General features: G+C 37.9%; 108 protein-coding genes, 1 tRNA gene and 1 riboswitch (1 of these 110 running past the window's edge). Of the genes, 55 read left to right on the top strand and 54 right to left on the bottom strand.

The window, feature by feature from the left end; all coding sequences use genetic code 11:
* The first annotated feature begins 266 nt into the window (after positions 1-266).
* The gene (locus tag DSM03_RS00005; protein WP_128762985.1) at positions 267-812 is read left to right on the top strand and encodes a DUF4377 domain-containing protein; all 546 of its coding nucleotides are present in this window, start codon (positions 267-269) and stop codon (positions 810-812) included.
* A 331-nt stretch (positions 813-1143) separates the two neighbouring features.
* Here the strand turns inward: DSM03_RS00005 and DSM03_RS00010 are convergent, their stop codons facing one another.
* Positions 1144-1608, bottom strand: coding sequence for a transposase (locus DSM03_RS00010; RefSeq protein WP_128762986.1), 465 nt, complete (start codon positions 1606-1608; stop codon positions 1144-1146).
* A gap of 90 nt (positions 1609-1698) precedes the next feature.
* Entirely contained in the window at positions 1699-2199 is a 501-nt protein-coding gene (locus tag DSM03_RS00015) for an IS110 family transposase (protein WP_128762987.1), read from the bottom strand.
* 948 nt (positions 2200-3147) lie between these two features.
* Between DSM03_RS00015 and DSM03_RS00020 the strand changes: the two genes are divergently transcribed.
* The 7 genes from DSM03_RS00020 to DSM03_RS00055 all read left to right on the top strand — a co-directional run bounded on the left by DSM03_RS00020 (position 3148) and on the right by DSM03_RS00055 (position 10636).
* Positions 3148-3522, top strand: coding sequence for a hypothetical protein (locus DSM03_RS00020; RefSeq protein ID WP_128762988.1), 375 nt, complete (start codon positions 3148-3150; stop codon positions 3520-3522).
* Between the two features lie 157 nt (positions 3523-3679).
* A complete protein-coding gene (locus DSM03_RS00025) occupies positions 3680-4342 on the top strand; it encodes a hypothetical protein (RefSeq protein ID WP_128762989.1) in 663 nt (220 codons plus the stop codon).
* A 153-nt stretch (positions 4343-4495) separates the two neighbouring features.
* Positions 4496-5101: a hypothetical protein gene (locus DSM03_RS00030; protein ID WP_128762990.1), complete on the top strand. Its 606-nt coding sequence runs from the start codon at positions 4496-4498 to the stop codon at positions 5099-5101.
* 217 nt (positions 5102-5318) lie between these two features.
* Complete coding sequence (locus DSM03_RS00035; RefSeq protein ID WP_128761337.1) at positions 5319-5807, top strand: phosphoribosylaminoimidazolesuccinocarboxamide synthase; 489 nt, start codon at positions 5319-5321, stop codon at positions 5805-5807.
* Positions 5808-6598: 791 nt separating this feature from the next.
* Complete coding sequence (locus tag DSM03_RS00040; RefSeq protein ID WP_161567076.1) at positions 6599-7699, top strand: toxin-antitoxin system YwqK family antitoxin; 1101 nt, start codon at positions 6599-6601, stop codon at positions 7697-7699.
* An 898-nt stretch (positions 7700-8597) separates the two neighbouring features.
* Complete coding sequence (locus tag DSM03_RS00050) at positions 8598-9815, top strand: GAF domain-containing sensor histidine kinase (RefSeq protein WP_128762991.1); 1218 nt, start codon at positions 8598-8600, stop codon at positions 9813-9815.
* 74 nt (positions 9816-9889) lie between these two features.
* On the top strand, positions 9890-10636 hold the full coding sequence (locus tag DSM03_RS00055; protein ID WP_128761340.1) for an NYN domain-containing protein: 747 nt from the start codon (positions 9890-9892) through the stop codon (positions 10634-10636).
* A gap of 848 nt (positions 10637-11484) precedes the next feature.
* On the opposite strand, the gene DSM03_RS00060 is transcribed toward DSM03_RS00055, so the two are convergent.
* Positions 11485-12189: a TapB family protein gene (locus tag DSM03_RS00060; RefSeq protein ID WP_128762992.1), complete on the bottom strand. Its 705-nt coding sequence runs from the start codon at positions 12187-12189 to the stop codon at positions 11485-11487.
* 196 nt (positions 12190-12385) lie between these two features.
* Between DSM03_RS00060 and DSM03_RS00065 the strand changes: the two genes are divergently transcribed.
* From DSM03_RS00065 to DSM03_RS00100, 8 genes are all read left to right on the top strand, one after another.
* The gene (locus tag DSM03_RS00065; RefSeq protein WP_128762993.1) at positions 12386-13249 is read left to right on the top strand and encodes an RluA family pseudouridine synthase; all 864 of its coding nucleotides are present in this window, start codon (positions 12386-12388) and stop codon (positions 13247-13249) included.
* A gap of 76 nt (positions 13250-13325) precedes the next feature.
* Entirely contained in the window at positions 13326-13814 is a 489-nt protein-coding gene (locus DSM03_RS00070; RefSeq protein WP_128761343.1) for a P-loop nucleotide/nucleoside kinase family protein, read from the top strand.
* Positions 13815-14035: 221 nt separating this feature from the next.
* Positions 14036-14383 carry an LbetaH domain-containing protein gene (locus DSM03_RS00075; protein WP_201740387.1) on the top strand — a complete coding sequence of 116 codons (348 nt, stop codon included), beginning with the start codon at positions 14036-14038 and terminating at the stop codon, positions 14381-14383.
* Between the two features lie 367 nt (positions 14384-14750).
* Positions 14751-16046, top strand: coding sequence for a hypothetical protein (locus tag DSM03_RS00080; RefSeq protein WP_128762994.1), 1296 nt, complete (start codon positions 14751-14753; stop codon positions 16044-16046).
* Positions 16047-16321: 275 nt separating this feature from the next.
* Positions 16322-16891, top strand: coding sequence for a PAS domain-containing protein (locus DSM03_RS00085; protein WP_128761345.1), 570 nt, complete (start codon positions 16322-16324; stop codon positions 16889-16891).
* Positions 16888-17271, top strand: a complete 384-nt coding sequence (locus DSM03_RS00090; RefSeq protein WP_128761346.1) for an acyl-CoA thioesterase — start codon at positions 16888-16890, stop codon at positions 17269-17271. The genes DSM03_RS00085 and DSM03_RS00090 overlap by 4 nt, the downstream gene beginning before the upstream one ends.
* Before the next feature lie 316 nt (positions 17272-17587).
* Positions 17588-20119 (top strand): excinuclease ABC subunit UvrA, encoded by a 2532-nt coding sequence (gene uvrA, locus DSM03_RS00095; RefSeq protein WP_128762995.1) that lies wholly within the window; start codon positions 17588-17590, stop codon positions 20117-20119.
* Between the two features lie 86 nt (positions 20120-20205).
* The gene (locus DSM03_RS00100) at positions 20206-21024 is read left to right on the top strand and encodes an alpha/beta hydrolase (protein ID WP_128762996.1); all 819 of its coding nucleotides are present in this window, start codon (positions 20206-20208) and stop codon (positions 21022-21024) included.
* 38 nt (positions 21025-21062) lie between these two features.
* Here the strand turns inward: DSM03_RS00100 and DSM03_RS00105 are convergent, their stop codons facing one another.
* Positions 21063-21800: a DUF5995 family protein gene (locus tag DSM03_RS00105; RefSeq protein ID WP_128762997.1), complete on the bottom strand. Its 738-nt coding sequence runs from the start codon at positions 21798-21800 to the stop codon at positions 21063-21065.
* A 150-nt stretch (positions 21801-21950) separates the two neighbouring features.
* Between DSM03_RS00105 and DSM03_RS00110 the strand changes: the two genes are divergently transcribed.
* The 3 genes from DSM03_RS00110 to metE all read left to right on the top strand — a co-directional run bounded on the left by DSM03_RS00110 (position 21951) and on the right by metE (position 26737).
* Positions 21951-22943, top strand: a complete 993-nt coding sequence (locus DSM03_RS00110) for a 2-hydroxyacid dehydrogenase (RefSeq protein WP_128761350.1) — start codon at positions 21951-21953, stop codon at positions 22941-22943.
* Positions 22944-22988: 45 nt separating this feature from the next.
* A complete protein-coding gene (gene rlmF / locus DSM03_RS00115) occupies positions 22989-23915 on the top strand; it encodes a 23S rRNA (adenine(1618)-N(6))-methyltransferase RlmF (RefSeq protein ID WP_128762998.1) in 927 nt (308 codons plus the stop codon).
* A gap of 119 nt (positions 23916-24034) precedes the next feature.
* A riboswitch (cobalamin riboswitch) is annotated at positions 24035-24227 on the top strand.
* Positions 24228-24400: 173 nt separating this feature from the next.
* Positions 24401-26737 (top strand): 5-methyltetrahydropteroyltriglutamate--homocysteine S-methyltransferase, encoded by a 2337-nt coding sequence (gene metE / locus DSM03_RS00120; protein ID WP_128762999.1) that lies wholly within the window; start codon positions 24401-24403, stop codon positions 26735-26737.
* A gap of 164 nt (positions 26738-26901) precedes the next feature.
* Here the strand turns inward: metE and katG are convergent, their stop codons facing one another.
* Complete coding sequence (katG, locus tag DSM03_RS00125) at positions 26902-29151, bottom strand: catalase/peroxidase HPI (RefSeq protein ID WP_128763000.1); 2250 nt, start codon at positions 29149-29151, stop codon at positions 26902-26904.
* Between the two features lie 244 nt (positions 29152-29395).
* Between katG and DSM03_RS00130 the strand changes: the two genes are divergently transcribed.
* Both DSM03_RS00130 and DSM03_RS00135 read left to right on the top strand, forming a co-directional pair.
* On the top strand, positions 29396-29776 hold the full coding sequence (locus tag DSM03_RS00130) for a MauE/DoxX family redox-associated membrane protein (RefSeq protein WP_128761353.1): 381 nt from the start codon (positions 29396-29398) through the stop codon (positions 29774-29776).
* Between the two features lie 45 nt (positions 29777-29821).
* Positions 29822-30313: a nuclear transport factor 2 family protein gene (locus DSM03_RS00135; RefSeq protein ID WP_128761354.1), complete on the top strand. Its 492-nt coding sequence runs from the start codon at positions 29822-29824 to the stop codon at positions 30311-30313.
* Here the strand turns inward: DSM03_RS00135 and DSM03_RS00140 are convergent.
* Entirely contained in the window at positions 30310-31218 is a 909-nt protein-coding gene (locus tag DSM03_RS00140) for an AraC family transcriptional regulator (protein WP_128761355.1), read from the bottom strand. The two genes, DSM03_RS00135 and DSM03_RS00140, sit on opposite strands and share 4 nt — an antisense overlap.
* A 233-nt stretch (positions 31219-31451) precedes the next feature.
* Here DSM03_RS00140 and DSM03_RS00145 point away from each other — a divergent pair, with 233 nt between their 5' ends.
* A complete protein-coding gene (locus DSM03_RS00145) occupies positions 31452-32975 on the top strand; it encodes an aldehyde dehydrogenase family protein (protein ID WP_128763001.1) in 1524 nt (507 codons plus the stop codon).
* 13 nt (positions 32976-32988) lie between these two features.
* Complete coding sequence (locus tag DSM03_RS00150; protein ID WP_128761357.1) at positions 32989-33363, top strand: DUF779 domain-containing protein; 375 nt, start codon at positions 32989-32991, stop codon at positions 33361-33363.
* 62 nt (positions 33364-33425) lie between these two features.
* On the opposite strand, the gene DSM03_RS00155 is transcribed toward DSM03_RS00150, so the two are convergent.
* Positions 33426-33764: a tRNA-binding protein gene (locus DSM03_RS00155; RefSeq protein ID WP_128761358.1), complete on the bottom strand. Its 339-nt coding sequence runs from the start codon at positions 33762-33764 to the stop codon at positions 33426-33428.
* On the bottom strand, positions 33764-34069 hold the full coding sequence (locus DSM03_RS00160; RefSeq protein ID WP_128761359.1) for a phosphoribosylpyrophosphate synthetase: 306 nt from the start codon (positions 34067-34069) through the stop codon (positions 33764-33766). The genes DSM03_RS00155 and DSM03_RS00160 overlap by 1 nt, the downstream gene beginning before the upstream one ends.
* Positions 34070-34200: 131 nt before the next feature.
* Between DSM03_RS00160 and DSM03_RS00165 the strand changes: the two genes are divergently transcribed.
* The 3 genes from DSM03_RS00165 (at position 34201) to DSM03_RS00175 (ending at position 37254) form a co-directional block, all read left to right on the top strand.
* On the top strand, positions 34201-34764 hold the full coding sequence (locus DSM03_RS00165; protein ID WP_128763002.1) for a thioredoxin family protein: 564 nt from the start codon (positions 34201-34203) through the stop codon (positions 34762-34764).
* A gap of 7 nt (positions 34765-34771) precedes the next feature.
* Positions 34772-35434, top strand: a complete 663-nt coding sequence (locus DSM03_RS00170) for a uracil-DNA glycosylase family protein (RefSeq protein WP_128763003.1) — start codon at positions 34772-34774, stop codon at positions 35432-35434.
* Between the two features lie 62 nt (positions 35435-35496).
* Positions 35497-37254 carry a M14 family metallopeptidase gene (locus tag DSM03_RS00175; RefSeq protein WP_128763004.1) on the top strand — a complete coding sequence of 586 codons (1758 nt, stop codon included), beginning with the start codon at positions 35497-35499 and terminating at the stop codon, positions 37252-37254.
* Here DSM03_RS00175 and DSM03_RS00180 read toward each other — a convergent pair.
* Positions 37222-37845 carry an NUDIX hydrolase gene (locus DSM03_RS00180; RefSeq protein ID WP_201740388.1) on the bottom strand — a complete coding sequence of 208 codons (624 nt, stop codon included), beginning with the start codon at positions 37843-37845 and terminating at the stop codon, positions 37222-37224. The two genes, DSM03_RS00175 and DSM03_RS00180, sit on opposite strands and share 33 nt — an antisense overlap.
* A 7-nt stretch (positions 37846-37852) precedes the next feature.
* Here DSM03_RS00180 and pyrE point away from each other — a divergent pair, with 7 nt between their 5' ends.
* Positions 37853-38506: an orotate phosphoribosyltransferase gene (gene pyrE, locus DSM03_RS00185; protein WP_128761364.1), complete on the top strand. Its 654-nt coding sequence runs from the start codon at positions 37853-37855 to the stop codon at positions 38504-38506.
* A 43-nt stretch (positions 38507-38549) separates the two neighbouring features.
* Positions 38550-38942: an SRPBCC family protein gene (locus tag DSM03_RS00190; protein ID WP_128761365.1), complete on the top strand. Its 393-nt coding sequence runs from the start codon at positions 38550-38552 to the stop codon at positions 38940-38942.
* Here DSM03_RS00190 and DSM03_RS00195 read toward each other — a convergent pair.
* The gene (locus DSM03_RS00195; RefSeq protein WP_128761366.1) at positions 38939-39667 is read right to left on the bottom strand and encodes a biotin--[acetyl-CoA-carboxylase] ligase; all 729 of its coding nucleotides are present in this window, start codon (positions 39665-39667) and stop codon (positions 38939-38941) included. The genes DSM03_RS00190 and DSM03_RS00195 overlap by 4 nt on opposite strands.
* Positions 39668-39752: 85 nt before the next feature.
* On the opposite strand from DSM03_RS00195, the gene rsfS reads away from it, so the two are divergent.
* From rsfS to DSM03_RS00225, 6 genes are all read left to right on the top strand, one after another.
* Positions 39753-40124: a ribosome silencing factor gene (gene rsfS, locus DSM03_RS00200; protein WP_073100547.1), complete on the top strand. Its 372-nt coding sequence runs from the start codon at positions 39753-39755 to the stop codon at positions 40122-40124.
* Positions 40125-40133: 9 nt separating this feature from the next.
* The gene (ftsH, locus tag DSM03_RS00205; RefSeq protein WP_128761367.1) at positions 40134-42107 is read left to right on the top strand and encodes an ATP-dependent zinc metalloprotease FtsH; all 1974 of its coding nucleotides are present in this window, start codon (positions 40134-40136) and stop codon (positions 42105-42107) included.
* Positions 42108-42213: 106 nt separating this feature from the next.
* Positions 42214-42828, top strand: coding sequence for an LUD domain-containing protein (locus tag DSM03_RS00210; RefSeq protein ID WP_128761368.1), 615 nt, complete (start codon positions 42214-42216; stop codon positions 42826-42828).
* A 1-nt stretch (position 42829) separates the two neighbouring features.
* Entirely contained in the window at positions 42830-43633 is an 804-nt protein-coding gene (locus tag DSM03_RS00215; RefSeq protein WP_128761369.1) for a phosphatidate cytidylyltransferase, read from the top strand.
* A complete protein-coding gene (locus DSM03_RS00220; RefSeq protein ID WP_128761370.1) occupies positions 43623-44276 on the top strand; it encodes a phosphatidylserine decarboxylase family protein in 654 nt (217 codons plus the stop codon). The genes DSM03_RS00215 and DSM03_RS00220 overlap by 11 nt, the downstream gene beginning before the upstream one ends.
* A gap of 9 nt (positions 44277-44285) precedes the next feature.
* The gene (locus DSM03_RS00225) at positions 44286-44558 is read left to right on the top strand and encodes an acyl-CoA-binding protein (RefSeq protein ID WP_128761371.1); all 273 of its coding nucleotides are present in this window, start codon (positions 44286-44288) and stop codon (positions 44556-44558) included.
* Between the two features lie 64 nt (positions 44559-44622).
* On the opposite strand, the gene DSM03_RS00230 is transcribed toward DSM03_RS00225, so the two are convergent.
* Positions 44623-47256, bottom strand: coding sequence for a valine--tRNA ligase (locus DSM03_RS00230; protein WP_128761372.1), 2634 nt, complete (start codon positions 47254-47256; stop codon positions 44623-44625).
* A gap of 197 nt (positions 47257-47453) precedes the next feature.
* On the opposite strand from DSM03_RS00230, the gene DSM03_RS00235 reads away from it, so the two are divergent.
* A complete protein-coding gene (locus DSM03_RS00235; RefSeq protein ID WP_128761373.1) occupies positions 47454-47840 on the top strand; it encodes a DUF1573 domain-containing protein in 387 nt (128 codons plus the stop codon).
* Positions 47841-47930: 90 nt separating this feature from the next.
* On the opposite strand, the gene DSM03_RS00240 is transcribed toward DSM03_RS00235, so the two are convergent.
* Entirely contained in the window at positions 47931-49289 is a 1359-nt protein-coding gene (locus DSM03_RS00240; RefSeq protein ID WP_128761374.1) for an aspartyl protease family protein, read from the bottom strand.
* A 114-nt stretch (positions 49290-49403) separates the two neighbouring features.
* Here DSM03_RS00240 and DSM03_RS00245 point away from each other — a divergent pair, with 114 nt between their 5' ends.
* Both DSM03_RS00245 and murB read left to right on the top strand, forming a co-directional pair.
* Positions 49404-50594: a pyridoxal phosphate-dependent aminotransferase gene (locus DSM03_RS00245; RefSeq protein ID WP_128761375.1), complete on the top strand. Its 1191-nt coding sequence runs from the start codon at positions 49404-49406 to the stop codon at positions 50592-50594.
* Complete coding sequence (gene murB, locus DSM03_RS00250) at positions 50594-51622, top strand: UDP-N-acetylmuramate dehydrogenase (RefSeq protein ID WP_128761376.1); 1029 nt, start codon at positions 50594-50596, stop codon at positions 51620-51622. The genes DSM03_RS00245 and murB overlap by 1 nt, the downstream gene beginning before the upstream one ends.
* A gap of 171 nt (positions 51623-51793) precedes the next feature.
* Here murB and DSM03_RS00255 read toward each other — a convergent pair whose 3' ends face one another.
* The gene (locus tag DSM03_RS00255; protein WP_128761377.1) at positions 51794-52432 is read right to left on the bottom strand and encodes a fasciclin domain-containing protein; all 639 of its coding nucleotides are present in this window, start codon (positions 52430-52432) and stop codon (positions 51794-51796) included.
* Positions 52433-52606: 174 nt separating this feature from the next.
* On the opposite strand from DSM03_RS00255, the gene DSM03_RS00260 reads away from it, so the two are divergent.
* The 4 genes from DSM03_RS00260 to DSM03_RS00275 all read left to right on the top strand — a co-directional run bounded on the left by DSM03_RS00260 (position 52607) and on the right by DSM03_RS00275 (position 55713).
* Entirely contained in the window at positions 52607-52810 is a 204-nt protein-coding gene (locus tag DSM03_RS00260; RefSeq protein ID WP_073100535.1) for a membrane or secreted protein, read from the top strand.
* Between the two features lie 113 nt (positions 52811-52923).
* A complete protein-coding gene (locus tag DSM03_RS00265) occupies positions 52924-53925 on the top strand; it encodes a glycosyltransferase (protein WP_236638836.1) in 1002 nt (333 codons plus the stop codon).
* The gene (locus DSM03_RS00270; RefSeq protein WP_128761378.1) at positions 53916-54473 is read left to right on the top strand and encodes an RNA polymerase sigma factor; all 558 of its coding nucleotides are present in this window, start codon (positions 53916-53918) and stop codon (positions 54471-54473) included. The genes DSM03_RS00265 and DSM03_RS00270 overlap by 10 nt, the downstream gene beginning before the upstream one ends.
* Before the next feature lie 25 nt (positions 54474-54498).
* Positions 54499-55713 carry an NRAMP family divalent metal transporter gene (locus DSM03_RS00275; protein WP_128761379.1) on the top strand — a complete coding sequence of 405 codons (1215 nt, stop codon included), beginning with the start codon at positions 54499-54501 and terminating at the stop codon, positions 55711-55713.
* A 1-nt stretch (position 55714) separates the two neighbouring features.
* Here DSM03_RS00275 and DSM03_RS00280 read toward each other — a convergent pair whose 3' ends face one another.
* Positions 55715-56173: an Lrp/AsnC family transcriptional regulator gene (locus DSM03_RS00280; protein WP_128761380.1), complete on the bottom strand. Its 459-nt coding sequence runs from the start codon at positions 56171-56173 to the stop codon at positions 55715-55717.
* Positions 56174-56287: 114 nt separating this feature from the next.
* Here DSM03_RS00280 and DSM03_RS00285 point away from each other — a divergent pair, with 114 nt between their 5' ends.
* On the top strand, positions 56288-56671 hold the full coding sequence (locus DSM03_RS00285; RefSeq protein WP_128761381.1) for a hypothetical protein: 384 nt from the start codon (positions 56288-56290) through the stop codon (positions 56669-56671).
* Positions 56672-56760: 89 nt separating this feature from the next.
* Positions 56761-57288: a hypothetical protein gene (locus DSM03_RS00290; protein ID WP_128761382.1), complete on the top strand. Its 528-nt coding sequence runs from the start codon at positions 56761-56763 to the stop codon at positions 57286-57288.
* Positions 57289-57372: 84 nt separating this feature from the next.
* Here the strand turns inward: DSM03_RS00290 and DSM03_RS00295 are convergent, their stop codons facing one another.
* Positions 57373-60786 carry a methylmalonyl-CoA mutase family protein gene (locus DSM03_RS00295; protein WP_128761383.1) on the bottom strand — a complete coding sequence of 1138 codons (3414 nt, stop codon included), beginning with the start codon at positions 60784-60786 and terminating at the stop codon, positions 57373-57375.
* Between the two features lie 164 nt (positions 60787-60950).
* On the opposite strand from DSM03_RS00295, the gene purU reads away from it, so the two are divergent.
* The 3 genes from purU to DSM03_RS00310 all read left to right on the top strand — a co-directional run bounded on the left by purU (position 60951) and on the right by DSM03_RS00310 (position 63570).
* Positions 60951-61805: a formyltetrahydrofolate deformylase gene (gene purU, locus DSM03_RS00300; RefSeq protein WP_128761384.1), complete on the top strand. Its 855-nt coding sequence runs from the start codon at positions 60951-60953 to the stop codon at positions 61803-61805.
* Positions 61806-61881: 76 nt separating this feature from the next.
* Positions 61882-62583 (top strand): DUF4197 domain-containing protein, encoded by a 702-nt coding sequence (locus DSM03_RS00305; RefSeq protein WP_128761385.1) that lies wholly within the window; start codon positions 61882-61884, stop codon positions 62581-62583.
* 9 nt (positions 62584-62592) lie between these two features.
* A complete protein-coding gene (locus DSM03_RS00310; protein WP_128761386.1) occupies positions 62593-63570 on the top strand; it encodes a carbohydrate kinase family protein in 978 nt (325 codons plus the stop codon).
* Here the strand turns inward: DSM03_RS00310 and DSM03_RS00315 are convergent.
* The 5 genes from DSM03_RS00315 to DSM03_RS00335 all read right to left on the bottom strand — a co-directional run bounded on the left by DSM03_RS00315 (position 63567) and on the right by DSM03_RS00335 (position 67984).
* Positions 63567-64346: an ABC transporter substrate-binding protein gene (locus DSM03_RS00315; protein WP_128761387.1), complete on the bottom strand. Its 780-nt coding sequence runs from the start codon at positions 64344-64346 to the stop codon at positions 63567-63569. The two genes, DSM03_RS00310 and DSM03_RS00315, sit on opposite strands and share 4 nt — an antisense overlap.
* Before the next feature lie 17 nt (positions 64347-64363).
* Positions 64364-65185, bottom strand: coding sequence for an orotidine-5'-phosphate decarboxylase (pyrF, locus tag DSM03_RS00320; protein ID WP_128761388.1), 822 nt, complete (start codon positions 65183-65185; stop codon positions 64364-64366).
* 22 nt (positions 65186-65207) lie between these two features.
* Complete coding sequence (prfA, locus tag DSM03_RS00325; protein ID WP_128761389.1) at positions 65208-66284, bottom strand: peptide chain release factor 1; 1077 nt, start codon at positions 66282-66284, stop codon at positions 65208-65210.
* A gap of 120 nt (positions 66285-66404) precedes the next feature.
* Positions 66405-67118: a hypothetical protein gene (locus tag DSM03_RS00330; RefSeq protein WP_128761390.1), complete on the bottom strand. Its 714-nt coding sequence runs from the start codon at positions 67116-67118 to the stop codon at positions 66405-66407.
* Positions 67119-67252: 134 nt separating this feature from the next.
* The gene (locus DSM03_RS00335; RefSeq protein WP_128761391.1) at positions 67253-67984 is read right to left on the bottom strand and encodes a hypothetical protein; all 732 of its coding nucleotides are present in this window, start codon (positions 67982-67984) and stop codon (positions 67253-67255) included.
* 1006 nt (positions 67985-68990) lie between these two features.
* Between DSM03_RS00335 and DSM03_RS00340 the strand changes: the two genes are divergently transcribed.
* Complete coding sequence (locus DSM03_RS00340; RefSeq protein ID WP_128761392.1) at positions 68991-70676, top strand: hypothetical protein; 1686 nt, start codon at positions 68991-68993, stop codon at positions 70674-70676.
* 92 nt (positions 70677-70768) lie between these two features.
* Positions 70769-73405, top strand: a complete 2637-nt coding sequence (locus DSM03_RS00345) for an alpha-L-rhamnosidase (protein WP_476703239.1) — start codon at positions 70769-70771, stop codon at positions 73403-73405.
* A gap of 666 nt (positions 73406-74071) precedes the next feature.
* On the opposite strand, the gene DSM03_RS00350 is transcribed toward DSM03_RS00345, so the two are convergent.
* A complete protein-coding gene (locus DSM03_RS00350; RefSeq protein ID WP_128761394.1) occupies positions 74072-75361 on the bottom strand; it encodes a PepSY-associated TM helix domain-containing protein in 1290 nt (429 codons plus the stop codon).
* 3 nt (positions 75362-75364) lie between these two features.
* Entirely contained in the window at positions 75365-77794 is a 2430-nt protein-coding gene (locus tag DSM03_RS00355; RefSeq protein WP_128761395.1) for a TonB-dependent receptor, read from the bottom strand.
* Between the two features lie 459 nt (positions 77795-78253).
* Between DSM03_RS00355 and DSM03_RS00360 the strand changes: the two genes are divergently transcribed.
* The 4 genes from DSM03_RS00360 (at position 78254) to DSM03_RS00375 (ending at position 81363) form a co-directional block, all read left to right on the top strand.
* A complete protein-coding gene (locus DSM03_RS00360) occupies positions 78254-79525 on the top strand; it encodes a site-specific integrase (protein ID WP_128763005.1) in 1272 nt (423 codons plus the stop codon).
* A gap of 63 nt (positions 79526-79588) precedes the next feature.
* The gene (locus DSM03_RS00365; RefSeq protein ID WP_128763006.1) at positions 79589-80146 is read left to right on the top strand and encodes a hypothetical protein; all 558 of its coding nucleotides are present in this window, start codon (positions 79589-79591) and stop codon (positions 80144-80146) included.
* 202 nt (positions 80147-80348) lie between these two features.
* The gene (locus DSM03_RS00370) at positions 80349-80639 is read left to right on the top strand and encodes a hypothetical protein (protein ID WP_128763007.1); all 291 of its coding nucleotides are present in this window, start codon (positions 80349-80351) and stop codon (positions 80637-80639) included.
* A complete protein-coding gene (locus DSM03_RS00375) occupies positions 80629-81363 on the top strand; it encodes a hypothetical protein (RefSeq protein WP_128763008.1) in 735 nt (244 codons plus the stop codon). The genes DSM03_RS00370 and DSM03_RS00375 overlap by 11 nt, the downstream gene beginning before the upstream one ends.
* A gap of 272 nt (positions 81364-81635) precedes the next feature.
* Here the strand turns inward: DSM03_RS00375 and DSM03_RS00380 are convergent, their stop codons facing one another.
* From DSM03_RS00380 to DSM03_RS00445, 17 genes are all read right to left on the bottom strand, one after another.
* The gene (locus DSM03_RS00380; protein WP_128763009.1) at positions 81636-84053 is read right to left on the bottom strand and encodes a phage tail protein; all 2418 of its coding nucleotides are present in this window, start codon (positions 84051-84053) and stop codon (positions 81636-81638) included.
* 3 nt (positions 84054-84056) lie between these two features.
* Entirely contained in the window at positions 84057-87737 is a 3681-nt protein-coding gene (locus DSM03_RS00385) for a phage tail tape measure protein (RefSeq protein WP_128763010.1), read from the bottom strand.
* 9 nt (positions 87738-87746) lie between these two features.
* Entirely contained in the window at positions 87747-87992 is a 246-nt protein-coding gene (locus DSM03_RS00390; RefSeq protein ID WP_128763011.1) for a hypothetical protein, read from the bottom strand.
* Positions 87993-87997: 5 nt separating this feature from the next.
* Complete coding sequence (locus DSM03_RS18920) at positions 87998-88159, bottom strand: hypothetical protein (RefSeq protein ID WP_161568046.1); 162 nt, start codon at positions 88157-88159, stop codon at positions 87998-88000.
* An 18-nt stretch (positions 88160-88177) separates the two neighbouring features.
* Complete coding sequence (locus DSM03_RS18925; protein WP_161568047.1) at positions 88178-88351, bottom strand: hypothetical protein; 174 nt, start codon at positions 88349-88351, stop codon at positions 88178-88180.
* Positions 88352-88366: 15 nt separating this feature from the next.
* Entirely contained in the window at positions 88367-88516 is a 150-nt protein-coding gene (locus DSM03_RS18930) for a hypothetical protein (protein WP_161568048.1), read from the bottom strand.
* Between the two features lie 201 nt (positions 88517-88717).
* Positions 88718-90022, bottom strand: coding sequence for a terminase large subunit domain-containing protein (locus DSM03_RS00395; protein ID WP_128763012.1), 1305 nt, complete (start codon positions 90020-90022; stop codon positions 88718-88720).
* Entirely contained in the window at positions 90022-90513 is a 492-nt protein-coding gene (locus DSM03_RS00400) for a terminase small subunit (RefSeq protein ID WP_128763013.1), read from the bottom strand. Before DSM03_RS00400 ends, DSM03_RS00395 begins: the two co-directional genes overlap by 1 nt.
* A gap of 3 nt (positions 90514-90516) precedes the next feature.
* Positions 90517-91536: a hypothetical protein gene (locus tag DSM03_RS00405; RefSeq protein WP_128763014.1), complete on the bottom strand. Its 1020-nt coding sequence runs from the start codon at positions 91534-91536 to the stop codon at positions 90517-90519.
* On the bottom strand, positions 91529-92872 hold the full coding sequence (locus DSM03_RS00410; protein WP_128763015.1) for a phage portal protein: 1344 nt from the start codon (positions 92870-92872) through the stop codon (positions 91529-91531). The genes DSM03_RS00405 and DSM03_RS00410 overlap by 8 nt, the downstream gene beginning before the upstream one ends.
* Before the next feature lie 6 nt (positions 92873-92878).
* A complete protein-coding gene (locus tag DSM03_RS00415) occupies positions 92879-93619 on the bottom strand; it encodes a hypothetical protein (protein WP_128761404.1) in 741 nt (246 codons plus the stop codon).
* A 37-nt stretch (positions 93620-93656) separates the two neighbouring features.
* A complete protein-coding gene (locus tag DSM03_RS00420; RefSeq protein ID WP_128761405.1) occupies positions 93657-94475 on the bottom strand; it encodes a hypothetical protein in 819 nt (272 codons plus the stop codon).
* The gene (locus DSM03_RS00425; protein WP_128761406.1) at positions 94405-95247 is read right to left on the bottom strand and encodes a hypothetical protein; all 843 of its coding nucleotides are present in this window, start codon (positions 95245-95247) and stop codon (positions 94405-94407) included. Before DSM03_RS00425 ends, DSM03_RS00420 begins: the two co-directional genes overlap by 71 nt.
* Positions 95248-95252: 5 nt before the next feature.
* Positions 95253-95696, bottom strand: a complete 444-nt coding sequence (locus DSM03_RS00430; protein WP_128763016.1) for a virulence RhuM family protein — start codon at positions 95694-95696, stop codon at positions 95253-95255.
* 3 nt (positions 95697-95699) lie between these two features.
* Complete coding sequence (locus tag DSM03_RS00435) at positions 95700-95978, bottom strand: helix-turn-helix domain-containing protein (protein WP_128761408.1); 279 nt, start codon at positions 95976-95978, stop codon at positions 95700-95702.
* A gap of 106 nt (positions 95979-96084) precedes the next feature.
* Complete coding sequence (locus tag DSM03_RS00440) at positions 96085-96870, bottom strand: hypothetical protein (protein WP_128763017.1); 786 nt, start codon at positions 96868-96870, stop codon at positions 96085-96087.
* A 10-nt stretch (positions 96871-96880) separates the two neighbouring features.
* Positions 96881-97189, bottom strand: a complete 309-nt coding sequence (locus DSM03_RS00445) for a helix-turn-helix transcriptional regulator (protein WP_236638838.1) — start codon at positions 97187-97189, stop codon at positions 96881-96883.
* Positions 97190-97313: 124 nt separating this feature from the next.
* Here DSM03_RS00445 and DSM03_RS00450 point away from each other — a divergent pair, with 124 nt between their 5' ends.
* Together DSM03_RS00450 and DSM03_RS00455 are read left to right on the top strand one after the other, a co-directional pair.
* A complete protein-coding gene (locus DSM03_RS00450; RefSeq protein ID WP_128761410.1) occupies positions 97314-97994 on the top strand; it encodes a hypothetical protein in 681 nt (226 codons plus the stop codon).
* Positions 97995-98198: 204 nt separating this feature from the next.
* Complete coding sequence (locus DSM03_RS00455) at positions 98199-98387, top strand: hypothetical protein (protein ID WP_128761411.1); 189 nt, start codon at positions 98199-98201, stop codon at positions 98385-98387.
* Positions 98388-98472: 85 nt separating this feature from the next.
* Here DSM03_RS00455 and DSM03_RS00460 read toward each other — a convergent pair.
* The 15 genes from DSM03_RS00460 to DSM03_RS00530 form a co-directional block, all read right to left on the bottom strand.
* Positions 98473-98546: transfer RNA gene (locus tag DSM03_RS00460), tRNA-Arg, on the bottom strand.
* Between the two features lie 48 nt (positions 98547-98594).
* Positions 98595-99044 carry a GatB/YqeY domain-containing protein gene (locus tag DSM03_RS00465; protein WP_128761412.1) on the bottom strand — a complete coding sequence of 150 codons (450 nt, stop codon included), beginning with the start codon at positions 99042-99044 and terminating at the stop codon, positions 98595-98597.
* 169 nt (positions 99045-99213) lie between these two features.
* The gene (gene ftsZ / locus DSM03_RS00470) at positions 99214-101283 is read right to left on the bottom strand and encodes a cell division protein FtsZ (RefSeq protein ID WP_128761413.1); all 2070 of its coding nucleotides are present in this window, start codon (positions 101281-101283) and stop codon (positions 99214-99216) included.
* A 95-nt stretch (positions 101284-101378) separates the two neighbouring features.
* Positions 101379-102719, bottom strand: coding sequence for a cell division protein FtsA (gene ftsA / locus DSM03_RS00475; RefSeq protein WP_128761414.1), 1341 nt, complete (start codon positions 102717-102719; stop codon positions 101379-101381).
* 3 nt (positions 102720-102722) lie between these two features.
* The gene (locus tag DSM03_RS00480; RefSeq protein ID WP_128761415.1) at positions 102723-103439 is read right to left on the bottom strand and encodes a cell division protein FtsQ/DivIB; all 717 of its coding nucleotides are present in this window, start codon (positions 103437-103439) and stop codon (positions 102723-102725) included.
* On the bottom strand, positions 103436-104785 hold the full coding sequence (gene murC, locus DSM03_RS00485; protein ID WP_128761416.1) for a UDP-N-acetylmuramate--L-alanine ligase: 1350 nt from the start codon (positions 104783-104785) through the stop codon (positions 103436-103438). Before murC ends, DSM03_RS00480 begins: the two co-directional genes overlap by 4 nt.
* A 4-nt stretch (positions 104786-104789) precedes the next feature.
* Positions 104790-105881 (bottom strand): undecaprenyldiphospho-muramoylpentapeptide beta-N-acetylglucosaminyltransferase, encoded by a 1092-nt coding sequence (gene murG / locus DSM03_RS00490; RefSeq protein WP_128761417.1) that lies wholly within the window; start codon positions 105879-105881, stop codon positions 104790-104792.
* 20 nt (positions 105882-105901) lie between these two features.
* Positions 105902-107104 carry an FtsW/RodA/SpoVE family cell cycle protein gene (locus DSM03_RS00495; RefSeq protein ID WP_128761418.1) on the bottom strand — a complete coding sequence of 401 codons (1203 nt, stop codon included), beginning with the start codon at positions 107102-107104 and terminating at the stop codon, positions 105902-105904.
* Between the two features lie 11 nt (positions 107105-107115).
* Positions 107116-108450, bottom strand: a complete 1335-nt coding sequence (murD, locus tag DSM03_RS00500) for a UDP-N-acetylmuramoyl-L-alanine--D-glutamate ligase (RefSeq protein ID WP_128761419.1) — start codon at positions 108448-108450, stop codon at positions 107116-107118.
* Positions 108451-109683 (bottom strand): phospho-N-acetylmuramoyl-pentapeptide-transferase, encoded by a 1233-nt coding sequence (mraY, locus tag DSM03_RS00505; protein ID WP_128761420.1) that lies wholly within the window; start codon positions 109681-109683, stop codon positions 108451-108453. It lies immediately after the preceding gene.
* 33 nt (positions 109684-109716) lie between these two features.
* Positions 109717-111180 (bottom strand): UDP-N-acetylmuramoyl-L-alanyl-D-glutamate--2,6-diaminopimelate ligase, encoded by a 1464-nt coding sequence (locus tag DSM03_RS00510; protein WP_128761421.1) that lies wholly within the window; start codon positions 111178-111180, stop codon positions 109717-109719.
* The gene (locus tag DSM03_RS00515; RefSeq protein WP_128761422.1) at positions 111177-113168 is read right to left on the bottom strand and encodes a penicillin-binding protein; all 1992 of its coding nucleotides are present in this window, start codon (positions 113166-113168) and stop codon (positions 111177-111179) included. The genes DSM03_RS00510 and DSM03_RS00515 overlap by 4 nt, the downstream gene beginning before the upstream one ends.
* 7 nt (positions 113169-113175) lie before the next feature.
* Positions 113176-113493 carry an FtsL-like putative cell division protein gene (locus DSM03_RS00520; protein ID WP_128761423.1) on the bottom strand — a complete coding sequence of 106 codons (318 nt, stop codon included), beginning with the start codon at positions 113491-113493 and terminating at the stop codon, positions 113176-113178.
* Between the two features lie 6 nt (positions 113494-113499).
* Complete coding sequence (gene rsmH / locus DSM03_RS00525; protein ID WP_128761424.1) at positions 113500-114396, bottom strand: 16S rRNA (cytosine(1402)-N(4))-methyltransferase RsmH; 897 nt, start codon at positions 114394-114396, stop codon at positions 113500-113502.
* Positions 114383-114856 carry a division/cell wall cluster transcriptional repressor MraZ gene (locus tag DSM03_RS00530; protein WP_128761425.1) on the bottom strand — a complete coding sequence of 158 codons (474 nt, stop codon included), beginning with the start codon at positions 114854-114856 and terminating at the stop codon, positions 114383-114385. The genes rsmH and DSM03_RS00530 overlap by 14 nt, the downstream gene beginning before the upstream one ends.
* Before the next feature lie 256 nt (positions 114857-115112).
* Here DSM03_RS00530 and DSM03_RS00535 point away from each other — a divergent pair, with 256 nt between their 5' ends.
* Positions 115113-115343: the start of an alpha/beta fold hydrolase gene (locus DSM03_RS00535; RefSeq protein ID WP_128761426.1), read on the top strand. The gene runs 534 nt beyond the window's last position; only the first 231 of its 765 coding nucleotides appear in the window; it begins with the start codon at positions 115113-115115; its stop codon lies off the right edge, out of view.

Consider the following 115343-nt stretch of genomic DNA (forward strand, 5'->3'; position numbering starts at 1 on the left):
CCCATAAGGGACTTGCACCCTCTAGATTAATATTTTACCTTTCGGTAAAACAAAAGATGCCCATACTGGGCACACACACCGTATAAAATTAATGGCTAGTGCAAGCCTACTTACGAAAATCCTCGTGGATTTTCTATTCAGTCTGTAATTGCTAAATTAGTTGCTTAAACCACGCAACTAATCTTATACAAACACGTTGGCAAAAATTAGAACGCAACCTTTTTAATACTTTGCATCTTCTTATTAAGAAACAAAATGAAATACCAATGAAAAAACAAATTTTAATTTTAATTATTCTTGGAACATTATTCTCTTGTTCTAATAATGATGATGACAATTTACCTCAAACTATTGAAATGAGAATCAACCATTTTCAGAATACTGGAATTGCTGTAGGTCCAGTGTTGACTTTACTCGTTCAAGAAGGAGATGAAATTGGAACTGATAATTGGACGAAATTCTACTCGAATATTGAAGGATTTAATTACAAACCTGGAACTATCTACAATTTATCTGTAAAGACAGAACCAATAAGTAACCCACCGGCGGACGGAAGTTCAATAAAATATTCTCTTTTAGAAATAGAATCAACTCAAGAAGTTGATAATGAAACTCTTTTTGACATAGATTTAAAAATAAACGGAGAAAATTTTATAACTACAGACAATGGTTTAGAGTTACTTAATCAAATAGGCATTGACTGTAACAATCTTTGTAACGAATTAGAAACATTGTTACAGAATCAAGATGTTGTAGTGGGAACTTTTAAAAGAAATTCTAATAGTGAAATTCAATTAATAGAACTTGAATAAAAACTGTTGCCAATGACGTATCCTATGAAAAGCCCTAGTCCAGTTCTTTAAAGTTACTATTTGATTTTTAATTATCTCATAATGTGGTTTTTGGGGTGTTGAATCGTTGATAATTCCGATAGGATTATCAATCATTCAATACCTATATAACTTGCTCAGCATCCTATATGTGGTCCATACTTCAGAGCGGCCACCAGCATCTGTATGATTGTAAGCTATAATAAGTTTGGTCACTTGCTAACCGATGTGATTCCCGCAAATACGGGATCACTTACATTGTTTTGTGATCCAAACTTTGCCACTTCTTTAATTGAGCTTAGTTATGGGTTTATTATTCTACAACCCCTATTTCGTAGGGAACCCCTGTTTTTATTACCGCTAAGGTGCGGCTTAACAATTTACGCGCTACCTTAACGATTACAGATTTTACGTTCTTGCCCTGATGTTTGCGATAATAGGCTTGCATCACCGGGTCTGTACGTATAGCCTGCCAGAAAGCTTCTATAAAGTAACTACGTATCAATCGGTGGGCTCGCATACTCACTCCGGTATGTCTTATAGTATCACCGCTTTGGTAAATACCGGCAGCTAAACCTACATAACCAGCCAAGTGCTTGATGCTGCTAAAACGACGCAGATTCCCAAGCTCACTAAGTATACCACTGGCCACAATGGGACCTATTCCCGGGATACTGCGTAACAACATATAGTCCTGCTTAAAATGAGTTTTGGTATGTCGCCTAAGTAATGTAGATACATCCCGAAACTCCTGATCTATAAACCGAAAACTACGCAAACGGCTACGCAAGACTTCTGTACCGGTATCATACTCAAATTTCAGATCATCTAACCAGTGCCTGAAGTTATGGCTCCAGTGATCGTTGTCCTACTCCGGCGGTATTTCTATGCCATAATACAACAACTGCATTTTGATATAGCTTTTGATCTGACGCAGATCCTTGACCAGATCATTGCGACGGCGAAACAGGCTACGTAATTGCTCCCGGCATTTATCGGGTACACAAATACTTGCTAACCTGCCGTCCTTGAGTTCGCGGGCGATCAACTGCGCATCAATACGGTCAGTCTTTGTAAAACGTTCTTTACCCTTTCTAAAAATATCTGCTGGATTCACTACCAGGGAACTCCAACCATAACTCTCAAAGCACCGGTGCGCGTAGTAGCCGCAACATCCAGCTTCATATGCAGTGGTTACCTGATAATCTCCATAATGCTTGGTGACATACGCTTTTAAGGCGTCAGGACGAGGTAGCATACTAAAGGTCTTACCGGATGAAAGATCGGTTGCACAATGTATTTTCCAACTACGCTTGTGGATATCAATGCCAATGAATAACTTAGGTGTTGCAGTTTGTTGAGTTTCCATATCTTATGATTTTTGTGAATCTTAAAGATACTTGACAAGCTGCTTTTACATAGATGCTAAAAAATCATGGCTACCCTTCGGGACAGCAACACTTTTTAGCCGAACCGTTACCACACATTTGAAAAAAACAATCGTCATAGCATTAATAACCATTTTGATTTTAATATTCATAGTATTATCAATGGGTGGTGGACACGGATTTGTCTGGCCAGCCAAAATTGTTTATCCATATTCGATGATAATAAGTGTGCTTAATAAGCAAATCGGAATTTTGGCAATTACTATCGCTATTTTTCAAGTTCCCATTTACGGAATTTTAATGACTAAAAAACCGAAATGGACAATCATAATATTCGGTATACATATCGTTTCGGCAATTATCTGTCTGAGTTTACCAACCGAAACTTTTAGCGGATGAATTTGAACGAATTTTTAAAAGTAAAAACAAATTATCTCGGAATTGGAATTAGGACAGTTCTGTTTTTTGGAATTCTGTTACTTCTGATTTTTATTGAGATAATTGCTTTCTTTTTGATTTACGGCTCTGGAGCAACTTCAAGCAGAATTGCGGAATTATGGTACGTTGATTTAATTTTAAACTATCTTCCCATTCTTTTGGTAGGTGGATTTTTAGTTTTTAAAATAATTACAAAATATAAAAAACGGGAATTCGTAAAATTCAAAACGAATTTGATTACACTTTTGCTTTTGGTATTACTCTTCTTGTTTAGAAATCAGCTCGAGAATCTGATTTTATAAAATAGAAATAAAAACGTGTGGTAACACCGTGTATAGCTCATTGCGGCTGAATTCCTAATCGGAATTCATTGCAATCTGCTATCTTTCGGCTACAGCGGAAAGAATCCTGCGGATTTTTCCGCAACGAAATCATAGCCAAACCCGTTGCAATTAATTAAAAAACGTTGAAATCAATTGAAAATTAGTATTTTGAACTACATAGTTTGCGGAATACTAACTCTGACCTTAGCCAGTTGCGGAAATAAAACGCAATCGGATTTTGTTTACTCAAAAGCGGACAAAAAAGTAGAAATGGTTTTAGAAAACAATGCGGAATATTTAGTTGTGGGAAAACCGACCAAAGCAAATTTTGTAACTGAAAATATAGACAACCAAAAGTTTCTGATATTCGGCCCTGGAATTATGGTAAATCAAGCCGAAAAAGATGGTTTCCGATTTACAATTACGCCGATTGAAAACACTCTTGTTGACGGAAAATTAAAAATCCAAGTAACTGAAAATGTAGAAAACGGAGAGAATTTTACTACTACTTTTTTAGTACCAGTAAAAACAAAAAAAGAATAAAAAAACTAATAGCAACTCCGTGTAAAAATAATTGCTTGGTTCTCGCCTATTCGGAAAATCCTGCGGATTTTCCTCTGGTTCGTTCCATTTTAGTAAGTTAGTTGCTTGCACACGCAACTATCCTTACACAAACACGTTGTGCGCAAGCCAAAAAAATATGAGTAAAAAACTGATTTTCAGAATATTTTTATTGTTTTCTCTTATTTTGATTGGGTATTTAATCTTTCCAGATTCGGATATACCAGAACCAACTAAGGATTGGGGTAATTCATTCATTGAATCAACAATAAATCCAGAGGAAACGGACCAAATTTTTAAAACATTAATTGAATATAAATCAATAGCTCCAGACAGCGTTATCAACTCGCAATTATTACCATTTTTGATAAAAGACAAAGAATTTACAGAAGATGGGATTTCCGTCCCCTCACCACCACCTTCATTAAATGGAACTTATATAAATGAAGAATCCCTCGTTTCTTTTTTAAATTCAGATCAGTTCATAAGAAAACCAGGATTTGAAAACAACAAATTCTTTTCAAAAGAAAAGGATCTAAAATATTTAAAAAAACAAATTGAAAAATCGAAAAAACTGGTAAAGCAAACGAATTTAAATAGTTTTTACCCTGCTTATAAATCTGACAGAAATGAAAAAGATAGTTATCATTTTTACACACCTCTTTTTAATAGTGACAGTACAGAGGTTTATATCCAAGTGGATTTCTATGAAGGAGTTTATGGTGACGGAACTGGTTACTTACTTCTAAAAGAGAACGGCGCGTGGAAAGTTGTAGCATCAACTGGAATTTGGATAACTTAACAATAAAATAATGGAAAGCGCATAACAATATATAAAAACAACGCTTCAACCTCTCTTAAATTTAAAGTCAGCTTTTGCTAGTTTAGTGACTTGTCCTGCGGACAATCAAACTCGGCCGCTCGCACAGTTTTATACGAACCGTTGTAAAACATTTTGAAAAAAATCATCGTCATATTTTTATTAAGTAGTCTGCTAATGAATTGCGGACAAAATAATGGCGAAAAAAAACAAATTACGATTGAAAAACCAATTCAACATTTTTTAAGTTTTAGCTTAGTTGATAATAGTTTTGTAGAATACAATATTGATACCCTTGCTAATTTTAATGAGTTTCTAAAAATAATGGATGAAACGGATTGCACAAAAGAGTATGCTCTATTTAATTTAGAAACGGATGAAAAAATTTATAAAATACAACCCTTACAATTTTGCGAAAGTATATTTGATTTTAAGTTAAGAGAGATAATCTATATCAATACGGATAGCATAACCGTAAACTACGAAATAAAATATCCGATTGATAGCTTGAAAATAGTTCTTAAAAATCATCTCATTAATCCAAATAATGATAGAAATTATTCTCTATCTAATGAAAAAAAACTGATAAGTATAAATGTTGACAGCTCAAAAAATATTGCAGAAACAAAAGACTTATTACTAAAGATAATAAAAGATATAAACGAATTAAAGGCAAAGAAATATGTCAATTTTTTGTTTGAGAAAAGAGGGATATTTCCTAAACCAATTATCGTGAAATAAAAACGTTTTACAACAGCGTATATAGCTTATAGCTAATAAGTTGCTTAATCGAAGTTAAGGCATATTTGCAAGGTCGCCAAATTTTTTAATTTGGCTTATTGAGAAAAAAGATAATAAGAAAATTAAAAAAATCGGCTCGTGCTTAACCAAAAAATCATTGCTAATTTGCACGCTACTTGCCATATACAAACACGTTGGCATTCATTGAAAAAACGAAATGGAATCAGAAAATACATTTAAGACAAAAACGGGATTTTGCCATATCCTTCCTGACAAAATTGTCTTGACAAGAGACGGGGTAGTTGGAAATATGGCTAAAGTAACTGTTGGAAAAAACATTGCAAGAATCCTTCTAATCTACGGAGCAATAACAGTTGGACTGTTCTATTTTGCTTATGAGGCATATAAAAATGGACAGACCTTACAGCCAATTTTATTTGGACTAATCGGACTATATCTGATTTACGGAATTGTAAGTAGTCTTGATAATTCAGCGACACCAACTATCGACCGAAATAAAATAAAAGATGTAAAACTGAAAAAAGCTGTTAAAGGACTGACTCGTTCGAGATTTGAAGTGCTGTTCGAAGATGAGAACGGAAAAATCAAAAAACGACTGATTATGCTTCCAGGCTCATTGACTGACGGACAGAATGAAACAGAAAAGGCTGTTGAGATAATGAGAGAAGAACAACTATTGAAATAAAAAAACAACGAAATGCCAATCGAGTAGGCGGCCGTGAGCGGTAAGCCCACGGTGCAACTCTCACACCATCGTACGTACGGGTCTCGTCCCGTACAGTTGTCGGGACGGCGGTTCGTAATCCATCACTCCAAGGCTCTTTAAACCCTTGGAACTATCCTCTAGTTTAAGCATAGGCTATGAATCATCATTCCTATGCGTATTTTAAAGAGAATTACGTTCAGTCCTTCCCTAATTGTGAGACCTATGCAGTTTTGCTGCAACTCGTTTCCTTTAGGTACTAGGACCGCTGCTGACTTCTCCTATACCAACCCGTGATATTGGAGACCTCCCCAGGTAAGAACATCTTCTTTCCCCCGATCCCTGCCGTATCTACATAAATGCACTTTGGGTATTCTTTGGGCTTTACAATGATGTGGTTGCTTACCCGTACATAAATGCCTCTGTATACGATTCCTGTTTAGCCTGTCCTGAGCAGCGTCGAAGGGTCAGTACCGGGTTTTGTAGTCCCGCTTTACTCATTCTTTTCTATTTGGATTTTATGGTATTCGTGAATGCTTTGCATTTCTTCAGATGTGACCTCACGATCACCACCCTTGCGGCTTACTAGTGGTTCAAAGAGCCTGTCCTGAGCCTAGTCGAAGGATTACCCCTGCCCATAAGGGACTTGCACCCTCTAGATTAATTAACTACATTTCTGTAGTTAAAAGATGCCCATACTGGGCACACACAAAACCTAAACTGCATTAAAACGCAGTTTAGCCAAACCGTTGGCACCAATGCAAAAACGAACTATGAAATTAAAACTAATATTCGTCTTTTTTATACTATTTTCAGCTAAAACCTTTGCCTGTTCCTGTGCAATTAAGCCTTACTTTAAAACAAAAGAAGATTTAGACGAATATAGCTTTATCGCACACATAAAAGTTAATGGAATAAAAAAGGCTGAAAACATTGAAACGGACTCGTATGTTCACCTAATGAATTTCGAAATATTAGAATTATATAAAGGAGAGCAAATAAATAACATTATTGTATCTGGCTCTCATCCATTACTTGAAGGTTGGACATCTTGTGATTTAGGAGAAAGAGTAAATGATGAATGGATAATTTTCGGGTATTACAATGAGCATTTAAAGAAGTTAACAACTGGGTATTGCACTCGTTCAAAAAGGATAAAAGTATTTAACGGATTTGAGGATATTAAATATCCCAACCAGTTGACTTTAAAGAAAAAACTACAACAACTATTTGAAATAGAAAAAAATGAACCGAAATATGACGGAAAGAGAATAGAGTATTACCAAAATGGAAATAAGCAATTGGAAGAAAATTATGAAAATGGGATTTTAAACGGTCCAAGAATGTTGTGGTATCCTAATGAAACTCTCCAAAGCACACAAAATTATAATAATGGAAAGAAAAATGGAGTTTTTAAATGGTTTTCAACTAAAGGAAATTTAACTAAAACTGAAAAATTTAAGAATGACATTCCAATTGATACAACAACGATTTGGAGAGAAATAGATACATCATATTTACATTTAAAAATTTACTCGGATTTAAACGACGTTGATTTAAAACAGTCTAAAAATATTTTATCTAAAAGGAAAATTTGGATAGAAAGAATATTTAACAGAAAAGGGCAAATACTTTCAAATATTGTTTACAGACAAAATGGAGAAAAAGAAAATGAGACAATTTATTATCCTGAACAAGACAGAGAGATAGTTAGATATTTTCATAAAAACGGCACATTAAGTTCAGAAATGTTTAGAGAGAAGGGTATTGAAACTGGAATCTACAAAGAATGGGATGAAAATGGTGTCTTAATTAAAACTTGGGAATTTGATGAAAAGGGTAAAACCAAAGAAGAAACTGTAAAAAAATATTAAAAGTACTGGTGCCAACATCGGTTCATCACAAATTACGAGTATTGTGGAGAAAGTGTAATTTTAGAAACCAGGAAAGAAAATGGTTTAGCCGACAAGTCCGCGTCCCTACTCCCGCAAATTTCTGTAGACAAGACAGTTGCAGCTATTTTTAAAATGACTCTAAACGAATTAAAAACAAATATAAAGTGGTGGGAATCCAAAAGGTGGATATATAATGTTCTAGTCGGACTATCTGGTATATTGACCATATTTAATGTTGTAGCGGAAAGCCCCTATAACTGGACATTTGACGACACCATTGGCGTTATCATTTGGGGAATTGGAGCTAATATTTTTATTCTTTGGGAACCTTAGTTGAACTGTTTGATTGGTACTATTTGAAAAACAGACTTGGAATAAAAAGATTTAGATTATTCTTTTTTATTTCGGGCATATTTTTGAGCTGTCTCTATACTTTTTGGTGTGTTATGGCATATTTTTTATGGTCAGTATGGTAATCAAACGAGATACAAAACCCGCAACCATTCCACAAACCTCTAATTCTTAAAAAATATCACTGATTCAAACCTACCGAAGCCTCGGGATTATTCCAGCCTTTATTTTTTATGTAACTTTGTGTCTTGAGAGTCTGAAAAGATACTAGAAGGCAATACGAAAAACTGCTATCCCTATTATAGAAGCCTGAGTCTGTAAACCAAAAACGGCCTTACGTATTTCCAAAAAAGGAAAAACCCTCTTTACTTTCAACCTGTAACACGCTTTTAAAATAATCTGACAATACGAGTTCGCGCGGTTCGCGATCTGGAGCAAATTCCCTGATGCTTTAAAAAAAGTTTTAGGACTCCGGATCTTTCATACCCGCAAGGCATACGTATTAGAAAAGACCGAGTAACCGCCTATGCCTACCGTATTACCACAATCCCTTCAGAAAGATATTCACACCATCACGCAGATTAGCGCCGTGCCGTCTATCTTAAATATCATTTGCCAGACCACCGGAATGCGTTTTGCCGCAGTCGCTCGCGTTACCGATGAGCGGTGGATTACCTGCATGTCTAAAGACGAAATTGAATTCGGGCTTCAAACCGGCGATGATTTGGTCCTCGAAACCACCATTTGCAACGAAATCAGGCAACATGCGCTTCCCGTTATTATTGAAGAGGTAACTAAAAATGCGACATTTTGTGAACATCCTACCCCGGCTCAATACGGCTTTCAGAGTTATATTTCCTTTCCCATCTTTCGGAAAAACGGCGAATTCTTTGGTACCCTTTGCGCCATAGACCCCAAACCCGCCAAACTGGATACTAAAGAGGTACGCGATTTATTTGAACTCTACACCCAGCTGATTTCTTTTCATATTGATGCCCTTGAAGAGTTAAACCAGTCCAATCAAAATCTGCAAAAAGAGAGAACGATTGGTGAGTTACGCGAAACCTTTATCGCTGTTTTGGGCCACGATTTAAGAAATCCTGTTGGTACCACCCGTATGTGTGCAGACATCCTGCTCAAAATGGATCTTCCTGAACTTGCCAACCGCCAGGCCAGTACTATAAAAGCAACGTCCTACCGTATGCAGGGACTTATTGACAACCTGCTTGATTTTGCCAAAGGGCATCTGGGTGACGGCATCAGGCTCGAACTTTCAAACAATAAGCAGGCGCTCAAAAAATTGATCCTGCAGGTTTGTAAAGAAATTGCAACTGTAGAACAGGAGCACGAGATCACGACCCAAATTCAGTTAAAAGAAGAGTTTGAATGCGACATCAACCGGGTGGGTCAGCTACTGTCTAACCTGTTAAGCAATGCCGTCAAACACGGCGACCCAAACAAACCCATACGCATGGCTGCCCTTGCAGAAGACGGTTGGTTTACCTTAACGGTTTCGAACTTTGGCCCTCAAATTCCGCCTGCTAAAAAAGCAGAGTTGTTTAAACCCTTTTTTACGACCAATGCCACCAACAACAAGTCGGGATTAGGCCTGGGACTCTACATCTGCTCTGAAATCGCCAGGGCCCATAACGGAACCATGCAAGTTGAATCAACAACGGAACAGACCAAGTTTACATTCAGTATGCCCATCAAAGCGCAGAAAAAAAATCAGCCAGCAGACTAATTAGATTTTAAATTCCGGAAAGATTACCCGTATCTTTAATCGGAATACCTGTACCCACCAAAACCAGAATCGGTATGAAAGATGATAAACTCGCGGTCTTAATAGACGCAGATAATGTGCCTTATGCTAACATCAGGGAGATGCTGGTTGAGATTGCCAAATACGGCAACCCCACGATCAAACGAATTTATGCCGATTGGACCAAACCCAGCCTTTCGGGTTGGAAGAACGTCTTGCTTGAAAACGCCATCACGCCTATACAACAATACAGTTACACGCAGGGAAAAAACTCAAGCGACAGCGCCCTGATCATCGATGCGATGGATCTGCTGTATGCCAAAAAAGTAAGCGGCTTTTGCATCGTGTCCAGTGACAGCGACTTTACCAGGCTGGCCACACGCCTGCGGGAAGCCGGTATGTTTGTGATGGGTTTTGGTGAAAAGAAAACCCCTAAGCCCTTTATTACTGCCTGTGATAAGTTTATTTATATTGAAATTTTAAAAAAGCAAGCCCCCGCTCCTCAAAGCAGCAGTACCAAAAGCAAGCAAAAAACCAAAGCAGAGAGTTCAAGCGTCAATAAAATTGATAAAGAACTCACCACCCTGATACGGGAAAGCATCGATGAGATTTCAGATGAAAACGGCTGGGCATTTCTGGGTACTTTGGGCAGCTACATCATCAAGAAAAAAACAGACTTCGACCCCCGAAATTATGGGTTCCCCAAACTCTTTCCGTTGATTAAACACCTCAACACCTTTGAGATTTCCGAAAAAGAAACCGGGGATAACAACATCAGGCATATTTATGTCAAGAATAAGTAAGCGCTAACGCACCAAATCAACGTAGCAGATTCACGAGTTCCAAAATCCAATAAACCATTAGAACTAAAGCATAAAACACCTTGGTCAAGACCCTAATAGTTCTCAATTTGGTGAGTTTAATAAAAATCGGGGATCTTTCCAAAATGCTGCATTCAATTGCAGGCCATTGCATACAATTGCACGGTTTAGCACGGTTTCGCATACGCTCGCATAGTTGAAGGCAAATAACAGCCACTTTGTTCGGGCTTTGTTCGAGGATGCTTCGGGAATCGTTCGGAAAAACATAGGTTTTCCCGAACAAAACCCGAACAATACTGCTACCTAATAGCTCTACTACCGAATTTAAAAGATTAAAACTCGATTGAAAACGGCTCTGTTTTTGGGTCAAAACCGGGGCTCAGGCAAGGCAACTCCCAGGCATCCCCTGGGCAAAGCCTAGGATACAGTATGAAGAGTGTATGAAAACAGCTTTTGAAAAGCATAAAATTCACATTTCCTTAACATTTCTCAGGCTTTTATAAAGTAGCTGAAACTTTACAAAACAGACAGCCCCTATAGGCAGTTTAAACCAACAGCTAAGAGGATGATTCCATAATTTAAGATTCCTAAGCCATACGCTCAGGCCCAGACCATTTAGCCTGAACAGGCTTAAAAAAACACCTATGAAAATCAAGCAGAAGCACACAGCTTTTAAGGGAAATTTTAAAGGGGTATGATGCAGGTTAGTTTTAAGATGTTACAAGGCAAGCCTTTTAAACAAGCTTATGCCGACTAGGCACGAGCCGGACAAACAAAAATTTAAAGCGACAGTTTATTAGAAACTGTCGCTTTTTTTAATGATCCTTGCCTTAATTACTAAACGCCGTAAGCATTTGGTACTCGTCTAGTTTTCCCGAAGATTTATAATCTTCCTGTTTTACCATCCCTACGCCTTCTGCGATCCATATTTTGGTAGTGGTGTTTTTAGCAAAAAGCATCTTAGTATCCACATTTTGAGTGATCACCAAACACTCAAACGTACCTGCAGGGGTGGTTACCGATTCCCGGCCGATCACTTTGCGATCTGTAGTATAAATATGGAAATTCATGTTTATAGCCCCGCTTTTTACTGCGATATCCGTTTTAATATCCGGCAGCCCCTGCCCTACTTCTAAATTGTTGGGCAGTTCAAAATCGGTTCCTGTGATTGCTACAGAAGCGTCTTTACCGTCTAACTGTTCCTGCATGGTTTCTTGAAGCATCTCATTAAGATCCATTGTGATCTTTCCTCCGCTACACAAAATATGAAAATTAGCATCTACAGTGGTTTTGTCTTTTTTAAGATTGGTAACCGTCGTATGCACCGTGGCTTTCAAAGGTATCCCGTCAGTCACCGCTACAATTTCATTCTTGGTAAGCGTTAAGGCATTGTCTTTTTTATCATAAGTAGTGACCTCATAGCGCACCCCTTTGTTTATAGGGTAATAGCTGCTGCAGCTTTCCTGTGCCATCCCTGTTGCGGTAACAAGAAGCACGAAGAGCAACGTAAGTTGTTTAAATAGTCTTGTTTTCATAATCTAGCGTTTGATTCTATACATTTAACGTTCAATGTATTAAAAGTAAATGCATTCTTCTTAAAACTAAAATTTGATATCAAAAAAAGTATACGTCTCAAAGGATTCTTAGAACTCCTACACCCGTGCGTTATTATTGGGTATTTTTGTTGGTGCCCTAGCACAGGTACTTGATTCATCTAAAACAGAAGCCCAGGTGTTTACAATTGAAACGCATACCGCCCTTCCGCAAGAAAACCCCATACGCCTGCAAGAATACGGCGTGGGTATTTTTAAGAGCTTAGCGACCAAGTCGGCTTTAAAAAAAGTACTCAAAAAAAAGCAAATTACCGTTGATGGATCTTTAGCCTCCACAGCAACCTGGATAACAGGCGGAGAACGTATCGTTTTAACACGTCCTGAGGCTGAGACTCAACAAAAGAAACTCGTATTTCCAGTACAGGTTTTATACGAAGATGACTATTTAGCGGTGATTCACAAGCCTGCCGGGATTTTAGTAAGCGGTAATCGTTTTAAAACCATCGCCAACGCCTTACTACAAAATTTAGAATACAGTCCGTTGAAAGATAAATGTAAACCCCAGCCGGTGCACCGCCTGGATTTTGCAACTACAGGCGCACTACTCGTGGGAAAAACCCGAAGCAGCATCCGGTTACTCAACAAACGCTTTGAAAATAAAGAGGTGACCAAAACTTATTATGCCGTAACTATAGGCAACATGCCTGCAAACGGAGCAATTAACCAACCCATAGATGACAAACCGGCAACATCGCTATTTCAGGTTTGTGATACCGTCGCATCGCCACGTTTTGACCAACTCAATCTTGTGGAATTAAAACCCCTAACCGGACGCAGGCACCAACTGCGCAAACATCTTTCAGGTATGGGCAACCCCATATTAGGCGATCGGGATTACACGTCTGAAGCCTTGTTATTAAAAGGAAAAGGCATGTACCTGCACGCGTATTCGCTCAAATTTCAGCATCCGTTTACAAATCAGGATCTGCTTATAACAGATGAATTACCAGAAGGGTTTACAAAGTTGTTTAAGGACCACTAACCGCTATTTTAAATTTAGAAGCTTGTCCCATAAACTTTCTTCGTAAATTTCAGAAAAACAATCTTATTCAAGTCGCATGATGCATCTCATTGTAGGCAATACCGGTTCCGGGAAAACCACTTATGCAAACCAGCTTAAAAGCAATACCAACGGCATTCTTTTTTCTATAGATACGTGGAACAACACGCTTTTTATTCCCGATAAAAAGCCCAAACACAGCCTACACTGGTTTCTGGAACGTATTGAACGATCGGAAACTTTAATACTTGATCTTATACACCAGCTGGAGCAGGCCCATGTGGATAGTATTCTTGATCTGGGTTTTTCAAAAATTGCACACCGCCAGAAATTCAGGGATTTTGCTCAAAAAAACCAGTACAAGTATTCTATGCATTTTTTAGACGTCCCAAAAGCTATTCGTTACAAAAGGGTGATGCAACGCAATACCGAGCAGGGCGCTACCTTTGAATTTAAGGTGAGTGAAACAGATTTTGATTTTATGGAGAGCTGGTTTGAAAGACCCACGCAAGGCGAACTCGAGAATACGCGGATTATCACGAATTAGAAGTGGATTAAAATCTGGAGCCTGTAACCCCATATTCCGGATATCCATTTATTTCCCAATTGCGGCAAGAGCTTTCTTTTCCTTTACTATTCAAAAGTATATTCTCAGTATGTACTAAGCTAAAATCCAAGCTTTGTTCTACTTAATTTACAATGTAGTTAGCATCGTAGCATAATGCGGATTTAGCTATTGCAAACGCTTGTTTTAGAGAGGGAGTATTCTTGGATAAATCTGTAAATATTGGACCAAGTTCTGAGGTTAAAAGCAGCATAATTTGTGCGAAAACAGCAATTACACATTTAAACTATATCGGGAATAGTACTAATAGTACTATTGGACAAAAAGTTAATTTCAAAGGAGGTTCAATAGCAGCAAACCATTACAATGAAAGAGCGGACAAAAGGATTTTAGTAAAATGCAAAAATACTGTAATCGACACCGGAGTCGAAAAATTCGGAGCGTTGGTCGGAGACAATTCGAGAATAGGTGCGAATGCAGTTTTGTCCCTAGGAACAATTTTTGAAAAAAAGTCGATTGTGAAAAGATTAGAATTAATTGAGCAACTATAACGGAAAAAAAACGGGCTTAAAACAATACTAATCGTTGCACACCCTCATAACTTTTAAAAAAAGGCATTCGTTTAAACCGTTCCGAAATCTATCGGGATGAGCGGCTTTTTAGTTTTATACCGGTGATAGAGGCTGGACGTAAGATGCTTGATTGAGCTAGCTGTTGTTCTATGAACGTTTTTAGCTCAAAATACAAACGCAGTATTTCATTTCCGCTGCAGCATCCATTCTTCTAAAAAATTTAAAAACCTAAAGTGCAGATTATAAGACGTTCAGTCTAACCGACTCTTTTGATCTTACATTAGGTCCAAATAGTGGCACGGTTTTTTCAAAAGCTTTTCAAATCAAAAAACGAAAAATCTACTCTATGTTAAATACACTACGCCTAAGTTTCCTGCTATTTACTCTTACTTTCCTCTTAGCCTCTTGTGAGCGCGACGATGAGATGCTTCAGCAACCTGATTTCACTATAAAGCCTTCCCTCAATTTTAAAATTGAAAGCACCTACGACAACGGCTGGATCAAAAGTGCCCAGTATCAAAACATAGACGGCTCACCCACAGAAGTATTTGAATATTATGAAAATGGCTTTATTAAATCGGCTCAGGTCTATGCGAGTTATCCGCAGCAGCATCTTTATATGGAGGTAAGTCGAAGCGAAGACAACCTGCCTTTGGAGTCAACATACTACCGCCCGGATGGTTCTGTATGGTTTACTACAGCATATGAAGCTGGGTTGCTCAGGCAAAAAACGGTGGTTGATACCTCTGGTACCACGGTATACGCGTATCAAAATGGCGAATTAGTAAGTACCACCTTCACTAACGCAGCTACAAACAGCATCAGTACCACGACCTACGATCGCGCGACTGACACGAGACATTTTACTGTGGTAGCAGGTGAAACAACATTGTTTGATCAAGAATATCCATACCACGAGACAATGGGTGCCGGTATAGACACCCAAACACAAGCACCATTAGGCAACCCTTTTGGCGCTGTTGAATCGTTTTACCTCCCTTTGTACCAAAGCTTTTCGAAAAGCCTTTCTTGGCAGCACGATGCAGATCCTATAAGTATGATGTTACCCTACCGCTTATTTGATACGTTTTATAATCCGGGCAACTACTTTGCTACACAATTTACCGTTGCTACCGACTTGTATCAGGCGGTTATTGAACAGTACCCTGTTACCGAAAATGGCGTCATGATGGCTGGCGGTAAATATGAAGCAGGTATCGATAGGTTAGAAAATTCGTTTGCTATACGAGATTCTCTTTCTAAAGTTCGCCAAGCTGACCCTGAGCGTTATAAACAAAAATATGGAGACGCATATCTTCATAAAGTTGGCTACGGAAAATACTTTTTCATCATAGGTGCCGTACGCAACCTACCCACCGATGAAAACACACAACAGATGATAAAAGAGGCTGCCCGTAAAAAAATCAACAGCTTAACTCAGGAGGGTGTTGAGCTCACTTCGGAAGAGCAAAAACTGCTTGCAAAAGTATGGTTTGAATTAAAGTTTTTCTCTACGCTAAAAGCGCATACCCATGGCATTGTGATCAACAGCTTACAAGACTATGAGCACGCGCTGCAAGAAATTAATGAAGCTGATGATGCCGTAATTCAGTTGCAATACAAAAGTGTAGACAACCTTTAAGCTCTATTAGGATCTGATGTAAAAGCCTCCAAAACGGTCAACCTATTTTAAAATTATTCAGGAGTTACTTCTCTCAGCCTCATAATCCCGATAGCGGAGAGTTAAGCTTTCAAAAAAAACAGGTGCTACCCTGCTTTGCCGTTTGCCTTTCAAATACCGGCCTTAAGGACTTTCTAACGGGGCGATAGTATTTAGGCATTCTTAGTCAGAAAGCTTAACTTTCAACCCTAAGTATGGCATAGTGCTTAAACACAACATCCCCAGAATAAAAGTCTATGAAAAACAACCTCACCGATATGATGGGTTTAGATCTCTATCTCTCCCAGCTAACCGATAAAAAGTATCAAAAAACAAAAGCTGCTCTCAAAAGTGCCAGCACTACAGCTATGCCCTTACTCAGTTGGGATATGTGTATGCAAGGACGCAGTAAGCAGCTAGAAGCAGCTCGCAGGCGTATGGAGCGGGATTATATGTTTAAACAGGCGAAAAAATTCAAGTGGAGAAATGACATCAAACAGGTGTTTTCTGAAACCGCTTACGAAGCTTTAATTCTTACGGATGCAAAACAACATATCCTTTGGGTAAATGATGGCTTTACAACAATGACCGGCTATTCAAAAGAATTTGCACTCCATAAAAAACCTGCCTTTTTACAGGGCAAACTCACAACTGCCGATAGTAAAGAGAATATCCGTCAAAAACTAAAACTCCAGCAGCCTTTTCAAGAAGTCATCATCAATCATAAAAAAGACGGCGAACCTTATACGTGTGAAGTTAAGATCATTCCCTTATACGCTGAAAAAACCACACACTTTATTGCTTTTGAAAGACAAGTCAGCTCATGAATTTAGAACAGAAAATCGCAAAATCGCGTACTACCATTTTTAAAGCGGTGTTTCCAAACACCACCAATCATTACGACACGCTCTTTGGAGGTACCGCAATGCAACTGATGGATGAAACCGCTTTTATTACAGCCACTCGTTTCAGCCGGCAACAAATGGTAACGGTAAGCAGTGATAAAATAGATTTTAAAAAACCCATTCCTGCAGGTACAATTGTTGAACTGATAGGCTGTGTCACCCACGTGGGAAATACCAGTTTAAAAGTTGGTGTAGACATCTTTGTTGAAGAAATGTATACGGAGTCTCGAGAAAAAGCAGTCTCTGGTGAGTTCACCTTTGTAGCAGTTGACGAGAATAAAAAAGCCGTAAAAATTCTGTAAATCCTATCTGGAACCTAACCTCAAGTTATTCCAGCACGGGGTCGACTTTGAGGTCTATAGCAATTTGAGCAGAGGATAAGATATTATAAACGGACAAGCGCTATCTAAAAGGGGATCCGGTCCTTATCAATATGAGATTTCAGAGCTCAACATTGCTCTAAATTGGATGCTGTCAAGCAATTCTAATTTCAATACTCCTTATTTCGAGATCATTCAAGACAAGCTCAAAAACCGGGAAGATCAGAACACTTCATCAACTGCTAATATTTACCAAATGCTACAGGCTGCCTAATAGGTTCTTTTTATCTTGGGCGCCATGCAAAAAGAGAATAAACAAAATACATCAGCACAGGGCTATGTAAGCGTAAAAGGTGCCCGTCAGAATAACCTGAAAAATGTTTCTGTAGAAATTCCCCGTAATACACTCGTGGTGTTTACAGGGATCTCAGGTTCGGGAAAATCCTCACTGGCTTTTGGTACCTTATATGCCGAAGCTCAACGCCGCTATCTGGAATCGGTTTCTCCCTATGCCCGGCGTCTTTTTAATCAGATGCCTATTCCAGAAGTTGATGAGATCATAGGCCTTCCGCCCGCAGTGGCCTTACAGCAACAACGCAGTTCGGGTTCTACGCGTTCAACAGTAGGATCGGTAACTACGTTATCCAATTTGTTGCGTATGCTCTACTCCAGAGCGGGGGATTATCCTGCAGGTCAGCCCCTACTCTATGCCGATTCGTTTTCAACCAACACACCAGAAGGGGCTTGCCCCGAGTGTCATGGATTGGGAAAAATATATACCGTAACCGAAAAAAGCCTTGTTCCAGACGATACCTTAACCATTCGAGAACGCGCAATAGCCGCCTGGCCCAAAGCCTGGCAAGGGAAAAACCTGAGAGATATTCTGGTTACACTGGGTTATGACGTAGATATTCCTTGGAAAGAGCTTCCACAAGAACAACGCGACTGGATACTTTTTACTGAAGAAACGCCCACCGTTCCGGTCTATCGCGACCGCAGTCCGCAAGAAGTTCAGGAAGCCCTAAAACGCAACGAGCAACCCAGTTATAAAGGTACGTATACGAGTGCTAAAAATTACATTTTGCATACGTATGCAAATTCGCCAAGCGCATCGATGAAAAAGCGCGTTGCTCCATATATGATAGGCACTACCTGCCCTACCTGTAACGGCAAACGCTTGCGACCAGAATCTCTTTCGGTGACCTTCGCCGGTTATGATATTGCTGATATTTCAAGCATTCCGCTTCAAAGATTACACGCAATTTTTAGTCCTTATAACGATGGCTCAGCTCCTGAGTTAAAAAAACTAAAGGCTACCAATCAAGAAAAAGCAATCGTCACACAACGCATTGCCGAAGATTTTGTGGGTCGTATAGACGTACTATTAGATTTAGGTCTTGGTTATTTATCATTAGAACGAAGTACACCTACCCTATCACCGGGTGAACATCAACGTTTACGGCTCGCTACGCAAGTGCGTAGTAATTTGTTTGGAGTGGTTTATGTGTTAGACGAACCTTCAGCGGGTTTGCACCCGGCAGATACAGAGGCATTACTCAGAACTTTAGCGATGTTGAAATCTGGAGGAAATTCCATTTTCGTAGTAGAACACGAGCTAGAAGTCATTCGTCAGGCCGATTGGCTGGTTGATGTAGGTCCCGATGCCGGAGCTGGCGGTGGTACGGTTTTATACAGTGGTCCACCGGAAGGTTTAAAAGACTGTATCGCGTCAAAAACGAGAACGCATCTGTTTAATGAGCTTCCGCATCAACAATCAAAACGACGTGAGGCTAAAGAATGGCTGACCCTTTCAGGCATTACCAGAAACAACCTCAACAAACTTGAAGTTTCATTTCCGTTAGGTGTGTTAACCAGTGTTACCGGCATTTCAGGTTCCGGTAAGAGTAGTCTGGTCAGTCAGGCTTTGGTTGACTTGATGAAAGAACATCTGGGCAACGCTACTGCTGAAGAAGAAACCGAAGATCTGCTACAAGAAGAAGTAAAAACTTTAGGTGGTCATATTTCTGCTGGAGCAGAACATTTAAAACGTATGGTTGTAGTAAATCAAAAACCCATAGGTAGAACGCCACGATCCAATCTGGCTACCTACACCGGTTTATTTGATACCGTAAGAAAGTTATTTGCTTCCACAGAATTAGCAAAATCCCGGAAATATAAAGCCGGTAGATTTTCATTTAACGTAGGCAAAGGACGCTGCCCCAATTGTGAAGGAGAAGGTGCCGTGATGGTAGAGCTTCTTTTTCTCCCCAGCGTTTATGCTCCTTGCCCCGTTTGTAACGGTACACGATATAATGATCAAACGTTAGAGATCACCTATAACGATAAAAATATTGCACAGGTCCTTGATATGACGGTATCACAGGCTACTTCTTTTTTTGAAGAAGATCCCAGCGTAAGCAAACCGCTTAGGTTGTTAAAAGATGTTGGATTGGGTTACTTACGTCTGGGACAACCCGCCACCGAACTTTCGGGAGGAGAAGCGCAACGCATAAAACTCGCTAAAGAATTACAACGTGGAAACAGGGGTAAGACAGTGTATATTCTAGACGAACCCACAACAGGTTTACATCCTACCGATGTAGAAAAACTACAAACACAACTGAATAACCTGGTGGAAACTGGTAATACAGTTATTGTTGTTGAGCACGATATGCAGGTAATTGCGGCCAGCGACTGGGTTATAGATATAGGGCCGGGAGCCGGTGCTGAAGGCGGTAACATTGTAAGTGCAGGAACACCTGAAACTGTCGCAGCAAATAAGCAAAGTAAAACAGCTCCCTACTTAAAAAGAAGTTTAGCGGGAAAATAATCTAAAAATAAAAACATCAAAAAGCAGCTGGATTCCACTTAAAAAAAGAATCTTGTTGAGTACATTTATAAACTAATGCTCTTGTTATGCGCCATGTAACGTTCTTATTGGTTTCGTTTTTTATTTTGACCGGATGCGGAACTAGAAATGTTTTCAATGATCCTATCCCAGATCATAAAACCATTAAGCTAGACTCTAAGTATGTAAACGAAACACGCGTGATCAATATCTGGACGCCTTCAAAATACACTGAAGATGGTACTAAATTCCCTGTTTTATATATGCCAGACGGGGGTATAGATGAAGATTTTCCGCATATCGCAAATACACTAGCAAAGCTTATAAAAGAAAATAAGATTGAGCCCATCATACTCGTAGGAATCAAAAATACGCTGCGCGGAAGGGATCTAACCGGTGCCTCAACAGTAAAAGAACACGAAGAATATGAAATCCCAATGGATGATGGGGCCAAAAACTTTAGAGCTTTTATTACCGAAGAGTTGATTCCTGAGATTGATGCAACCTACAGAACCACCTCAAAAAAGGGAATACTTGGAGAGTCACTGGCTGGGCTTTTTGTGATGGAAACCTTTTTTCTCAAACCAGAAACCTTTGACTTTTATATTGCGATAGATCCTTCTCTGTGGTGGAATGATAATGCGTTAGTTAATAATGCAGAAAGGTATTTCAAAACATTACCCAAACGAGAAACCAGACTTTGGTTCGCCGGCTCTGACGCTGTAGATATTTATGAATTTACAGAAGATCTTGAGGAAAAGCTTAAAACTATTCAACCTCCTAATTTATTGTGGAAGTACAGTCCGGAGCCTGCTGAGCACCACAACACCATTTTTAGAGCCGTTAAAGAAAAAGCCCTGATCTGGAGTTTAAGTGAGAGAGAATAATTCCATTTTGATTTTAAATCAGGAGTTTTTGATGGCTCCTACTGTTCTAATGTTTCAGCAACCAGCCGAACATTCTTGACCTCAAAAAAGCGCACCACTTTAGCTACAACCTGAAGCATCTTGCTTTTAGGATTCATGATCTTTTCGGCTAAAGTCGCTATAACTTTATCCCGGTCTTGGACCACATCATCTTTTTGAACAGCTGCTGCATATTCATTGGCAAACAACCATGCGCCGTCTCGGGCTAAATTTATGCTAAAAGAGACCAGTTTATCTTCTTTGCCTTTCCCAATCAGTTCGAGTAATTTAAATAACGGTGACACTTTTCCCATTGCCGCTTTTACATCGGCGACCATCGAAGCCAGCACCTCATTTATTGTATTAAAATCTTGCTCAAAATCAGCTAAAGCATCATCCCCTGTGGTTTGTGCCGCGGCAATACCTAGATCTAGATTGATATGGGCATTTATTCCCAGCAAAAGATGTTGCATAATTAAAGCTTCAGAGATTTTAAAAGCATTTGACCAACTTTGAGTGGGCTGTTTTCCCGCCTTATACTGATGATAAGCTTCGATATACCTATTGGCAAATAGGACGTCAAGCTTTTCCATACGAGGATTATCATCAAATTCGTTGGCTTCTATTCCTACTTTAATACGTCTAGTAACTTTGTTGTACAAAACAGGAAAGAAAACCATACTACTGTTGTTCTGTTTTTCTACCGCTATAATTGCATCAAGGGCTGCGATTACTTCATCAATAGTTGTTGCTGCCATAAGTTGATTTAAAATTTAAGGCTTTTTTGTGTTTTTAAAGACGAAACACCAAACACAAAAAACTGATTTTCAAATATTTAAAAATACCCTTATTTACAATCTTTACTAAGAAATAAATGAAATAACTTAGAGCTACCAAATGCTCCACTTATGAAAGTTGCCTTTTTCAGCACAAAAAAATACGATAAAGACTTTTTTGAACAAACTAACGAAAAGTTTGATCACGAACTTACCTTTTTTGAAACTGCGCTCAATGCACATACTGCATCATTAGCACAAGGTTATGAAGCGGTTTGCGTCTTTGTAAACGACGACCTCAACAAAAAAACGCTTGAGAAACTTGCTGGTTACGGCATTAAACTCATCGCTTTACGTTGTGCGGGTTTTAATAATGTAGATCTGGAAGCAGCAGCTGAAAATGATATTACCAGTGTTCGTGTTCCCGCCTATTCACCACAAGCGGTAGCAGAACATGCAGTAGCGCTGATTTTAACGTTAAACCGAAAAACGCACAAAGCCTACAACAGAGTACGTGAGAATAATTTTTCATTAGATAAGCTTACCGGTTTTAATCTCTATGGAAAGACAGTTGGTGTTATCGGAACGGGCATTATCGGTATTTGCTTTGCTAAAATTATGCTGGGCTTTGGTTGTAAAGTCCTTGCTTTTGACATCAAACCTTCTGACGAACTGAAAGATCTTGGTGTGAAGTATGTAGCAATTGATGAGCTTTTAAAAGAAGCCGATATTATTTCGTTGCATTGTCCGCTGAATGAACAAACGCATCATCTTATGGATGCTGATGCGTTTAATAAAATGAAAGATGGCGCGATGCTTATCAATACGGGACGTGGCGCTTTGATAGACACAACCGCAGTGGTTGAAGCCCTTAAAAAAGAAAAACTGGGCTATCTGGGTATTGATGTGTATGAGCAGGAATCAGGATTATTTTTTAATGATCGTTCTGAAACAATAAATAAAGATGATGACTTTTTAAGGCTTATGTCTTTTCCGAATGTACTCATCACAGGACATCAGGGTTTTTTCACCAGAGAAGCTCTAGAGCAAATTGCACAGGTAACACTGCAAAACCTTAGTGATTTTGAGAACGGAAATGAATTAGAAAATGAGGTTCCCGCATAGGTTTCCTATCTTGCTGTTTAAAATATCTTCATTAATTTGCTTGACATGCCCGTTTCTAATAAAACTCCATTAAAGTCAAAACTACATGTGCGCAATCGCAACCGCGAGCCCTATGATCTGGAAGCTTTATTAAAGGTAAAACCAAAATTAAAAGCTCATATAAAGGAGAACAAATACGGTACGACTTCGGTAGATTTTGCGAATCCTGAAGCGGTAAAATTGCTCAATCAGGCGTTGGTTGATTGTTACTACGGAATTTCAAAATGGGAATTTCCAGACGCTAATTTATGTCCGCCTATTCCCGGACGGGCAGATTATTTGCACTATATCGCTGATTTATTAGGTAAAAACACAAACGGAAAGATTCCGCAGGGAAAAGAAGTTAGGGGCCTGGATATTGGTACCGGAGCCAGTTTGATTTATCCCATTCTGGGCGTTGTAGAATACGACTGGGATTTTGTGGCGAGTGATATTGACCAGATATCTTTAGCATCTGCAGCAAAAATTATAACAGCAAATGAAGCTCTTCAGCATAAAATTGAATTGCGTCTACAAAAAGAAACTGGCTCTATTTTTAAAGGCATCATTCAGCCAGAAGACAACCTAGATTTCACCATGTGTAACCCGCCTTTTCACGCCTCGCGAGATGCTGCAATAAAAGGTACACGTAGAAAAGTAAAAAACCTATCGGGTACTGCTTCTAGCACACCAAACTTAAACTTTGGAGGTATAGGTAACGAACTCATCACTGCCGGCGGAGAGCCTAAATTCATCAAAACGATGATTAGGGAAAGTACCGCATTTGCGAACAACTGCCTCTGGTTTACCACGCTCGTTTCTAAACAAGAAAACCTAAAAGATATTTATAAACATCTCAAAAGAGCGTCAGCAAAACACGTAAAAACGATACCTATGGGAACCGGCAACAAAGTAAGCCGTATTGTGGCTTGGTCATTTCAGAGCAACGGGTAGTCCTTTAAAAACCGTTCTTTTTATAACAAATTCATTAGATCTGTATGAAATACCATACTTCAACTGTTTTTAAAAATGTAAACCGTAATTTCACCTCCTCAAAAGTTCTTTACTTTATTTTTTCATCTAACGGAATAGGTTACACATAACGTGCATTAATAGGGAATCTGGTGCAAATCCAGAGCTGTCGCGCAACTGTAAGTAACATACACAAAGCTTTACCCGTAGTAATCCACTGTCTTTATAATCTGGATGGGAAGGATGGTAAACGCTGTTATAAGTCAGGAGACCTGCCTGTTCCGCTAGGGCTTTGCTTTCGCGATCTGAAGCTTGTAGTCTGGTTTGATGCTCCTTTTTTATAGGATAGGTATATCCTGTCCTAAAATTACTGCATCAAAACGCCCTTTCTTCTTCTCATCTTTTAGCAAAGCCGAAATACGGCAACGAACTTTTAAATCAAATTTTTTAATTTAAAAGTTATTCAAATGCAAACGCACATTCTGGGCTATCCGCGAATTGGTAGTCAACGTGAGCTCAAAAAAGCCTGTGAGCAGTATTGGTCAGGCAAGATCAATCTTGATGATTTACATCAAGTGGGGGCAGCGATTAGACAAAGTAACTGGAAGCTTCAACAGGAAGCCGGCATCGATTTGATCCCGTCTAACGATTTTTCGTTTTACGATCAGGTATTGGATATGTCGCTTACCTTCAACGCAATTCCAGACCGGTATCAAGAGCTGATTTCTAAAAAAGAAATCGCAAAACAAGAGCTATACTTTGCGATGGCCCGTGGTTATCAGCAAGACGACCTTGACATCACCGCAATGGAAATGACCAAATGGTTTGATACCAATTACCATTACATCGTTCCTGAATTCAAAAAAGATCAGGAGTTCAAACTCTTTTCAAATAAAGCTTTAGATGAGTTTTTAGAAGCTAAAAAAGCTGGGATTCTAACAAAACCTGTTCTGCTTGGACCTATCACCTATTTAGTGCTGGGTAAAGAAAAAGAAGCTGGTTTCAACCGTTTAGATCTTATTGATAAGTTATTGCCCGTGTATATTGAGGTTCTTAAAAAGCTTCAGGATGCCGGTGCAGTTTGGGTACAATTAGATGAACCCTTTCTCGCTCTTGACTTAACTGCTAAAGAAAAAGAAGTCTACAAGAAGGTATATAACGAACTTAAAAAGCAATTGCCAGAGTTGAAAATTCTTCTGGCTACGTATTTTGAGGGATTGAAAGAAAATCTTGATCTCGCTGTTTCCCTTCCCGTTTGTGCATTGCATATTGACTTGGTTCGCGCACCTCAACAATTACAAGAAGTATTAGATAAAACTCCAAATGATTTAACCCTCTCTTTAGGTATTATTGATGGCAGAAACATCTGGAAAAACGATTATCAAGATTCGGTAGCTTTTATACGGAAAGCGCTTAAAAGCAAAACTTCTAATCGAATTATGATTGCTCCAAGTTGCTCCCTGTTACATGTGCCTTGTGATCTCGATCTAGAAACCAATGAAACCGTTTTAACTCCTGAAATTAAAAACTGGTTGGCTTTTGCAAAACAAAAGCTTGAAGAACTAGCGACCCTTAAAGCTATTAGTGAGGAAGATGATGTCAACGCCGTTGCTACTATGGAAAAGCTTCACGTAAATCTTGACGCCTTAAAAAGCAAAAAAGAATCGCAACGCATTCATAAGCCTGAAGTCAAGCAACGTACTGCACGCATAACAAAAAAAGACGCTCAGCGGAACAAGGATTTTTCAGAGCGAAAATCAATACAGCATAAAGCACTTAAACTGCCGCTATTCCCTACTACAACAATAGGTTCTTTTCCGCAGACTAAAGAAGTTAGAAGCTGGCGTGCTCAATTTAAAAAAGGAACTGTAAATGCTCTAGAGTATGAAAATCTACTTTTAGAAGAAACCGAGCAATGCATACGATGGCAAGAAGAAATTGATCTGGATGTTCTGGTTCACGGGGAATTTGAACGCAATGATATGGTAGAGTATTTTGGCGAACAACTCAATGGCTTTGTATTTACAAAAATGGGTTGGGTACAGAGCTATGGAAGCCGTTGCGTTAAACCTCCTATTATTTATGGAGATATAGATCGTCCCGAAGCGATGACCGTAAAATGGAGTTCCTACGCCCAAGGTCTAACTTCAAAAATTGTAAAAGGGATGCTGACCGGACCGGTTACTATTTTACAATGGAGTTTTGTACGCAATGATCAGCCTCGTTCTGAAACCTGTAACCAGATTGCATTAGCGATTAGAGATGAAGTCCTTGATCTTGAAAAGGCGGGGATCAGAATTATACAAATTGATGAACCAGCGATTCGCGAAGGACTACCCCTTAGAAAAACAGAATGGCAGGCCTATTTAAAATGGGCAGTAAATGCATTTTGTATTTCGGCTGCCGGTGTAAGCGACCAGACACAGATACACACGCATATGTGCTATTCTGAGTTTAATGACATCATTGAGCATATTGCAGCAATGGATGCTGATGTGATCACGATTGAATGTTCACGCTCTCAAATGGAATTGTTAGATGCTTTTGCAAAATTTGAGTATCCTAATGAGATAGGCCCTGGTGTGTATGACATTCACGCACCCCGTGTTCCATCGGTAAAAGAGATGGTTGCCTTGATGGAAAAAGCAAAACTGGTAATTCCGGAAAAACAGTTGTGGGTAAACCCTGATTGTGGTTTAAAAACCCGCCATTGGGAAGAAACACGTAAAGCTTTAGAGGCAATGGTAGAAGCTGCTAAAACGCTACGCGTAGCATCAGAAAAAGAACGTTTAGTGACTCTTTAAACATAACTGTTTAAGCACACTACCTCGAAGGCAATCCCAGGAGGCATTTGTTAGAAACAAATTTTCAGTTTCGTGGCAATCCTCTGAGGTTTTAAACCCTTTGGTGATGCCAATAAAAAAAGGCGACCTCATAAGGTCGCCTTTTCTACTATAAATAACTTGAATTACGCTTTTAGATCAAAACGGTCTAAGTTCATCACTTTAGTCCAGCTCTTCACAAAGTGCTTTACAAAACGCTCACCAGAATCCTCTAATGCATACGATTCTGCTAAAGCTCTCAATTCTGAATTGGAACCAAAGATTAGATCAACACGGGTACCGGTCCATTTTTTCTCACCGGTATTGCGGTCACTACCTTCAAACAGGTTATCATCTTCTGAAATTGATTTCCAGGTTGTGTTCATATCTAAAAGATTCACAAAGAAATCATTAGTCAATGTTTCTGGCTTATCCGTAAATACACCGTTGTGAGATTTATCAAAATTAGTATTCAATACACGCAGACCACCTACAAGCACAGTCATTTCTGGAGGAGTAAGCGTCAACAGCTGAGCACGATCTATTAAGAATTCTTCAGCTTTAATACTGAAAACATCTTTTAGGTAATTTCTAAAACCATCAGCAACCGGTTCTAAGGCATCAAATGCAGAAGCATCTGTTTGCTCCTCAAGGGCATCTGTGCGACCAGGAGTGAACGGCACTTCGATATTATGGCCTGCATTTTGAGCTGCTTTCTCTACAGCTGCGCTACCTGCCAGTACAATAAGATCTGCAATTGATACTTTCTTATTTCCGCCTTGCGAATCATTGAAAGACTTCTGAATCCCTTCTAAGGTTTTCAATACTGCGTCTAATTGCTCCGGATTATTTACATCCCAAGTTCTTTGTGGTGCAAAACGTACACGCGCTCCGTTTGCTCCTCCTCGTTTATCAGAACCTCTAAAAGTAGAAGCTGAAGCCCAAGCCACAGAAACCAATTCTGATATTGAATGACCTGCGTTAAGAATTGTATTTTTTAATTGTGCAATATCTACTTCTGAAACCAATTCATAAGCTACCGCTGGAATAGGATCTTGCCAGATTAAATCTTCCTGAGGAACTTCAGGTCCTAAATAACACGCTTTAGGTCCCATATCACGATGTGTCAATTTAAACCAGGCACGAGAATAAGCATCTGCAAATTCTTCCGGGTTTTCCATAAAATGTCTTGATATCTTCTCGTAAGCAGGATCAAAACGTAAAGACAAATCTGTGGTCAACATAAAAGGTGCGTGCTTCACTTCAGGTCTGTGCGCATCTGGTACAGTACCCGCACCTGCATCACCTTTAGGTTTCCATTGGTGAGCACCCGCCGGACTTTTAGTTAATTCCCACTCGTAACCGAATAAGTTTTCAAAATATTTATTGCTCCATTGTGTTGGAGTATCTGTCCACGCTCCTTCTAATCCACTGGTGATGGTATCTGCTCCTTTACCAGAGCCAAAGTTATTTTTCCATCCCATTCCCATAGCTTCAATACCGGCTGCTGCAGGTTCTGCTTCTACATACTCTTCAGGATCTGCCGCACCGTGGGTTTTACCAAAGGTATGCCCCCCTGCAATCAAAGCTACAGTCTCATAATCGTTCATCGCCATACGCCCAAAAGTCTCACGGATAAAATGCGCTGATTCAACAGGGTCTGGATTTGCATTATGACCTTCAGGATTCACATAGATCAATCCCATATGCGCAGCGCCTAAAGCTTTTTCTAATTCACCACCTTCATAACGTTCTTTATTGCCTAACCATTCGGTTTCTGCTCCCCAATAAACTTCTTCTGGTTCCCATACATCTTTACGACCTCCGGCAAAACCATACATCTTAAGCCCCATAGATTCATGGGCACAGTTACCGGCTAGAACCAGTAAATCTGCCCAAGAAAGTTGGTTACCATATTTCTTTTTAATTGGCCATAATAATAGCCTTGCTTTATCTAGATTGGCGTTATCTGGCCAGCTATTAAGCGGAGCGAAACGTTGTTGACCACTACAAGCACCACCTCTACCGTCGTGTATACGATAAGTACCGGCTGCGTGCCACGCCATACGGATAAAGAAAGGCCCGTAATGCCCGTAATCTGCAGGCCACCAGTCCTGACTGTTAGTCATCACATCATACAAATCTTGTTTTACAGCAGCAAGATCTAATGATTTAAATGCTTCAGCATAGTCAAAATCTTCATCCATAGGATCTACTAAAGATGAGTTTTGCTTAAGTATATTTAAGTTCAACTGGTTTGGCCACCAATCTCTATTTGTAGTTCCCTGACCCGTAATATGGTTCATTTCCCCATTAAGAAAAGGACATTTTGCTGATTCATTTACGTCCCAAACTTTTCCGTCTGTTCCGTGATCTTTGCTATTTTGATTTTCCATAAATATGTGTTTATTAGATGTAAATTCTGAAGTAAAGAAATACAATATTAAAAACAAGATTTAATAGTTTTGATTTATAGTTTTTATAAATCAATAAACTTTACTTATTTAAAACGATTGAATTCTTTAATTTTCCCTCAATTTACTGAATTCCAAGGAAATTTTGTGAAGACTTAAATTCAAATTATTGTTATGATTAAGTTTAGAATTTCAGTAAATTTTATGCTCCTAAAAATCTTTTATTATGAAAAACAAGATTTTGCTTATCATAAGTATGCTCTTCGGATTGATGTTTATTAATAGCGGATTGAATAAATTTTTCAACTATATGCCTATGCCAGAAGACATGAGTCCAGAAATGCTAGAAATTTTCAATGCATTTACAACCATTGCCTGGCTTATGCCACTTATTGCAGTTGTAGAGGTTTTAGGCGGAATACTGGTTATGTTTAAACAAACCCGTGCTTTAGGGGCTGTTATGCTCTTCCCTATTTTAATAGGTATACTATTAATTCATATTTTAAATGAACCCAGCGGCTTAGTGATCGCTTTACTATTTTTTGGGATAGACATCTGGTTTCTTTTTGAAAGTAGAGATAAACTAAAGCCTTTATTCAATAAATAGTTTTTTGTGATGTGCTAACTTGCTGCTTATTCAACTGCTTTGTCTATGCATCCTAATGAGGAAATTCTAGAGACTTTTTATAGTTCTTTTAAAAATCACGATCCGCAAGCAATGACTGCTTGCTATTCTAAAAACATCATTTTTGAAGATCCTGTTTTTGGTAGCATTCGCGGTGAACGGGCCATAGCAATGTGGTTTATGCTCAACGAGCGTGGTGGTGATGGTCTTAAAATTGAATACAGCGAGATACAAGCCAACGATTATAACGGGAGTGCAAAGTGGACGGCTACTTATTTATATGGACCGCAAAAAAGAAGAGTAGTTAATCACGTTGTGGGAACCTTCAGTTTTCAAAATGGAAAGATCGTACAACACACAGATCACTTTGACCTTTATCAATGGAGCAGACAAGCTTTAGGGTTTAAAGGCTTACTTCTAGGCTGGACGAAGTTCATGAAATTGAAAATTCAGCAACAAACCAGTAAAGCGCTTTCTAATTATTTGCATAAAATGAAATCCTTTCAGGAAGAAGCTTAGGTCAGTCCTGCCTTTGCTTGAAAAGCACCAGGAGAAAGTTTATTCATTCGTTTAAAGACTCTATTAAAATAGGATCTACTTTCAAAACCGCATTCTAAATAAACATTTTTTATTTTACGCTTTGGATCTTGTAATAAGCTCACCGCAAGTTTAATTCGCTCGGTATTGATAAAATCTACAGGAGATATCCCTAATTCATTTTTAAAGACTCTGTAAAAATTAGACTCACTCATACAGGCTTTTTTACTTAAAAAAGCTACAGAAAGAGATTCGTTTAAATGCGCTCTGATGTATTGAATTATAAAAGCCAGTCTATTATCACTACTCAATTTAAGAGCTTTGTCGGTGTAAATTTTTCGGTTATTAGTTTGTAAAATACGCACAATCAACTCCTGAAGCATATTGTCTACAAAAAAATCTTTAGAAGGGTGGTTTTCTGTAAAAAGATACAGCAAACGCTGTAATATTTGAAAAATCCCAGCATCATTGGTAAAATGAAAATTGTAATCCATCAAGCTCCATTCTCTACCTTCATCTTTACTCATATTCTCATTCATCAAGGTCAATACATTCTTGATTTTTTCTTCTGCAATAGCCATTGCTAAACATCTGGTAGGATTGCGCTCTTGAGCATCCGGGAAATCTATACACATCAATTCATCTGCAGGAAGTATCAATGATTCACCCGGTAAAAAATCGAAGCTATTATGATCCCGCAGGTGCATGATTTTTTTACCATGAAGCATGCTCGCCAAAACCGGTTTATCAAATTGAAGCAACACCCGCTCCGCTTGCTGATGTGTCTCAAATACATGCATCGCTGCATTATTTAAGGTATATGAAGTCTGATTTTCTACCAGATTTTCAAGTTTTCGGTTTTTATAAAAAGATTCGGGCAATTGCATGATCAAATTGTACTATTCTTAAACGAGACTCCTTTCTGTATTAAATATACAATTTATCAAACCTAAAATTAACAAATTATCAAATTTTGAGAGAATTGTACACTTTTTTGATAGAATAGGTCAACCTATCAGATAATGAGTTACTTAACTTTAAATCACTTTAAAATGCACCCTGCATTTTTCTATATAAAAACCTCAACAATTCAACGTATAATTTCTTAAAAACAAATCTTATGAGTGATGTAAAAACTGCTTCCGCAAACGTTATAGAGAAGCCAAAATTTAAAGATCAATATGAAAATTTTATAGGTGGAAAATGGACTTCCCCTATAAAAGGACAGTATTTTGAAAATGTGTCTCCTGTGGACGGAGCCAACTTTACTAAGATTCCTCGTTCAACAGCCGAAGATATTGAGAAAGCAATAGACGCTGCTTGGGCTGCCGCCCCGGAATGGAACAACTCAGCAGCAGCGTACCGCAGTAATTTATTATTAAAGATTGCTGATGTGATGGAACAAAATCTAGAAGCGCTTGCACGCGCTGAAACCTGGGATAACGGTAAGGCAATACGTGAAACGATGGCTGCCGATTTACCACTGGCTGTAGATCATTTTAGATACTTTGCCGGTGTTATTAGAGCAGAAGAAGGCTCGGTTAGTGAATTAGATAGCAATACGGTCTGTCTCAACGTTACAGAACCACTGGGTGTTGTAGGGCAGATAATCCCTTGGAATTTCCCAATACTTATGGCGACCTGGAAACTCGCGCCTGCTCTTGCCGCCGGTAATTGTGTTGTTCTTAAACCTGCAGAGCAAACCCCAGTAGGCATACTAATTTTAATGGAATTGATTGAAGATATCTTACCCGCAGGTGTACTCAATATCGTAAACGGTTTTGGTGCCGAAGCCGGTAAGCCTCTCGCCTCTAGTTCTCGTATTAACAAAATTGCATTTACCGGAGAGACCACGACCGGTCAGCTAATTATGCAATATGCTTCAAAAAACATAACTCCTGTAACCCTAGAACTGGGTGGCAAATCACCTAATGTTTTCTTTGAAAGTGTAATGGATGCAGATGATGAGTTTTTTGACAAATGCCTAGAAGGGGCAACCATGTTTGCTTTAAATCAAGGTGAAGTTTGTACATGTCCCTCACGACTGTTAGTACAAGAAAGTATTTTTGATGCTTTTGTAGAACGCGTAGTAGAGCGTACCAAAGCTATAAAACTAGGTCACCCTTTGAGTCCCGATACGATGATGGGAGCTCAGGCTTCTAATGATCAATATGAGAAAATATTGAACTACATCAAGATTGGTAAAGAAGAAGGAGCCGAGGTACTTTGCGGTGGTGGTGCTGCTTACAATGAGGGCCTTGAAGGCGGTTATTATATACAACCTACTATCTTGAAAGGAAACAATAAGATGCGTGTTTTTCAAGAAGAAATTTTTGGACCTGTTTTATGCGTGACTTCTTTTAAAGATGAAGCTGATGCCATAGAAGTTGCAAACGACACACTTTACGGTTTAGGAGCAGGAGTATGGACGCGTGATACCCATCAGGCATACCAAATCTCTAGAGCTATAAAAGCAGGACGTATTTGGGTAAATAATTATCATAATTACCCTGCTCACGCACCCTTTGGAGGCTATAAGAAGTCTGGTATTGGTCGTGAAAACCACAAAATGATGTTAGCTCACTACCGTCACACTAAGAACATGTTAATCTCTTACGACAAAAAAGCAATGGGCTTTTTCTAATAAAATAAAGTTTATGACAGAACGTGTTGAAGTAACAGAAGCAGCTAAACAGATTATAGATCAACTGCGGGAAGAACATGGCGAATTGATGTTTCATCAAAGCGGTGGTTGTTGCGATGGCTCATCTCCTATGTGTTTCCCCAAGGGAGATCTTATGATCAATGAGACAGATGTTTATCTGGGGACTATACACGGGTGTGAATTTTTTATGTCTAAAGACCAATTTGAATATTGGAAACACACACAACTCACTGTCGATATTACTTCAGGTCGCGGATCTAGTTTCTCTTTAGAAATACCATTAGGGATTCGGTTTGTAATCAAATCTAGGTTGTATAGTGAAGAAGAAGCAAAAGACCTCAGCCCAACCCGTAGCGGTGAAAACTAAATAAATTGAACTGCAAAAAGCCTCCCGTCGGGAGGCTTTTATTTTATCAATAATGCTTTGTATTATCCTACTCGCAAACCATTTTTCACAGGCATATCTGGATTTAGAAGCGTTACTTCACCACCCTCTACAGCGCCCAGCAAAAGACATTCGCTCATAAAGTTTGCAATCTGTTTTTTAGGAAAATTCACAACCGCAATAACTTGTTTTCCCACAAGATCTGTACGCTCATATTTTTTTGTTATCTGAGCTGAAGTTTTTAAAACTCCAATTGCTTCTCCAAAATCTATTTGCAACTGGAATGCGGGTTTTCTGGCTTCAGGAAAATCACTTACGGTCATAATGGTCCCAACACGCATTTCTACGCGTTCAAATTCAGACCAACTTAAATCATTTGCCATTAATGCTCTATTCTAAGCTTTTCGATCATTTCTTTTGAGATCTGACCGCTATACGCTCCATAAGCATCCACTAACAATCCTTTTTCTCCGCTGTGGGTATTGATCACGTATAAAACACTATTATCTCCGGGATCGGTCATTCCTTCAAAACGCATCGCATCTTCTACTTCGATCTGACCTGCAGTCCAGGTCTTTTTATGCGCTTTAGATTCGACACCATCATCTACTAAATTAAAATCTGTATCGTATCCTTTACTCTGTAAATCTTCAATCGCTTTTGATAGCGAACTATATGTATTTTTCATAATATCTTGGATTTTGATTAAAGTTACGAAGGCTTTAAACCGAGCCCAAAGATTTAAAACAACTTTAGTATTTGTAACACTTCACAGCTTTTACCGACCTATCTTGTAGTTTATACAGAAGATTTAAAACTATGGCAAGAACTTCATCAAATATGCTACAACTGGGCACTAGCGCTCCTTTCTTTTCATTGCTCAACCCACTTACTAACAAGCACGTCACGTTGACCGAAGCTGCCGGAGAACGCGGTACCGTTATCATGTTCCTATGCAATCATTGCCCTTTTGTAAAACACGTGAATGATGAGATCGTGCGCATCGCAAATGATTACAGAGTTCTGGGGTTTGGTTTTATCGCAATAAGCAGCAATGATGTGGAGAACTATCCAGAAGACAGTCCCTGGTTGATGCGTGACAATGCCCGCAAGTATAATTACTCTTTTCCCTATTTATATGATGAAAGCCAGCAGGTTGCTAAAGATTACGATGCAGCGTGTACTCCCGATTTTTACCTATTTGATGCCGAATTGAAACTCATATATCGCGGTCAGCTTGATGATTCTAGACCGGGAAATGGTATTCCCGTAAATGGAAGAGATTTACGCGAAGCTCTTGATAATGTATTTAATAACAGAAAACAAAACGAACTACAAAAACCCAGTTTAGGCTGCGGTATCAAGTGGAAACCTGAAAACTAAGAGGTTTATGTTTGACCACATTCATCCTTACGCGCCCTTTAATCTTAAAGAAGCTACAAAACTTATTGTAGGTACCTTACCTCCACCTCGATTTACAACTGGCGAATTACTTCCTGAAGATGTAGACTTTTGCTACGGAAGCAAAAACGGAATGCTCTGGCCTATTTTAGATAACATTTTTGATCTTAATCTGGTCTATGAGAATACTGCCCAGGCCATTGACCAACGATGCCACTTTTTGAAAAGAAATAAAATTGGCGTTTGTGACATTGTAGCTTCGGCAAAGCGAAATAAAATAGATGCTTCAGATCTGGGAATGCAGGAAGTAGTGCTACGCGATCTCATCACATATTTAAGAACACATATACAAATAGATACTTTAATCTTTACGGGCGGAAATAGCAAGAACGGCCCTGAGTATTTTTTTCGTCGTCAGGCTAAAGAAAATCAACTCAAATTAGATGTTGTTTCCAGTAAGGTACCGCGTATTCATCAATTTAAACTATATGGCAGAACTGTAAAAACGGTCTCACTCACCGCTCCTTCCGGGGCAGCTAACAGAGCCATTGGCAGTATGAAGCAATACAAAGACCAAAAATTAAAAAATCCGCAGTTTAATACTTTTGATTTCCGAATTCAGCAATACCGTGAATTCTTTGAGAAGTCTTAAAGAATCAACATCTCCAAACTTGTAATAATTCTTAATTTTAGCTTTCTCAATATTCTATTCTAATGAAAATATCCCTACTCAGCTTAGTTACAATTTTAGTTTTGGCTTGCGCCGAAAAGCCAAAACCGGAAGATTTTGACCTCACAACTCCATTTGAGAAAGGGGATGGCAACCAAACACCAACCTATCAGGAAGTGATGGATTATTATGCTGATCTCGACGAAGCTTATGTAGCGATTAAAACCTATGAAATAGGTTCTACAGACAGTGGCAAACCACTTACTCTTGTAACTTTTAATACGGATCGAACTTTTGATTCTGAATTTTCAGACGCAAAAGATGTGACACGAATTCTCATCAACAACGGTATTCATCCTGGAGAATCTGATGGAATAGACGCGACAATGATGCTGATGCGAGATCTGGCAAATGGTACTATTGACGCTCCTGAAAAAACCTGGATCGGTGCAATCGCAATTTACAATACCGGCGGTTCCCTAAGCCGAAATACCGGCACACGTGCCAATCAAAACGGTCCAGAAGAATACGGTTTTAGAGGAAATGCTCAGAATTATGATCTCAATCGGGATTTTGTAAAAGCAGACACCCGCAATGCACGAACCTTTGCAGACATCTACCACATGATTGATCCTGATGTGCTGATAGATAATCACGTAAGTAATGGTGCAGATTATCAATATGTGCTCACGCATTTATTTACACAACACAATAAATTAGGCGGCAAACCCGGCGCGTATTTACACGAAGAATTGCAACCCCAATTAGAGAAAGATTTAGCTGAAAAAGACTGGCCGATCACACCATATGTGAATGTATTTAACCAGGTACCGGAAATTGGTTTTTCACAATTTATGGACTATCCCCGGTACTCTACAGGTTACAGCACCTTGTGGAATACATTTGGAATGATGGTAGAAACACATATGCTCAAGCCTTATAAACAACGTGTTGAAGGCACCTACGAATTGATGAAATCTATGCTAAGCATCGTTGAGAAAGATGGCGCTAAAATGCAACACCTCAGAAGAGAACAAGATTCTTTGTACAAAAGCGGTTCTTTAATTGGAAAAAACTACGCATTACATTTTGACATTGACAGCAGTAAAACAACAACGCTCGCTTTTTTAGGATATGAAGGCGTACAACAAACCAGTTCTGTTACCGGCATGCCACGCTTAAAGTACAACAGAGACAAACCTTTTGAAAAAGAGGTTACCTATTACAACTATATGAAGCCTGTTAAGGAAGTAAGCATCCCCCGTGCTTATATTATTCCTCAAGGCTGGCATCAAGTAATTGAGCGTTTGAAGGAAAATGAAATTCATTTTGAACGTTTTAAAAAAGACAGTATTCTAACTGCTGAAATTTATCACATTGCCGATTATCAGACGCGATCTCAAGCTTATGAAGGTCATTACCTGCATTCCAACACAGAAGTAACAACCACAAGAAAAGAAGTTGCTGTACGTGCCGGGGATTATCTTGTAGAGACAAACCAGTCTGGCTTGCGCTACATTATTGAAATGTTAGAGCCCTCTGGCATAGATTCCTTTTTTAACTGGAATTACTTTGATACCATTTTGCAACAAAAAGAACATTTCTCACCATATGTCTGGGAAGACCGCGCTCAGGAATTATTAGACTCAGATCAAAAGTTGAAAGCGGCATTTGAAGCTAAAAAGCAAGATGACACATCATTTGCTAAAAACTGGTATGCGCAACTGGAGTGGATCTATGAGCATTCTTCAAACTACGAAGAAGCTTATTTACGCTACCCGATCTTTAGGGTTGCTAATTAAATATTCTTTTGGGAATAACAGCTTGATGTTCTCGTAAGATTTAGTCAGTGCCTTTTGAGATTTTTCAAAATTCTTCCAACGAACTTTTTTAATACCTTCAGAAGGCTGTGGTTCTAAAGCTCCCTCATAATCTGAAGTCATCTTATACCAGTAAGTCTCTTTAAGTTTAAACTTTCCGCCTCGTTTAAAAATGTGATATGTAATCGTAATAAGATCACCTAGCACCAGATTTTGGCAACCTGTCTCTTCACTTACCTCACGTATGGCACATTCTTCAATGGTTTCTTTTTTTTCCAATTTTCCTTTTGGCAAATCCCATTTTCCATTGCGTTTGATAAAAAGAATTTCAGAATGCTTGTTAAAAACCATTCCACCACCGGCGATAACTACAGGAAGTTTTTTCTTCAAAAACTTGAGTAATTTACTGCCTTTAGGGTGATAGAGATTGATGTGCGTGAGTTGACCACGATTCACCTGTTTAATAATGCTTTTTATTTTTGCACGTTTTATAGGAATGGATGTGTAATTTTCTCCAATATACTTTTCAGTTGAAAGTATTATCGGCACATCATTTACAAAAACTTTATACATTTGTACCATGATCTTAAAAAAGGAAACAGCTAAAAAAACAGCTGAGTTGTTATTGCAAATTAATGCAATTAAATTACAACCACAAAACCCCTTCACGTGGGCCAGCGGGTGGAAATCACCTATTTATTGCGATAACCGCATTACCTTGTCGTATCCGCACATACGCAACTACTTACGAGAAAACATTGCTAACCAAATAGAACAGCTTTATGGCAAGCCAGATGTGATCGCAGGTGTTGCGACAGGCGCCATAGGTATAGGCATGCTGGTTGCAGACTTCTTGAACCTGCCTTTTATCTATATTAGGCCAGAGGCGAAAAAGCACGGACGACAAAATCAAATCGAAGGAAAATTAGAGCCTGGTCAATCTGTTGTTGTCGTTGAAGATCTTATCAGTACCGGCAAGAGTAGTCTTATGGCTGTGGAAGCATTAAAAGCCGCTGAAGCCAATGTAAAAGGGATGCTGGCTATTTTTACCTATGGTTTTGATATTTCTAAAACCAATTTTGAAGAATATGGTATAGACTTGCACACACTAAGCGACTATGAACATCTTTTAGAGCAAGCTTCAGACACACGATATATTTCAGAAAAAGAACGCTTAACCTTGCAGACCTGGCGTCTTTCTCCAGACACCTGGGAAGCTGCAGCCTCAGAATAAATACTTAACGCTTAATTTCAAATTTTTACAGACTACTAAACCTATGTATATAGAAAGCCCTAAGAAAACCATTGATAAAAGTCCTGAAACAATTTTCAACTTTCTTATTGATGTGAATAATTACAAACAATTGATGCCAGACAGCATTAGTAAATTTGAAATTTTAAGCGACAAACGTTTCCTTTTTGCCCTAAAAGGAATGCCGGATATTGTTTTAGAATTAAAAAATAGCGTGCCTTTTAATAAAGTAGTTTTAGGTGCTGCGAGTGAAAAATTACCTTTTACACTAACTGCAAACATTAAAGAACTTACTGAAAAAAGCAGCGAGGCATATTTTGAATTTGAAGGTGAATTTAACGCGATGATGTCTATGATGATCAAAGGACCTATCACAAAATTCATTCAAACGCTCACCGAGAACTTGCAAAAAATCTAATAGAGCAGTTTAAGTTCTTTGAGGTCAAACTCTTTGTAAAGCTCATCTTCCAGTTGTAAGATGAGCTTTCCTGTTTTTGATACTTCGGTTATGATACCGGTGAAAAGCTCGCCACTATTGGTTTTAAAAGTTGAAACTTTTCCTTTTCTAAAAAGTTTGTCTTCATATTCAGTTTTGAGCGTTTCAAATGCACCTTGCGTGATAAGTGCAACGTATTTGTAAAACTTGATTATGAGAAACTCTAAAACTTCTTCTAGGTCAAAAATCTTTCCGGTTTCTAAAGCTAGCGAAGTTGCACGTGGTGCATGTTTAAATACTTTCTGATTGATGTTGAGCCCAACACCAATTATGACAGCATAAAGACCATTACGTATCACACTTTCTATAAGTATACCGCAAATTTTAGATTTACCTGCCAATATGTCGTTTGGCCATTTAACAGATATATTCATAACACCAAACTCTTCTAAAACCTCATAAATAGCAAGCGAAGTTGCCATTGTAATGTAAAAAGATTTACCCACCGGCAAACCTTTTACACGCTTAAACACACTAAACGTTAGGTTTTTACCCGACTCTGACTCCCACGAAGCACCACGTTGTCCTCTACCCGCTCTTTGGTCTAAAGTCCAGACCAGAACATCACTTTCTGAGTCGAACTCTTTTGTATAGGCTCTTAAGTACGAATTTGTAGAAGTTGTGGCATTAAGTTTGACTACTTTCATGCTGTAAATAGAATGGCTTAAATGTTATCACAAGAAACACTATGAAACAAAATTGTAATAACTTTGCCAGACTAAAAAAGATTTAATGGCAAAAAAAGAAGTAAGTACAGATCAACTAATTACAACTATTCTAGAAGGGATTGAAGAAGTGAAGGGTCAAAACATTGATTTATTAGACCTTAGGGAGATAGAGAACATGGTTTGTGACTACTTTATCGTATGCAATGGTACTTCTAATACGCAGGTTACTGCCATTGTAAATTCAATTCAAAAAACCGTAAGCAAAAAACTTAAAGATAAGCCCTGGCACGTAGAAGGCACGCAAAATGCTGAATGGGTGTTGATGGATTATGTACACGTTGTGGTACACGTTTTTCAAAAGCATATCAGGGAATATTATGACATTGAAAGCCTTTGGGGAGATGCCAAAGTAACTTCAATTGAATCAAATTATTAAAAAAAATCAATGGCAGACAAATCAAAAAAGCCCGCTCCTAATAAGCCTAAATTTAGCGCTTGGTGGATTTACACCGCGATAATACTTGTATTCTTAGCGCTCAACTTTTTCAGCAGTAGTTCTGATCACGGCAATCCTAAAGAGATTCTTGAAAATCAATTGTTGACCTTTATTAAAGATGGTGATGTCAAAAGAATTGACATAAACAAATCAGCCAGTAATCAGGTTGCATATATCTATCTAACTGATGAAGCAAAAAATAAGGATAAGCACACAAAGCCTGCAAATAATGGCATGAACTTTTTTAATAGTACCGGTGGCGCTGAATATGAATATCGCTACGGAACTCTTGAAAATTTTGAGAATTCATTAGCTGCTTTGAAGGATGAAAATAATTTCAAAATTCAATATCTCAAGCCAGAAAACAATATGTTTAGTGATATTCTAATCACATTGCTTCCTATTGCGATTATTATTGGTATTTGGATCTTTATAATGCGCAGAATGTCTTCTGGCGGTGCAGGGGGTGCTGGCGGTCAGATTTTCAATATAGGAAAATCTAAAGCGAAACTTTTTGATGAAAAAACCGATGTCAAAACATCGTTTAAAGATGTTGCTGGTCTTGAGGGAGCTAAAGAAGAAGTACAGGAAATTGTAGATTTCTTAAAGAACCCTGAAAAATACACAAATCTTGGAGGCAAAATCCCAAAAGGAGCATTACTCGTAGGACCTCCGGGAACTGGTAAAACTTTACTTGCAAAAGCAGTTGCCGGTGAAGCTAAAGTACCTTTCTTTTCGCTTTCTGGCTCTGACTTTGTAGAGATGTTTGTAGGTGTTGGTGCTTCTCGGGTACGTGACCTTTTTAAACAAGCAAAAGAAAAATCTCCTGCTATTATTTTTATTGATGAGATTGATGCGATAGGTAGAGCTCGTGGTAAAGCTAATTTTAGTGGATCTAACGATGAACGTGAAAATACATTAAACCAACTTCTAACAGAGATGGATGGTTTTGGAACAAACACTAATGTTATCGTTATTGCTGCTACTAACCGTGCAGACGTTTTAGATACTGCATTGATGCGTGCCGGTCGTTTTGACCGTCAGATCTATGTAGACCTTCCTGACGTTAGAGAGCGTAAAGAGATTTTTGAAGTACACTTGCGTCCACTTAAAAAAGTGGCTGAAGAGTTAGATACAGAATTTATGGCTAAACAAACACCTGGATTCTCTGGTGCAGATATTGCCAATGTGTGTAATGAGGCTGCTCTTATCGCTGCACGGCAAGGCAAATCAGCCGTTGGTCGTCAAGACTTTTTAGATGCGGTAGATCGTATAGTAGGAGGACTAGAAAAGAAAAATAAAATCATCACTCCAGACGAGAAAAAAGCAATTGCTTTTCACGAAGCTGGTCACGCCACTGTTAGTTGGATGCTTGAACACGCTGCACCTTTAGTAAAGGTCACGATTGTTCCTCGTGGTCGTTCATTAGGAGCTGCTTGGTATTTACCAGAAGAGCGATTAATAGTACGCCCTGAACAGATGCTTGACGAGATGTGTGCTGCTATGGGTGGTCGTGCTGCCGAAAAAGTAACCTTTGATAAGATCTCTACAGGAGCCCTTAGTGACTTAGAAAAAGTGACTAAACAAGCTCGAATGATGGTAACTACTTATGGTTTAAACGATGAGATCGGAAACTTAACGTATTACGATTCTTCAGGGCAGAATGAGTATAACTTCAGTAAGCCTTACAGTGAAAAAACTGCAGAACTTATTGATAAAGAAATTTCAAAGATTATTGAAGAGCAATATCAACGTGCTATTCAAATCCTTGAAGACAATAAAGATAAATTGAATGAACTTGCAGAAGTTCTTCTAGATAAAGAGGTGATTTTCAAAGATAACTTAGAAAAAATATTCGGAAAACGCCCTTTTGACAAAAACATCGAAGCTGAAACTAAGAATCTTCCTGTAAGCGAAAGTTAGAATCTTAGCATTTGCAATCAATATAAAATCTTAACTTGACACGTTGTTGAGTTAAGATTTTTTATATTTGATAGAATCCTAAATTTAGACGAATATCCACTCATTTATGAGTATCTTAAAAAAGCTTTTTAAGCAGAAAATTTCGCCAAGCGCAGACAAACCCGAAGGTTCTACTAAAGAACGAGGTAAATATATGCCTGATGTCACCGCTCCGGCAGATGAACGCTTTACTAAACATTTCATCCTCAATGGCGGTAAATTTTTGTACTGTGTAGATATGGATGAAGTTCATGAAAGTTTTGACAACATCCTTCTTGAAAACGATTGGTACGAGCAAGACGTCTATTGTCTTGATAACAAATTAGAAGATCTCTTTAAAGGCTATAATTTAAAATTTGGCAGAGAAAAAGAGGCAAAGTTCTTTTTATCAACTTGTGAAAATCTAATTGCAGATGATGGCAGTCTCTTAATCTCTTCAAATCAAATCAAAGAGAAAAAATTAAAAGAGCTTCCTCAGAACTTAGTAATATTTGCAACAACAAGTCAAATTGTAAACAGTATTGGCGAAGGTTTAAGAGGCATTAAAAAGAAAAACACAGGACAAATACCTACAAACATCACCACGATTAAAAATTTTGAACCTAAAGAAGGGGCAAAAGATTTTATGAGCTATGGCAGTAGTGCAAAAAATCTTTATTTATTACTACTAGAAGATTTGTAGTATGCGCGAAATTACCGTAAGAGCACTTTCCGGCTTTTTATATGTTGTCATCTTATTGTTTTCCATTTTCTATTCAGAGAAATGGTACATCCTGTTGTTCTTACTCTTCGGTATTATCACCTTGCGTGAATTCTTAAGACTCATTGGTTTTCAGTTTTGGTACACTTATTTGATACTGATCTCTTTTATTCTGTTTTTCAGTTATTATAAAGTTTCAAAAGTTGCAACACTAGTTCTTCTAGGGCTAACTGTAGCTACCGGAATATATTTAATGAAAAATCTTTTCAGCGAAAAACTTAGAAAATACCGGAAACTTCAAAAGTTACACATTACCATATTTTATATCATTGCCAGCTTTGTATTTTTAACCTTACTCCCTTCACACGGAGATGATTTTTCTCCATACACCGTTGCTGGTTTATTTATCCTAATATGGACAAACGATACTTTTGCTTTTATTGTAGGTAAAAGTTTTGGACGCCATAAATTATTTCCGAGTATTTCTCCTAAAAAAACAATTGAAGGCTTTTTTGGAGGGCTCGTTTTTGCTTGTATTGCCAGTTATTTTATTCATAAATTTACAGACAGCCTTAACTTCAACATCTGGCTATCGCTTGCGGTAGTAATGAGCACACTAGGGACTTTTGGTGATTTAATAGAATCTAAACTAAAACGTGAGGCCGGCGTTAAAGACAGTGGAACCCTGATGCCAGGGCACGGCGGATTATATGATCGTTTAGATAGTATTTTGTTTGCTAGTCCATTTATTTATTTGGTTTTAATAGTATTTGAATATGTTTCATAAAGAAGGTTATACCATAATTATCATAACACTACTTATTGTTGCTGTTGGATTTATAGCGACACAAACCTGGGTATCTCCAGTTTGGCTGCAATATGTATGTTATGGGGCTTTAGCCGTGCTACTCATACTCATACTTCAATTTTTCAGAAATCCTACCCGAACTGCAAATGGTACTATTGATGAGATTATTGCCCCTGTTGATGGTAAAGTTGTAGTTATTGAGGAAGTGTACGAACGTGAATATTTTAAAGAAAATCGTTTACAGGTTTCAATCTTTATGTCTCCCATAAATGTTCACGTAACAAGATACCCGGCTGCAGGCGAAGTAGTTTACAGCAAATACCACCCGGGCAAATATCTTGTTGCCTGGCACCCTAAAGCTTCTGAAGAAAATGAGCGCACCACTGTTGTTGTTAGAACTACAAGCTTTGGAGATATATTATACCGCCAAATTGCAGGAGCAATGGCTAAACGCATTGTAAATTATGCTAAAAAAGGTGACAATGCTGTTCAGGGAAAGGACAGTGGATTTATAAAATTTGGTTCCCGTGTTGACTTATATTTACCTGTAGGCACTCCCATTGCAGTTAAACTCAACCAGAAAGTTAAAGGTGCAGAAAGCATCATCGCCACCTTAAAGTAACCGCTAGTTTTGAATAAAGAAGAATTAGAAAGAGCGTTTCAGGATGCTGCCAGAAAAGCAAGTGAAACCAAAACGGTTTTACCTCCAGACATTCAGTTGTTGCTTTATGCTCATTACAAACAAGGTAATCAAAAAAGCAAATTGATACCGGTAGAGAATATTAAAGAAAATGATCTGCGTAGTGCTTTTAAATACAACGCTCTTATTCAGATAAAAGGTCTTTCTGCTACAGAAGCAAAAAAGGAATACATCAGACTTGTAGACCAATATATTCCTCATTAGGTTAAAAACAAAAAACCCTGAGCACAAACTCAGGGTTTCCTATATTATATATACTTATATTCTGTTACTTTAAAGCCGCAAGTCGCTTTTCAAGCGCATCTATTTTCGCCTGAGCATCCGCTTGCTTCTGCTTTTCTATAGCAACCACTTGCTCTGGAGCATTGTTTACAAAACGCTCATTAGAAAGCTTTTTAGAAACTGAATTCATGAAGCCTTTTGTATATTCTAATTCTTCAGTGATTTTTGCGATTTCAGCATCTACATCTATCGCTCCAGTCAACGGAATAAAGTATTCGTTAGCCTTTACCCTAAAGGAAAGCGCTCCATCTTTACTGGCCTCTGTTGCTTCAATCTTAGATAGATTACACAACTTTATAATAATGTCATCGTAACGTTCTGAAAAGCCTTCCGTATTCATTACAAACAGCTCAAGCTCATCTTTAAAGGAAATATTCTTCTCTTTTCTAATCGCTCTAACTCCAGTAATTACTTGAGTTGCCAATTCAAAATCTGCTAAAATTTCGGCATTTCCAGTTTCAATTTTAGGCCATTGATTAATAATCAACGCCTCTTCTGGAGTACGATCTGTTATATTTTGCCAAATTTCTTCCGAAGCAAAAGGAGTAAATGGATGTAGGATACGCAGGTTATTTTCTAAAGCTTCAATAACCGCATCAAAAGTTTTCTTATCAATGGGTTTACCGTATTCAGGTTTTACAACCTCAAGTAACCAACTACAGAAATCATCCCAAACCAACTTATATGTGGTCATCAGCGCGTCGCTAATACGATACTTACTGAAATGATCTTCAATCTCTACTCCAGCCTGTTTGAAACGTTCTGTATACCACTCTAAACCTTTAATGCTGGCTTGAGGCTGTTCTATAGTAGCGTCTACTTCCCACCCTTTAATAAGTCTAAAAGCATTCCAGATTTTATTCACAAAGCCTTTACCCTGCTTACAGAGATCTTCATCAAACAACAAGTCATTTCCGGCAGCTGCACTTAATAGTAAACCAACACGCACACCATCTGCACCATAATCATCAATAAGTTTCATCGCATCTGGCGAATTCCCTAGAGACTTAGACATTTTACGGCGGTCTGCATCACGAACCAATCCGGTCAAATACACATTTGTAAATGGCTTTTCACCGGTATACTCATACCCTGCCATAATCATACGCGCAACCCAGAAAAATAAAATATCTGGTCCCGTAACGAGGTCATTAGTCGGATAGTAGTATTTAAAATCTTCGTTATCAGGGTTTACAACTCCGTCAAAGACACTCATAGGCCACAACCAAGAAGAAAACCATGTATCCAGCGCATCTTCATCCTGACGTAAATCAGCATCGGTTAAGCTATTTTTTCCGGTTTTCGCCTTCGCGGAAGCTAAAGCCTCTTCTCTGTTTTTAGCAACAACAAAATCTTCTTTACCATTACCGTAATAATAAGCCGGTATCTGCTGCCCCCACCATAATTGACGTGAAATATTCCAGTCTCTGATGTTTTCCATCCAGTGACGATAGGTATTGTCAAATTTCTTCGGAAATAAATTTACTTCTTCCGTCTCGAGAACCGCTTTAATAGCCGGCTCTGCAAGATCTTTCATCTTCAAGAACCACTGATCAGAAAGCTTTGGCTCTATTACAGCTTTTGTACGTTCTGAAGTTCCTACTTTATTGGTATGTGTTTCAGTTTTTACTAAAGCACCAGAATCTTTAAGTTCTTTTACAATTTCTTCACGAACCACAAAACGGTCTTTACCCGAATAATGTAACCCGTATTCGTTCAAAGAAGCATCATCATTGAAGATATCAATTACATCAAGACCGTGCTTATCTCCCAACATTTTATCGTTCTCGTCGTGAGCCGGAGTAACTTTTAAACAACCAGTACCAAACTCTAAGTCAACATATTCATCTTCAATAATAGGCACACTACGGTTAACAATAGGTACAATTGCTTTTTTCCCTCGTAAATGAGCAAAGCGCTCATCATTAGGATTGATGCAAATAGCAGTATCTCCAAAAATAGTTTCAGGTCTCGTCGTTGCGATGGTTAGTACCTCACCACTATCTTCTAATTTATAATTTAAATAGTATAAATATCCCTGACGCTCCTCGTGAATAACCTCCTCATCAGAAAGTGTTGTTTGAGCTTCAGGATCCCAATTTACCATACGATGGCCGCGGTAAATAAGTCCTTTATTATATAAGTCAATAAAGCTTTGAATAACACTGGCTGACATGGTGTCATCCATCGTAAAACGCAAACGTTCCCAGTCGCAAGAAGCTCCTAATTTCTTAAGTTGATCAATAATAGTCCCACCGTATTTATCGGTCCATTCCCAGGCATGCTTTAAGAATTCTTCACGAGTAAGGTCACTTTTATTGATTCCTTCAGCCTTCAATTTTGCAACAACTTTAGCTTCAGTGGCAATAGACGCGTGATCTGTACCAGGAACCCAGCAAGCATTAAGGCCTTTTAAACGCGCACGACGTATTAAAACATCTTGAATGGTATTATTCAGCATATGCCCCATATGTAAAATACCCGTCACGTTAGGTGGTGGTATTACAATGGTATACGGCTCTTTATCATTAGGTTCTGAATGAAAATAATTATGTTCCATCCAGTAGTCGTACCACTTTTGCTCAACATCTTTTGAGCTGTATTTTGAAGCTAATGCCATTCTTGGTCTAATTTTTGTCTATAAGAGTGCAAAAGTACTTATATACTAAGGATTTTAAAAAGAACCGAAGCATTAAAAAAACAACTTTTAAGGAAGCAATTAAGATTAAAAAACAAGGCTCAACCATAAAAATGAGCTACATTTTTGCACAAACATCAGAATAGGCTTACTTTTATGCTTCATTAACACTTAGAATTATGAAAAAAATCGTTTTAATACTTGCTGTAGGTCTAATGACTTTAGGTTTACAAGCTCAAGAAAAGAAAGCTGCGATTACTTTCGAGACAGACGTTATTGATTATGGCGAAGTTGCTCATGGAGGAGATGGTACCCGTGAATTTAAATTCACAAACACAGGTGACGCACCTTTGGTAATCTCTAAAGCGTATTCAACGTGCGGTTGTACGGTACCAAGCCCACCTAAAGATCCAATTGCTCCAGGTGAAAGCGACGTGATTAAAGTAAAATATGACACCAATCGTTCACCGGGTCCAATACGTAAAACCATAACGGTTTATACTAATGCTTCGGCTGAACCATATACGTTAAAGATTAAAGGTACTTTATTACCTGCATCTAACTAAGGAAACTTATTAGACTTAAAATTTAAAGCGACCAATTTGGTCGCTTTTTTTTTGTGCATCAATTATTTTAAGAACTAGTTCTAGTGTCTTTTAATGAGGCCCCTCAAGCAATTTCCTCAATTTCAGTTTGCAAGTAAAAACATATCCTTTTCGGTCTACTTTAAGACGTAAAATTTCTCCTTCATCCCTGTAGAAGTATTTTGTAATATCATTTAAATCAAGTTTTGTTACATCTCTTCCATTCAACTTAATAATTCGATCGCCAACGTTCAACCCCGCCTCAGCACCTGGAGAATTTTCTCTTATAGCCGCTATCTCATAATTAGGTTTTAATTGTAACTGCGGAAATTCGATCGTATTAGTAGCCAAAAACACCGTTTTACCAGAGCTAAGAGAATAATCGTTTGTTGTAGATGTTTTTTGAATTCGGTAATCTAAACCTGCTACCAGCTCAAAACCCGTGTGCTCAACAACAAGCCCACTTCGGTTATACCGAAACGGGTTGTCAAAATACGTATTCTTCTTAAGTTTTAGCGTCTTAGACTCATAATCTAGATAGACCGTAAATCTGCGTAAAACCTCAGAACCTAAGCTTCCGTTTCTGTAGGACACTCCATTAAGATACGCTAACGAACTTGAGTCAGGATACGCGACATTCACGTGGTTTAATGCAATATCACCTAACTTTAATTCTTTTATGCGAGATCTGCTACCCAAAACTTCTCCGTTAAGTCCCAATCCTAAATGATCTTTGAATGAGTTTTTAGAAACCTCTATCCCATCGTGGGTTTCTTCAAAAAGCCACAACGCATCACCACTACCAGAATCTAATAATAGTTTAGCCCTAAGTTCTTGGTTATTGTCAACCAAATTTAAGTCAACATAAGGCTTTCCCTCTTTTAATTCAAAAGGAATTGTCACACAAGAACGACACTTTTTTTCCTTAAAAACTTCCGGCAGATAAAGTTTGACTAATGCTTTGTCGTAGCGCATTTCGACACCCAAATCTTTTAATAAACTATAACCTATAATCCCATGAACCGGAAATCCCAATCGTGGAGAAAAATTTTGACTGCTATCCGGTATATAATAAACCGTCTGATTTATCGCTGCAGCACTACCTATATTGATAATATTATGAGTTGACTTTATAGCTTTTGAAGGTTTTCCATCCCCAGCACCACGAAGCCAAACGGTAGATTTATTATTCAACTCAAGTTGATAATCAGCATCTACACCAAAGAGAATAGTAGACCGTACACCGGTGTCTAAAAGAAAAGATAGCTCAAGCCCGTTGACCTGAACAGGAATAATCATAAGGTTATTGACGACTTTAGCTTTTATTTTAATACTTTTTTTACCCTCAGGCAAAAGAAAACGGCCTTGTCCGGAAACATCAAAAGATGACAATAAACCAACCAATACCGATAAAAAATAAAAAATACGCATAACCAAGCCTCATGTACTATGAATTTAGCATTTTTAAACTAATTACACTAATTCATTCTTAAAATTATTTTCTCACTAATAATTCGCAACTTTGCAACCTAAATAAATCGACTCATGCCGCAATTATCACAAAAAGGGCTAATGATGCCCCAGTCTCCTATTCGCAAGCTAGTACCCTATGCAGAAGCTGCAGAAGCAAGAGGCATTACTATACATCAATTAAACATTGGTCAGCCGGATATTAAAACACCTCAAACAGCATTAGATGCTGTTAAAAAAGCTGATATAGAAGTACTTTCATACAGCCACTCTGCAGGTTTTTTAAGCTATCGCGAAAAGTTAGCTGCTTATTATGGAAAACAGGGAATCGCTATTGAGCCTTCAGATATTATTATTTCTACTGGTGGTTCTGAGGCATTGATGTTTGCTATGGGCAGTGTCACAGATCCGGGTGATGAGATTATTATCCCTGAACCATTTTATGCCAATTATAATGGTTTTGCTACTGCTTCAGGAGTTACTGTAAAGCCGGTAATTTCTTCTTTTGAAAGTGGTTTTGCATTACCTCCAATTTCTGAGTTTGAAAAACAAATTACTTCAAAAACTAAAGCAATTATCATTTGTAACCCGGGGAATCCTACCGGTTACTTATACAGCAAAGAAGAGTTAGATCAACTTTCTGAATTGGTTAAAAAGCACGACCTGTTTTTAATTGCAGATGAAGTTTACAGAGAGTTTGCTTATGATGGTTTGCAACACAATTCAGTGTTGAATCAACGAGAGATTGATGAGCATACGATTATGATTGATTCAGTTTCTAAACGCTTTTCTATGTGTGGCGCCCGTATAGGTTGTATCGTGAGTCGCAATAAAGAGTTAATGGCTACAGCTATGAAATTTGCTCAGGCACGTTTGAGCCCGCCAACTCTGGCTCAGATCGCTAGTGAAGCTGCTCTTGACACGCCACAATCTTATTTTGATGAAGTTATTTCTGAATATGTAGATCGTAGAGACACGCTTGTCGCCGGTCTTGAAGCTATCCCAGGCGTACGCGTTGCAAAACCAAAAGGCGCCTTTTATTGCATTGCAGAATTACCAGTTAAGAATTCTGATGATTTTGCACAATGGCTTTTAGAATCTTTTGAGCATAACAAGAAAACAATTATGGTTGCTCCTGCTGCTGGTTTTTATTCTACTCCGGGAGAAGGCCTTAACCAAGTGCGTATCGCATATGTTCTAAAAAAAGAAGATCTCATTGAGGCTGTAGCCTTACTAAAAGGAGCTCTTAGTCTTTATAAAGATTAATGAATTTACAGCACAACGTTTCCCTTAAAGATTACAATACTTTTGGCATTTCAGCAAAGGCTGAATCTTTTGTATCTGTAACTACAGAAGACGAACTGAAAGAAGCCTTAAGCAGTATTATTGATTCAACTCCATTTATCTTAGGTGGAGGAAGCAATATGCTGCTTAAAACAGATCTCTCTGGTCTCGTTATTCATATTGCCTTAAAAGGAATTGAGGTTTTTGATGAAAATGCAGATTACATCTGGCTCAAAGTTGCCGCCGGTGAAAACTGGCATGAGTTTGTAATGCATTGTGTAAACTTGGAATATGGCGGAGTAGAAAATCTAGCCTTAATCCCCGGGAACGTAGGCACTTCACCCGTGCAAAACATAGGTGCTTATGGCGTAGAGCTTAAAGATACTTTTTTTAGTTGCACTGCGATTCACCGTGAAACATTAGCTGAAAAAACATTTTCGCTAAGTGCATGTAAATTTGGTTATCGGGATTCTATCTTTAAAAATGAGGCTAAAGATGCTTATATAATTACATCAGTTACGTTTAAACTGAGTAAAACAAACCATAAGCTGCATACGGAGTACGGTGCTATTCAGGATATTTTAAAAGAGCAAAAAATTGCAAATCCCGGCATTAAAGATATTGCAGAAGCTGTGATCACAATCCGGTCTTCAAAATTACCAGACCCAGCTGTTCTAGGCAATAGTGGGAGTTTTTTTAAGAATCCGGTTATTTCTAAAACTGAATTTTTAAAGCTTCAGCAAACACATCCTGAAATTCCATTTTATACAGTAGATGATGATTTTATAAAAGTTCCTGCAGGATGGCTCATCGAGCAAGCCGGTTTTAAAGGGAAACGTTTTGGTGATGCCGGTGTACACAGCAAACAAGCACTTGTTCTGGTGAATTATAACAACGCCACCGGAGCAGAAATCTGGGATTTGGCTATTCGTATTCAGCAAGAAGTACAGCAGCTTTTTAATATAACCATTCAGCCTGAAGTAAATATTATAGAAGACAGGACAATCTGATCAGTTATTTTAAAAGTAAACCACCTCGGGGGGACAGCAAGAGGTAGTTGTTACAAACATTTTTTCTCAATTTTGAGGCAAAGCTCAGCGTATTTAAGCCTTTAGAGGTGTCAATAAAAAATCCGCTCAATTCAATATTAAGCGGATTTTTTTATTTTAAGAAAGAGTAATTTATTTAGCTAGCAAAACACGATCAACTTCGTGAATGATCCCGTTTGAAGCATCAATGTTACCTAAAACAATCTGAGTTTTTCTTCCTTTACCATCTTTAATAACGATCTGATCTCCATCACGCATAATGGTCAATTCATCACCTTTAACAGTTGTTAAGGTCGCCTTACCGTTACCTTCATCAATAGCCTTACCTAAATCTTCAGAACGCAAAATCCCTGGAACAACGTGGTATTGAAGCACTCCAACCAACATCTCTTTATTTTCAGGCTTGGTTAAATCTTCTAGCATACCTTTCTTTAATTCAGAAAAAGCGTGATCTGTAGGAGCAAAAACAGTGTATTCTCCTTCAGCCATTAGCATTTCAGATAAACCTGCTGCATTTAATGCTATTACCAGCGTATCTAACTCATCAGTAGCCATGGCTTTAGAAGCAATACTGTTAGATCTTGCTTCCTCTTTCATTTGCTCTTCTTTCATTTGAGCATCTTTCATCTCCTGCTCCGCTTTATTAGCTTCTGCCATTTCAGTTTCCTGAGCTTCTAATTTTATCTGTTCTTCTTTCTTTTTATCATCATTACAAGAGACTAGCATCAAAGCTCCCATAACAACTGCAAAACTCAATTTATACCTATTCATAACTAATTGTTTTAATGGTTATTAATGAGCTAATGTATGAAGATTAACAACTGGTATAACTTCTTACTTATTAATCTTTAGTTAAACAGTGTTATAAAAATTAACGTATTACGACTACTTGTAAACTTTGGGCTAACCTGCTCATTTTGTATCTTTGCACTAGAATTAAACGTTATGAAACTACTTCTTATCACCCTTGTCCTTTTAGGTCTTGCTTTTGCAGGAATTGCCATAAAAATTTGGGCAAAAAAAGACGGCAAATTTGCCGGTACTTGCGCAAGTCAGAACCCATACCTCAATAAGTCTGGAGAAGCTTGTGGTATGTGTGGTAAAATGCCTGACGAAATAGGCGATTGCTCTACAGAGAAAGCCTCTTAATCACTTCATAATTGATTGCGTTCTTCCCGCTACTGTTTTACTGTTTCATAATTATAACATTTATAAACTGCGGGTTTTACACATACATTTCCAGATTTAGTTTTTCAACTAGTTTGCAATGCGGAACAAAAAAAGATGCAGGAATTTCTGTTTTAGTTTGTGCTAAAAATGAAGAGAAGAATCTTCTCACACTAATACCAAAGCTTCTCGCACAAGATTATCGGCAATTTGAGATCATCTTGATCAATGATCACTCTGAAGATGATACTTTGCAAGTTATGCAAGATTTTGCAGCTCAGAATTCTTTGATCACAATAATTGATCTTAAAACCAAAACCGGAAAAAAATTCGGAATTACTAAGGGTATTCTACATGCTCAATATGAGCATCTGCTTTTCACTGATGCCGATTGTATTCCTCAATCAAAGCATTGGATTTCAGAAATGGCCGCTCAGTTTTCTAATGAAAAGCAAATTATCTTAGGATACAGCGGCTATTCTAAAATTGCAAATTCTTGGCTCAATAAAGTGATTCGATTTGAGACTCTTTTAACGGCGATGCAATATTTCGGCTATGCAGAAAACAAAAACCCCTATATGGGAGTGGGAAGAAATTTAGCCTATACGAAAACACTATTCAAAAAGAGTAAAGGGTTTGAAAGTCACGCGCATCTCAAACCTGGTGATGACGATCTTTTTGTGAATCAAAATGCTTCAAAAACCAATGTTGCAGTTTGTACAACTTTAGAATCTTTTACTCGTTCTGAACCTAAGAAAAACTGGAAGGCTTGGTTTATTCAAAAGAGAAGGCATACTGGCGTTGCTCATCATTATAGATCTAAACATCAGCTTCAACTTGGTGCTTTCTATGCCAGTCAGTTTTTATTTTTTCTCCTATTTGTTTCTTTAGTTGCTATCAATCAACAATTGATACTGATTCTTTCAGTATTTGTGATCCGAGAAATAATGGTCTGGCTCATCACGTCAAAAGCCGCAATAAAACTTCAGGAAAAAGAGTTAATCCCTTATATACTCATATTAGAACCGTTTTTAGTGAGTATACAAATGCTTATCTTTATAACTAATATCCTGATAAAACCACGCCGTTGGAACTGAATCAAGAAATAATAGACCGTAAAATACTAGAAGCTAAATCCGGGAGTCAGAGTGCTTATAATTATTTATTAAATGCACACTGGAATATGGTTTACCGTTTTCAACTAGAGCGCACTAAAGATGATTTTAAAGCCGAAGAAATCACTATTCAGACGTTTTCTAAAGCCTTTAATCAATTGCATACTTACGACAACAAATACCGTTTCAGCACATGGCTAGTAACCATTTCAAAAAACCTACACATAGATTTCTTACGGAAAGAAAACAGTCAGCGACAACTTTTAAGCAAAGAAGATAAACTCAATAAAGTTGTTGATGAAAATCCTACTCCAGAAGATGCTTTGATTACCGAACAAAATCTTTCTGAATTACTTGCTCATATTAAAAAGCTAAAGCCACATTATCAAGAAATGATAAATTTGCGCTACTTTCAGGAAATGAGTTATAAGGAAATGGCGCAAACACTTGATGAACCCATGAGCAATGTAAAAGTTAAACTATTGCGTGCACGCCGCTTACTTTCTGATCTCATCGAAAAAGATCAATAACAAAGTCTTCTATTTTAAGTATTCTATGAAGCATTTTTTAAGACAACTGGGGCCGGGTTTGCTGTTTGCCGGTGCTGCAATTGGCGTGTCACATTTAGTACAATCTACCCGAGCAGGTGCAGATTATGGTTTTGGACTTATCTGGGCATTGGTGCTTATTCATATAATTAAATATCCTTTTTTTCAATTTGGGCCGCGGTATGCAGGAGCAACAGGTAAAAGTTTACTTGACGGCTATAAGAAATTAGGCAAAATCGTTTTGGTGATTTATTTCATCATCAACCTGTTGACTATGTTTACCATTCAAACTGCGGTAACTATTGTGACTGCAGGTATTGCCACCTATATTTTTGGCATAGATTGGAATATCACAACGTGGAGCTTACTCATTACCGGAGTCTGCACCATCATCCTTCTTTTAGGCAGATACAATCTGCTTGACAACCTGATGAAGTTTATCGTCATCACGCTAACCATAAGTACAATTATAGCGGTAAGCATCGCTGGTTTTGAACCTCATCAGGAAGTTGATTTTTCTCAAATATTACCATCAGATGCGCTGGGCGTTGCTTTTTTAATTGCTTTTATGGGTTGGATGCCAGCACCATTAGATATTTCAATCTGGCATTCTTTATGGTCATTAGAAAAAGCCAAGACCGGTAAACTTTCGCGCAAATCAGCAATTTTTGACTTTAATATTGGATATATTGGTACTATATCTGTGGGGACCTGTTTTGTTGCTTTGGGAGCTCTTGTGATGCACAATACTGGTCAAACATTTAGCGCTAACGGAGTGACATTTGCAAAGAACCTGATCGATATGTACACCATAAATCTTGGTGACTGGGCTTTTTACCTCATTGGTATTGCTGCATTAACAACCATGTTTAGCACAACACTTACAACACTTGATGCTTCACCCAGAGCGATGTCAAAAACAATCGATTTAATTTTTGAAAAACCTGTAAAAAATGGCTATTCCGTATGGATGGTTATTTTAATACTGGGAACAGGGGGTATCTTACTGTTTCTTACTAATGAAATGGGAATCTTGGTTCAAGTTGCCACTGTTCTTTCCTTTTTAACAGCACCTTTTTTTGCAATTGCAAATTATTATGCGATTAATTCAAAAGAAGTCCCTGAAGCCGATAGGCCGGGTAAAGGCTTAAAAATATTCAGTTTACTGAGTATTGTATTGCTCATCGCATTTAGCATTTGGTATTTAAGTACGCTGTTTTAATTTACTTTTTACGGTCAAAGCTACGGGTTCTTATGGGAGCATTTTCAATTACAGTGGAAAGTACAATATGCGTTTTGGTTTCGCCGTAAGTAATAAGCTTATCAATAAACTCTTCGAGATGAAACTGATCAAAGAGAACCACTTCCATAAAGATATTTTCATTACCTGTAATGCGGTAGCAATTGAGCACTTCGCTAAAATCGTGTACTTTTTCTAAAAATGGTTTCAACCTTCCCATAAATGCGCGCAAAGTAATTATAGCTTTAAGTTGATGACCAGATTCAATATGAGAGATTTCGGCCTTATAACCTATAAGCACACCGGCGTCTTCCATCTTTCTAATGCGTTCTGCAACTGCCGGTGAAGTTATCCCTACTTCGCGCCCTATTGCACTAACACTCATACGGGCATTACGCTGTAATATTTGCAGAATTTTCCAGTTTGTAGAATCTATATGCATATTTAAATAAAATACCTATTTTTCTTTAAAATTTAAAGTAAATATATTCTTTTACTTTAAAACCTAAATATATATGTTGGTGATTCCTGCTAATTTTGAGTCACTATAAAAAGCATGAGTTATACACCCAGAAATACACGACTTTATAACCAGGCAATTGAGATCCTGAAGCTTTCACGCTCAGTTTCAAACTATTTGGTTTACGATCTTGCCCATTTACAAAATAATGGCAATGAGAATCCGTTTGTGTACTTTACCGGTGACATTGTACGCCAATCAGACTCCTTAGCTCCCGAAATTCTAAAAGCAGAAAGTCAGGTTTTTCAAGACGACCGGTTGAAACATGCAGAATCTTTAGATAGATTAACAACCAGCCTGTACCGCACGTGTGAACGTCTGGAACGCGCAGAGAGCAACGGCAAAGATTTTGTGCGCATTTTGAGACGCGAAGTGCGCAAATTCAGACGTCTGCAACATAAATGGATGATGACGCTTTAAATCTGTTATTGTATTTAGAAATATTAGTAGTATTTTAAATTAATACCTTTCACCCCTATAAAAGGTTAATGATTTAAAGCTTATTCTCCATGACACCTGACGATGATTTAAATGCTAAAAATGACTATCACAATAGCGCCCTTTTCAAAAAAGCTTCAGAAATTTTAAAATTAGCAAACCGAATTGCTGAGATTGCTTCTTCTTACGAGATTGAGAGTTCAGAAGAGAATGAACAAGAAATTTTAAGAAGTCAGGCTCTTTTTATTAGAGAAGATGCTTCAATTATTCCTGCAAAAATTGCCGGTGCGTGGAACTGCGATCTTTATGATATTAAGATGGAAAAAGCTACCATTATTCGCAAATGTGCTCGTGATCTTGCTACACACATGACAGGCTTAGAAATGTATGGTTTTAAAGAAACGGAATATCTTGACCTGCTGCGTGGCGAGATTGAACACTTTAGAATCTTATTTGCCGAATGGGTAGCTACCTTTGACCCATGGAATTATATTATAGATCGCTGGGGGTTATTCAATCCTCCGGGAATTAACTATGATGATCCAGATTCAGATGATGACCTTCCTTTTGATCCAGATGATCTGGACTTTGAAGACTAAGTTTTAAAGAAACTATTATTTAGATCATCATCGTGTTATCTTACAGGTCTTGCTATACACTCTCAATTCCCCACACCGTTCTGATTACATATTTCTTCTATACTGACCACCCACTTCAAAAAGAGCGTTTGTGATTTGACCCAATGAACATACCTTAGTTGCTTCCATGAGTTTTTCAAACATGTTCTCGTTGCTTATTGCTGCTTCCTGAACGGCATTAAGAGCAGCTTCTGCTGTATCTTCATAGGCTTTATGCAGATTTTGAAGGGTTTGAATCTGAGCTTGCTTTTCTTCTTCTGTAGCACGGATTACTTCCATGGGTTTTACGGTTGGAGAGCCTTTACTACTTAAAAAGGTATTTACACCAATGATTGGGAAATCACCATTATGTTTTAGTGTCTCGTAATACAAACTCTCTTCCTGAATCTTACTGCGCTGATACATGGTTTCCATAGCTCCTAAAACACCACCACGTTCGGTAATGCGATCAAACTCCTGCAAGACGGCTTCTTCTACCAGATCAGTTAATTCTTCAATAATAAATGCACCTTGAATGGGGTTCTCATTTTTGGTCAACCCTAATTCCTTATTGATTATCAACTGAATCGCCATGGCACGCCTAACGCTTTCTTCTGTAGGCGTAGTGATCGCTTCATCATACGCATTGGTATGTAACGAATTACAATTATCATAAATCGCGTACAAGGCTTGAAGCGTGGTACGTATGTCGTTAAAATCTATTTCTTGGGCGTGTAACGAACGCCCGGATGTCTGTATGTGATACTTCAACATTTGCGCTCGCGGATTCGCTCCGTATTTATGCTTTAAAGCTTTTGCCCAAATTTTACGGGCCACACGACCAATAACTGCATACTCAGGATCTACTCCATTGCTGAAGAAAAACGAGAGGTTAGGACCAAACTTATTGATATCCATCCCGCGACTGAGATAGTACTCCACATAGGTAAATCCATTTGCCAGCGTAAAAGCCAATTGTGTGATAGGATTAGCTCCTGCTTCAGCAATATGATATCCTGAAATAGAAACCGAATAGAAATTTCGGATTTGTTTCTCAATAAAATATTCTTGCACATCGCCCATCAATCTCAAGGCAAATTCCGTAGAAAATATACATGTGTTTTGTGCCTGATCTTCCTTTAAAATATCAGCTTGTACTGTACCCCTTACCTGCTGTATCGTTTCAGCTTTAATTTTTTCGTAAACGTTCTCTGGCAAAACCTGATCTCCGGTAACACCTAACAACATCAAACCAAGACCATTATTTCCTTCAGGTAACTCTCCATGATATACAGGGCGATCCAGACCGTTTTTCTTATAAATAGCCTGAATGGTTTTTTCAACCTCCTCTTCTAGTTTATGCTCTTGAATATATTTCTCACAAGCCTGATCAATCGCTGCGTTCATAAAAAAGCCCAACAGCATAGGTGCAGGCCCATTTATGGTCATACTTACCGAGGTAATTGGGTTCGCAAGATCAAAACCAGAATATAATTTTTTCGCATCATCTAAACAACAAATTGAAACTCCCGCATTACCTATTTTACCGTAAATATCAGGGCGGTGATCAGGATCATTCCCGTAAAGAGTTACGCTATCAAACGCAGTAGAAAGACGTTTTGCAGGTAAGCCCATACTCACATAATGAAAACGTCTGTTAGTTCGTTCTGGCCCACCTTCTCCTGCAAACATGCGTGTAGGGTCTTCACCAGTACGCTTAAAGGGGTACAATCCCGCAGCATACGGGAATTCTCCCGGAACATTTTCTTGCAAAACCCACTTTAATATGTCACCCCAGGCTTGATATTTTGGTAAAGCCACTTTCGGTATTTGTGAATGTGAAAGCGATTCTGAATGGGTATCAATCTTAATTTCTTTATCCCGCACCTTAAAGGTGTAAACTGGCTGCGTATACTTATTGACTTTTTCAGACCAACCTGTAATCACCTCCCAATTATAAGGGTCAAGATCCATTTTAAGTTTATCAAATTCTGCCAAAAGTAATTTTGCTAAATCTCCATCTTGCAAATCCTGACTGATAACTAATCCCGTTTTACCAAGTTGTGGCATTTCACCGGTTACCGTATCAATAGTTTTAAAAATGCCGTAAAGCTTTTGTGCTACTTCAGCTTGTTGATAAGATGTCTGATCATAACTTCGATTGGTCTCAGCAATTTCAGAAAGATACCGTGTACGCGCCGGTGGAATTACAAATATCTTTTCAGACATTTCATCACTGATCTCGAACGAACTCTTCAAATCGGTTTCTGTTTTTTCAACCAACTCATCCATTATCGCTTTATACAGTTGGTTCATCCCGGGATCATTAAACTGCGAAGCAATAGTACCAAAAATAGGCAACGCACCCTGCGGCGTATCCCACAGCTGATGATTGCGCATATATTGCTTTTTCACATCCCTCAACGCATCCTGAGAGCCACGTTTATCAAACTTATTGATCGAAACCAGATCAGCAAAATCAAGCATATCGATTTTCTCAAGCTGGGTAGCCGCTCCAAACTCTGGCGTCATTACATAAAGAGAAACATCACTATGATCTAAAATCTCCGTATCGCTTTGACCAATACCGCTCGTTTCTAAAATAATTAGATCGTATTCCGCGGCTTTAAGCACCTCAACCGCTTCTTGCACATGTTTAGAAAGCGCCAGATTACTCTGTCTCGTTGCCAAAGAGCGCATATATACACGAGAAGAATTGATGGCATTCATACGGATACGGTCACCTAAAAGTGCACCACCCGTTTTTCTCTTAGAAGGATCTACAGAAACAATACCTAAAGTTTTTTCAGGAAAATCATTTAAAAAACGACGCACAAGTTCATCTACCAATGAAGACTTTCCGGCACCTCCGGTACCCGTAATTCCGAGAACAGGCGTGTGGTTTGATTCATTTTCAGCATTAAAAAGCTTTAAAAAAGTATCGTGATCATTTTCGGCAGCAGAAATCAGACGTGCAATTGTATTTACCTCTTTAGCTTTTAACTGCTTGGTAATTTCAGTCTTTAGTTGAGGAGCTGGTGTTTTATAATCAGCTTGCTTTACCAGATCGTTTATCATTCCCTGTAAACCCATTTCTCGTCCATCATCTGGCGCATAAATTCGGGTAATCCCGTAATTCATCAGTTCTTCGATCTCTTCCGGCAGGATCACTCCACCTCCACCACCAAAAATCTTAATATGTCCCGCTCCCTTTTCCTGAAGCAAATCATACATATATTTAAAATATTCGGTATGACCACCTTGATACGAAGTCATCGCAATTGCCTGTACATCCTCTTGAATTGCGGTATTCACAACCTCCTCTACACTACGGTCGTGCCCCAGATGTATAACCTCAACACCTGTAGACTGAATAATACGTCGCATAATATTTATAGCTGCATCGTGGCCATCAAAAAGTGAAGCTGCAGTTACAATACGGACTTTGTGATTAGGAATATAGGGTTCAATTTGATTCATTCGTAAATTTTTACTTTTTAAAGAGCTCTAAATTAAATAATAATCAACAAACACTTGATTATTTTGTGTTATTAATATTATAATTTGAAACATAATTTTCTAGATTAGCTTCATGAAACAGTACTGTTCTTATGTGTACAAATTTCAAATCAGCCTTTTAAATTATGCAGAAAATTACGCTTTTAATTAATTGCCCTGATCGTAAGGGAATCGTGACCACCATCACACAATTTATATTAGAAAAACAAGGCAATATCGTCTATCTAGATCAGCACGTAGACAGACAAGAAAGTACTTTTTTTATGCGTATTGAGACTGAATTTGATCAGCCGGAATTTAGTATTTCAAGTTTTGAAAAAACTTTTGCGGAGCGTTTTGAAACAGATTATCAACTCACCTATCAATTATTTGATGCGTTACACAAGCCCAGGTTGGCTTTATTCGTTTCCAAATACGACCACTGCTTGTATGATTTATTAGGCCGAAACGCTTCTGGAGAATTACAGGTTGAAATCCCATTGATCATCAGCAATCACCCTGACCTAGAAATCGTTGCAAAACGATTTGACATTCCGTTTAAAAACATTCCGGTAACTAAAGGTACGAAGGCTGAAGCTGAAGCTGAACAGATAAAAACAATCAAAGAACATAACATTGATCTGATCGTTCTAGCTCGCTATATGCAAATCATTTCTGATGATTTTGTATCGAAATTCAAGCATCAGATTATAAATATTCACCACTCTTTTCTTCCGGCATTTATTGGAGCAAAACCCTATCACGCAGCTTTTGAACGCGGTGTGAAAATCATAGGAGCAACCAGCCACTATGTTACGGCAGATCTAGATGAAGGACCTATTATTGAACAAGAAATCGTACGCGTTTCACATGTTCATTCGGTACAAGACTTTATTTTAAAAGGTCGTGATCTGGAGAAAGTAGTACTTGCCAGAGCTATAAAAGCACACATAGAGCACAAAGTGCTTGTTTTTGGTAATAAAACCGTGATTTTCTCTTAAGTCTCATTTCTTAAATACTTTAGAATAGCTTAACTTAACTCAGTAATGCCTTAAGGTACACTTACAAATTAAAACCATGAAAAAAGTAATTGCATTCCTATCTCTTATAATTTTAACCAGTTGCGCCGAATTACAATCTGTAGTTGACAGTTTACCCAATCAGGTAGGCGTAGACAACACAACCATTGCAAGCGGTCTGCGACAAGCATTAGATTTTGGTATTGATAAACAAGTAACTAAACTTACTCAGGAAAATGGTTTTTATGGAAACTCTTTAGTAAAAATTGTACTCCCTGAAGAATTACAGAAAGTTGATCAAACGTTACGCAGCGTTGGTCTAAGCAGTCTGGCTGACGAAGGACTGAAGGTTTTAAATCGCGCTGCTGAAGACGCTGTAGGCGAAGCTACACCTATATTTGTAGACGCTGTAAAAGGGATAACTTTTACGGATGCCAAAAATATTTTATTAGGAAACGATTCAGCTGCTACTTCTTACTTAGAGAATAAAACCAATACCGCTTTATATGCTAAATTTAACCCGGTTATTAAGCAGTCATTCAGTAAGGTAGGAGCAGATAAGATCTGGAGTAATTTGATTACAAAATACAATGCGCTGCCTCTTACCAATGATGTAAATCCTGACCTTACTGATTATGTCACCAAAGAGGCTCTGAAAGGTGTTTATACTATGATTGCCGTAGAAGAAAAAGATATCAGAACAAATATTGCTTCCCGCACAACCACTCTTCTTAAAAAGGTTTTTGCGCTTCAAGATTAAAACTACATTATGTCAAAAAAGCTTAAAATAGTAGTCGCAGGACCTATTCCCAGAGATACTATCTCCACTTACGAAAACGATATAATTATGCGTTACGGCTGTGTAACGCATCCGGTCATTGCATTATCTAAACTTTTGGATACTGAAGGAACTGTAGTACCGGTTACTAATATGCATAAAAAAGATACTGCAGGAATCACCAAAGAATTTGAAGATTTTAAAAATGTAGACTTAAGCGGTATTAACACCAAAGAAGATAGCGGTACCGTGATTCTTTTGGATTTTAAAGATCAAAACAATCGGGAAGAGAAGCAACTGGCATGTATGAATCCAATACGTCCCAAACACATTAAAAAACATCTGGACGCAGATGCCTTTGTATTTGTGCCCATAACCGATTTTGAAATCAGTCTGAGCACTTTAAAACATATTAAAAAACACAGCAATGGCCTTATCATATTTGATGCGCATGGTGCGACTACAGCTATGGATGTTAAAGGTCACAGACACCGAAAATTTTGGATTGATCGTGATGAATGGCTACCCTATATTGATGTCCTTAAAATGAATCTTGAAGAATCGCAGTGCATGGCTTTTGCGAATGAATACGAGCACGAGATCCCTTCAATTTATGACGAAAATGCTACAGAACATCTTGATGAACTGGCTGCTCACGTTCTCAAAAAAGGTGTGTCTTACTTCTATGTTACAATGGATTCCCGTGGATGTGTTTTATATCATGTAGAAAATAACACGATTAAAAAAGACTGGATCAGCTCAGTAAAAGTGGATAAAGTAGTTGATACAACAGGATGTGGAGACAGTTTTGCCGGTGGTCTCGCTTATGGTTTTGCTAAATACCAAGATCCAATAAAAGCCGGACAATTTGCTAATATTCTAGGAGCAAGACGCACACAAGGAAAAACCTGGGACGTATTTAAAAATGCTGAAGAAACAGAGGCCATTAGAAAGATGAATTATAATTAATCCATTTCAGCTAACAACTCTTCAAAGTAATCAAATGCTTTAAGAAGTCTACTCCCATACCAACTAAAATACTCACCGTCCACGCAAAAGATTTTTGCATCTGTAAACTGCTGAAATTCTGAAATATGTTTTTCTGTAAACGGAAAAGGTTCTGATGATAATAGTATTAATTCAGCATCTTTTAAATCCATTCTATTGATTTCAGGGTATCTGCTTTTTTTATTCTCAAAGATATTTTTAAACTGTAATTCCTTTAAAAGCACATTGATAAAATTAGCTCCTCCGGCAACCATTACCGGATTATTCCAAATCAAATAAGCTACCTTTTTTACAGGTCTTGTCAAAACTTTTTTCTTAAAAGCACTGCGCTTTTTTGACACTTTCTCAATGAGATTCTGAGTTGATTTTTCAATCTGAAAAACTTCCCCTAGGTCGATAAGAAATGTATAAAAATCTTCAAAAGTATTGATGTCAGAAACATAAACCGGGGCTATTTCCTGGCAAAATGCTACTATTTCAGGAGTATTCTCTTCTTTATTGCAAAGAATAAAGTCTGGCTTTAACTGTTTAATTTTCTCTAAATGAATCGATTTTGTTCCGCCTACAATCTTCTTTTTTTTCCGAATATTTTTAGGATGCACGCAAAACTTAGTAACCCCAACAATATTGTCACTTAGCCCTAAATCTACCAGAAGTTCTGTAAGACTAGGCACCAAACAAACTATGCGTGAAGGCCTCTTTTGAATGGAAATAACACGACCCAGTTGATCTCTCATAGATCAAAGCTAATGGTTTAATTCAATTGCTTAAGGTGCACAGCCATTTGTCGCTGTAACTTTTCAGCTTCAGCAGCAGCAGCTTCGGCAAAATCCTTTTCTGCAGAAGCATATATAATTCCTCTTGAAGAATTAATCAGTAAACCCGCAGTTTCAGTAGCTCCATACTTAAAGACGTCATCCATACTTCCACCTTGCGCACCTACTCCAGGTACGAGCAAGAATGCTTTCGGTATTATCTGGCGTATTTCAGCTAAATATTCAGCCTTTGTAGCCCCCACTACATACATAAGTCGCTCGCTGTTTTCCCAAGATTTTGAAGTTTCCAGTACTTTTTTATACAATTCGGCTGCTCCTACTTTTTGAGTTTGAAAATCAAGAGCCCCTGGATTCGAAGTCAGTGCCAGCATTATTGTAAATTTTCCTTCAAAAGCTAGAAAAGGCTCAATAGAATCTTTACCCATATAAGGTGCTGTGGTTACAGAATCAAAGCCTAAATCTTCAAAAAAAGCTTTAGCATATCTGCTAGAAGTATTCCCTATATCTCCACGCTTTGCATCTGCGATCGTAAAAATATCAGGGTGATTATCATTCAGATAATTTATCGTCTTTTTTAGAGACTGCCACCCTTTTATACCATATGCTTCGTAAAAAGCTGTGTTGGGTTTATATGCAACAGCAACGTGATGTGTTGCGTCTATTATCGCCTTATTGAAAGCAAAAATAGGATCTTCCTCCAGTAGCAAGTGTTGAGGTACTTTTTCTAAATCAGTATCCAGACCCACACACAGTACAGATTGCTTTTTTTTAATTTGTTCAAAAAGGGTATTGGCGTCCACGTAGAAATATTTTTTTTGAAGTTTAGATCGTATCTCCTCCTTCAGCTAGTTTTTCGGTATTACTCACCAATTGCAATTCATCAATTATCCGCTGAATATCTCCATCTATAATATTTGACAAATCGTATAAGGTAAGATTGATACGGTGATCGGTAACACGTCCCTGAGGGTAGTTATACGTGCGTATTTTTGCGCTACGGTCACCACTTGTTACCATAGACCCACGCTTAGCAGCATCTTCTTCTTGCTTTTTGGCAAGCTCCATATCGTAAAGACGAGAGCGTAATACTTTAAACGCCTTTTCCTTATTCTTATGCTGCGATTTCTGATCCTGACATTGTGCTACAAGTCCTGTTGGTTCGTGTGTTAAACGCACCGCTGAATACGTAGTGTTTACCGACTGACCACCTGGACCAGATGAACAGAAATAATCTATACGTACATCTTTAGGATCTATTTCTACATCAAACTCTTCTGCTTCCGGAAAAACCATGACTGTTGCTGCACTGGTATGCACACGACCTTGGGTTTCGGTTTGTGGAACACGCTGAACCCGATGCACTCCTGCTTCAAAACGTAAAGTACCATAAACATCATCGCCGGTTACCTCAACTTGAATTTCTTTATAACCGCCGCTGGTTCCCTCGCTATAATCTATAGTACTCGTTTTCCAACCTTTGCTCTCGCAGTATTTCATGTACATTCTATACAGATCTCCTGCAAAAATACTCGCTTCATCACCACCAGTCCCTGCTCGTATTTCCATGACGGCGTTCTTAGCATCTTCAGGATCTTTAGGAACAAGCATAAATCTGATTTTCTCCTCAAGCGCCGGTAAAGCTTCTTTAGATTCTTCAAGCTGCAGTTTTGCCATCTCCGTCATTTCCGGATCGCTACCATCCGCGATGATCTCTTCAGCCTCATTTACTTGCTGTGTATATTGAATATATTTCTCACGCTCATCCATAAGAGCACGTAAATCTTTGTATTCTTTATTGAGCTCTACATAACGCTTCTGATCTGTTATTATATCGGGTTGAATAATAAGATCGCTTACTTCGTCAAAGCGCTGTTTTATAAAGTTTAATCGTTCTAGCATGTGAATTTTTAATTGCTTGCGAATTTACACAAAAATAAAGGTTTATTGAGCTATTTAACCCAATGTATAACATGCAGCAAAAGAAAATTCACAAATATTAATGCTAACCATAACCTACTCTTAGGTATTTTCATATTGATCCCCATGCTGCGCTATCGCAAAATTCATGAGCACTAACAAACCAGCAAAATAAAATATCCGCGTGATCAAAAAAAACAAATAGTTTTCCAGATAAATTCCTAGATAAGCGGCAATATCAGAAATGGTAAATGAAAATACAGCAAAAGAAAAGAGCAACGCTCGCAAACTTCCCAACCGATAATAGTAATAGATAGCAAGCAGAAGTGAGAAAACAATACTTATCCCCAAAAAATAGTAATAGTAAATTAGACTACGCTCATGATCTTGCATAGCTAAAACAGACTCCAGACTATACAGCATTCCGAAACATGCTAAAACCACAAAGCCTGTAATTGCAATAGAGGGTGTCATTAGTTTAAAACGCAAAAGATTTTTAAGCTGCCTAAAAAACAAAGAGAAGTAAGCTATACCGCCACAAATAAAAAATCCTAAGGAAATAAGACTATCTTCATAAAATATAGCTGCAATATCTCTTAACCAAAAAGCAATAAGTGCTAGCATCAACACCTTACTTTGTTTGGGAAAAGAAAACACAAAGAAGCCTATTAATAAAGTGGAACTCACAAATCTTAACATTCTCGAGATGAAAGTAGGAAAAAAGAGTACTGCCAAACAATTAACAATAACAAGACCCAATCCAATCGCAAAAAGCATTTGAAATCGTTCTAAATCTTTATTTTGAATGCCTTTCATACTCCTCTAATTTTAAAAGAAACAGAAAAGTTGGGTATCCTAAAGAAACGTAAAATTTTACAAACTAAAATCGAGAATTATTTTCTCGTAATTTCTAAGAAAATAGTCGTTTAAAAAATGGTTTTTTGTGTCGTTCAAAAGGAGTCTTTAAGTATTTTGATATCTTCCTGCTCTGTACGTAATCCTTCGGTATCTATTGTAAAACTCATAAGGAATCCCAAGCTCAAAGCGTAAAAAAAACGATCTACATACCACAATTCATCAAACTCGTTATAATAAGCTAAACAAGCACTGATATCTGCTAATATGAACCCAAAGACCATAAGTGCAAAATACAGAGAGCGGTTACTGTTCAAGACAAAATTGTAATAAAAAGCACATGAAACAAGTACTATTAGCGATGATCCCAAAAAATAAAAAAGAGGAAGCTCTAATAAATCCTGCATCTGTCCCTCAACAAATCCAGATAGGATATATAATATAAGGATATTTCCTGAGGTAAGCAATGCCGCAAATAGAAGAGATGATTTTTTAAAACCCGAAAGTCTAACAAAAGGAATGCGCTCTACACAGAATAAAGTATAACTCAAACCTGCAAAAAATAAATACAGTTCTGTACCCCAATCACTTTCAAAAAAGATGTGCGCAAAATCTCTACACACCAATAAAAACAAAGCCAAAGTGACCCATAAATTTTGGTTTTTAACCAAGTAAAAGTAAACCAATATAAATGAAAACGTTGACCCAAATCTTACAATACGCATAACGTGCAAATCGTAGAAATAAACCGAAATCAGATTTACAAGTAAGACTAGAAAAACCAGCGTAAAAATACCCTTGCCCCCATTGATGTTAAAAAACTTCAAAATCTTTTTTAAATAGATTAGCAATAATATTGACAAGATATATTTTTCCTTGTTAATTATACCTAAATGAACAAAAAATCCACAATCGAATTAAAAACTCAATTGTGGATTTAATCAGTTATCCGGGAGAGATTCTTTATAGCTACTCACTCAGATTGCGATTCTCGACATTCTCTTCAAAAGAAAGCTAACAACTTTTTCTTTATAGATTAGAACAAGTTTTAAAACAACCTTAAATTAACTCACCGTGTCGCTCATTAAAGTTGATAACGAAAATCTGCTCACAAGAAAAGTGCTTGATAATTAGAGCGTCAAAAAATAAAGAAGGCTCAAACTATTCTGAAATACTTCTTCTAAGTACTCTTTAGGTTTTATTTATTCTTTTCGTGAAATTCTGTGATTCGCGATAACATTCAACATTTATTTACAATCAGTAACCGGAGTGAAACTTAGATAAGTTATGTAAAAAAGTGAGAGAATAGGATCTGAGCTCATTGTAAACAATCACTTTTATTGGATTTTTTCAGACCTAAACAGGTAAGTACAGGATACTATACCCAAGTTAGGTTTTTAATATTGTGAGGAACGACATAATAACTAAAACGTTTTACTTATATTCTAAGTAATAATAAACTATTTCCCAACTAAACGATCAGTTGATAAGTTGTATGTGATATAAACGATACTAGTTTGTAGAGATGAACGACATAGAAAAAGAAAGAAATAGCGGTACTGATACAGATTTCGATTCGAGTTTCCTGTCTAAATGGAACACCAATACTATAAGTTTGGTTTAGTGTGCAGTATAAGCTTTACGCTGAGATATGTTGCTCTTAGAGAACATGAAGTTCCTGTAAAATCTATATATGCTAAGGGCTGCCATGGTTTTGGTGTTAATAATAAAAGTACACAAAAACAGTGGATCGAACCAAGTGTTAATTGGATTTTGGATGAAAAATGGAATAAATAGTCCTATAAAAACATAAAAGCTAAATCATTAATTACAATGCATAAATACTTAAAATTAACCGTTTGCTTTCTTACACTTCTTTGTGTCATCGCGTGTAAAACCAAGGCAGAGGAACCTGATTCTCAAACTGTTTTAAATGAAGAGACCAATATACCCAAGATTGTAAACATTATAAACTTTATTCGCGACATCGAACCTCGTGATGAGGCAATAACCGAAGAGGTTCTTTTTGAAACCACAAAATCTCAGGTTGAAATCATGCGCCAATATCAGTTAGGCGGTACTTTTCTCCTGCAATATGATGCCTTGATAGATGAACACTACCAGGAACTTTTAAAAGGTTTACCTGTAGACTCTTTTGAGATTGGAGCATGGTGGGAAATCCCACAACCCCTTGTTGAAAAAGCGGGGCTGGAATGGCGAGGACGTTTCCCCTGGGATTGGCATCCTGATGTAGGCTTTTCTACGGGCTACACTCCAAAAGAAAGAGAGCAACTAGTTGATGTTTACATGGAAGATTTTAAAAAGATTTTTGGGTACTATCCAAAATCTGTGGCTTCATGGTTTATCGATGCACATACACTGAATTATATGTATGAGAAGTATGACATTATAGCTTCTGCAAACTGTAAAGATCAATATGGTACAGACGGGTACACCCTTTGGGGTGGTTATTGGAATCAGGCGTATTATCCCAGTAAACTTAATTCGTATATGCCCGCTCAAAATGCCGAAAATCAAATCCCCGTTCCCATTTTTAGGATGCTGGGCAGTGACCCTATCCACCAGTACGATACAGGGCTTGAGCACGACAGACAAGGGGTTATCTCTATGGAGCCTGTATACCCGAGATCTGGAGGAAGTGAGCCATGGGTAGACTGGTATATGAAAAATTTTGTGGACGGTGAATCTATGCAGTATGCCTATGTTCAGGTAGGACAGGAAAATTCCTTTATCTGGAAAGATGTAAAACAGGGTTTTGAATACCAGATGCCACTTTTTGCAAAATTAAGGGATCTAGGAAAAATCAAGGTTGAAACACTTGCCGAAACAGGGGCCTGGTTTAAAGAAAACTTTAAAGTCACTCCAGCGACTTCTGTCACCGTAAATACGGATTATGAGGATGGAAAGAAAAAGACAGTTTGGTTTAACAGTAAAAACTATCGTATAAATCTACTTTGGGAGGACAATACGCTACGATTTAGGGATATTCATTTGTTTGATGAAAGCATTCAGTCAAGCTATCTGGAAAACAAACTAGAATCTAATCAGGCATTATTCTTTACACAGCCTTTTGTTGATGGTTACCTATGGAGCACCGCTCAAAAATTGGCCGGACTTCGGTTTAATCAGGAAAAAAATGGTGAGATAATTTCGTTAGAAGGAGAAGATCCAATCATTACAAACCCACAAGATGGTAAATTAGAAGTCCTCTGGCCTCTTCAAGATGACAACGGAACTATTAAAATGGAAATTGATGAAGATCAAACCCAGATTACACTTGAGGGAGGAAAATCTCTAGATTGGTTCTTAGAGTTGACTGTTGCCAAACCCAATGATCTTCCATTTCAAAGTATTGAAGACGATAAAATAGAATCTTTAAGTCAGGGAAAAACCTATACGGTATCTACTTTAAAAGGAAAATTTTCAAAGCCTGTAGCTGATGAAGTATTTAGAATCTATCCCGAGGATAACAGTATAAAACTGAATTTTAAACAGTAGGTATACGCATCGTCGTTTAGCTGTTAAATAGAACTAAACAGTTTATCATTTTTAGGAGTTGCAACTTCTAAACCTAATTTTAATATAAAATAATGCCGAAAATAGATAAGTTATTCGTTGCTTTATTAATTGCCTTTCTACCCTTAAAATCTTTTTGTAAGAAGCAGCCTTTAGTTTCATTACAGTGCGAATACCTGTCTAATCCTTTAGGAATAGACCTGGAAAAGCCAAGGCTAATGTGGCAAATTAATTCAAAAAAGCCGCAGCAACAACAAGCCTATAGAATCGTAGTAGCTAGTTCACTTCAAAAATTAAATACAGATTCTGCACTGGTTTGGGATTCCGGGAAGGTAAAAGCTGATGATCAAATTGTATACTATGATGGTGCACCATTAATGGCTCATAAACGCTATTATTGGAAAGTAGAAATCTGGACAACCCAGGAAAAAATAGTTTCAGAACCTACCTGGTTTGAAACTGCAAAAATGGCTTCCTCAGACTGGAAAGGTTCCTGGATAACAGATACTCATGATAAAGAATTTGAGCCTTCCCCTCGTTTTAGAACGGTATTTAATGCCCAAAAACCCATTGCAGAAGCACGGTGTTACATAAGTGGACTGGGGTATTACCAACTGTATCTGAATGGTGAAATTATAGGTAAAAGCTCATTAAATCCCGGGTTTACCGATTACAGTAAAAGAATTTTATACAATACCTATGATGTGACGGAAGCACTTCAAAAGGGAGCTAATTGTATAGCAGTACAACTAGGTAATGGTTGGTTTAATGAGCAAACGCCAACTGTTTGGAATTTTCATTTAGCCCCCTGGCGAGAACGCCCACAGCTACTTTGCGAAGTATTGATAACCTATTCAGATGGTGAACAGGAAGTAATAAAAAGTGATGTTTCCTGGAAAACCAATAAAGGACCGGTACGCTTTGATAACATCCACGTGGGAACAACCTATGATGCCCTTTTAGAGCAGCCAGGGTGGAATACTGTAAATTTTAAGGAGTCCTGGAAAGAATCAACCCTGGCAAATGCTCCTGCTAAATTGATAGAGAGTCAAAAAATGCCGCTTATTGCTGAAACAGACAGATATGCTCCAGTTTCGGTAACCAAAATTAATGATACGTGTTACGTATATGATATGGGGATCAATACTGCTGGTATTACAGAATTCAGGATTAAAGGTCAAAAAGGAACCCGCGTGATGCTGCGCCACGCAGAGATGCTGGACTCTAGTGGAAATATCGACCAACGAAATATCAATATGCATTTAAGGCCCCGAAATGAACGTGAAATTATACAGTCTGATGTTTATATCCTAAAGGGAGAAGGAGAAGAAGTCTTTAAACCTGAATTTACGTATCATGGTTTTCAATATGTAGAAATTACAAGCGATCATCCTATTCCACAGGAAAATATTCATCTGCAGGGAATAAAAATGCATAGCGATGTAGATGAAATAGGCAGCTTTACATCATCTAGCGAATTGCTGAACAAAATACTCGCTATCTGTAAAAATTCGTATTTAAGTAACCTCTATAGCCTGCCTACAGATTGTCCTACCCGTGAAAAAAATGGTTGGATGGCCGATGGCTTTATGGTTCAGGAAGCTGGTATGCTTAATTATGATTCCAATACTATTTATGCGAAATGGGTCAAAGATATGGTAGATGCTCAAGAGGATACGGGTAATATGCCCGGTATCGTTCCTACTTCACATGAATGGAATTCCGATTGGGCAGGACCTATTTGGGATGCCGCCATTTTTATAGTTCCCATGAACCTATATGACTACTATGAAGATAAAGAGAGTGTCAGGAATATTTATGCAAGTGCACAGAAGTATCTAAATTATTTGGAAACTGAAGAAAATGAGAAAGGATTGCTAAGCTCCGGACTGGGAGACTGGCTGTATTATAAAGCTGAAACTTCTACCGATTTCATGGTTACTGTATACTACTATTGGGATAACATACTAATGGCAAGAATGGCTCATATTTTAGAAAAGAATGCCGATGAAGCAAAATATTTGAAAAAAGCAGAAGACTTAAAAAAAATCATCAATAATGAGTTTTTTGATGAAGGAAAAATGGCATACGCTAATGAAACTCAATTGTCTTATGCGCTGCCGCTTTATATGAATTTAGTACCCAAAAAATATGAAAGTCAGTTAGCCGAGAATCTAAACAAGAAGATAAAAGATAATGATTACTATCTTGATTATGGTTTTATAGGCAGTCTCATAGTTCCGGAAGTGTTATCAAATTATGGTTATGCCGAGACAGTATTTAAAATGGTGACACAGGAAAATATGCCGTCGTGGGGAAATTGGGTTCTTAAAGAAGATGCGACCAGTTTATATGAAACCTGGGATATCAATCGCAATATTGGTGATGCATCACGCAATCACCCATCAATGGGAGCTATAGCAGCCTGGATGTATAAAACCTTAGCCGGAATTACCAAAGCTGAAAAGACTCCTGCATTTAAAGAGATCCATATTCAACCTGCGTTCATTCCTCAATTGGATTTTGTTAAAGCCAGTTACAAATCGCAATACGGGCTAATTACTTCAGAATGGACGCGCACAGGTAAAAAAATTAAGTTTAAAGTTACCATTCCGGCGAGTTGTAGTGCTAAAATTGTATTACCTAAGGAGACAAAAACAGTAAATGGAGGATCGTATACGTTTACATTAAATACAGTTGATTTGGAATGATAGTAAAAAAAAGTATTTGTACCTGAAACAAAAAATTTAACGCTTAGTTGTACAATTATATATAGTCTTATTGGTGTCAAAGACCAATAAGAAGACATCGTTCAAAATGTGTTTATTAAAATATGGAAAAGGCACCAGAAGCTAAAGAGCCATATTAACCTTAAAAATTATTTGTACAAATCTATTTCCAACAGTTAACAGTTCTATAGAGCAATATTGAAAAATGCGCCTGGTTTTTGTTTTGAAAAGATTCATATAGATATCCTAAAAGCTTCCATAGAGCAAGACTCCAACAATTTGTTTGAAAAACTTGGAAAACTTGTAAAGCTCGATATAGAAAACTTACCCCAAAATGCAAACAAACCTTTTTACTAAGCAGGTAAGTTGGGCTTACAAAAATAGAAATAGCCGAACATTTAAATGTCTCTATAAAGGATGTAGAGACCCATTTAACCAAGGCCTTTAAAATTTTAAGAAATACGATAGGAGAAAAACTAAATGGAGTATTGTTTTTACTTTTTTGGTACCGACAGCAAAAATAATCCAAGCAACGAAAAACTATAAAATTTCTAGTAGAATCTAATTTGTCTCTTGAAGACAGACCTCTTCTTGAGTTTATTGAGGGTTTTATTTTCAAATTAAAAAATGGGGTAAGCCCACTTAAAATCAATCTCTCTCAACTACCTGTTTCAGTCGCTTTTCAAAAATATACCAACTTAAAAACACAAAGATCATCCAACCCAGACTGATATATACATGGGTTGCTATTGACACATGATATCGGGTAATGAGGGCTCCATACATAAAGGCTATAAACACTGCAAATAATCCCCAGTTAACAAATCGCCATTTCCCCATTATTGGTTTTCCACTTTTCTTTCTCTTGATGCTTTTTCGTTTGTAGGTAATCCATATTCCGCTGAGAATTAGAGATGATATTCCACATCCAAAAATAAACCAGATACACTTGGTTATCAGTCCTCCCCAATACCCAAAATGTAACGGGTCTACACTATCATTAATCCACATTGCAGTACTGATTTCTGATGCTTTCTGAGCAGAAATAACAGCCTGCGTTTGAGGGTCTATATAAACCCGGTTTGCACGTTGACGTACAAGAGGTACTGTACTGTTGCCTACTATACCCAACACATCACCAGACTTTTGAGGTACATACAAATTGCCAGCAACCAATCCTGGTATTGTTTCCTCAGCTATTGCTACCGCGTTATCATAATCTATAGCATAGGTAAGATTAACAGGAGCCTCTGTCTCGTCAGTGCTGCCTATTTGAGTGGGCTTGGGATTAACCTGTTCTCCAATCCCGGCTATATTGGCACGTTCAATAAAGTACCAAATTCCGCTAATGGAAAATAAAAGGCTAAATGGGATAGACCATAAACCTACCAGTCTATGCATACTTCTAAAAAACACCAATGCTCCTTTCCCTTTTTGCAGCTCAAAGAGTTTATGCCACCATTTTTTATAAAAGCAAAGCGCGGTAATTAGTGATATAAGCAACATAAACCCAAAAAACAAGACTACGAAATTTCCTATTTGAAATGGAATAAACAGGTAATAATGCAGATCCCTAAAAAAGCGCTGAATAGTCAACGCCGACTCTCCCTGAATTTCACCTGTGTATCTGTTTGCAAAGACGTAGCTCAAATTATCATCTTCAATTTTATAGATAATATCACATAAGTACCTTTCAGGTGGGCGCATCCACAATTGAATTTTGGCATCGGGATATAGTTCTCTAAAGTTGGAAACAATTAAATTTCTGGAGGCTAATTCCTTTTGTGGTGTCGCCCGCATCGTAGGGTTGAACAGCCAGTCCATCTCATGGCTTAGCGTAGCGAGCGTTCCCGAAAAGCAAACAATAAAAAAGAGAATACTTAAGCGGATACCAATCCAGCTATGAATATTAAAAAAAAGCTTTTTAGTTAATTTCATATATTAGAACGTATAGCCCACACTGAGTAAATAATTCCGGGGCGTTCCGGGATATAAACGCGTATAACTATAGCCACCTACCCAATGGGTTTTATCAAAAATATTATTGACTAAAAAGCGGATATTGAATTTATCTACTTTATACGAAACACCTGCATCTGCTACCACGTATGAAGGAAGCTGTAAACTATCCTCCCTTGTGTTTCGCTTACCAACAAAATTGCTACCTAAGGTAATACCGATACCTTTTAAGTTTTTTCCGGTAAAGGTGTATTTCCCAAAAATACCCCCCTGGTGTAGCGGTGCATTTTCTTTACGCATCCCTATCTCTTCCGGGTTATCACTTTCAGTTATCCTGGCATCGTTATAGGCATAGTTTGCAGTAAGGCTCAGGTTAGGTAAAATACGACCGTTAATATCCAGTTCGATTCCTTTTGATTGTTCCTGACCTCTCTGTATTAGTAAATCGGGGTTGATCGCGTCATTAGCATTCACGAGGATATTGTTATTTTCTATAAAATAGACCGCAAGATTTGCTGCTAAGCGCTTATTAAAAAACTCTCCTTTTGCACCGGTTTCAACCATATAGGCGGTAACTGGATCAAAGGGACCTCCCGCTTGTGGATTATTTAAAGCAGCTACACCCTGAGGCTGAAAGCTCTCGGTATAGGTTCCATACAGATTAATAGCAGGAGTTGCTTCATAGACCAGACCAACACGGGGCAGGAATTTATGCTGGGTGGTAGTTTCTTCATCAGGCTGATCAAAATTGGATATATCATTATAGTATTCCTGTCTTCCCCCTAACAAAAGCTGAAATTTATTCCACCTAATCTGGTCCTGAATATAGATCCCGTAAGAATAATATTTAGTAGGGTCTGAAGGGGAATTAATAAATATATAATCACTTAATCGAGCTACATTGTAGGTCGGGTTTTGCAAATCAAAATGCGGAACATTAGGCACAGGGTTCCCATTTTCATCTCTTAAAAAGTTAGCAAAATCAGCTGCGCTCGAAGATGCACCGCCACCTTGTAATAAATAGCCTCTAGCAAAAGACTGCGCATTTCCTACGGGCTGTTTTTGTTCGTTATAATCAAATCCGGCAACCAGTTTGTGTTCTAAGGCTCCGGTAGTTGCTTTATAAACAAAGTAGGAAGATAAGTTGTCAGCTATAGTCTGTCCCTTTCGGGTTATCACTTGCATTCCCATCAAAGTTGGAATCGGATCCCCATTGGCATCTAAAGCGAATTGATTAGAGGTACGGTGTTCCTCCAAATCTTCTTGAGCGACGTACTTTATATACGAAGCATTAAAAGAAAGATTATCTGTAAACTGATGGTTTAAAGAAAGTGTAGAATAGACTACATCTGTTTTATGAAAATCACTGGTTTGACCAATTGCAAAAGAAACCGGTGTTGAATAGATATCACTTCCTGAAGTAGCTCCAAAAATAGGTTGTCCCCGATCTAACTTACCGTCAAAATTTGTAATAACCAGGTCAAAGTTGATACGGGTTTTTTCCGTAGGTAAGAACGAAATAGAAGGTGCAATTACATAAGACTTTTTCTCTTGAAGATTTCTAAAGGAGTCTGAGTTTTCATAAGCTAGATTGAGTCGATAAAGCAATGTTTTCTTCTCATTGATAGGCCCTGTAAAATCTGCGGTGGTACGTAAGGCATTAAAACTACCCAGCGTAAAATTGATCGCTTTGCGGTCTTGTGCCAAAGGTTTTTTGGTCACCCGGTTCATCACACCTCCGGGAATAGAGTTTCCGAACATAGCAGAAGCAGGTCCTTTAATCACTTCAACCCGTTCAATATTGGCTAAAAGAGGCTCCGGACCAAATAAACCAACAACGCGCAATCCGTTAATATAGGTTTCTCCAGAACGAAATCCTCTAAAGGTAAAATCGTCGTAATACGAATACATATTGACCCCACTGATATTTTTGATGATATCATTAACCCGATAGGCTTGTTGATCGGCAAAAACTTCTTTGGTCACATAACTTACCGCTTGTGGAATACCCTTTATAGGAGTAGCGGTTTTGGTAGCTGCAAAGCTTAGGTTGTTTTTATAGGATTTCTCGCTTCTTCCGGTTATTTCTACTTCTTGCAACTGCTCGCTTGAAGGAGTCAAGGTGAAATTAATTTTTAATTCTTGTTGATCATTTATTGCTATTTTCTTTTGCTGAGGCTCAAAACCCATAAAACTTACACTAAGGGTATAGGTTCCTGCGGGAATATCAGAGAATTTATAATTACCATCATAATCTGCTGTAGTTCCTGAATTTTCAGATAATATAACATTTGCTCCGAAAAGAGGAACTCCGTCCGGATCAACTACTTTACCGCGCAGCATAGTAGCTTGAGCTGACACTAAGGTTATGTTGAATAGTACTAATAGATATAAAAATGTATAAGTCTTCATTAGTTGTTAATTTGAAGCTGCAAACATAAATACTTTTATTTAGACTTAATATAAATAGCGCATTTAATTATTGGATAAATTTTTAAAATTGCCTGTATCTAAGTCAGCGTAATCCCTTTATAATAGGATAGAGTTCAAAATATTTGAATGCCTCACTTTTACTATATTGATTGTTTTGGTGAAATTATTGTAATAAGAAAAGTATAAAAACAGTGAAACCCCCTGTAAAACAGGAGGTTTCTTTCTAAAGTAGTGACCCCGGAGGGAGTACAATCAATGCAAAACGCATAATCAACACAAGACACTAAAACCCATTAAAAATACTCTCATCCCAATATATACAGGGGTTTAAAATAAATACCTGTTTTTGCATATATTCGCATACCTTTGTTTTTATTATTATTTAGCCGTACAACTACCGTACAATTTTTATAAATTTGTATTGTAATTCAATTTTCCATGGCTACTGTAAATTTCCTATACCGATCCACAAAGGACGAATCTACGTTAAATGTCAGGCTTCTTTATAGGCTTAACAGTCCTGAGTACGCAGAAGGTTTTAAAGACTTTGTTTTGGGCTCTAAGACAAATATTCAAGTTTCAAAACATTACTGGTCCAAGCTTCATAATAAGAGGTCAAAAGATATTGAAATCCAAAACAAACAGACTGAAATAAATAGCCAGACCAATGAGCTTTCTAATTTTATCCTAAAGGCATTTGATAAAGAGCAAGAACAGGAGTTGGATAAGAAATGGCTTCAGAATGTAATAAAAAACTATTACAGCCCTCAAGAGGAAGAACAGGCACTACCTAAAGACGTAGTCAATTATCACGAGGCTTTTATCGATATGAAAGGAAGTGAATTAACCGAAGGAACTAAAAGGAAATATCGGGTTACAAAAAATCTTCTGATCAGGTATGAGAAAGAGATCAATTCAAAAGTCCTTATTAAAAATGTCAATCTTTCTTTTAAAAAGAAGTTTGAAGCCTACTGTTTAGATAAAGGTTATGCTCCCAATACAATAACCAGAGCTTTTAGAACTATCAAAACACTTTGCCGTCACGCTAAATTTCACGGCTTAGAAACCAGTTACCAATTAGACAGCATAAAGAGCAGCTACCATAAAGTACCTAATATCTATTTGAATTTTGAAGAGTTGGAGAAACTCGAAAAAATAGATCCCAAAAAACTAACTGAGAGTTATGAAAATGTGAGAGACTGGTTAATTATAAGTTGCTACACTGGCCAGAGAGTTTCTGACTTTATGAGATTCCGTAAAGAGCACATAAGAATTGAAAACGGGAAGAGCTTTATTGAATTCACTCAAAAGAAAACCGGTAAGGTAATGACTGTTCCACTTCACCCAAAAGTATTAGAAACACTTGAGAAAAGAAACGGGGAATTTCCCAAAGCCATATCCGATCAGAGATATAATGACTACGTAAAAGAAGTTTGCAAAATTGCTAAAATCAATCAAATAGTTACCGGTAGCAAAAAACTGGAGACTGAACCAGGTAGTAAAAAATACAGAAAGAAAACCGGAACTTATGAAAAGTGGGAATTGGTAAGCTCTCATATAGGACGAAGATCCTTTGCTACCAATTTTTATGGAACCATCCCTACAAGCTACCTAATCTATGCAACTGGACATTCTACAGAGGCAATGTTCTTAAACTACATAGGCAAGAGCAATAAAGATTTAGCTATTGAAATGACAAAGTTTTTTTGAATACAGAAAGACGTAAAAATTTTACACTTAGATAGTTTACATTCCACCAAACAAAAATCAACTATGAAGACATTCTACATTTTAGCAATTTTACTTTCTCTTAGCGCTTCGGCTCAGGCTCCCAAATTTGAACTTACCGCTCAAGGATTTGTAAATGCCAGTGATCCGGAACAAAACTATCTAGTAATTGAATCACCGGAACTAGATCAGGCTCAAGTTTACAAAAAGGCTCTTACTTATCTTCACACGCTATACAGCAATCCAGACGAAGCACTGAGCGTAATTGAAAATGAACAAATAACAGTAGACGGGTACGCGCCTAATAGCGTTCACAGAAACGGCATGCACGTATTCGATATGGATTACAACTACATATTAAAGTTCAAAGATGGAAAATTGAGGATTGATGCCCCTACTTTTGAGTTGACTACCTTTACAGATCACAAGCAAGTATTACATTTAGTGTGGACTAAATTTAGTATGGATGGGTCAAATTTGGGTATCTACGGAAAGAAAGACAGACTCAAATCTGACAGAGCAAAAGAAGATTTAGAAAATCACTTCAATGCGATAGTTTCAGGAATATTTGAAGCTATTAACAGCGCAGGTGATGACTGGTAATTAATAAAAAAACTCATCTTGAATAATGTATTTAGACTCCTCCCTAAATTGCAATTCAAAGGTTATAATTTTTGATACTGATTAAAATATAAATCATACTATTTCAAATTAATACAACTTATTTTGTTTTGATCTATAGTTTCTACTAATATTGAAGCTAATCATTTATACACAAGACTAGATCATAAAAAACTATTTAATAATGGGTAAAAGTTTAAAATCTTTCAAGAAAGAGTTTGAGAAAAAATGGGTCGGCCTTTCAGCCGTAGTAATTGGGATAGCAGGACTGTTTAGTATTGGATATTATTGTGGAAATTATTTAATGGAAATAAGTTGCGAAAGAGAAAAACTAGCTATTACCGAGCAATATCAAGAAAAAATTTTTGAGCATAGATCAAGTTGCAATTCTTACATGGTGGATGGTTTACTAAAGAAAACTAGTGTAATGGAATTAACCATTGAACAGTTGAAAAATATAAAAAATGAAAAATAGAATAATAATTATTTTGCTGTTTTTGATTGTAGTGGGAATTGTTCTATTTATTGAAAACACTCAATACATAAATGATTTAAAAGGCCAGGTGACTCTTAAAGACGAAAGAATTGAAGCTTTAAAATTTAGTGACTCATCAGTTGCAGAAGCTACTAAAGAATACTCAAATACTATAACTAAATATATAAAAGATTGCAATGTCGATGTAGACGGAAAAACCTTTACGTTTGACGAATTTATTGATCTTTACATTAGCGAAGTTGAAAATTCAAACAAAATAAAAGATTCTTTAAGAAAGCTTTCATTTCTCAATAAAGGATATATAAAAAAGTATGGCCCATCCCTATCACTTAAAAAGAAAAACGACTCTACAATAATAATTGTCAACTCCCCAACCAGAGCAGACACTGCCTTAGCTTATCTTCAAGAATTGAAAAGCATTGAAAATGAATCGACTAGAATCAAAGATAGTCTTCAAGTATATCGAAGTATGGTACATTTCCTTGAAAAAAAGTTTGAAATCCATTCTTACTACGATATGAACAATAAATCCATAAAATTTGGATTTAACGGTTTGGAAAAAATTGATTCTGCACTTTTTTTATTGCCATACTACAGGCATAGATTAACAATAGACAGTACGACAGTTACTGTTGAAGTTGATCAGGAGTACTTGAGAAACGAGAGAAGAGCCAAGAGGGCTCAAAGAAAAAATAAGAATTAATTCACTCATTAAGATATTCAATATAATAGTAGGTTAAAAATGTAAATGCTAAAAAAATTAATATCATATTCTATCTAATTTATGAATCCGTACCTCCAAATAGCAAGAGAACACCTCAGCATTGAGGATTTAGAAATGCTCTTAAGAGAAAAAAGAGGCAACTCAGCTGAGCCTATGACCTATGAGCAAAGTAGAGCCGCTTATTACGGTGAGCAATTTAAAAAGCTACATAGACGTAAAAGTTAACGGATGAAAATTTGCATTGGTTTAAATTAAAATATTGATTTGTTTGCGTGCCAGTAAACACCGTCATTAATAAAAGTCCAGCGTTCGCCAATATTCAACCCTATAGATGCTACATTTTGATTTGTGAAAATTTGACCTGTTACATTTATAACTTCATCCATTCTTTTAACTGTAATTACCCGTCCTTCTGGATGCGTGGTAGGGTCTGGTAGGTATATATTAATTGCAGCAGAGTTGTAACAGGAGATGTATTCATCATATTGAGCAATAGTATAATCATCTGAATTGACCAGTCTTTTAATGCCTTTGAATCTACCTTGAGTCTTTAAGTCTAAAAAATAACCTCCGTAAGCTTCTACCGGGTTAACGTTTTCATTTTTTGCAATTCCAAAAACCCCGGCGATAAACTCTGTATTTTGTATATTTCCTTTAGGTAGGTTTGAATAACCTATACCTAATATTCCTGCCTTACCTTTGATATTGCTTTGTGTGAAAAGCGAAATATCTATACCGGGGAAATTTGCTACAACTCCACCGCTATTTATAGAAGCAGAAGCGCCCTCTTGGAAAGCATCACCCTGCCTGAAGCATACGATTGAACCGTCAATACTGCTTAAGGATATTCTTTGCTTATACGGTCTAATTCCTGCAGATCCTTCAATATTTAATTTCGTATTTAATCGAATATCTCCATTTATACTATCAAGAATAACTCTCGGCTCGACTTCCGATTCGTCTTCACTCTCGTAAATAGCTTGAGAAACTATCTTTCCACTCTGTATAAGCCAATCTCCAATATTTGCGTTTTCAGCAAGTAATGTGTTGGTAGCGATGATCTCGAAGTTATCATCTATAAACTGCCAATTAGCGATAATGAATTCTGCTGCTTGGTTATCTTGGCCTATGTAGTAGAACCATTCTTTAACACCTTCATTATTGAACTTAAAAACGTAATCAACTCTATTTTGAGAATTATGATAAAGTGTTTCAGGATTGAACTCACCCATGTTCACATACAATGGAGCTTTGAAATTACCGATGTTATTGAACACCCGGTTGAACTGCTCACTTACATATTTTTCATTCTGGTAAATGGTGTTTTTTATATTCCGCTGATCTAACAAAACACTTGTTATGTAGCTAATCGTTACCTGACTGCCAATCTCAAGGGAATACTGGTAAGGATTATTTAGTTTCTGAGATAAACTTAAAATGCGAACCTGAAAATCAATACCAAAGTCTTCATCAGTGATCGTTATGATATCACCTATATTTAATTCAGTTTGATTACGTCTTAAATAAGGGTAGTGAGGACTAACCTTATAAATAACATTCGGTTGGCTGTACTTATCCAGATATTCGGTTGCACGCTCTAAAAGTTCTTCCTCAGCGTTGTCTATATACGCCTGAGGCATTTTGATATTGACAAGAACATACTTATCACCGGAACGAGGTCTGAAGGTTTCATTTGGTGAAGTATAGTCGGTTTCATCGGTGTAAGGAATAATCTCTATTTCCTTATTTGAATTATTGTAACTGGCGATTTCAAATTCACGACCGGCAAGATCTCCGGTGTTGAAAATAACTTTTGCTTTTGCGCCTCCTATAAGTTGATCGTTGATATTGAAATCAATTGAGGTGTCTCGAAATTTTGTAATACTTGATGAACTAGAAACAACCCCCTTCAATCGTGGGTAAACATCCTCAAATGTTACGCTACGTTCTATGGTCCCGAAAACATTAACATTATTTTGAAGTTTGGGTATTTTTAGGCGTTTGCTTCCGTATTCATTTGTAATGTTTCGCGTGCTTCCGCTTGGGTATAACACAGTAACCAACTCCGCATTTTGAAGGGTGAGGCGTTCAATATCTCGAAGTCCTTTTTTATACTCAAACTTTAGATTCGTTTCAGACCCTATCTTTTTCCGGAAAGTGATTTGCTTTCCTTTAACCTGAAATTCACATTCAAATTCAGCCGCTAATTTTTGAAGGGCAGCAAGACAGTTTTCATTTGTGAAGTTGAGATTCTTTCCTTCTAAAGGTTCTACATAATCAGCAAAATAAACACCTTCACCATATACCCGGTTAAGGTTTGAAATTATCAGGCTTACCGCATCAATCGGATCTCCGAACAAATAAAACTCCGATTCATCATCAAGCATAACCTGAACGTTTTTCAGGATATACATATCTGATTTGAATTGCAGATTATAGCTGAATGTATTCTGAGACTTCTTAACTTGAGGTTCGTCCAGAATTGTATAAACAGAATCCTTGAATTCAATAAAATCTCCTATCTGCAAGTCTAGCTTTCTACCTTCAATTGTAAAGCGAGAAGTCACCACGTCTTCACCGCCTATTTTTTGAAGCAACTCCGTTTGACCGTCAATTTCTATGTTGTTAATCTGAGTTTTAACCTCATCGATATATCTAAAAATCCTCATTCTTTAATTTGCTTGAAATTCTATAATTGCTCTTTCAATACTAGCAAAACGGCCATCTATACTTTCTAAGTACCTGTTGTACCTAGTGTTCACCTCAATTTTAGCCAGATAAGTGATTGCTTCAGTGTTGACTTCTAAGTTTCTACGGGCATCTAATCGCATTGCGTTTAATGTACCGGCTAAAATATTTGCCGTATCTTCGGTTACTGAAGCTATAGCTCCACTTAAACCTTGTTTAGATGTATCGGCACCTAAGGATCCAATACCGGTATTTTCCAAAATATCGTTAATCGCATCTAAGTCAGTCTGAGCACCAGAAATTAGGGTGTTGTAAAAGTTTCTAAGCCTTTCAATATCTGCAGAACTATAGCTCCCGTCTGCTCCTGCCTCAGCAAACTCTTTATAAAAGTCCTCAACCTGATTTGCTAGAAAGTTTATTTTGAAATTATTCAATAAAGCTTCCTGCATCATTACCCCAAAGTCATCGGCAAAATCTGAGGCCGCTCTTTTACCGTTCCGGAATCCTTCAATTATACTATCTGTAATTGATTGAGAAGATGTGCCTGTATAAATTTCATTGAGTTCTGCTTGCAGTTCCTGAGCCTCTCTTTTCAGCTGTTTTGCCTGCTCTGCAAACTCTTCAAGTTTCGCGGCATCCGTTCCGCTTCCCTTGCCTTTTTTCCCGATAGTAAGCCCTAATAACTTCACTTGCTTCTCGGCCTCCTTTTCGGCTTGCTCAGCTCTTTTAATGTCCTCTTGCAACTGCTCGAGATTCTTCAACTGGTCAAGTCTATTTGTAATCTGGTCACGTCCTACACTTTTAGAGATAGCATAGTCCAAATCATCAATAGCACTATTTAACTTTTTAATGGCTTCTTCAAACTTTGCAGTATCAGAAACAACCTCAACTGTTAGAGCACTATCTAAGACGGCTAATCCTCCGCTAATAATATCAGCAGGATTACCAGTAGCTATGCCTTTAGCAAGCTGACCAGCTCCTGCAGCGACTCCTGCGAGTTGATTCAGTAATTTTGCGGTGTCCTCATCTCCAAATTTTTGGAATAAAGAAGAAACCTGATTAAATATTCCTGCTAGCTCATTCGCGGTTTGTTGAATGTTATTTCCAACCTCATCCTGAGATCTTTTTATTTCCTCGTTGATAGCGAGTATTTGATCTTTTGTGAGTTCTTCAGCTTTCAATTTGCCTTTCAGCTTTTGAATATGAGCCTGTAGCTCTCGGTTATTCATATTCAATAGACTACCTAGAAAATCCGCGTGCAAACCTTCAGCATCATCAAGATACTTTTCAGCTTCTTTTAACTCTAAACGTCTAATCTTGATTCGTTCCGCTAATGCTTTACGTTCTTCGTTGGTTTGAGCTGCGTAGAACTGTTCGTAAAGGGTTCTTAATTGTCGATCAATCGCATTTATAGAAGTAGTATCAATTTCAAAGTCAACCGGTACCGTAATTGGCTGTAAACTATTTGGCGAGGTCACAACGCCTCTATTTAGGTTGATTCCCTCCTTCTCAGCTGCTAAAACGATTTTTTGCTGTTCAGCAAATACCTTTGTTTTATCTAACTGATTCTTTAGGTATTCACCGTAATCAGATCCTTGTTTTAAAAGCGTTTCAAACTGAGCATCTGCAATCTCTTTTCCTATTTGCTTAACTACGGCCTCGTACTTTTCGTACTCTTCCTTATTCTTATTGAGCATCTCAGTAAATGCATCTTTCTTGGAGTCTCCACCAGATCCACCTTTTGGAGTGTATGAAGTATTTAAAAGGCGTTGGCGCTTCTCCGCATACTTTCTGATTTCTTCAGTTTCGCTATCTAAGAAAGGCTTTAGGGAAGGAATATCTTTTGCCAGGTCAATAGACTTGAAAGTTTCAAACACTTCCTTTCTAGCATCTACAAATTGCTTTATATCTGGAAACTTGTAGTTTTCAAATTGCTTTAATCCTTCAAGGGAATCCAATGCAGCTATTTCCTTAACGATTTGTTTTGCTCCGGCTGCATTGTCGTAGGTTAAACGTTTAATACGCTGAAGCTTTTCCTCCTCTTTATCAAGTTGATCATTAGCGTCCCCAAGACCTCGGCTGTAAAGATTTATTGCATCGTTAGCAAAGTTCAAATCTGCAATAAGACGCCCTCCCTTTCCAAATGGATTTGCATCTAATTGCTTGTTGAGCTTTCCTAGTATTTCAGTAGGTGAATCGCTATAACTAAAATTGAGTTTGATATCTTCTTTAGCTGCGTAATCTTGAATTTCTTCTACTAATTTATAGAAATCAGAAACGCTTTCTTCATAGAGGTTTCTTTGAGTTGCTTTATTATTTTGGGCATCTATAACCTTTTGATTGAGTCCGCTTAATTTAAGTCTTCGGTTTTGCTCGTCGTTGATATCAGAAAGAGCCTGCTTAACCTTTACAAGAGTAGTTTCAAGGTCATCGTTTTTGATCTTATCTAAATCAATACTTTGAAGGTATTCCGGATACTGCTCTTTTAACTTTCTAATTGCCTCAAAACGCTCATCGTATGAAGTATTTGTATCGAGTATAGTCGAATTTAATATATTGAATTCATTCGCATGTTTACGTATAGCGTCATTGTAATTCTCGGTATCTGCAATTGCACGGTTGAGAAACTTTGCAAGCTCGTTGCTCACATCAAGTGCAGATTCACCAATTCCGCGCGTAATAGCTTTAATTCTATTCCCTAAAATCCCTAATTGATTAACATTTGAAGAAATATTTCTTTCAAATGCTTCTTGTGATGCTCCGGCTGAATTACCTAAATCTTCTAAGTCTTGCGCTGCGCCCTGTGCGTTTTCTCCGGTAGTTGATAGAATGGCGCCCATAGCCTCAACGCTGCCGGTTAACTCTTTTAATTTGTTCTGACTTCCTCCTGCTTCTTTATAAACTGCCTGAAAAGCGTTTTGAAGTGTTAATGATTTAGCCGCCCCGTCTCCAAGTACTTTAGTAGTTGCTTCAATTGCTGCTCTTATCTGGGTCATTGCCTGAGCAGTGGGAACACCTTGCTTCGTGAGTGAAGCTACTGCAGCTAAAACTTCTCTAAACTCAAAGCCTGAAGCTGCGGCCAGTGGTGCAACTTGAGATAAAGAGCTTGATAACTGTTCAAAATTGGTTTTTCCAAGTTTTACAGTTTGGAATAATGCATCCGCTACCGCTTCGGCTTCTGATGCTTCTAACTTAAATGCTTTTAACACGGTTGTTATTCCGTCCGCTGCTGTTTTAGTTGTTGTGACTCCTGCAGTGGCTGCTTTTGCCGAAACTTCAAGTAGCTTTAATCCTTCGGCACCATCATAACCGGCACTCACTATTTCATAATACGCCTTAGCAAGTTCAACCGGACCATCCGGGCTAATTTTACTTAGATTAAAAACCTTTGATGAGATGTCATCAAAATTATCCTGAGTCGCTTTTGAAATGGTTTCAACCTCTTTCATAGCCTTCTCAAAATCCTTTGCTAATTGAAATGAATCGTTTGCTATGGCAGTAAAGGCAGCGGTTGCACCAAGCAACAAGCCTGCAAATGGATTAATGCGGCTTACAGTGCTTGCTAAACCTCCTATAATTCCCTCAGCTTCTCTCGCTCCCTGTTTAAGCCCGTCGTTATTTATGCCACTGGCAAAAAACAAACTGTTACTCCCCCGTACTGCCATAACTGTAAACTATTTTAAAGAAGAGATTCCGATCTGAAGAACCTCATCATCTGTGTAATCGTCAATATTAGCCGCGAACATTAAGAACTTATTAAGCTCTTGGTCACCGGATTGAAGAGCGTTACTATTGACTAAGTTTTTAAACTCTTCTTTTCTTCGCTCAATTTTCTCAGAATTGCGTCTAAATTGTATCTGAGTGATTCGGTAAGCGACTAGGTCTTTTGCTATTTGTTTAATTTCTTCTTGTGCTGTCATAACTATTATTTTCTCATTCCGTTCATAACTCCTTGAACAAATTCTTTTTTGTCCTTCTCTGAGGTTTTGCTTTTCTCGGATTGCTCTAATCGTTTATCGATTGAATCCATTCGTCTGTTTAATCCTTTTACCGCTTCAAGGATTGCTTCTCCTGTTTCTTGGTTCATTTTTTTTGGTATCTAAGGTTATTGAATTGATTGTTTGTAGATTTTGATTTCCTCAGGCGTGGGCTCGTTTTTAGGCTTTTGCTCTTCCTTCTTTTTTGAAGATTCATCAAACTTCTTTTCAAGGGTTTCCATTCTTTCCTGCATCCCTTTCATAAGGTCCATCATTCCTGATAATACTTTTGTTGTGCTCATTATGCGCTTTTGTTTTTAGTTAATTTTTTCTTTTAAAAGAGTAATCATATAATCAGTAATACTCATTCCTTTACGTGCTGCAGCTACTTTGATTTTCTTTTTAAAAGCCGGCTTCACATTGAACGTGACACGCTTGTAATCTGTCTGGTTTAGTACTTGACTCATGGTTAATAATTTTGATCTATAACAAATAGATGAAATATGTAAGAAGTTACAGGCGATTTTAGACGTAGGTGTGCGTAGATGCCATACTTTTAAAGGGTTTTACTCCGTTAGGGGCTAGTATTGAAAATGAAAAAACCCTGTAAACATTAGATCCTAACATTTGACAGGGTTTTATTTGTACGGCATTTGTACTGTGAAGCATCAACCGCCCCAACTTAAACCTTTAACCGGCTTCGGTTTGCTTACTGTGAAGCCTATATTTTGTATCTCGAAAATCATTCTCATTATTAGCGCGTCAAGTATATCTGGTGAATGGCCAATCACTTCCTTAATTTTTGATTTTGGCAGCAACTGTATTTTGCCATCGTCATCTAGTTTATAGCTTTTCAAGCATTCAAGCTCTTTATAAAGTTTGGTTTTATCAATAAAGCAATTAATTTTAATCGTTCCGCTGTTAACCACTTTTGCAAACTCATAACCGCACTGGCTTTTAAGGTTTTTGTAGTTGACTTCCTGTCCTTCTTTTTTTATAGGCTTTGCTCCATTATTGAATGGAACAGCCCCGGCTAGATAACCTCTCAAGAAAGATCCTAAGCCGTCTGCATCATAAGTAATATTTGATCGTTTTACTTTGAATTCAAGAGCCTTATCCTTGAGAAACTTTTCAACGTCTGGAGCTTCGCATTTTTCAATTGTATTAAATTCAACTATTCGCCATCCATCCCAAACGATAACCACGAAATTATCTGAGCCGTGAAGAGCTATATCTGCAGTAATATACTTTTCACCAGGTTCCGCATGATCATTCGTGAATAAAGCTTGCATACTTCCGAAATCAATTAGCTGGTCATCCGATTCTTGTTGCTCAGCTAAATACAACTGTTTAAATATTTTAGGAGGTAAATCCTTTTGCGCCTGAATAATTTCGTCTTCAGAAAGAATACCCTCAGCCACGCCATCCCAAGCCGTTACTTTGAAATATGCATACTCCGGATCTGTTTTAGACTTATCCGCAATCTGGTGCATCCAGTTTGAAACTCCTCCAAAGTTCCCAATAAGCTTCATTTTACCCCGTGTGCTTGTTATGGTAGATCGCAACGCGTAAAAAGCCTCTACCCTTGCGCGTGGTGCCTCATCAAATACAATTGAATATACGTCCTCGCCAAAAAGGTTATCTGGCTTCTCAGCACTCTTAAAGTGAATAATTGCACCGTTAGGACACGTAATAGTTAGGTTACTTTCATTGATTTGATAAATACCTAATCTTCCTAATCTGGTTTTTAATCTGCTAAATGCGATTTTTGCCTGAGAATATACCGGAGCGACCCACCAATGATTAAAGCCGGGTTTATTCCAATCTTGGTGAGCTTGCTCATAAATCCACCAGATATGAGAGAATGTTTTCCCGACTTTAGTTGATGCCTCCGTAACTGTAAAGCGGCTATCATTGTACAAAAAGTTTTGTTGATAGGTTGTAAGCTTTGGCCTTTCGATTATTATATCCATTAGTCTTTGAAGCTTACCGTTATAGTTCCTTTCTGGCTGTTGTCAAGCTTATAGAAACCGTTATGCTTGTTGATCATTTCAAGAGCCGATTCCTTGTCAACAAAGCTGCATTCGATATAATCTTCTACAACTGTTTTATCTTGGGTTTTGATTGTTTTACGTTTATGCTTAAAGGATTTAATTAACTTTCTCACCTCAATTGGTAAGGATTTAACCTCATCGACTGAAAGGCCCAGCACAATGGTTATATCTGAATTAACCCACTGATCTAATTTTTGGATCACGTCCTGGTGTGTAAAATTGAGCTTTTCAAATACTCCGTCCTTCAACTTTTGTACGTAATCTAAAATGTTATCTTTCGTTAACAGTCGGGATGCTTGCTCTTTAGCACTTCTTTTAGCATAACCGGCACGAATAGCAGCTTGAGTCTGGTTCAAATCGATTACATACTCTTCGCAAAACCTTTTTTGCCTTGGGGTTAACTTCTTCATTCTCTAAATGTTTAAATCAAAACCATTCTTTGAGGCTTTGAAATTATCTCTGATGAAATACGGTTGGCTCTTCCAGTTTTTAATCTGCTCTGAATTCTTATTCAAATAGTTTTGAGCCTTTGCCGGTATTCCCTTTACTAAATGCCGTTGATCAATATTCCCCCCGGCTAAATAGCTTTTAAATTTTTCTCTTGGTAGTACAATTGAGTTTGATACACATTTGCACGACACGTGAAACCCTGTGAACTTGAAATCCTTTGAATAAGCTCCTACAAGAAAATCACAAATATCCCTCACCACGTGGGCCGCGCTTAGTTCTATTCTTTGACCCATTACAAACGGCATCGTTTTACGTCTTTCAAAGTCGTTAGTCCTGTATGCTATGTTTACTTCATTACGGCTAATCCTCAATGCGTTCTTATAACTGGAACGGTACACGCCCTGCCCCGGATTGTAATTCTTTGCTGGTGTACTCAACACCAGTTTCCCTTCTTCATTTCTCAACCTCCTGAATCTTCGCTCTGGCTCCTTCAGGTACTTCTTTAAATCCGTTGCCATATCTGCAGCGCTGCGTCCGTTTACTATTCCGCTTTCCAGTAACAGGTTAACAGCTTCCCTCGTTCCCTTGGTAACGCTAACTACTCGATCGCTCAGAAATGAACCACCAGCTTTTCTTTTGATGAATGACTTAGCGGCTCCGGCATTACTGGCAAGCATTGTTTCTACTTGCTCAGAAGGCACACCCATATCTTTGATGTAGTCCTTAATGAAATCATCTGAACAGGCGTTAGATAAAGAGAAACTGGTTTCAATCTGTTCTTGAACCAGCCTCTCCAAATCATCATTAAACCTAATCAACGCATTATCAAAGGCTCGTTTTCGAGTATCGGTCATCCTGCCATTATAATTTCTAAATATTGTACCAAACTCCCGGGTGTATTCTGCATACAGTCTATCTAAATGCCATTCCTGCGCACCTATCAAACTGAATAGTTTTCTTTCACAGGGATTTGGCTTACTCATCCTCTAGGATTAAAGAGCGTGAAGATCTTTGCGCATTTTCTTTCTGGATCTGCTCAATTTCTGTTTTTGCATCTTTGGTATATGGACTTCTTGAAATTAAAGTCTCTTGGCTGTTTACTGGATAACCTCCACTAGCATCCACTAAAGCTTTGATTTCTTCCGCTATATCTCTAGGGATTGAAAGGTTGAATTCAATATCAAATTCTAAGTTATCTTCATCTATATCTAAGCCGTTTTTAACAACACTGATAATTCTCTCTATAACTGTTCGGTATTGTCCTTGTTTTGACTTCGCTTTGTTTATGGCATCCTGAAGCATTAATTCAAGAGCCCGGCCAGATATTGTTCCGATTCCCTTTACGTTGTCAAAACTTAGATCAGGAGTTTGTGAAATATTGAAAATGAATTCTTTCAAATAGTCCATTTCTAATTTGATTGATTCAACACCGGTGTCACGCTGTAAAAATTCTGCTTCTGCCTCAACGATTTGCCCGTTCTTCTCAGCTATTCCTAGAAGTATAGATTTACCATCGTCTGAAATATCAATCAACCCCTCGTCTTTACCTTCTTTATTTTTGATAGTTGAGCCTTTGAGTTTTAGAATAGGAAAGGCGAAGTAGTTGTTTGAGCCGGCTAATTTGCTGATAAGCATTTCTACGCGATCAATTAATTCTTTAGTGTCATACCATTCTGGCTGTGGCTGCTCGTGAAAAACAACCGGGATAACTCCAAAATCGTGGGTGTCACTACCTAAATATTTTAAATCTGAAGAACCCGGTCCGCTGTACTTATGAATATACTCATCTGTGAATATCCAAAGGTGACTAACCTCATCTATTACAAACTCCCAATAAAAAGCTACTAAGTCTCCGTAAACATCATACTCAGGAGTATATTTTCCGTTGTCGGAATTGTACATTCTGGCTTTAATATCTTTATCTGGCCCCACTTCGGAAAATATAAATACTGCCATTGTCTCAGACATAACCACTTTAGCAAATTCAAGAAGCTTATTATTCAGCCTGTTCTTTTTAATAGCCTGCAGAATCCTTTGTCCGTTTTCGTTGTCTGGATCATTCGCTGTTATACTTACCGGCTCAGCTAATAAAAAACTTGCGGCTGTTTCTACAATCTTTTTTTGTAGGTTGATAACAAGTCGCTCAGCTTCGATAGTCTTTAGATTGTTCTGGTAGTTCTCGCGGTAACCTACCTGCAGTTTCCTAATTTTACGGTCTCCCCGGTATTCTTTGACATAAGGCATCACATCTCTAGAGTTAGCTTCTAGGAATTTAATAACTTGTTCTTTACTGGTGTGATCTATTTGATTTGTCTCCATAGTTTTTTACTTTAAACGTTCTTGACGGTCCTTTGCGGCTTGAGCCCTTTTCTGTTCTCTAGATCCAAATTCTTTAAGCCTTTGTTTATAGATTATATCTTGCTCAATTGCAGATTTGATTGAGTGCGGTTTTAAATTGTATTGTCCGTCGTTAGCGTGAAAGAAATACTCTGCTATAGAATTCACATTCATAGTACCTCTGTATCCAACTGCTTCCAGTTCGGCTTGTAATTCTTTGAAACCGTCCATAAATTTATTGGCTGCATCGTAAATTTTGTTTTCTTGATCTGTCGCCAGATAAACCTTGCAATGCTGCTCAATAAATTTCGCCTCCGTTTCTTCAGTTATCATAAAACTCCCGCCGACATAGTCAATCATTTCCAGTTTAAGAAATGGCGTGTTGTCATTAAAACCTCTGTAATAATTCCGGAAAGAAATTACATTTTGAACATCGTCCTTAAATTTTTGAAATATTTCATTGCTACCTTTTATTAGGTTTGCTTTAATAAGGCTTGAGGTTATACCAGCCTTTTTGATTTGAGATTCCATATTTCTCAAATACTTTTGCTCCATATTTCTCAAGCCCCCTTTTTTAATCTCTTGAAAAACCTTACCTGAGAAAGATCCCATCTCAAGAGCCTCATATCCCGTTAGCATATTTACTAACAGAGGTTTTATTCTTTTCAGGTCTTTACGAATGTTTTCAACACCCTTGTTATCCTGATGAATTAATTTTTTTGCCTTCATACTTCTGTTTTTAACAGGGATATCTAAACCCCTTTGTTTAATTATTGATTTTAATTTTGCTGATAATCTGCTCAACGTTTTTGTATTCTGTAAATAAGCGCTCAAGGCTTATTTCTTTACAGGCAACCACTACTTTATTAGATGGCTTGCCGTCTTTCTTTAATTCATACAAGGCCTTCTCAATTTTATTTAAGGCTGCTTTTTGGCGTTTTACTAATCGTCGTTCAGCCATTTCTTTGACCTTATTTTTGATATTAATATCCTTTGGCATTATCCCGTATTCATCAAGAAAATCATAGAGATATAAGCGACCAGGCTCAATGGAATTAGTTTCAATAAATTGAGCATGTGCTTCTCTAAGACCATTAAGTATTAAATCCATTTTTTGGTCTTCGGTGAGTTCGTCCGTTTTGCAAGAGTTGTCTTTAAAAAGTGGGATATTGTTATCGTGACGAATCTTCAAGAGCCATTTCTTGTACTGATCTAAAACCTTCGATACATATTCCGCATTAAAGAGTTGGAAATGTTTCACGCGCTCTCCATAAACTCCATATCGCTCTAGCTTAAATGCGTAGTCGATTTCCTCAATAGACAAGCTTTTAAAACGTGCTAATATCATTTCTTTTATATCCTGCTTATTGATATTGCTTATAGGATCTTTGAGTCCTATGAGATTTGCTGCTTTTACAAACACCATTGCTAAATTGGGTCCTATCTGATCCGGTGGTATATTTTTGATTTTATCAAATTCAACCACATTCCGAGCAAAAGCAATCTCTGTTAAATTACCAGCCTTCGCTATTCTGTCTGATAGTTTGTGCTGACTGACGGTTAATTGTTGGCTCTGCGCTTCCATGTCGTTTATTATTTAAGGGCTGATTAGCTTGCGCTACTAGTGTTGATATTTTTTTTCTAAGTGTTTTTGTTGAAAGAATATTAGTTTTCCAAAATTCCCCGGCTGGTGAGTTGAGAAATTTATACGCCATGGTAACTTGGTCTTTATTTACCTCATCTCTCTGAAACATCAACCTAATCGGATCTACATAATTTTTATATGTAGCTTTTCGCTGATCCTTTGTTGTGGAATTTTTTTCTTCTAAATTTTTAATGAATAATTGCTGAAAAGATTTAGCTATCTGAAAATATTTTTTTTCTGAATCCTCGACGTCTGAAATGTTAATTTCAGATAGAAGATTATTTCTTATATTCTTAATTTCTTTATCTTCTTTACTTCTTATAGTGTTGTTGGGTTGCGTGTTATTTTGATGTTGTTCACGTGTTGGGTTGCGTGTTGGTTTGGTTGTTGATTCTTCTTCGTTCGGTTGGTAATCGTCATATTTTACAAGGGTTACCACCGTAAATTTGTTTGTTGAGTAGGTTGTTATTTCGCCTGTTGATTTGAGTTTGCTTATAGCTGTTCTGAATTGTTGCTTAGAAATGCCTATTTTTTTAGGAGTTTCTGAGGTTCCTGTAATGCATTGACCTCTTTGAATTGGGTACTTCTTATACTCTGTGTATTCCCAGTTTGCAGTTAGAAGCAGGTGCATAAATGTTAATCTAACTGGCACATCATTATACCATTCCCACTCTAAAAGCTTCCTGTGCATCTTTATCCATCCTATCGCCATACTATTTACCTATAAAGATCTTTGATGTCTGATTTGCTTGAGTAGTGACTTAGCTCAAGCTCAAGAATTTCCTTTGCGCTCTGTATTCTTGTGATTTTTTCTGAGAGTAACTGTATTGCGTAAGACTGAAGTTTTATAGCTACATCACTTCTAAGTCTAAAACCTATTGCAACAACTTCATTAAGAGTGAACAATTCCTGAACCCTCACTTTACCATCTTTAGCAATATGGCGAGATTTCGCCGGGTTGATTAGCCCGTCTTGTTTAAGATTTCTAATGTTATCCGCTAAAGTCTTTCTAGGTACTTGATATAATTCACTCATCTGACTCCTACTTGCGAAACGCTTAGTGCTGTCAACAATTCCAAAATCTTTGAATATTGACAATTCGCTATCTTTAAAATGAGTAGCGCAAATAGATTTGTCGCCATGTGCTTTAATATTGCTCATGACCTACTTGTTAAGTTTGATTAATGTTTGAAGAAGTTCACTTCGTTTATAATACCTGCGATTAGAAATACCATAGGCTGTGACTATTCCTTTATTAGTCCAAGTCCAAAGGGTTGAAGAGTTTATTTTTAAAAATTTACAAGCCTCATCCCGAGTAAGAAGCTCTTCCGGTTCATTAGGAATAGATAATGCCTGCTTAATGTGATCAATCAGTTTTTCATCCCGATGATTTAAAACCTCGAGTAACTGATCAGTTGTGAGAAGATTTACTGTTCCTGACATTGCGCTTAGATGTTTAATTTCTATAGCGCAAATTTGAGGGTGTCAAGAATATAATTTAGAAACGTTATCGTGCTGAAATGTGCTGAAAACGTGTTGAAATGTGTTTTTAGACTATTTCATTTTTAATACGCTCGTATAGGCTTTGGATTTTATTACCACTACCGCTATGTCTAGAATCTATTCTATCAATAGAAATATTATAAAGCTCTGTATTGACCAGCTCAACAAACCTCGTGTTTGAACATAATATCTGATTTGGCTTATCCTCTTTCATGATCCAATAAATCCTACTGTAATTTGCGAGTTTGCTCTTTTTATCCTTATGAATTTCGTGTAGTTCTTTGAAAATCCAGTAGGCCTTATCATCTAAAAAAACATCCTTATGAGGATTTTCAACGTATGATGCATTTCGCCTTATGAATTTTAGATATTCATTTGCTATAAAAGTCACCTTTGCGTCAATATTTGCCTTTCCTGCTGATTTTTTGTGTAGCTCAAGAAGTGCTTCAATTCTAGGAGTTAGCACCTCTTTCCGGTAATGCTCATTTTCTTTTTGAGTATTATTGAGTTTGCTATCTTTAAAATGGTTTTTATATAGTTTGTGGAAGTCCGCTGTTGTTTCGGCTAGTCTAGTCTGATTCTTTAAAATATATTTTTCCTTTTTGACTACGTCAAATCTTTCACCTTTTTGATTTATGTAGTAGATCTGTCCGTCTGACTCAAACTTCTCCGGCTCTGGATTTTCGGTATAAAAAGTATCATAGAACCCCTCTCCTTTTTCATTATAATACAACTCACCACAGTATTTATCTTCAATAGGAATGCTTAAAAACTGCTTTAAAGCACCCCTATCCATTACTTTTTTACTTAGATCATTCCAAATATCTGACATACTATCTCAATTATTGGTTAACAAGCTTATTGAGTTCCTCCAGATCCTTTAAGGAATTAATCCGGTACACTTTGCCCTGAAACTCTACGAACCCGTTTAGAACTCCCTCAGCACCCCCTACCGGCTTTGTAGAATGGAATAGCTGACGAATATCAACATCTAATACCTCAGCGATTTGTTGTAGCAAATTTGGGCGGGGGAAAGATTCACCATTTACAATATTATAAATTGAGACTGGACTAACCTCTAAAGCTTTTGCTAGATCACGGGCGTTTATAGATTGCTCGTTTAATAATTCTTTAATTCTTAATATCTGCATCGTTTTTTATTGTTTAGCACAAATGTATATTAATTAATTAAAACTTTACAAAATATTTGTTATTTATAAAGTATTGCTTTACGTTTGTCTCAATAATATTAAGTATCACTTTACACTTATAACTATGAAAACGATTTTTAAATTCGAGAATGCAACCGTAAGCCACATTATTCACAAAGAAATGGAGACGCTTTTAAAACTTCAAGAGGAAACAGATTATATGCTTAAAGCCTATGAAAAATATTCTTCCAAACCTAAAAAGCAGCAATTAGTTAAGTTGAATGTTCCAGAAGGACTGGCTATCGATCTTATATACGGTGCGTTGATTCTGTTTGAAAAAGAAACTTTTATTGATGTATCTATGCTTGAATTCTTAGAAAAAACCTTTGACACATTTTCATCTAAAATATATAACACGGATGAGCCAAAACAGGTAATTGATAATATGTATGATAGCGTATTTCAAAGCCTTCCAGACTTAAAAGAGAACAAACCACATTACCTCAATCAATTCTACGAAGCTTGCGCATACCTTCATAAATTGAGCGATATCACATATTTTCTAACTGGTGACTTTAATTTCAATATCCCGTACGACTTATTAATTGTGCTCTCAGACATAGAAGCCTCTACTATTCTTTTAAATCATTTGAGCACCCCTAAGTCTTATAGCACGGAGTTTGATAAAACTTTTTATAAATGGACTGAAATACTAGAAGAAGAAACAAAAGGCGAAGTTATTCAAAAGCGATTTAAGGAAGAGCTAAACGCCCACGTTGAAAAACTGATGCCGGCTGCAGTATGAAAAGTGTAAATATTATTATACTGAATGTAATAGAAAATACGCGTAAAGAATTCTTTAGTAAATTTGGCAAAGATCCGGAAGAGGAAAAAAAGCTTTTTATAAATTGGTACGTCCAAAACAATGAAGCTCCGCTCCGGGTCCTTATTAATGATTTATCAGATTACTATCTGCATATTTCAGAGCGTCAAATTTTACGATATCTAAATGAATAGAGACAAGAACTTTGTAAAAAAGCGTATCAAAAGAATAGGCCTGTTTTTTGAAATTAAAAAGGCTCAAGGATTAACTTCAAAGGTTGCCATTATTGAAATAGCTCAAGCTTTAAGTGTATCCCGTAGCGTAGTAGTTAAGGACCTGGGGAAATACAATAAAAGTCTGAAAAATGAAGAGTAGATCAATTTACCGTACATAAACCGTACAGTTTTAAAAATAAAAAACCGTAACACCTTAATTATATACGTGTTACGGTTTTTACATGTGACCCCGGAGGGATTCAAACCCCCAACCCTCAGAGCCGAAATCTGATGCGCTATTCAGTTGCGCCACGGAGCCCTTTTCAGTTTTACAACAGGACTGAAAACCTGTCTATTTTGCTTAAAGCTAAGCTAATTTCTTTTTAACTATTGTAGAAATGGTTTTACCATCTGCTTTACCTGCTAGTTCGCCAGAGGCCATTCCCATCACTTTCCCCATATCTTGCATTCCGCTTGCGCCGGTCTTTTCGATAATGGCAACTACAACTTTTTCTATCTCTTCTTCACTAAGTTGCTCTGGCAAAAATTGCTCTATTACAGACGCCTGAGCCAACTCTTCCTCAGCCATTTCTTCACGACCTTGCTCCTGATAAATTACAGCGCTATCTTTGCGTTGCTTTACCAATTTCTGAAGCAATTTTATCTCATCATCTTCAGACAACTCTGCTGCAGCTCCACTTTCGGTTTGAGCAGTCAAAATAGCAGATTTTACTGCTCGTAAAGATGCTAAGGCATTTTGATCTTTTGCCTTCATTGCAGCTTTCATAGCTATCATAACCTCTGTCTGTAAACTCATGACCTCATTGATTTTTTCGGAGAGCGAATATAGCCAAAATAAGCTTTTAACACCACATATTTAATCAAAATAAAAGCTCAGAATTTTTTATAACAAATCTAAATCTATCCAAAAAAAAGAAAGGCCGATAGTTCTCACCACCGGCCTTTCTACGTCTGATTTTTACTAACTAATCGACATTATCATGTAAGAATGAATTGTTTCTACGCAATTGTATCTCATCATTTTCATCTGTACTCAATGAAGTGCGAGAGATATTACCCTTCGCATTTGGATTTTCATCTAGATTTACTCCCATACGTTTATAAGCAGGCTGCTTTTCTATCTCGTCTATACGCGACTGATTGTTATGAAATTTGTAGTTAAACTCCTTCATCATACGTCTGCGCTCTGCCGCACGTTCTGTAAGCAATTGAGAAATTGGCGTATTCATAGGATTCTCATCCTCTTCACTGACTCCTGTTTCTTCCTTTTTAACGGGTTCTACAACCTTATGCTCAAAAGCAATTTCTTCTTCTTTCACTTTAGGTTGAGGTTGTGCTTTCTGTGCTGGTTTAGCAGTATTTAAATGATCTTCCATTTCCATGTAATCATCCAGACTGTAACGCTTTTCTCCTTTTTCATTCACTTCGGTAATCGAAACAATTTCTACAGGATTATTCACCTCTATCTCGTTGATATCATCATCTAAACTGTAAACGACTTCTTCCTCTTCAGATTTTTCAATTGGTTTCTTATGCTGAAACTCTTTCTTTTCTGACTTTTCTGGGGTTGAATCATTTAAGGGAAGATCAAAAGACAATGTAAATTGTTCTTCTTCCTCCTGATCAAAAAGATTTATTTGTGGCTCATCTGCAGGATCTTCTACACTTACAATTTTGAAGTCATCTTCATCTACATAAGTGTCTTCTACCTCTTCATAGCTGGTATAATCAAGAACTTCCTCATAAACCACCTGAAGATTTCTAATGAGATCTGTAGTAGGTATAAGATTCATCTGATTTTTTTTCACTTCAGCTTGCGGCTTTTTTGCTTCAGGCTTCGGTTTATTTACCATCAGATCCATAGGATCATCACTATCATCTAGTGTATGTACAATAGGTTTAACTTCCGGTTCAGACTCCTCTTTTTTTGGAGCAGTGTCAAAATTCAATTTTCCACCAGTACTTTTGGGAGAAAGATCGTGTTGCGCACGTTGCTCGTCTTCAAGTGTATGGATAATCTTTTTTGTTTCGGTATTAACGATCTCATTTTGCTGCTCTACATTAAAACCCGTAGCAATAATGGTTACCGAGATCGCATCGCCTAAGCTTTCTTCTTCACCTACACCCATAATGATGTTAGCACTGTGACCGGCTTCATCTTGGATGTGATCGTTGATCTCTCCTATTTCATCAATTGTAATTTCTTCGGTTCCCGAAACGATAAGCAACAATACGTTTTTGGCTCCTGTAATTTTATTATCATTCAATAATGGAGAGTCTAATGCTTTTCTAATGGCATCCTGAGCACGACTGCCACCGCTTGCATTAGCACTACCCATAATTGCAGTACCACTATTACTTAAAACTGTTTTTGCATCTCTAAGGTCAATGTTTTGTGTATAGTGATGTGTTATAACTTCTGCAATACCTCTAGATGCAGTTGCAAGTACTTCATCTGCTTTGCTAAAACCTGCTTTAAAACCAAGATTACCATATACTTCACGTAGTTTATTGTTGTTTATAACAATAAGAGAATCTACATGAGAACGCAATCTTTCTACACCAAGCTGAGCCTGCTCGTTACGCATCTTACCTTCAAACTGAAACGGGATTGTCACAATACCTACGGTAAGCACATCCATCTCTTTTGACATTTTAGCAATCACAGGTGCAGCTCCCGTACCGGTACCTCCACCCATCCCGGCAGTAATAAAAACCATTTTAGTGTTGGTGCCCAACATCTGTTTGATGTCTTCTGAGCTTTCTATAGCAGCCTTTTCTCCCACTTCTGGGTTTGCTCCTGCTCCTAGTCCTTCTGTCAGGCTCACACCCAACTGAATACGTATAGGTACAGGACTGTTTTCTAATGCTTGTGAATCTGTATTGCAGACCACAAAGTCTACACCTTTAATCCCTTGGCTAAACATATGATTGATGGCATTGCTACCACCACCGCCTACGCCAATTACCTTAATTACGTTGCTCTGATTTTTTGGTAAATCAAACGAGATGTTTTCAAAATCTGTGTTGCTCATAATATTTCGTTTTACCGGTTTTTGCTATTGGTTTTCTTTTTCAATTTCAGAGATAAAAATCAGATCTTCATCTCGTCGGTTCTTTTTTTTTTAATCTATTCTGCGTTGTCTAAAAAGTCTTTAAACTTTTCTGCCCAAGTATCAAAAATGCTTTTACGCACTTTTTTCTCTTTAGGCTGCTCGGTTTCCTGCTCATCATCAGAAGTTATCTCTGGTTCTGGTGCAGGTTCTTCTTCTACAATTGCCGTGTCTTGCTGCGCTTCTGGCTCATCTGGACGGTGCTCGAGACTATTCATCACGAGACCTACTGCAGTCGCGTAAAGCGGACTCGTAGTTTCTGAATCACTGTCTCCTGCTAAATGCTCATTAGGATATCCTATACGCGTATCCATACCTGTTATGTATTCTACAAGTTGCTTAAGGTGTTTCAATTGTGACCCACCTCCCGTTAGCACAATCCCGGCAATTAATTTCTTTTTCTGCTCCTCATGACCATAATTTTTGATCTCGAGATAAACCTGTTCTACAATCTCAACGACCCGTGCGTGAATGATTTTTGAAAGGTTTTTTAAGGTTATTTCTTTAGGCTCTCTACCGCGTAATCCCGGGATTGAAACAATTTCATTATCCTTGTTTTCTCCAGGCCAGGCAGAACCGAATTTTATTTTAAGCAGTTCAGCTTGCTTTTCGATAATACTGCAACCTTCTTTGATATCTTCAGTAATCACATTACCTCCAAATGGGATCACAGCTGTATGTCTAATGATTCCATCTTTAAAAATAGCGAGATCTGTAGTCCCCCCTCCAATATCAATCAAAGCAACACCCGCCTCTTTTTCTTCCTGACTTAAAACGGCATTAGCAGAAGCTAAAGGTTCTAAGGTTATCTTATCAAGATTAAGACCTGCGCTTTTTACACAACGACCTATATTTCTAATACTGCTCACCTGCCCTACCACTACGTGGAAATTCGCTTCAAGACGGCCACCATACATCCCGATAGGCTGTGTGATTTCGGCTTGACCATCTACTTTATACTCCTGTGGAAGTACGTGTATAATCTCTTCACCCGGAAGCATCACCAGTTTATGAACCTGATTACAAAGCATATCTATGTCTTTAGGACCTATAACCTGATCTGCATCTGCCCGTGTGATGTAATCGCTATGTTGCAAACTGCGTATGTGCTGACCAGCAATACCTACAACAACATCTTCAATCTTCATTCCCGAAACACTTTCTGCTTCTTGCACCGCCTGCTGTATAGACTGTATGGTTTGGGTAATATTATTTACCACCCCCCTGTGCACACCAAGACTTTTAGATTTTCCGATACCCAGAATCTCTAATTTATGGTACTCGTTGTAGCGCCCTATCATGGCAACAATTTTGGTTGTACCAATGTCAAGTCCTACTGCTATGTCTTTCTGCTCCATAACTTAAATTTTTGTCCCTACAACCTGACCATCAAATCGTAAATCAACGATTTTGTATGCCGAGAGACTATTGTCTTTAATCGCTTTCTGGTAGAAGGCTTTGTAGTTTGCAAACTTGCTTTGCAGATCTTTAACCTTACCTAATTTGATTTTATAGTTTAAAACCCGTGGAGTTAAACTGTAATCACCAGTTCTATTTCTAGAAATCCCCACCACTTGTTTTGCAAGCAACGGGTCTTGTTGTATATAATTTAAAAGTGGGTATACCTCATCAATCTGGTCGTTCTGCAAACCATCTATAATAGGCACCCGTGCTGAATAATTAGAAGACAAAGGCATTGCAGCTCCCTGCTCATCTATATAAAAAGGTTTTTGAGCCTGTACCCGCGCAAGAGGTTTTCTTTGTTTTACTGTTACTCCTACGACTCCATCTAGCGTGAGGTAAACATCTGCATCAGCGATCATCGCATGGGAATCTAACAGCTCTTCAAGCTTATTCAAATCTAGAATTTCTTTAACCTGTCCCTCGAGGGCTTTCTCATTTTGTATCAACAATTTATCAACCGTTTCAGCGGTTATAAAAAGGTTGGCACCCGCCTCAAAATGCACGGATACATCTTTTACAGTTCGTTGTGCATTACGCCGATGCGAAAAAGCAACCAAAAGCAAAGTCACTAAGACTAAACCAATCATTCTTATGTAAAACCAATTAATCTTCATCGCTTCAGATTTTTGGTTATTTTTAAAATCTCTTCTCCAATATCTCCTGCACCCATCATCACTTTTATGCTCGCCTTTGAAGCCTCCATTTTTTCTTGCAATACTGCTTTCGTCACGACTTCTTTTCGCGTAAGAGGAATCAAGCCCAACAACTTTTGAGACGTTATCCCATCAATAGGTTCTTCTCTAGCTGGATAAATATCGAGTAACAACAACTCATCAAACTGCGCTAAACTCGCTGCAAAATCCTGCATAAAATCTCGTGTCCTGCTATACAAATGGGGCTGAAAAACAGCTAACACTCGCTTGTTAGGATACATCTCACGCACCGCACTATGCACCGCATCAATCTCTGTGGGATGGTGCGCATAATCATCAATTAAAACCTCGTCGTCTGTCTTAATTCTATAGGTAAATCTGCGATTAACACCCTTAAATGCGAATAGTGCTTTGGCAAGCTTATCGGCAGGGCAGCCGTACTGTAAAGCCATTGCCAAAGCCGTAATCGCATTAGACAAATTATGTCTACCTGGCAGGTTAAGCACTAAATCTTTAAGCAGCCCATCAGGATGTTTTAAATCAAAATGATAAGCGCCATTTCCTATTTTTATATTTAAAGCTGCATACACAGCCTCATCTTCTAAGCCTATTGTTATTCCATCTAGCGGTAAACCGTTTTTTACAAACAGCACTCCGTCTTCTTGTACTTGAGCCGCAAAATCCCGGAAACTTTGTTGTAAAGCTTCGGCATCTCCATAAATATCCAAGTGATCAGCATCCATGGAAGTGATCGCTGCTATATTAGGAAACAGCTGCATAAAGGAGCGATCAAACTCATCTGCTTCAACCACTACAATCTCTTCTCCTTGCTGAATCAAATTACTCTGGTAATTCTCTGCAATACCGCCTAAAAATGCAGTAACCGGTAAATCACACGAAGCCATAAGGTGTCCCAGCATGGCACTCGTTGTTGTCTTACCGTGAGTCCCGGCAACAGCCAAACAGTATTTCTGCTGCGTTAACCAACCCAAAACCTCTGCGCGCTTTTTAACCAAAAAACCTTCGGCTAAATAATACTGATATGCACTGTGATTTTTAGGCACTGCCGGCGTATAAACCACCAGTGTATTTTCTTTATTTTTATATGTTGAAGGAACATCTTCAATTGAATCCCGGAACGAAATATCAATTCCTAAATCAGTTAAACCTTCAGTAATCGTTGAAGCTGTTTTATCATAACCCGAAACCTGCTTGCCTGCCGCGTAAAAATACCGCGCCAGTGCACTCATCCCAATACCGCCAATGCCGATAAAGTATATATGTGATATGTTGTTTAGGTTATTCAAGGTATTACTTCAATAATTTTTCTACTTCGTTCACAATTTGTTGCGTTGCCTGAGGTAATGCTATTTTTTTAAAATTGGTTCCTAAAATTGCTTGCCGCTCTTCATCTTCAACCAACTCTTTAAAGATCTCCTCAAACCGGTTTTCTAATTCCTTTTCTTTTAAAAGTATCGCCGCATCTTTTTCTACGATAGCTTCTGCATTTTTGGTCTGATGATCTTCAGCTACATTAGGAGACGGAATAAAAATCACCGGCTTTCCTACTAATGCTAATTCAGATACAGAACCTGCACCTGCTCTGCTTATTATAATATCTGCAGCAGCATAGGCTAAATTCATCGTATCTATATACGGTAAGACCTGTACGTTTTCGGTTTTACTGTGCGTTTTGTATTCCTCAAAATACAATTGACCACTTTGCCAGATAACCTGTACGTTTTGATCTAAGATAAATTGTAATTCGTGGTCTATTAATTTATTTATCGCACGTGCCCCAAGACTTCCTCCCAGAATCAAAAGTGTTTTCTTTTGAGGCTTTAAACCATATTTAGTCAAGGCTTCTTCCCGGTTCTGATCAATAAAAATCAAATCCTGTCGCACGGGATTTCCGGTTTTTATAATTTTTTCCTGCGGAAAGAATTGTTGCATCCCATCGTAAGCCACACAAATCTTTTGCACTTTTTTAGCCAACAGTTTATTGGTTATTCCTGCAAAACTATTCTGCTCCTGAATCAATGCCGGTACGTTATAACGGGTCGCCATTTCCAATAAAGGCCCGCTTGCAAAACCACCAGTTCCTATAACAACGTCAGGTTTAAAACGACGAATGATCGTAGCCGATTTAAACAGGCTGCTTATCAACTTAAACGGAAACATCAGATTTGACCACGTCAACTTTCGTTGAATACCGGCTATCCAAAGCCCTTCAATTTTATAACCCGCTTTAGGAACTTTCTCCATCTCCATACGATCTTGCGAACCCACAAAAAGAAATTCCGCTTTCGGAAATTTTTCTTTGAGTGCATCTGCAATCGCAATCGCGGGGTAAATATGTCCCCCGGTTCCGCCGCCTGATAGTATGAATTTGTAATTCTTCAAATTGCCTTATATAAATTCTATTAAATCGCTTCGCTTAAAATATCAAGCGGGTTCATCTCTTCTTCCTCCTTCGCTTTTACTTCTTCTCGTTTGACACTTACGCTCAACACAATTCCTATCGCCAAACATGTCATCCAGATTGAAGTCCCCCCACTACTTACCAATGGTAAGGTTTGTCCTGTCACCGGAAATAGCTCTACAGCAACAGCCATATTGATCAATGCCTGAAAAATGATGGGCAACCCAACACCGATGGCTGCCAACTTTCCGAAAACAGTAGTTGCTTTATTAGCGACAACGAGTATTCTAAACAATAAAAGCAAGTACATCAATAACAACATCAGCCCGCCTATCAATCCCCATTCTTCAACAATGATTGCATAAATAAAATCTGAAGATGACTGTGGCAAGAAGTTTTTCTGAACACTTTTACCGGGACCCAATCCTGTTAAACCTCCTGTAGCAATTGCTATTTTTGCTTTTTCGATCTGATAATCACCTTCACTGTCCTCGTCATCCGCAAAACTATCTATACGACTCATCCAGGTATCCACACGGTTTGGAAACACTCCCGGAAATGCTTTTGCTGCGAGCACAAACAGCGTGAGCGCCAGTAGACCGGTCGCAACGATAATCCCTATATATTTTAATGGATAACCTCCCATAAAAACCAGTGTCAAAACCATTACAAAAATGATCGCAGTGGTTGAAAAGTTGGCAGGAAGTATCAAGCCCAAAATCAAAGCTACAGGCACCCAAAGCGGAAGAATACTTTCTTTAAAGGTTATCGTTTTATCTTTAATTTTTGTCAGATAGCGCGCGATATAAATCATCAACACTACAGAAGCTAACGTAGAGGTCTGAAACGTGATTCCCACAAACGGAACTTTGATCCATCTACTCGCGTTGGCACCATCAATAGTTGTCCCTTGCGCCATTGTGATTAAAAGCAAAATGAACACAATAGGGATTCCTATTATAGATAAGCCTTTAAAATAATGTGAAGGCACTTTATGCACCCCATAAATGATTGCAAAACCTAATACCAAATGCATAAAATGGCGTACCAAAAAAGGAAGCGTATCCCCATTTCCATATAAGTAGGCAAGATTACTACTCGCACTAAAAACCGGCAAAAACGAGAACAAAGCTAAAAAGGCAGTAATCGCCCAGATCGCCCGATCTCCTTTTAATGTGGTAAATATGTTTTTGGTCTTACTCAACTAATTGATCTTTATAAATTGCGAACTGCTTCTTTAAACTGACGGCCACGATCTTCATAATTTTCAAAAAGATCAAAACTCGCACAGGCTGGTGACAACAAAACATTATCTCCCTTTCCCGTAAGTTTGTAGGCGATTTTAACCGCTTCAGACATAGATTGTGTTTCAACTATGGTCTCTACCATTCCTGAAAAATGATGCATCAACTTTGCGTTATCTACACCCAGACAAATGATCGCTTTTACTTTTTCATTTACTAAGGGAAACAAGTCTTTATAGTCATTTCCTTTATCAACACCACCTACAATCCAAACTGTAGGAGCGTTCATACTATCTAGCGCATAAAAAGTTGCGTTTACATTTGTGGCCTTAGAATCGTTGATATAAGACACATTATTGATCTTCAAGACCTGCTCTAGGCGGTGTTCAACACCCTGAAAGCCTTCTAAAGATTCTCTAATCGTCGTCTTACGAATACTAAGCAACTTAGAAGCTGTTGAAGCTGCCATCGCATTCTTAGTGTTGTGAACCCCTTTAATCGCCAAATTTTTTGTTGACATCGTCATCGTTGTATCGTCAGTTATTATATTAATTTCTTCTTGAGCGTAATACGCTCCTTTTTTTAGTTTTTGTGAAATTGAAAAAGGCATCAATTGTGACCGCACCGGATGCTGCTCTAACCACTCTGTAATCACAGCATCGTCTGCATCATAAATGAGGTAATCATCTTCGGTTTGATTTTCCGCTATGCGGAATTTAGACCGAATGTAATTCTCAAATTTGTACTCGTAGCGATCTAAGTGATCTGGCGTAATATTGGTTAGAATCGCGATATTCGGCGCAAAACGCTCTATACCATCTAACTGAAAACTACTAATCTCTAACGCATAGTAATCCTGATCATCTACCGCTACCCATTTTGCAAAACTGTCACCTATATTACCTGCAGCTACGCTTTTTAAACCCGCTTGCTTCAGCATATGCGCCACCAGCATTGTAGTCGTTGTTTTACCATTACTACCGGTAATCCCAACGAGTATAGCTTTTGTATATCGCGCTGCAAATTCAATCTCAGAAATCACAGAAACTCCCGCTTCTACCAACTTTTTTATGAGCGGTGCTTTATCAGGAATCCCCGGACTTTTCATCACAAGATCTGCATTGAGAATTTTAGCTTCGGTATGACCGCCATCTTCCCATTCAATTTCATAATCCTTAAGAACGTCGAGGTATTTTGGTTTTATCTTCCCGAAATCAGAAACAAAAACTTCAAATCCCTGCTTTTTACCTAAAATCGCGGTTCCTATTCCGCTCTCTCCACCACCCAAAATCACCAGCCGCTTCATCTATCTAACTTTTAGAGTGACAATAGTGATGATAGCCAGTAGAATACCTACAATCCAAAATCGGGTTACGATCTTACTTTCGTGAATCCCCTTTTTCTGATAGTGGTGATGTAAGGGCGACATTAAAAAAATACGTCTGCCTTCACCGCTTTTTGCTTTTGTATACTTAAACCAACTCACCTGCAGCATTACCGAAAGGGTTTCCATAAAGAAGATCCCGCAGAGAATAGGTATCAGTAATTCTTTACGAATTGCAATTGCGATTACCGCGATAATTCCCCCAATAGTCAAACTCCCCGTATCACCCATAAATATTTGCGCCGGATAGGTGTTGTACCACAAGAAACCTACAAGCGCTCCAACAAATGCAGTAATAAATATTACCATCTCACCAGATCTTGGGATGTACATAACATCGAGGTAATCACTAAAAATGATATTACCCGATACCCAGGCAAAAATCCCAAGTGTCAACACAATTATTGCTGAAGAACCCGCCGCGAGACCATCTATACCATCAGTTAGATTTGCTCCGTTTGATACTGCTGTCACAATAAAAATCACAATGGGTATAAACAGCAACCAAGCATATTTCACATAATCATCTCCCAACCAGCTTACTAAAATGGTGTAATCTATCTCGTTATTCTTTACAAAAGGAATGGTTGTAGTTAATGCTTTCTCTTCTTTAGAAAATTCTCTAGCATTACTATCTAACAGCTGTTCTTGTTGCGGTGATTTATTTGCTAACTCTTCTTTTATCGTCACTCCCGGGTGAAAGAAAATAGTTGCTCCCACAATGATTCCAAGCCCTACCTGACCAAATATTTTAAACTTGCCTTGCAAGCCTTCTTTGTTTTTCTTTCTGATTTTTAAAAAATCATCCATAAAGCCTATCGCACCCATCCAAAGTGTGGTTACAATGAGTAGGATCACATAAATATTCTCGAGCCTGGCTAGTAAAAAAACCGGTATTAAAGTCGCCAGAATAATAATCAAACCACCCATTGTAGGTGTACCCGCTTTTTCCACCTGACCTTCAAGACCCAAATCGCGTATAGACTCACCTAATTGCTTCTTTTGCAAGTACAAAATGATACGCTTTCCCCAAATGGTAGAAATCGCCAAAGACATCAAGATGGCGATCGCCGCCCTAAAGGTGATAAAGCCAAATAAGCTAGCACCCGGAAAATTGTAGGTACGTTCTAAATATTCAAAAAGGTAGTACAGCATCTAAATTTTTATTTTACGCCTCTGCGTTTTGCCTTATTTATTTAGCTCAATTAATAGTTCTTTTACGATCTTAAAATCATCAAAATCGGTACGCTCTCCTTTAACTTCCTGATAAGTCTCATGACCCTTACCGGCTATTAAGATGATGTCATTTTCTGATGCCATCTGGCAAGCGGTTTTTATCGCCTGCTTGCGCGAGGTAACAGAAAGAGTCTTTTTATAATCTAAAGGCTCAACACCTTTTTCAATTTCTTCTATAATCAATTCCGGATCTTCACTACGTGGATTATCACTCGTGAAAATCACTTTGGTACTCAAGGCCGCAGCGATCTTTCCCATTTTTGGACGTTTTGTACGATCTCGATCTCCTCCACACCCCACAACAGTAATGAGTTCTTCATTTTTTGTACGAATATCATTTATCGTCTCCAACACATTTTTTAAAGCGTCAGGAGTATGTGCATAGTCAACAATCGCCGTTATCTTTTTTGAAGAAATCAAATACTGAAAACGGCCGCTCACACTCGTTAATTCTGACAAATACTGAAGCGCTTCGAGCTGTGTTAACCCCAGAAGTTCTGCTGCAGCATAAATAGCCAAAACATTATAGGCGTTAAATGAGCCTATAAGTTTTACCCAAACTTCCTGATCGTTAACCTTCAGCAATAAACCAGTAAGTTGGTTTTCTAAAATTTGAGCGCGATAATCTGCAAAAGATTTCAAAGCATACGTGTACTTTTTAGCCTGTGTGTTTTGCAACATTACCTGGCCGTTACGATCGTCAACATTCGTGAGCGCAAAAGCCGTTTTAGGCAGCTTATCAAAAAATGATTTTTTAACGTCTCTATATTCCGCAAAAGTCTCGTGATAATCCAGGTGATCGTGACTCAGATTGGTAAAAATCCCACCTTCAAATTGCAAACCCTCTGTACGCTTCTGGTGAATACCGTGAGAACTCACTTCCATAAAACAATACTCCACTCCGGCTTCATTCATTTTTGCCAGATACTTATTTATCGTTAACGAATCTGACGTGGTATGCGTTGCCGGAAACTCTTCATCTCCCACTAAAATTTTAACCGTAGAAAGCAACCCCGCTTTAAAACCTGCTTTTGTAAATAACTGATGCAGTAATGAAGCAATTGTAGTTTTACCGTTAGTACCTGTAATCCCCACCAGTTTTAAATTCTCTGAGGGGTTCTCATAAAAATTAGAAGCCATCAAAGCTAGAGCTTGAGCTGTATCTGAAGTTTGCACATAAGTAATTCCATTTACAAACTCTTTTGGCATTTGCTCACAAATGATAGCAATTGCACCTTGTGCTTCAGCCGTTTTTATATAATCATGACCATCACTTTGAGTGCCGCGAATCGCTACAAAAACGTCGTTTAAACCTACTTTACGCGAATCAAAATGTATCGCATTTACCGGCACACCGGGGTTACCCGTCACCGACTCAAGCGTTACTTTGTACAATATGTCTTTTAATAAAATCACGACAGTTGTAAAATGATTTTTTGATTCTTACTTATCTTTTGCCCGGCTTGTAAAGATTGAGATTTCACTTTCCCGTTTCCTTTAAATTCAACCTGAAGTCCTAAATTTTCTAATAAAGAAATCGCGTCCATCCCAGACATTCCCCTAACATTAGGAATGGTTTTCTCTGCATTTTGAGCCTTTTCAAAATAGGTTTCAAAATCCTGCTCCACAGTTTCCGGGTTAGCTTCTGCAAGTTTCACCTCATCAATTACCGGAGTATCGCTATATATTTTCTGGGCTATTTTTCTAAATACCGGGCCTGCTACAGTTCCACCGTAGTAACCTATTTTCTTGTTTGGCTTATGAATTACCACAATGCAGGAATACTCTGGGTTTTCCGCAGGAAAATAGCCTGCAAAAGATGCGATATATTTACCTTCCTCTTTCCAGTATTCTGTTTGACAGGTCCCTGTTTTACCTGCCATTGAAAAATTCTTTGAGTAAATATTATTACCGGTACCACGTTCCACAACGTGTTTCATCATATCCTGAACTTTATCAATCGTCGTTTGCGAACAAATCGCCGGATTGATCACCTCTTTCTCAAATTTTTGTATAGAAACATCCCATTTCTTGATCTCTTTTATAAAACGCGGCTTCACCATCTCTCCATCATTGGCAATAGCATTATAAAAGGTCAAGGTCTGCAAAGGTGTTAATGAAACACCGTACCCAAAAGCCATCCACGGCAAGGTTGTACCGTACCAGTTTGCATCACCGGGATATGGAAATCTAGGACTTCCTTCTCCTTTGATTTCTAAGCCCAGCTTATCATTGAGCCCCATATTATACAGTCGCTTCAAAAAACGCTTCGGATCATCTTTATACCCCTCATTTATCATTTTCGCGAAAGCGGTATTTGAAGAAAGCTCGAAAGCACGAGCCGCTGAGATCTTACCATAACCTCCCCAGTGCGAATCATAAACCGTACGGTTGTAAAAACGCACGCGGCCATTTTCGGTATCAATTATATCTGTTGTATCGATCACACGATCTTCAAGCGCAGCAACCATCGCCATCAGCTTAAAAGTGGAGCCTGGCTCAGCCGACTCGTAAACCGCATAATTTCTATCTTCATAATATCCGCCATCTTCGGTTCTACCGAGATTTGAAATCGCTTTAACTTCTCCAGACTTCGTATCCATCACCACCACACAACCGTGATCTGCTTCAAATTTTTCAAGAGACTCTAATAAAGCGTGATGTGCTATATCCTGAATATTCACATCTATAGTAGAAATAACATCATAACCATCTTGTGGCTCCACTATGTTATCGTCTCCAATAGGTTTCCACTGACCTTTAGCAATACGTTGTTTTAAACGATGGCCTTCTTTACCTCTTAAATAAGGACCAAAAGCACCTTCTAAACCAGCTTCACTATACCTTCCATGTTCCGTTAACCTATCGTAACCTATAGTACGCTCTGCTATTTTATCTAACGGATGTTCACGTACGGTACGCTGTTCTGTTATAATCCCTCCTTTATAAGGCCCTTTATTAAAGAGCGGCAACTTTTTAATTGCTAAATATTTTGAATATCCCAGATTACGCGCCAGAAGCAAGTAGCGATTCTTATTTACTCGGGCCTTACGTAAAACTTCAGTATAATGAGCTACCGGTTTTCCTAATTGCTCAGACAAGCCTTTTGCAAGCCCCTGAATATTCTCCTCAAAATCTGCTTGTTTTGGAGCTAAAGCATCAAAACGAACATCGTACTTAGGAACTGATGTTGCCAGTAAGCTGCCATCACCCGCATAAAGATTACCTCTGTTTGCCGGTATGGTAAACATGCGCTCTGTACGTGCCTCCGCAAGCTCTTTATACTTATCACCTTCTGCCAACTGAATGTTGCATAATTTAAACGCAACAAACAGGGCGAAGAGGAACATACCTCCTGCCACTAAATACATCCGGTTCAATATGTTCTTTTCGCTGGTAGCCATTTTGAACTTAAGGTGTTTTTGTTACTTTAATTTTTTTGGGCGGAGTAAGAGAAGGCCCCAACCCTTGTTGTGCAACCTGCTTAGTTACGACCGTTTCCATTTTGAGACGTCGCGCCTCCAGACGCGTATCTACAAATTCACTATGCAGCTCTTTAACCTCTGCATTCAATTGAGAGATCAAATGCACTTTTTTATCTGCACTGTGTGAGCTCCCAATCATTACTATCGCTAAAAAAGACAGAAACAGAATCATACGCCAGTTCTTCATAGCATCATCGCTAAAAAGAAATCTTCCTTTAAGTATGTTATAAATTCCTTCTTTCAAAGCCTATTATAATTTCTCTGCCACACGCAGCTTCGCACTGCGCGCCCTGTTATTCATTTTTATTTCTTCTTTACCAGGAACTATAAGTCCGCCTACTTTCTTAAACGGCACACTAAAGTTTCCAAAAATGTCTTTCTCCGGCTCCCCTTCAAAAAGACCGTTACGTATATAGCGCTTAACCAACCTGTCTTCTAAAGAGTGATACGAGATCAAACTCAATCTTCCGCCAGGCTTGAGCATCTCTTCGGTTTGCTGTAAAAACTCTTTTAAAACCTCAAGCTCCTGATTCACTTCAATACGAATTGCCTGATAGATCTGAGCCAACAACTTGTGCTCTCGATTAGCCGGCAAAAAGGGCTTTAAAGCCACTTTTAAATCTTCTGTAGTCTCAATAGGATTTTCTTTACGAAGCGAAACCAAGGTTCTGGCTATTTTAGGCGCGCTTCTCAATTCCCCATATTGCAACAAGACCCTACTCAGATCCTCTTCGGTATACTCATTTACAACATTATACGCAGAAAGCTTATTCCCTTGATTCATACGCATGTCTAGCTTCGCCTCAAACCGGGTTGAAAAACCACGTTCTGCAACATCAAATTGATGCGACGAAACTCCAAAATCTCCTAATATTCCATCCACTTGCGCAGCGCCATAAAAACGCAAAAAGCGTTTCGCAAAGCGAAAATTCTCATTGATCAATGTAAATCTAGGATCATCAATCGCATTTTCTAGCGCATCCTTATCCTGATCAAAAGCAAACAACTTTCCATTTTCACCAAGACGTCTTAAAATCTCTCTCGAGTGACCACCACCACCAAAAGTGACATCCACATAAACACCATCTGACTTAATCGCCAGACCATCTACTGTTTCTTTTAACAATACCGGGTTATGATAATCCATCTGGCACGTCATTTTGATCACCCATCACCTCCTCTGCAAGCGCTGCAAAGTCTCCGTCGTTATCACTCACCGCAACTTCATAAGCTACGAGATCCCAGATCTCAATTATATTTCCTCCGGAAGTCAAAACGATATCTTTTACTATCGAAGCAAAAGCAAGCAAATCTTTTGGAATTAACAATCTTCCAGAAGCATCTGCTTCAATTAGCTTTACACCTGCAGTAAACCTGCGTATGAAATCCACATTTTTTTTATTGAAGCGATTGAGTCCATTAATTTTTTTCATCATCACATCCCACTCAGACATCGGCCACAATTCTAAACAAGAATTAAAGACCGATCGCTTTACAACAAACCCTTCCTGCAACTCTTTTGCAAGCTGTTTTTTTAACGCAGACGGCATCATGAGCCTGCCTTTGGCGTCAACTTTACACTCGTATGTCCCTATTAGACTGAGCACGAATACAGTAGGTTTTAGATATTATAACTTCAAATATATAGAATTTATTACCACATCCTCCCACTTTATACCACTTTGTTGATAAGTCTTACCACTTGTTAATTATTGAGAAAACCTTAACATTGAGTTAGTAGCCTGTCTCAAAACCTCTTGTTAGCTTAGGCTGAGTAAAGCTTGACAGACTAAAGCATTTTTAGATTTTCAATTTGCTCTAAATGTCTATATTTGTGGCAAAGCCTCTTGCCTACCAATAATTATGAAGCACCAATTAAAAACCGAGGGAAAGTTCACCTACTTAGAAGTTGGCGAGGGAACCCCTATAGTTATTCTTCACGGATTGATGGGTGGCCTGAGCAACTTTGATGAAGTCACAGACCATTTTTCGCAAAGGGGATATAAAATTGTAATTCCTGAGCTCCCTCTTTACTCAATGCCGCTTATTAAAACCGGCGTTAAAACATTTGCTAAATACCTTAACGACTTTATC

Origin of the sequence: Leeuwenhoekiella aestuarii (assembly GCF_004104055.1) — a bacterium.
In the GTDB taxonomy this organism is placed as follows: Bacteria; Bacteroidota; Bacteroidia; order Flavobacteriales; family Flavobacteriaceae; genus Leeuwenhoekiella; species Leeuwenhoekiella aestuarii.

Coding starts and splice junctions, on each gene's coding strand:
- DSM03_RS00005 (WP_128762985.1), top strand. CDS start 267: ATGAAAAAACAAATTTTAATTTTAATTATTCTTGGAACATTATTCTCT.
- DSM03_RS00015 (WP_128762987.1), bottom strand. CDS start 2,199: ATGGAAACTCAACAAACTGCAACACCTAAGTTATTCATTGGCATTGAT.
- DSM03_RS00025 (WP_128762989.1), top strand. CDS start 3,680: ATGAGTAAAAAACTGATTTTCAGAATATTTTTATTGTTTTCTCTTATT.
- DSM03_RS00035 (WP_128761337.1), top strand. CDS start 5,319: ATGGAATCAGAAAATACATTTAAGACAAAAACGGGATTTTGCCATATC.
- DSM03_RS00040 (WP_161567076.1), top strand. CDS start 6,599: ATGAAATTAAAACTAATATTCGTCTTTTTTATACTATTTTCAGCTAAA.
- DSM03_RS00050 (WP_128762991.1), top strand. CDS start 8,598: ATGCCTACCGTATTACCACAATCCCTTCAGAAAGATATTCACACCATC.
- DSM03_RS00055 (WP_128761340.1), top strand. CDS start 9,890: ATGAAAGATGATAAACTCGCGGTCTTAATAGACGCAGATAATGTGCCT.
- DSM03_RS00060 (WP_128762992.1), bottom strand. CDS start 12,189: ATGAAAACAAGACTATTTAAACAACTTACGTTGCTCTTCGTGCTTCTT.
- DSM03_RS00070 (WP_128761343.1), top strand. CDS start 13,326: ATGATGCATCTCATTGTAGGCAATACCGGTTCCGGGAAAACCACTTAT.
- DSM03_RS00080 (WP_128762994.1), top strand. CDS start 14,751: ATGTTAAATACACTACGCCTAAGTTTCCTGCTATTTACTCTTACTTTC.
- DSM03_RS00085 (WP_128761345.1), top strand. CDS start 16,322: ATGAAAAACAACCTCACCGATATGATGGGTTTAGATCTCTATCTCTCC.
- DSM03_RS00090 (WP_128761346.1), top strand. CDS start 16,888: ATGAATTTAGAACAGAAAATCGCAAAATCGCGTACTACCATTTTTAAA.
- uvrA (WP_128762995.1), top strand. CDS start 17,588: ATGCAAAAAGAGAATAAACAAAATACATCAGCACAGGGCTATGTAAGC.
- DSM03_RS00100 (WP_128762996.1), top strand. CDS start 20,206: ATGCGCCATGTAACGTTCTTATTGGTTTCGTTTTTTATTTTGACCGGA.
- DSM03_RS00105 (WP_128762997.1), bottom strand. CDS start 21,800: ATGGCAGCAACAACTATTGATGAAGTAATCGCAGCCCTTGATGCAATT.
- DSM03_RS00110 (WP_128761350.1), top strand. CDS start 21,951: ATGAAAGTTGCCTTTTTCAGCACAAAAAAATACGATAAAGACTTTTTT.
- rlmF (WP_128762998.1), top strand. CDS start 22,989: ATGCCCGTTTCTAATAAAACTCCATTAAAGTCAAAACTACATGTGCGC.
- metE (WP_128762999.1), top strand. CDS start 24,401: ATGCAAACGCACATTCTGGGCTATCCGCGAATTGGTAGTCAACGTGAG.
- katG (WP_128763000.1), bottom strand. CDS start 29,151: ATGGAAAATCAAAATAGCAAAGATCACGGAACAGACGGAAAAGTTTGG.
- DSM03_RS00130 (WP_128761353.1), top strand. CDS start 29,396: ATGAAAAACAAGATTTTGCTTATCATAAGTATGCTCTTCGGATTGATG.
- DSM03_RS00135 (WP_128761354.1), top strand. CDS start 29,822: ATGCATCCTAATGAGGAAATTCTAGAGACTTTTTATAGTTCTTTTAAA.
- DSM03_RS00140 (WP_128761355.1), bottom strand. CDS start 31,218: ATGCAATTGCCCGAATCTTTTTATAAAAACCGAAAACTTGAAAATCTG.
- DSM03_RS00145 (WP_128763001.1), top strand. CDS start 31,452: ATGAGTGATGTAAAAACTGCTTCCGCAAACGTTATAGAGAAGCCAAAA.
- DSM03_RS00150 (WP_128761357.1), top strand. CDS start 32,989: ATGACAGAACGTGTTGAAGTAACAGAAGCAGCTAAACAGATTATAGAT.
- DSM03_RS00155 (WP_128761358.1), bottom strand. CDS start 33,764: ATGGCAAATGATTTAAGTTGGTCTGAATTTGAACGCGTAGAAATGCGT.
- DSM03_RS00160 (WP_128761359.1), bottom strand. CDS start 34,069: ATGAAAAATACATATAGTTCGCTATCAAAAGCGATTGAAGATTTACAG.
- DSM03_RS00165 (WP_128763002.1), top strand. CDS start 34,201: ATGGCAAGAACTTCATCAAATATGCTACAACTGGGCACTAGCGCTCCT.
- DSM03_RS00170 (WP_128763003.1), top strand. CDS start 34,772: ATGTTTGACCACATTCATCCTTACGCGCCCTTTAATCTTAAAGAAGCT.
- DSM03_RS00175 (WP_128763004.1), top strand. CDS start 35,497: ATGAAAATATCCCTACTCAGCTTAGTTACAATTTTAGTTTTGGCTTGC.
- DSM03_RS00180 (WP_201740388.1), bottom strand. CDS start 37,845: ATGTATAAAGTTTTTGTAAATGATGTGCCGATAATACTTTCAACTGAA.
- pyrE (WP_128761364.1), top strand. CDS start 37,853: ATGATCTTAAAAAAGGAAACAGCTAAAAAAACAGCTGAGTTGTTATTG.
- DSM03_RS00190 (WP_128761365.1), top strand. CDS start 38,550: ATGTATATAGAAAGCCCTAAGAAAACCATTGATAAAAGTCCTGAAACA.
- DSM03_RS00195 (WP_128761366.1), bottom strand. CDS start 39,667: ATGAAAGTAGTCAAACTTAATGCCACAACTTCTACAAATTCGTACTTA.
- rsfS (WP_073100547.1), top strand. CDS start 39,753: ATGGCAAAAAAAGAAGTAAGTACAGATCAACTAATTACAACTATTCTA.
- ftsH (WP_128761367.1), top strand. CDS start 40,134: ATGGCAGACAAATCAAAAAAGCCCGCTCCTAATAAGCCTAAATTTAGC.
- DSM03_RS00210 (WP_128761368.1), top strand. CDS start 42,214: ATGAGTATCTTAAAAAAGCTTTTTAAGCAGAAAATTTCGCCAAGCGCA.
- DSM03_RS00215 (WP_128761369.1), top strand. CDS start 42,830: ATGCGCGAAATTACCGTAAGAGCACTTTCCGGCTTTTTATATGTTGTC.
- DSM03_RS00220 (WP_128761370.1), top strand. CDS start 43,623: ATGTTTCATAAAGAAGGTTATACCATAATTATCATAACACTACTTATT.
- DSM03_RS00230 (WP_128761372.1), bottom strand. CDS start 47,256: ATGGCATTAGCTTCAAAATACAGCTCAAAAGATGTTGAGCAAAAGTGG.
- DSM03_RS00235 (WP_128761373.1), top strand. CDS start 47,454: ATGAAAAAAATCGTTTTAATACTTGCTGTAGGTCTAATGACTTTAGGT.
- DSM03_RS00240 (WP_128761374.1), bottom strand. CDS start 49,289: ATGCGTATTTTTTATTTTTTATCGGTATTGGTTGGTTTATTGTCATCT.
- DSM03_RS00245 (WP_128761375.1), top strand. CDS start 49,404: ATGCCGCAATTATCACAAAAAGGGCTAATGATGCCCCAGTCTCCTATT.
- murB (WP_128761376.1), top strand. CDS start 50,594: ATGAATTTACAGCACAACGTTTCCCTTAAAGATTACAATACTTTTGGC.
- DSM03_RS00255 (WP_128761377.1), bottom strand. CDS start 52,432: ATGAATAGGTATAAATTGAGTTTTGCAGTTGTTATGGGAGCTTTGATG.
- DSM03_RS00260 (WP_073100535.1), top strand. CDS start 52,607: ATGAAACTACTTCTTATCACCCTTGTCCTTTTAGGTCTTGCTTTTGCA.
- DSM03_RS00275 (WP_128761379.1), top strand. CDS start 54,499: ATGAAGCATTTTTTAAGACAACTGGGGCCGGGTTTGCTGTTTGCCGGT.
- DSM03_RS00280 (WP_128761380.1), bottom strand. CDS start 56,173: ATGCATATAGATTCTACAAACTGGAAAATTCTGCAAATATTACAGCGT.
- DSM03_RS00285 (WP_128761381.1), top strand. CDS start 56,288: ATGAGTTATACACCCAGAAATACACGACTTTATAACCAGGCAATTGAG.
- DSM03_RS00290 (WP_128761382.1), top strand. CDS start 56,761: ATGACACCTGACGATGATTTAAATGCTAAAAATGACTATCACAATAGC.
- DSM03_RS00295 (WP_128761383.1), bottom strand. CDS start 60,786: ATGAATCAAATTGAACCCTATATTCCTAATCACAAAGTCCGTATTGTA.
- purU (WP_128761384.1), top strand. CDS start 60,951: ATGCAGAAAATTACGCTTTTAATTAATTGCCCTGATCGTAAGGGAATC.
- DSM03_RS00305 (WP_128761385.1), top strand. CDS start 61,882: ATGAAAAAAGTAATTGCATTCCTATCTCTTATAATTTTAACCAGTTGC.
- DSM03_RS00310 (WP_128761386.1), top strand. CDS start 62,593: ATGTCAAAAAAGCTTAAAATAGTAGTCGCAGGACCTATTCCCAGAGAT.
- DSM03_RS00315 (WP_128761387.1), bottom strand. CDS start 64,346: ATGAGAGATCAACTGGGTCGTGTTATTTCCATTCAAAAGAGGCCTTCA.
- prfA (WP_128761389.1), bottom strand. CDS start 66,284: ATGCTAGAACGATTAAACTTTATAAAACAGCGCTTTGACGAAGTAAGC.
- DSM03_RS00330 (WP_128761390.1), bottom strand. CDS start 67,118: ATGAAAGGCATTCAAAATAAAGATTTAGAACGATTTCAAATGCTTTTT.
- DSM03_RS00340 (WP_128761392.1), top strand. CDS start 68,991: ATGCATAAATACTTAAAATTAACCGTTTGCTTTCTTACACTTCTTTGT.
- DSM03_RS00345 (WP_476703239.1), top strand. CDS start 70,769: ATGCCGAAAATAGATAAGTTATTCGTTGCTTTATTAATTGCCTTTCTA.
- DSM03_RS00350 (WP_128761394.1), bottom strand. CDS start 75,361: ATGAAATTAACTAAAAAGCTTTTTTTTAATATTCATAGCTGGATTGGT.
- DSM03_RS00355 (WP_128761395.1), bottom strand. CDS start 77,794: ATGAAGACTTATACATTTTTATATCTATTAGTACTATTCAACATAACC.
- DSM03_RS00360 (WP_128763005.1), top strand. CDS start 78,254: ATGGCTACTGTAAATTTCCTATACCGATCCACAAAGGACGAATCTACG.
- DSM03_RS00365 (WP_128763006.1), top strand. CDS start 79,589: ATGAAGACATTCTACATTTTAGCAATTTTACTTTCTCTTAGCGCTTCG.
- DSM03_RS00370 (WP_128763007.1), top strand. CDS start 80,349: ATGGGTAAAAGTTTAAAATCTTTCAAGAAAGAGTTTGAGAAAAAATGG.
- DSM03_RS00375 (WP_128763008.1), top strand. CDS start 80,629: ATGAAAAATAGAATAATAATTATTTTGCTGTTTTTGATTGTAGTGGGA.
- DSM03_RS00380 (WP_128763009.1), bottom strand. CDS start 84,053: ATGAGGATTTTTAGATATATCGATGAGGTTAAAACTCAGATTAACAAC.
- DSM03_RS00385 (WP_128763010.1), bottom strand. CDS start 87,737: ATGGCAGTACGGGGGAGTAACAGTTTGTTTTTTGCCAGTGGCATAAAT.
- DSM03_RS00390 (WP_128763011.1), bottom strand. CDS start 87,992: ATGACAGCACAAGAAGAAATTAAACAAATAGCAAAAGACCTAGTCGCT.
- DSM03_RS18920 (WP_161568046.1), bottom strand. CDS start 88,159: ATGAACCAAGAAACAGGAGAAGCAATCCTTGAAGCGGTAAAAGGATTA.
- DSM03_RS18925 (WP_161568047.1), bottom strand. CDS start 88,351: ATGAGCACAACAAAAGTATTATCAGGAATGATGGACCTTATGAAAGGG.
- DSM03_RS18930 (WP_161568048.1), bottom strand. CDS start 88,516: ATGAGTCAAGTACTAAACCAGACAGATTACAAGCGTGTCACGTTCAAT.
- DSM03_RS00395 (WP_128763012.1), bottom strand. CDS start 90,022: ATGGATATAATAATCGAAAGGCCAAAGCTTACAACCTATCAACAAAAC.
- DSM03_RS00400 (WP_128763013.1), bottom strand. CDS start 90,513: ATGAAGAAGTTAACCCCAAGGCAAAAAAGGTTTTGCGAAGAGTATGTA.
- DSM03_RS00405 (WP_128763014.1), bottom strand. CDS start 91,536: ATGAGTAAGCCAAATCCCTGTGAAAGAAAACTATTCAGTTTGATAGGT.
- DSM03_RS00410 (WP_128763015.1), bottom strand. CDS start 92,872: ATGGAGACAAATCAAATAGATCACACCAGTAAAGAACAAGTTATTAAA.
- DSM03_RS00415 (WP_128761404.1), bottom strand. CDS start 93,619: ATGAAGGCAAAAAAATTAATTCATCAGGATAACAAGGGTGTTGAAAAC.
- DSM03_RS00420 (WP_128761405.1), bottom strand. CDS start 94,475: ATGGAAGCGCAGAGCCAACAATTAACCGTCAGTCAGCACAAACTATCA.
- DSM03_RS00425 (WP_128761406.1), bottom strand. CDS start 95,247: ATGGCGATAGGATGGATAAAGATGCACAGGAAGCTTTTAGAGTGGGAA.
- DSM03_RS00430 (WP_128763016.1), bottom strand. CDS start 95,696: ATGAGCAATATTAAAGCACATGGCGACAAATCTATTTGCGCTACTCAT.
- DSM03_RS00435 (WP_128761408.1), bottom strand. CDS start 95,978: ATGTCAGGAACAGTAAATCTTCTCACAACTGATCAGTTACTCGAGGTT.
- DSM03_RS00440 (WP_128763017.1), bottom strand. CDS start 96,870: ATGTCAGATATTTGGAATGATCTAAGTAAAAAAGTAATGGATAGGGGT.
- DSM03_RS00445 (WP_236638838.1), bottom strand. CDS start 97,189: ATGCAGATATTAAGAATTAAAGAATTATTAAACGAGCAATCTATAAAC.
- DSM03_RS00450 (WP_128761410.1), top strand. CDS start 97,314: ATGAAAACGATTTTTAAATTCGAGAATGCAACCGTAAGCCACATTATT.
- DSM03_RS00455 (WP_128761411.1), top strand. CDS start 98,199: ATGAATAGAGACAAGAACTTTGTAAAAAAGCGTATCAAAAGAATAGGC.
- DSM03_RS00465 (WP_128761412.1), bottom strand. CDS start 99,044: ATGAGTTTACAGACAGAGGTTATGATAGCTATGAAAGCTGCAATGAAG.
- ftsZ (WP_128761413.1), bottom strand. CDS start 101,283: ATGAGCAACACAGATTTTGAAAACATCTCGTTTGATTTACCAAAAAAT.
- ftsA (WP_128761414.1), bottom strand. CDS start 102,719: ATGGAGCAGAAAGACATAGCAGTAGGACTTGACATTGGTACAACCAAA.
- DSM03_RS00480 (WP_128761415.1), bottom strand. CDS start 103,439: ATGAAGATTAATTGGTTTTACATAAGAATGATTGGTTTAGTCTTAGTG.
- murD (WP_128761419.1), bottom strand. CDS start 108,450: ATGAAGCGGCTGGTGATTTTGGGTGGTGGAGAGAGCGGAATAGGAACC.
- mraY (WP_128761420.1), bottom strand. CDS start 109,683: ATGCTGTACTACCTTTTTGAATATTTAGAACGTACCTACAATTTTCCG.
- DSM03_RS00515 (WP_128761422.1), bottom strand. CDS start 113,168: ATGGCTACCAGCGAAAAGAACATATTGAACCGGATGTATTTAGTGGCA.
- rsmH (WP_128761424.1), bottom strand. CDS start 114,396: ATGGATTATCATAACCCGGTATTGTTAAAAGAAACAGTAGATGGTCTG.